At 73.9% G+C, this 111,103-nt stretch carries 104 protein-coding genes, 2 pseudogenes and 1 riboswitch (2 of these 107 running past the window's edge); of the genes and pseudogenes, 54 read left to right on the forward strand and 52 right to left on the reverse strand.

The genetic code is table 11. The features are described 5' to 3' along the window. Window positions 1-650: the 3' end of a M1 family metallopeptidase gene (locus tag IE109_RS08960; protein WP_189550244.1), read on the forward strand. The gene continues 736 nt to the left of window position 1, outside the view; 650 of the gene's 1,386 nt are visible here — the last part of the coding sequence; its start codon lies off the left edge, out of view; it ends in the stop codon at window positions 648-650. Here the strand turns inward: IE109_RS08960 and IE109_RS08965 are convergent. Together IE109_RS08965 and IE109_RS08970 are read right to left on the reverse strand one after the other, a co-directional pair. Then, window positions 631-1,143, reverse strand: coding sequence for a GNAT family N-acetyltransferase (locus IE109_RS08965; RefSeq protein WP_189550245.1), 513 nt, complete (start codon window positions 1,141-1,143; stop codon window positions 631-633). The genes IE109_RS08960 and IE109_RS08965 overlap by 20 nt on opposite strands. Before the next feature lie 60 nt (window positions 1,144-1,203). Beyond that, window positions 1,204-1,779, reverse strand: a complete 576-nt coding sequence (locus IE109_RS08970; protein WP_189550246.1) for a TerD family protein — start codon at window positions 1,777-1,779, stop codon at window positions 1,204-1,206. Window positions 1,780-1,887: 108 nt separating this feature from the next. Between IE109_RS08970 and arfB the strand changes: the two genes are divergently transcribed. Then, on the forward strand, window positions 1,888-2,325 hold the full coding sequence (gene arfB / locus IE109_RS08975; RefSeq protein WP_189550247.1) for an alternative ribosome rescue aminoacyl-tRNA hydrolase ArfB: 438 nt from the start codon (window positions 1,888-1,890) through the stop codon (window positions 2,323-2,325). Between the two features lie 23 nt (window positions 2,326-2,348). Here the strand turns inward: arfB and IE109_RS08980 are convergent, their stop codons facing one another. Then, window positions 2,349-2,993, reverse strand: coding sequence for a flavin reductase family protein (locus IE109_RS08980; RefSeq protein ID WP_189550248.1), 645 nt, complete (start codon window positions 2,991-2,993; stop codon window positions 2,349-2,351). Window positions 2,994-3,208: 215 nt separating this feature from the next. On the opposite strand from IE109_RS08980, the gene cdgB reads away from it, so the two are divergent. Both cdgB and IE109_RS08990 read left to right on the forward strand, forming a co-directional pair. Beyond that, window positions 3,209-4,867 (forward strand): diguanylate cyclase CdgB, encoded by a 1,659-nt coding sequence (gene cdgB / locus IE109_RS08985; protein WP_189550249.1) that lies wholly within the window; start codon window positions 3,209-3,211, stop codon window positions 4,865-4,867. Between the two features lie 65 nt (window positions 4,868-4,932). Further along, window positions 4,933-5,889 (forward strand): carbohydrate-binding protein, encoded by a 957-nt coding sequence (locus IE109_RS08990; protein WP_189550250.1) that lies wholly within the window; start codon window positions 4,933-4,935, stop codon window positions 5,887-5,889. Here IE109_RS08990 and IE109_RS08995 read toward each other — a convergent pair. The 5 genes from IE109_RS08995 to IE109_RS09015 form a co-directional block, all read right to left on the reverse strand. After that, window positions 5,879-6,730, reverse strand: coding sequence for a class II fructose-bisphosphate aldolase (locus IE109_RS08995; RefSeq protein WP_189550251.1), 852 nt, complete (start codon window positions 6,728-6,730; stop codon window positions 5,879-5,881). The genes IE109_RS08990 and IE109_RS08995 overlap by 11 nt on opposite strands. A gap of 13 nt (window positions 6,731-6,743) precedes the next feature. After that, window positions 6,744-7,670 (reverse strand): 1-phosphofructokinase family hexose kinase, encoded by a 927-nt coding sequence (locus IE109_RS09000; RefSeq protein WP_189550252.1) that lies wholly within the window; start codon window positions 7,668-7,670, stop codon window positions 6,744-6,746. 130 nt (window positions 7,671-7,800) lie between these two features. Next, a complete protein-coding gene (nagA, locus tag IE109_RS09005; RefSeq protein WP_189550253.1) occupies window positions 7,801-8,946 on the reverse strand; it encodes an N-acetylglucosamine-6-phosphate deacetylase in 1,146 nt (381 codons plus the stop codon). Further along, window positions 8,946-9,881, reverse strand: a complete 936-nt coding sequence (locus IE109_RS09010) for an ROK family protein (RefSeq protein WP_189550254.1) — start codon at window positions 9,879-9,881, stop codon at window positions 8,946-8,948. Before IE109_RS09010 ends, nagA begins: the two co-directional genes overlap by 1 nt. A 117-nt stretch (window positions 9,882-9,998) precedes the next feature. Next, the gene (locus tag IE109_RS09015) at window positions 9,999-10,901 is read right to left on the reverse strand and encodes an SIS domain-containing protein (protein WP_189550255.1); all 903 of its coding nucleotides are present in this window, start codon (window positions 10,899-10,901) and stop codon (window positions 9,999-10,001) included. 175 nt (window positions 10,902-11,076) lie between these two features. Between IE109_RS09015 and IE109_RS09020 the strand changes: the two genes are divergently transcribed. Genes IE109_RS09020 through otsB form a run of 3 tightly spaced genes read left to right on the forward strand, consistent with a single transcriptional unit; the run spans window position 11,077 to window position 13,504 of the window. Then, the gene (locus IE109_RS09020; protein ID WP_229890868.1) at window positions 11,077-12,297 is read left to right on the forward strand and encodes an extracellular solute-binding protein; all 1,221 of its coding nucleotides are present in this window, start codon (window positions 11,077-11,079) and stop codon (window positions 12,295-12,297) included. 13 nt (window positions 12,298-12,310) lie between these two features. Continuing rightward, window positions 12,311-12,616, forward strand: coding sequence for a DUF3263 domain-containing protein (locus tag IE109_RS09025; protein WP_268251464.1), 306 nt, complete (start codon window positions 12,311-12,313; stop codon window positions 12,614-12,616). A 36-nt stretch (window positions 12,617-12,652) separates the two neighbouring features. Further along, complete coding sequence (gene otsB, locus IE109_RS09030; protein ID WP_189550256.1) at window positions 12,653-13,504, forward strand: trehalose-phosphatase; 852 nt, start codon at window positions 12,653-12,655, stop codon at window positions 13,502-13,504. Between the two features lie 57 nt (window positions 13,505-13,561). Here otsB and IE109_RS09035 read toward each other — a convergent pair whose 3' ends face one another. Together IE109_RS09035 and IE109_RS09040 are read right to left on the reverse strand one after the other, a co-directional pair. Next, complete coding sequence (locus IE109_RS09035) at window positions 13,562-15,004, reverse strand: alpha,alpha-trehalose-phosphate synthase (UDP-forming) (RefSeq protein WP_189550257.1); 1,443 nt, start codon at window positions 15,002-15,004, stop codon at window positions 13,562-13,564. 45 nt (window positions 15,005-15,049) lie between these two features. Next, complete coding sequence (locus IE109_RS09040; RefSeq protein ID WP_189550258.1) at window positions 15,050-15,994, reverse strand: glucosyl-3-phosphoglycerate synthase; 945 nt, start codon at window positions 15,992-15,994, stop codon at window positions 15,050-15,052. 115 nt (window positions 15,995-16,109) lie between these two features. After that, a riboswitch (SAM riboswitch) is annotated at window positions 16,110-16,254 on the forward strand. On the opposite strand from IE109_RS09040, the gene thrC reads away from it, so the two are divergent. The 4 genes from thrC to groL all read left to right on the forward strand — a co-directional run bounded on the left by thrC (window position 16,239) and on the right by groL (window position 20,436). Beyond that, window positions 16,239-17,555, forward strand: coding sequence for a threonine synthase (thrC, locus tag IE109_RS09045; RefSeq protein WP_189550259.1), 1,317 nt, complete (start codon window positions 16,239-16,241; stop codon window positions 17,553-17,555). It overlaps the preceding riboswitch by 16 nt. Window positions 17,556-17,578: 23 nt before the next feature. Next, on the forward strand, window positions 17,579-17,857 hold the full coding sequence (locus IE109_RS09050; RefSeq protein ID WP_189550260.1) for a ubiquitin-like small modifier protein 1: 279 nt from the start codon (window positions 17,579-17,581) through the stop codon (window positions 17,855-17,857). Between the two features lie 440 nt (window positions 17,858-18,297). Continuing rightward, a complete protein-coding gene (locus IE109_RS09055; protein ID WP_008743607.1) occupies window positions 18,298-18,504 on the forward strand; it encodes a cold-shock protein in 207 nt (68 codons plus the stop codon). Between the two features lie 309 nt (window positions 18,505-18,813). Next, on the forward strand, window positions 18,814-20,436 hold the full coding sequence (gene groL, locus IE109_RS09060; RefSeq protein ID WP_189550261.1) for a chaperonin GroEL: 1,623 nt from the start codon (window positions 18,814-18,816) through the stop codon (window positions 20,434-20,436). 103 nt (window positions 20,437-20,539) lie between these two features. Here groL and IE109_RS09065 read toward each other — a convergent pair whose 3' ends face one another. Continuing rightward, a complete protein-coding gene (locus tag IE109_RS09065; protein ID WP_189550262.1) occupies window positions 20,540-21,292 on the reverse strand; it encodes a TetR/AcrR family transcriptional regulator in 753 nt (250 codons plus the stop codon). Window positions 21,293-21,402: 110 nt separating this feature from the next. On the opposite strand from IE109_RS09065, the gene IE109_RS09070 reads away from it, so the two are divergent. Next, complete coding sequence (locus IE109_RS09070; RefSeq protein ID WP_189550263.1) at window positions 21,403-21,849, forward strand: SRPBCC family protein; 447 nt, start codon at window positions 21,403-21,405, stop codon at window positions 21,847-21,849. 22 nt (window positions 21,850-21,871) lie between these two features. Here the strand turns inward: IE109_RS09070 and IE109_RS09075 are convergent, their stop codons facing one another. Together IE109_RS09075 and IE109_RS09080 are read right to left on the reverse strand one after the other, a co-directional pair. Beyond that, on the reverse strand, window positions 21,872-22,114 hold the full coding sequence (locus tag IE109_RS09075) for a DUF397 domain-containing protein (protein ID WP_189550264.1): 243 nt from the start codon (window positions 22,112-22,114) through the stop codon (window positions 21,872-21,874). Continuing rightward, a complete protein-coding gene (locus IE109_RS09080; protein ID WP_189550265.1) occupies window positions 22,095-22,937 on the reverse strand; it encodes a helix-turn-helix domain-containing protein in 843 nt (280 codons plus the stop codon). The genes IE109_RS09075 and IE109_RS09080 overlap by 20 nt, the downstream gene beginning before the upstream one ends. A gap of 121 nt (window positions 22,938-23,058) precedes the next feature. Here IE109_RS09080 and IE109_RS09085 point away from each other — a divergent pair, with 121 nt between their 5' ends. The 4 genes from IE109_RS09085 (at window position 23,059) to IE109_RS09100 (ending at window position 25,910) form a co-directional block, all read left to right on the forward strand. Continuing rightward, on the forward strand, window positions 23,059-23,250 hold the full coding sequence (locus IE109_RS09085; protein WP_189550558.1) for a hypothetical protein: 192 nt from the start codon (window positions 23,059-23,061) through the stop codon (window positions 23,248-23,250). Further along, window positions 23,247-23,450 (forward strand): hypothetical protein, encoded by a 204-nt coding sequence (locus IE109_RS09090; protein WP_189550266.1) that lies wholly within the window; start codon window positions 23,247-23,249, stop codon window positions 23,448-23,450. The genes IE109_RS09085 and IE109_RS09090 overlap by 4 nt, the downstream gene beginning before the upstream one ends. A 241-nt stretch (window positions 23,451-23,691) precedes the next feature. Then, on the forward strand, window positions 23,692-25,134 hold the full coding sequence (locus tag IE109_RS09095) for an ABC transporter permease (protein ID WP_189550267.1): 1,443 nt from the start codon (window positions 23,692-23,694) through the stop codon (window positions 25,132-25,134). 92 nt (window positions 25,135-25,226) lie between these two features. Next, the gene (locus IE109_RS09100) at window positions 25,227-25,910 is read left to right on the forward strand and encodes an ABC transporter ATP-binding protein (RefSeq protein WP_189550268.1); all 684 of its coding nucleotides are present in this window, start codon (window positions 25,227-25,229) and stop codon (window positions 25,908-25,910) included. Here IE109_RS09100 and IE109_RS09105 read toward each other — a convergent pair. From IE109_RS09105 to IE109_RS09115, 3 genes are all read right to left on the reverse strand, one after another. Then, window positions 25,888-27,291, reverse strand: coding sequence for a PTS transporter subunit EIIC (locus IE109_RS09105; RefSeq protein WP_189550269.1), 1,404 nt, complete (start codon window positions 27,289-27,291; stop codon window positions 25,888-25,890). The two genes, IE109_RS09100 and IE109_RS09105, sit on opposite strands and share 23 nt — an antisense overlap. Before the next feature lie 67 nt (window positions 27,292-27,358). Next, on the reverse strand, window positions 27,359-28,261 hold the full coding sequence (murQ, locus tag IE109_RS09110; RefSeq protein ID WP_189550270.1) for an N-acetylmuramic acid 6-phosphate etherase: 903 nt from the start codon (window positions 28,259-28,261) through the stop codon (window positions 27,359-27,361). Window positions 28,262-28,367: 106 nt separating this feature from the next. Then, window positions 28,368-29,309 carry a MurR/RpiR family transcriptional regulator gene (locus IE109_RS09115; protein ID WP_189550271.1) on the reverse strand — a complete coding sequence of 314 codons (942 nt, stop codon included), beginning with the start codon at window positions 29,307-29,309 and terminating at the stop codon, window positions 28,368-28,370. Between the two features lie 65 nt (window positions 29,310-29,374). On the opposite strand from IE109_RS09115, the gene IE109_RS09120 reads away from it, so the two are divergent. Together IE109_RS09120 and IE109_RS09125 are read left to right on the forward strand one after the other, a co-directional pair. Then, window positions 29,375-29,731 carry a DUF8819 family protein gene (locus IE109_RS09120; RefSeq protein ID WP_189550272.1) on the forward strand — a complete coding sequence of 119 codons (357 nt, stop codon included), beginning with the start codon at window positions 29,375-29,377 and terminating at the stop codon, window positions 29,729-29,731. Continuing rightward, window positions 29,728-29,997 (forward strand): DUF4031 domain-containing protein, encoded by a 270-nt coding sequence (locus IE109_RS09125; protein ID WP_189550273.1) that lies wholly within the window; start codon window positions 29,728-29,730, stop codon window positions 29,995-29,997. Before IE109_RS09120 ends, IE109_RS09125 begins: the two co-directional genes overlap by 4 nt. Window positions 29,998-30,061: 64 nt before the next feature. Here IE109_RS09125 and IE109_RS09130 read toward each other — a convergent pair whose 3' ends face one another. The 3 genes from IE109_RS09130 to IE109_RS09140 all read right to left on the reverse strand — a co-directional run bounded on the left by IE109_RS09130 (window position 30,062) and on the right by IE109_RS09140 (window position 32,615). Further along, window positions 30,062-30,715, reverse strand: coding sequence for an HD domain-containing protein (locus IE109_RS09130; RefSeq protein ID WP_189550274.1), 654 nt, complete (start codon window positions 30,713-30,715; stop codon window positions 30,062-30,064). A 243-nt stretch (window positions 30,716-30,958) separates the two neighbouring features. Further along, the gene (locus IE109_RS09135; RefSeq protein ID WP_189550275.1) at window positions 30,959-31,678 is read right to left on the reverse strand and encodes a copper homeostasis protein CutC; all 720 of its coding nucleotides are present in this window, start codon (window positions 31,676-31,678) and stop codon (window positions 30,959-30,961) included. Between the two features lie 40 nt (window positions 31,679-31,718). Beyond that, entirely contained in the window at window positions 31,719-32,615 is an 897-nt protein-coding gene (locus tag IE109_RS09140) for a DUF8832 domain-containing protein (protein ID WP_189550276.1), read from the reverse strand. Window positions 32,616-32,778: 163 nt separating this feature from the next. Between IE109_RS09140 and IE109_RS09145 the strand changes: the two genes are divergently transcribed. Next, complete coding sequence (locus IE109_RS09145; protein ID WP_189550277.1) at window positions 32,779-35,031, forward strand: heavy metal translocating P-type ATPase; 2,253 nt, start codon at window positions 32,779-32,781, stop codon at window positions 35,029-35,031. Window positions 35,032-35,280: 249 nt separating this feature from the next. On the opposite strand, the gene IE109_RS09150 is transcribed toward IE109_RS09145, so the two are convergent. Continuing rightward, a complete protein-coding gene (locus IE109_RS09150) occupies window positions 35,281-37,299 on the reverse strand; it encodes a HelD family protein (RefSeq protein WP_506417182.1) in 2,019 nt (672 codons plus the stop codon). A 377-nt stretch (window positions 37,300-37,676) separates the two neighbouring features. On the opposite strand from IE109_RS09150, the gene IE109_RS09155 reads away from it, so the two are divergent. Continuing rightward, window positions 37,677-37,850 carry a hypothetical protein gene (locus IE109_RS09155; RefSeq protein ID WP_189550278.1) on the forward strand — a complete coding sequence of 58 codons (174 nt, stop codon included), beginning with the start codon at window positions 37,677-37,679 and terminating at the stop codon, window positions 37,848-37,850. Here the strand turns inward: IE109_RS09155 and IE109_RS09160 are convergent. The 3 genes from IE109_RS09160 to IE109_RS09170 all read right to left on the reverse strand — a co-directional run bounded on the left by IE109_RS09160 (window position 37,837) and on the right by IE109_RS09170 (window position 42,823). Continuing rightward, the gene (locus tag IE109_RS09160) at window positions 37,837-39,504 is read right to left on the reverse strand and encodes a DNA repair helicase XPB (RefSeq protein WP_189550279.1); all 1,668 of its coding nucleotides are present in this window, start codon (window positions 39,502-39,504) and stop codon (window positions 37,837-37,839) included. The two genes, IE109_RS09155 and IE109_RS09160, sit on opposite strands and share 14 nt — an antisense overlap. 190 nt (window positions 39,505-39,694) lie before the next feature. Further along, on the reverse strand, window positions 39,695-39,847 hold the full coding sequence (locus IE109_RS09165; RefSeq protein WP_189550280.1) for a hypothetical protein: 153 nt from the start codon (window positions 39,845-39,847) through the stop codon (window positions 39,695-39,697). A gap of 354 nt (window positions 39,848-40,201) precedes the next feature. Continuing rightward, entirely contained in the window at window positions 40,202-42,823 is a 2,622-nt protein-coding gene (locus tag IE109_RS09170) for a helicase C-terminal domain-containing protein (protein ID WP_189550281.1), read from the reverse strand. A 42-nt stretch (window positions 42,824-42,865) separates the two neighbouring features. On the opposite strand from IE109_RS09170, the gene IE109_RS09175 reads away from it, so the two are divergent. Both IE109_RS09175 and IE109_RS09180 read left to right on the forward strand, forming a co-directional pair. Continuing rightward, window positions 42,866-43,855, forward strand: coding sequence for a hypothetical protein (locus IE109_RS09175; RefSeq protein WP_189550282.1), 990 nt, complete (start codon window positions 42,866-42,868; stop codon window positions 43,853-43,855). A 70-nt stretch (window positions 43,856-43,925) separates the two neighbouring features. Beyond that, window positions 43,926-44,555, forward strand: a complete 630-nt coding sequence (locus tag IE109_RS09180) for an HAD family hydrolase (RefSeq protein ID WP_189550283.1) — start codon at window positions 43,926-43,928, stop codon at window positions 44,553-44,555. On the opposite strand, the gene IE109_RS09185 is transcribed toward IE109_RS09180, so the two are convergent. Continuing rightward, window positions 44,534-44,782 carry a hypothetical protein gene (locus IE109_RS09185; RefSeq protein ID WP_189550284.1) on the reverse strand — a complete coding sequence of 83 codons (249 nt, stop codon included), beginning with the start codon at window positions 44,780-44,782 and terminating at the stop codon, window positions 44,534-44,536. The two genes, IE109_RS09180 and IE109_RS09185, sit on opposite strands and share 22 nt — an antisense overlap. A gap of 213 nt (window positions 44,783-44,995) precedes the next feature. Between IE109_RS09185 and IE109_RS33850 the strand changes: the two genes are divergently transcribed. Next, window positions 44,996-45,379: a cold-shock protein gene (locus IE109_RS33850; RefSeq protein ID WP_189550285.1), complete on the forward strand. Its 384-nt coding sequence runs from the start codon at window positions 44,996-44,998 to the stop codon at window positions 45,377-45,379. Between the two features lie 82 nt (window positions 45,380-45,461). Here IE109_RS33850 and IE109_RS09195 read toward each other — a convergent pair whose 3' ends face one another. Genes IE109_RS09195 through IE109_RS09210 form a run of 4 tightly spaced genes read right to left on the reverse strand, consistent with a single transcriptional unit; the run spans window position 45,462 to window position 48,918 of the window. Further along, window positions 45,462-46,295 (reverse strand): 1,4-dihydroxy-6-naphtoate synthase, encoded by an 834-nt coding sequence (locus IE109_RS09195; protein WP_373297669.1) that lies wholly within the window; start codon window positions 46,293-46,295, stop codon window positions 45,462-45,464. Beyond that, window positions 46,292-47,062 carry a futalosine hydrolase gene (locus IE109_RS09200; protein ID WP_189550560.1) on the reverse strand — a complete coding sequence of 257 codons (771 nt, stop codon included), beginning with the start codon at window positions 47,060-47,062 and terminating at the stop codon, window positions 46,292-46,294. The genes IE109_RS09195 and IE109_RS09200 overlap by 4 nt, the downstream gene beginning before the upstream one ends. 2 nt (window positions 47,063-47,064) lie before the next feature. Beyond that, a complete protein-coding gene (locus IE109_RS09205) occupies window positions 47,065-47,544 on the reverse strand; it encodes a DUF2771 domain-containing protein (protein WP_189550286.1) in 480 nt (159 codons plus the stop codon). 27 nt (window positions 47,545-47,571) lie between these two features. Beyond that, window positions 47,572-48,918 carry an MFS transporter gene (locus IE109_RS09210; RefSeq protein WP_189550287.1) on the reverse strand — a complete coding sequence of 449 codons (1,347 nt, stop codon included), beginning with the start codon at window positions 48,916-48,918 and terminating at the stop codon, window positions 47,572-47,574. Between the two features lie 286 nt (window positions 48,919-49,204). Here IE109_RS09210 and IE109_RS09215 point away from each other — a divergent pair, with 286 nt between their 5' ends. The 3 genes from IE109_RS09215 (at window position 49,205) to IE109_RS09225 (ending at window position 53,895) form a co-directional block, all read left to right on the forward strand. Beyond that, window positions 49,205-50,128, forward strand: coding sequence for a DUF3027 domain-containing protein (locus IE109_RS09215; RefSeq protein ID WP_189550288.1), 924 nt, complete (start codon window positions 49,205-49,207; stop codon window positions 50,126-50,128). A 361-nt stretch (window positions 50,129-50,489) separates the two neighbouring features. Then, on the forward strand, window positions 50,490-53,618 hold the full coding sequence (locus IE109_RS09220; protein ID WP_373297670.1) for a sacsin N-terminal ATP-binding-like domain-containing protein: 3,129 nt from the start codon (window positions 50,490-50,492) through the stop codon (window positions 53,616-53,618). A gap of 28 nt (window positions 53,619-53,646) precedes the next feature. Further along, window positions 53,647-53,895: a hypothetical protein gene (locus tag IE109_RS09225; protein WP_189550290.1), complete on the forward strand. Its 249-nt coding sequence runs from the start codon at window positions 53,647-53,649 to the stop codon at window positions 53,893-53,895. 120 nt (window positions 53,896-54,015) lie between these two features. On the opposite strand, the gene IE109_RS09230 is transcribed toward IE109_RS09225, so the two are convergent. Together IE109_RS09230 and IE109_RS09235 are read right to left on the reverse strand one after the other, a co-directional pair. Continuing rightward, window positions 54,016-56,466, reverse strand: coding sequence for an HAD-IC family P-type ATPase (locus tag IE109_RS09230; RefSeq protein ID WP_189550291.1), 2,451 nt, complete (start codon window positions 56,464-56,466; stop codon window positions 54,016-54,018). 93 nt (window positions 56,467-56,559) lie between these two features. Beyond that, complete coding sequence (locus tag IE109_RS09235) at window positions 56,560-56,841, reverse strand: DUF2530 domain-containing protein (RefSeq protein WP_189550292.1); 282 nt, start codon at window positions 56,839-56,841, stop codon at window positions 56,560-56,562. A 256-nt stretch (window positions 56,842-57,097) separates the two neighbouring features. On the opposite strand from IE109_RS09235, the gene IE109_RS09240 reads away from it, so the two are divergent. Beyond that, window positions 57,098-58,555 carry an NCS2 family permease gene (locus tag IE109_RS09240; RefSeq protein WP_189550293.1) on the forward strand — a complete coding sequence of 486 codons (1,458 nt, stop codon included), beginning with the start codon at window positions 57,098-57,100 and terminating at the stop codon, window positions 58,553-58,555. Between the two features lie 104 nt (window positions 58,556-58,659). On the opposite strand, the gene IE109_RS09245 is transcribed toward IE109_RS09240, so the two are convergent. Next, window positions 58,660-58,848 carry a ribbon-helix-helix protein, CopG family gene (locus IE109_RS09245; protein ID WP_189550294.1) on the reverse strand — a complete coding sequence of 63 codons (189 nt, stop codon included), beginning with the start codon at window positions 58,846-58,848 and terminating at the stop codon, window positions 58,660-58,662. A 130-nt stretch (window positions 58,849-58,978) separates the two neighbouring features. On the opposite strand from IE109_RS09245, the gene IE109_RS09250 reads away from it, so the two are divergent. Both IE109_RS09250 and IE109_RS09255 read left to right on the forward strand, forming a co-directional pair. Beyond that, window positions 58,979-59,422 (forward strand): MarR family winged helix-turn-helix transcriptional regulator, encoded by a 444-nt coding sequence (locus IE109_RS09250; RefSeq protein ID WP_189550295.1) that lies wholly within the window; start codon window positions 58,979-58,981, stop codon window positions 59,420-59,422. 27 nt (window positions 59,423-59,449) lie between these two features. Further along, window positions 59,450-60,784: an MFS transporter gene (locus tag IE109_RS09255; protein ID WP_189550296.1), complete on the forward strand. Its 1,335-nt coding sequence runs from the start codon at window positions 59,450-59,452 to the stop codon at window positions 60,782-60,784. A 48-nt stretch (window positions 60,785-60,832) separates the two neighbouring features. On the opposite strand, the gene IE109_RS09260 is transcribed toward IE109_RS09255, so the two are convergent. Continuing rightward, window positions 60,833-61,354 (reverse strand): GNAT family N-acetyltransferase, encoded by a 522-nt coding sequence (locus IE109_RS09260; protein WP_373297671.1) that lies wholly within the window; start codon window positions 61,352-61,354, stop codon window positions 60,833-60,835. A 43-nt stretch (window positions 61,355-61,397) separates the two neighbouring features. Here IE109_RS09260 and thpR point away from each other — a divergent pair, with 43 nt between their 5' ends. Further along, window positions 61,398-61,970, forward strand: coding sequence for an RNA 2',3'-cyclic phosphodiesterase (thpR, locus tag IE109_RS09265; RefSeq protein WP_189550297.1), 573 nt, complete (start codon window positions 61,398-61,400; stop codon window positions 61,968-61,970). 126 nt (window positions 61,971-62,096) lie between these two features. On the opposite strand, the gene IE109_RS09270 is transcribed toward thpR, so the two are convergent. Then, window positions 62,097-63,083, reverse strand: coding sequence for an aldo/keto reductase (locus IE109_RS09270; RefSeq protein ID WP_189550298.1), 987 nt, complete (start codon window positions 63,081-63,083; stop codon window positions 62,097-62,099). Between the two features lie 131 nt (window positions 63,084-63,214). Then, the gene (locus tag IE109_RS09275) at window positions 63,215-63,724 is read right to left on the reverse strand and encodes a MarR family winged helix-turn-helix transcriptional regulator (RefSeq protein ID WP_229890806.1); all 510 of its coding nucleotides are present in this window, start codon (window positions 63,722-63,724) and stop codon (window positions 63,215-63,217) included. Between the two features lie 73 nt (window positions 63,725-63,797). On the opposite strand from IE109_RS09275, the gene IE109_RS09280 reads away from it, so the two are divergent. After that, window positions 63,798-64,253: a carboxymuconolactone decarboxylase family protein gene (locus IE109_RS09280; RefSeq protein ID WP_373297678.1), complete on the forward strand. Its 456-nt coding sequence runs from the start codon at window positions 63,798-63,800 to the stop codon at window positions 64,251-64,253. Here IE109_RS09280 and IE109_RS09285 read toward each other — a convergent pair. Continuing rightward, window positions 64,240-64,719 carry a MarR family winged helix-turn-helix transcriptional regulator gene (locus IE109_RS09285; protein WP_189550300.1) on the reverse strand — a complete coding sequence of 160 codons (480 nt, stop codon included), beginning with the start codon at window positions 64,717-64,719 and terminating at the stop codon, window positions 64,240-64,242. The two genes, IE109_RS09280 and IE109_RS09285, sit on opposite strands and share 14 nt — an antisense overlap. A 107-nt stretch (window positions 64,720-64,826) precedes the next feature. Next, the gene (locus IE109_RS09290; protein ID WP_189550564.1) at window positions 64,827-67,199 is read right to left on the reverse strand and encodes an ATP-binding protein; all 2,373 of its coding nucleotides are present in this window, start codon (window positions 67,197-67,199) and stop codon (window positions 64,827-64,829) included. A gap of 253 nt (window positions 67,200-67,452) precedes the next feature. Between IE109_RS09290 and IE109_RS09295 the strand changes: the two genes are divergently transcribed. Beyond that, entirely contained in the window at window positions 67,453-68,985 is a 1,533-nt protein-coding gene (locus tag IE109_RS09295; protein WP_189550301.1) for a phosphatidylinositol-specific phospholipase C domain-containing protein, read from the forward strand. 151 nt (window positions 68,986-69,136) lie between these two features. Next, entirely contained in the window at window positions 69,137-70,306 is a 1,170-nt protein-coding gene (locus IE109_RS09300) for an alpha/beta hydrolase family protein (RefSeq protein WP_189550302.1), read from the forward strand. Here the strand turns inward: IE109_RS09300 and IE109_RS09305 are convergent. Both IE109_RS09305 and IE109_RS09310 read right to left on the reverse strand, forming a co-directional pair. Beyond that, window positions 70,250-70,489, reverse strand: a complete 240-nt coding sequence (locus tag IE109_RS09305; protein WP_189550565.1) for a DUF397 domain-containing protein — start codon at window positions 70,487-70,489, stop codon at window positions 70,250-70,252. The genes IE109_RS09300 and IE109_RS09305 overlap by 57 nt on opposite strands. Window positions 70,490-70,584: 95 nt before the next feature. Continuing rightward, the gene (locus tag IE109_RS09310; RefSeq protein ID WP_189550303.1) at window positions 70,585-71,265 is read right to left on the reverse strand and encodes a GDSL-type esterase/lipase family protein; all 681 of its coding nucleotides are present in this window, start codon (window positions 71,263-71,265) and stop codon (window positions 70,585-70,587) included. A gap of 59 nt (window positions 71,266-71,324) precedes the next feature. On the opposite strand from IE109_RS09310, the gene IE109_RS09315 reads away from it, so the two are divergent. Then, the gene (locus IE109_RS09315) at window positions 71,325-72,314 is read left to right on the forward strand and encodes a WD40 repeat domain-containing protein (protein ID WP_189550304.1); all 990 of its coding nucleotides are present in this window, start codon (window positions 71,325-71,327) and stop codon (window positions 72,312-72,314) included. 13 nt (window positions 72,315-72,327) lie between these two features. On the opposite strand, the pseudogene IE109_RS09320 reads toward IE109_RS09315, so the two are convergent. Continuing rightward, window positions 72,328-72,696: pseudogene (locus IE109_RS09320) on the reverse strand (LysR substrate-binding domain-containing protein); the annotation flags it as partial. Between IE109_RS09320 and IE109_RS09325 the strand changes: the two are divergent. Beyond that, window positions 72,643-73,145 (forward strand): annotated as a pseudogene (locus tag IE109_RS09325) (PhzF family phenazine biosynthesis protein); the annotation flags it as partial. The pseudogenes IE109_RS09320 and IE109_RS09325 sit on opposite strands and share 54 nt — an antisense overlap. 98 nt (window positions 73,146-73,243) lie before the next feature. On the opposite strand, the gene IE109_RS09330 reads toward IE109_RS09325, so the two are convergent. After that, window positions 73,244-74,023, reverse strand: coding sequence for a TetR/AcrR family transcriptional regulator (locus IE109_RS09330; RefSeq protein WP_189550305.1), 780 nt, complete (start codon window positions 74,021-74,023; stop codon window positions 73,244-73,246). A gap of 86 nt (window positions 74,024-74,109) precedes the next feature. On the opposite strand from IE109_RS09330, the gene IE109_RS09335 reads away from it, so the two are divergent. Together IE109_RS09335 and IE109_RS09340 are read left to right on the forward strand one after the other, a co-directional pair. Beyond that, window positions 74,110-75,081: an ATP-binding cassette domain-containing protein gene (locus tag IE109_RS09335; protein WP_189550306.1), complete on the forward strand. Its 972-nt coding sequence runs from the start codon at window positions 74,110-74,112 to the stop codon at window positions 75,079-75,081. Further along, the gene (locus IE109_RS09340) at window positions 75,078-75,911 is read left to right on the forward strand and encodes an ABC transporter permease (protein WP_189550307.1); all 834 of its coding nucleotides are present in this window, start codon (window positions 75,078-75,080) and stop codon (window positions 75,909-75,911) included. The genes IE109_RS09335 and IE109_RS09340 overlap by 4 nt, the downstream gene beginning before the upstream one ends. 108 nt (window positions 75,912-76,019) lie before the next feature. Here the strand turns inward: IE109_RS09340 and IE109_RS09345 are convergent, their stop codons facing one another. The 8 genes from IE109_RS09345 to IE109_RS09380 form a co-directional block, all read right to left on the reverse strand. Continuing rightward, a complete protein-coding gene (locus tag IE109_RS09345) occupies window positions 76,020-76,679 on the reverse strand; it encodes a DUF4360 domain-containing protein (RefSeq protein ID WP_189550308.1) in 660 nt (219 codons plus the stop codon). A gap of 215 nt (window positions 76,680-76,894) precedes the next feature. After that, the gene (gene serC, locus IE109_RS09350; RefSeq protein WP_189550309.1) at window positions 76,895-78,013 is read right to left on the reverse strand and encodes a phosphoserine transaminase; all 1,119 of its coding nucleotides are present in this window, start codon (window positions 78,011-78,013) and stop codon (window positions 76,895-76,897) included. A gap of 71 nt (window positions 78,014-78,084) precedes the next feature. Next, window positions 78,085-79,335, reverse strand: coding sequence for a cytochrome P450 family protein (locus tag IE109_RS09355; RefSeq protein WP_229890810.1), 1,251 nt, complete (start codon window positions 79,333-79,335; stop codon window positions 78,085-78,087). Beyond that, on the reverse strand, window positions 79,332-80,549 hold the full coding sequence (locus IE109_RS09360; RefSeq protein WP_189550310.1) for a cytochrome P450: 1,218 nt from the start codon (window positions 80,547-80,549) through the stop codon (window positions 79,332-79,334). The genes IE109_RS09355 and IE109_RS09360 overlap by 4 nt, the downstream gene beginning before the upstream one ends. Continuing rightward, window positions 80,546-81,145, reverse strand: a complete 600-nt coding sequence (locus IE109_RS09365) for a GTP-binding protein (RefSeq protein WP_189550311.1) — start codon at window positions 81,143-81,145, stop codon at window positions 80,546-80,548. Before IE109_RS09365 ends, IE109_RS09360 begins: the two co-directional genes overlap by 4 nt. Then, complete coding sequence (locus IE109_RS09370; protein ID WP_189550312.1) at window positions 81,126-81,503, reverse strand: DUF742 domain-containing protein; 378 nt, start codon at window positions 81,501-81,503, stop codon at window positions 81,126-81,128. Before IE109_RS09370 ends, IE109_RS09365 begins: the two co-directional genes overlap by 20 nt. Beyond that, complete coding sequence (locus IE109_RS09375; protein ID WP_189550313.1) at window positions 81,500-81,907, reverse strand: roadblock/LC7 domain-containing protein; 408 nt, start codon at window positions 81,905-81,907, stop codon at window positions 81,500-81,502. Before IE109_RS09375 ends, IE109_RS09370 begins: the two co-directional genes overlap by 4 nt. Continuing rightward, window positions 81,904-83,589, reverse strand: coding sequence for a sensor histidine kinase (locus IE109_RS09380; RefSeq protein WP_444545557.1), 1,686 nt, complete (start codon window positions 83,587-83,589; stop codon window positions 81,904-81,906). The genes IE109_RS09375 and IE109_RS09380 overlap by 4 nt, the downstream gene beginning before the upstream one ends. A gap of 201 nt (window positions 83,590-83,790) precedes the next feature. On the opposite strand from IE109_RS09380, the gene IE109_RS09385 reads away from it, so the two are divergent. From IE109_RS09385 to IE109_RS09430, 10 genes are all read left to right on the forward strand, one after another. After that, entirely contained in the window at window positions 83,791-86,754 is a 2,964-nt protein-coding gene (locus tag IE109_RS09385; protein ID WP_189550315.1) for an FAD-binding and (Fe-S)-binding domain-containing protein, read from the forward strand. A gap of 110 nt (window positions 86,755-86,864) precedes the next feature. After that, window positions 86,865-87,830, forward strand: coding sequence for an EamA family transporter (locus tag IE109_RS09390; RefSeq protein ID WP_189550316.1), 966 nt, complete (start codon window positions 86,865-86,867; stop codon window positions 87,828-87,830). Between the two features lie 78 nt (window positions 87,831-87,908). After that, window positions 87,909-88,733: a TIGR03084 family metal-binding protein gene (locus tag IE109_RS09395; protein ID WP_189550317.1), complete on the forward strand. Its 825-nt coding sequence runs from the start codon at window positions 87,909-87,911 to the stop codon at window positions 88,731-88,733. Continuing rightward, complete coding sequence (locus IE109_RS09400; RefSeq protein ID WP_189550318.1) at window positions 88,730-90,406, forward strand: acyclic terpene utilization AtuA family protein; 1,677 nt, start codon at window positions 88,730-88,732, stop codon at window positions 90,404-90,406. The genes IE109_RS09395 and IE109_RS09400 overlap by 4 nt, the downstream gene beginning before the upstream one ends. Then, on the forward strand, window positions 90,403-92,001 hold the full coding sequence (locus IE109_RS09405; RefSeq protein WP_189550319.1) for an acyl-CoA carboxylase subunit beta: 1,599 nt from the start codon (window positions 90,403-90,405) through the stop codon (window positions 91,999-92,001). Before IE109_RS09400 ends, IE109_RS09405 begins: the two co-directional genes overlap by 4 nt. A 10-nt stretch (window positions 92,002-92,011) precedes the next feature. Beyond that, window positions 92,012-93,922 carry an ATP-binding protein gene (locus IE109_RS09410; protein ID WP_189550320.1) on the forward strand — a complete coding sequence of 637 codons (1,911 nt, stop codon included), beginning with the start codon at window positions 92,012-92,014 and terminating at the stop codon, window positions 93,920-93,922. Then, window positions 93,919-95,052 (forward strand): acyl-CoA dehydrogenase family protein, encoded by a 1,134-nt coding sequence (locus IE109_RS09415; protein ID WP_189550321.1) that lies wholly within the window; start codon window positions 93,919-93,921, stop codon window positions 95,050-95,052. The genes IE109_RS09410 and IE109_RS09415 overlap by 4 nt, the downstream gene beginning before the upstream one ends. 34 nt (window positions 95,053-95,086) lie before the next feature. Next, on the forward strand, window positions 95,087-96,664 hold the full coding sequence (locus IE109_RS09420) for a 4-coumarate--CoA ligase family protein (protein WP_189550322.1): 1,578 nt from the start codon (window positions 95,087-95,089) through the stop codon (window positions 96,662-96,664). Next, window positions 96,661-97,398, forward strand: coding sequence for an enoyl-CoA hydratase family protein (locus IE109_RS09425; RefSeq protein WP_189550323.1), 738 nt, complete (start codon window positions 96,661-96,663; stop codon window positions 97,396-97,398). The genes IE109_RS09420 and IE109_RS09425 overlap by 4 nt, the downstream gene beginning before the upstream one ends. Continuing rightward, window positions 97,386-97,976 (forward strand): TetR/AcrR family transcriptional regulator, encoded by a 591-nt coding sequence (locus IE109_RS09430; RefSeq protein ID WP_189550324.1) that lies wholly within the window; start codon window positions 97,386-97,388, stop codon window positions 97,974-97,976. Before IE109_RS09425 ends, IE109_RS09430 begins: the two co-directional genes overlap by 13 nt. Window positions 97,977-98,029: 53 nt before the next feature. On the opposite strand, the gene IE109_RS09435 is transcribed toward IE109_RS09430, so the two are convergent. Next, window positions 98,030-99,130: a citrate synthase 2 gene (locus tag IE109_RS09435; RefSeq protein WP_189550325.1), complete on the reverse strand. Its 1,101-nt coding sequence runs from the start codon at window positions 99,128-99,130 to the stop codon at window positions 98,030-98,032. Window positions 99,131-99,370: 240 nt separating this feature from the next. Here IE109_RS09435 and pdxH point away from each other — a divergent pair, with 240 nt between their 5' ends. Both pdxH and IE109_RS09445 read left to right on the forward strand, forming a co-directional pair. Then, window positions 99,371-100,042 carry a pyridoxamine 5'-phosphate oxidase gene (gene pdxH, locus IE109_RS09440; RefSeq protein WP_229890813.1) on the forward strand — a complete coding sequence of 224 codons (672 nt, stop codon included), beginning with the start codon at window positions 99,371-99,373 and terminating at the stop codon, window positions 100,040-100,042. Between the two features lie 450 nt (window positions 100,043-100,492). After that, on the forward strand, window positions 100,493-101,806 hold the full coding sequence (locus IE109_RS09445) for a PAS domain-containing protein (RefSeq protein ID WP_189550326.1): 1,314 nt from the start codon (window positions 100,493-100,495) through the stop codon (window positions 101,804-101,806). Window positions 101,807-102,072: 266 nt separating this feature from the next. On the opposite strand, the gene IE109_RS09450 is transcribed toward IE109_RS09445, so the two are convergent. Then, window positions 102,073-102,840, reverse strand: coding sequence for an SIS domain-containing protein (locus IE109_RS09450; protein ID WP_189550327.1), 768 nt, complete (start codon window positions 102,838-102,840; stop codon window positions 102,073-102,075). A 152-nt stretch (window positions 102,841-102,992) separates the two neighbouring features. On the opposite strand from IE109_RS09450, the gene IE109_RS09455 reads away from it, so the two are divergent. Further along, entirely contained in the window at window positions 102,993-103,685 is a 693-nt protein-coding gene (locus IE109_RS09455) for an iron-dependent transcriptional repressor DtxR (protein WP_189550328.1), read from the forward strand. Between the two features lie 687 nt (window positions 103,686-104,372). Beyond that, window positions 104,373-105,242: an alpha/beta fold hydrolase gene (locus IE109_RS09460; RefSeq protein WP_189550329.1), complete on the forward strand. Its 870-nt coding sequence runs from the start codon at window positions 104,373-104,375 to the stop codon at window positions 105,240-105,242. Between the two features lie 54 nt (window positions 105,243-105,296). Here the strand turns inward: IE109_RS09460 and IE109_RS09465 are convergent, their stop codons facing one another. Beyond that, on the reverse strand, window positions 105,297-105,974 hold the full coding sequence (locus tag IE109_RS09465) for a bifunctional DNA primase/polymerase (RefSeq protein WP_229890816.1): 678 nt from the start codon (window positions 105,972-105,974) through the stop codon (window positions 105,297-105,299). A gap of 416 nt (window positions 105,975-106,390) precedes the next feature. On the opposite strand from IE109_RS09465, the gene IE109_RS09470 reads away from it, so the two are divergent. Both IE109_RS09470 and IE109_RS09475 read left to right on the forward strand, forming a co-directional pair. Next, window positions 106,391-107,773 carry an NsdA family TPR-like regulatory protein gene (locus IE109_RS09470; protein ID WP_189550331.1) on the forward strand — a complete coding sequence of 461 codons (1,383 nt, stop codon included), beginning with the start codon at window positions 106,391-106,393 and terminating at the stop codon, window positions 107,771-107,773. 132 nt (window positions 107,774-107,905) lie between these two features. After that, on the forward strand, window positions 107,906-109,414 hold the full coding sequence (locus IE109_RS09475) for a hypothetical protein (RefSeq protein ID WP_189550332.1): 1,509 nt from the start codon (window positions 107,906-107,908) through the stop codon (window positions 109,412-109,414). 123 nt (window positions 109,415-109,537) lie between these two features. Here IE109_RS09475 and IE109_RS09480 read toward each other — a convergent pair whose 3' ends face one another. After that, entirely contained in the window at window positions 109,538-110,809 is a 1,272-nt protein-coding gene (locus IE109_RS09480; RefSeq protein WP_189550569.1) for an ABC transporter substrate-binding protein, read from the reverse strand. A 169-nt stretch (window positions 110,810-110,978) separates the two neighbouring features. On the opposite strand from IE109_RS09480, the gene IE109_RS09485 reads away from it, so the two are divergent. Further along, a protein-coding gene (locus IE109_RS09485) for an SCO4402 family protein (protein ID WP_444545558.1) crosses the window boundary here: on the forward strand, window positions 110,979-111,103 show its 5' end (the start). 322 nt of this gene lie beyond the right edge of the window; 125 of the gene's 447 nt are visible here — the first part of the coding sequence; its start codon is at window positions 110,979-110,981; its stop codon lies beyond the right edge, outside the window.

The raw sequence follows: 111,103 nt of genomic DNA on the forward strand, positions 1-111,103 counted from the left end.
TCCCCGTCCACACCGCCGCGCGCGGCAACCCCGCGCTCCTCGGCGAGATCCCGGAGCTGCTGGCCTGGGAGGCGGGGAAGTTCGGCCCGTACCCCTTCTCCTCCACGGGGGCGATCGTCGATCCGCTGATCGACGTCCAGTACGCGCTGGAGACGCAGAGCCGGCCGTTCTTCGACAAGAACACCCTGGACGCGCCGACGCTGGTGCACGAGCTCGCCCACCAGTGGTACGGCGACTCCGTCTCGCCGAAGTCGTGGCGGGACATGTGGCTGAACGAGAGCTTCGCGACGTACGCGGAGTGGCTGTACGCGGAGGAGTTCCAGGACACGCCCGTGGGCGAGAGCTTCGAGGAGGCGTTCGCCGAGCCGGGGAACTGGGCGTTCCCGCCGGCCGACCCGCCGTCGGCCGGGCACCTGTCGGATCCGCCGGTGTACTACCGGGGCGCGATGGTGCTGCACAAGGTCCGTCAGGCGGTCGGCGACGCGACCTTCTTCGCCGTCCTGCGCGGCTGGCCGGCGAGGTACCGGCACGCCAACGCCTCCACGGAGGACTTCGTCCGGTACGTGGAGGAGGTGGCCGGCGAGGACCTGACGGACCTGTGGGACGTCTGGCTGTACGGGGAGGACCGGCCTACAGGGCCTTCCGCATGACCACGCAGTCGCGGGCGAGCCGGTGGTTCCGGCGCCGGTCGACCTCCTCGTAGCCGAGGGTGGTCCAGAAGGCGACGGCGTTGGGGTTGTTGTCGAGGACGGCGAGCTTGACGCCCTTGCGGCCGACCGCGCGGAAACGCTTCTCGACGATCTCGGCCAGTTCGCGGCCGAAGCCGGCCCGGTGGTCGCGGGCGTGCACCATCAGCAGCCCGATCCACGGGTCGGGGTCGTCCGGGTCGGGGTGGTGGGCGCGGGTCACCGAGATGCCGATGACGTGCCCCGCCGAACGGGCCAGCAGCACCTCGGTGTCCGGGTGGGACAGCTCCTCGGCGAGTGACGCGGCGACCTGCTCGGGCCGGATGTCGTCGGGGTCCGGGAAGTCCCCGCTGAGCTGCTGGAACTCCCGGTTCGACGCGTACAGCTCGGTGAGCTCGGTGAGCAGCGCGCCGGGCAGCGCGCCGTCCTCGCCCACCTCCAGCGGTTCGACGATCATGCGGAAACAGTAGGGCCCCGGCGCGGTCTTCGCCGCCGGGGCCCACTGTGCGCGCGTCGGTCAGATGTTGACGCCGAAGTCGCGGGCGATGCCCTCCAGGCCGGAGGCGTAGCCCTGGCCGACGGCGCGGAACTTCCACTCGGCGCCGTTGCGGTACAGCTCGCCGAAGACCATGGCGGTCTCGGTGGCGGCGTCCTCGCTCAGGTCGTAGCGGGCGATCTCGGCGCCGCCTGCCTGGTTGATGATGCGGATGTAGGCGTTGCGGACCTGGCCGAAGTTCTGCGAGCGGGTCACCGCGTCGTAGATGGAGACCGGGAAGACGATCTTGTCGACGTCGGCGGGGAGGCCCGCGAGGTTGACGTTGATCTGCTCGTCGTCGCCGCCGCCCTCGCCGGTGCGGTTGTCACCGGTGTGGACGATGGTCTGGTCCGGGGTGGACTTGTTGTTGAAGAAGACGAAGTGGGCGTCGGAGGCGACCTTGCCGGACGCGTCGACACCGATCGCGGACGCGTCGAGGTCGAAGTCGGTACCCGTGGTGGTGCGGACGTCCCAGCCGAGGCCCACGGTGACGGCGGTCAGACCCGGCGCCTCCTTGGTCAGCGAGACGTTGCCGCCCTTGGACAGGCTTACAGCCATGAAGAGTCCCTTTCTTCGTACCTAGCGTCGTACCGGATAACGCACCGCGCGGCGCACTGGTTCCACGAACGGAAAACGGGGTGACGTGACCGTGTCCGGACAGGGACCATGGAGGGCATGTCCGGTCCCTATGTCATCCGTGGTGCGGTCTCCCTGCCGGAGGCCGAGCTCATGTGGCGTTTCTCCAGGTCGTCGGGGCCGGGCGGGCAGCACGTCAACACGAGCGACTCCCAGGTGGAGCTGCGCTTCGACCTGGCGCGCACGGAGGCGCTGCCGGCGGTCTGGAAGGAGCGGGCCCTGGAGCGGCTGGCCTCCCGGCTGGTCGGCGGGGTGGTGACCGTCCGCGCGTCGGAGCACCGCTCGCAGTGGCGCAACCGCGAGACGGCGGCGGTGCGGCTGGCGTCCCTGCTGGCCGAGGCGACGGCCCCGCCGCCGAAGCCGCGCCGCGCGACCAAGGTGCCGCGCGGGATCAACGAGCGACGCCTGCGCCAGAAGAAGCAGCGCTCGGAGACCAAGCGCGGCCGGTCGCCCCGCGACTGGTCCTGACGGCCCGCCCGCGCCCTTCGGGGTCAGGCCAGGTGGCGGTAGGCCCCGCGGAAGTAGGTGAGGGGGTCGCCGTCGCCGCCGGCCGGGAGGCCGACGGTCAGGACGCGGGCGACGACCAGCGTGTGGTCGCCCGCCTCGACGCGCTGTTCCGTGCGGCACTCCAGCGTCGCCAGGGCCCCGCCGACCAGCAGCGCGCCGCTCGCGCCGCCCCGGACGGTGGGGATGTCCGCGAACAACAGCCGGTCGCTCACCCGGCCCTTCATCGCGAACCGGCCGGCGATCTGCCGCTGTCCCCGCGCGAGGATCGAGACACCCCACAGAGGCTGCTCCGCCAGCAGGTCGTCCATGCGGGAGCCCTCGCGCAGGCTGACCAGGACCAGCGGCGGGTCCAGCGACACCGACAGGAACGCCGTCGCGGTCATGCCGATGTCCTCGCCGCGGGGGCCCTCGTCCGGGTCATGGGCCGTGACCAGCACCACGCCGGCGGCCAGCCGGGACATCGCGGCACGGAACTCGTCGTTGCTCACCCCCTCAGCATGGGGGACGGCGGGGGCGGGGAGCTGGGTCGTCGGCAACACACCGGGAACGCTAGCCCGGCCCCGGCGGTCGGCGCATCGGGCGCAGGAACCAGCCGGTGGTCCTAGGACCCGGTCCGGTTCCGGCCGCATACTGTGCGTTCACGCCACGTTCAGCGGCCGGTTACCACCGGTTCGGTCATCTTCCGCGACGAACATCATCCTTTGTGACTTGAGTCACAGAGCGCAGGTTTTGTTGACCCTGTGTACCTGGGGCACAGCTCGCTGTGATTCAGTGGCGTGACAGTGCAACACGAGCGCCGATGAGAACCCTGGAGTTGCTGTCGAGGTCTCGGGGAGAGCGAGCAATGGAGACCGAGTCGGAGCCGTACGTCCGTCTTGCGACCCTGCGGCAGCTGCATCAGGTCGTCGCCAACCTCAACACGGCCCGCAGCCTGGCCGACACACTGCAGACCGTCGCCGACGGCGTGATCGCCGGGCTCGGCTACGAACTGGCCTGCGTCAACCTCGTACGACCCGACGGTGACCTGGTCGTCGCCGCGTTCGCCGGAAGCGCCGCCGCCGAGGCGCTGATCACCGGCCGGGTCGGCTCCCGCGCGTCGTGGGAGCGCCGCCTGAGCATGGGCGAGGCGTGGGGCGAGCTCCGTTTCATACCGCACACCGAGGGCTGGGTCCTGATCGAGGACGACGTCCCGCAGTGGCACACCGACGGACCCGAGCCCCGCTTCGAGGACGAGTGGCACCCCCGCGACCGCCTCTACGCCCCGATGTACGCGTCCGGCAGCGGCCGCGAGCTCCTCGGCGTCATCTCCGTCGACCGGCCCCGCAACGGCCGCCGCCCCGGCCCCTGGGGCCAGGAGGCGCTCCAGATGTACGCCTCCCAGTCCGCCATCGCGATCAGCAACGCCCGGCTGCGCTCCAACATGCAGCGCGCCCTGGTCCGCCTGGAGCGGGAGCAGCAGGCGCTGCGCGCGAGCGAGGAGTCGTTCCGCCAGGCCTTCGAGTACGCGCCCTCCGGCATGGCCATCGCCGAGATGGGCGGCGACCAGCACGGCCGGCTCCTGCGGGCGAACGACGCGCTGTGCCGGCTCCTCGGCCGGCCCGCGTCCGTGATGCGCCGCTACTCCTTCGCCGACCTGGTGCACCCCGAGGACATCGGCACCCTGCTGCGCACCTCCGCCGAGGGCGGCCGGGCCGAGCTGCGGCTGGCCCGGCGGGACGGCAGCTACGTGTGGGTGTCGCTGCGCAACTCGGTGGTCGCCGACACCGCCGACGGGCCGCGCTTCCTGCTCACCCACGTCGAGGACATCGAGGAGCGCAAGCGGCACGAGCTCCAGCTCGCCCACCGCGCCTCGCACGACGCGCTGACCGGCCTGCCCAACAGCGCCGAACTGCGCGCCCGGCTCAGCGCCCGGCTGTGCGCCAGGCCGCACGCGGTGCGCTCGACGTCCGGGACGCACGAGGTCGACGCGTACGACAGCGGCGACTACGAGTACGGCGAGCACGCCTACCGGGGCGACGGCTTCGACTTCGGGGGCGGCGCGGAGGGCGGGGTGTACGACCCGCATGTGCACGCCGTGGCGCCCGACGGCGAGGTCGACGACGGGACGAAGGGGCTCGCGGTCCTCTTCTGCGACCTGGACGGCTTCAAGTCGATCAACGACCGGTTCGGTCACCACACCGGTGACGCGGTGCTCATCGAGGTCGCCCGGCGGCTGTCCGCCGGGGTGCGGGACGGGGACACCGTGGCCCGGCTCGGGGGTGACGAGTTCGTCGTCCTGGCCGACGGGCTCGGTGCCGCCGACGCCGCCGACCTGGCCGTACGGCTGCGCAACGCGATCATTCCGCCGATCCGCGTGGACGGGCGCGCGGTGCGGGTGGGCGCCAGTTTCGGCATCGGATGGGCGGAGTGCGGAATGTCCGTCGAAGAGGTGCTGAACTCCGCTGACCAGCGGATGTACATCGAGAAGCGCTCCCGCTCGAAGGTTCACCGCCGGGCGGGGTAGGCCGTTCGGGGTAGGCTCGCCCGGTCGGTGACCGCTGGCGAGCAGGGAATGAGGAGTGACCAGGGATGGCTGCCGGTAACAACGGCGCGAGCACGCCCGAGGACGACGATCCGTTCGGCTACCTGTACGCGGACGGACAGACGGCGGGCGCGCAGGCGCCGCGTCAGGGCGGCGGCTACGGCTACCCGGGTCCGGCCGCTCAGCCCGGCGTGCCCAGAACGTCGTACAACCAGGTCAGGGCGGTCGGCGAGCGCCAGTACGGCGGTGGTGGCGGCCAGGTGCCGCAGGCCCAGTACCAGTACCAGCAGCAGTACGCCCAGCCGAGCCCGCAGTACGCGGCCCCCGAGACCTTCCCCGGCGCCGACCGCACCCGCCCGGTGCCGCCGGTCCAGCCCCCGCAGCGCGGCGGCCCCAACACCAGGGGGCTGCTGCTCGGGGCGATCGCGGTCGTCCTGGTCGTGGTGATCGGCATCACCGTCGCCGTCCTGACGAACACCAAGGACGACGCCAGGGACGACAAGGCCGGCCCCACGGCGCCCGCGACGCAGGTCCAGCAGTCCCCGTCGCCGAAGCCCTCGCAGTCCGCGCAGGAGCCGGTGGAGCTGCCCAAGCAGGACGCGGCGACGCTCCGCCTGGGCGGACCGGCCCGGCTGGGCACGGACGTCAAGGGCGCCAAGGGCGCCGACGGGGCGTACGTCATGTTCAACGGCACCGGCGGCTCCGCGAGCTGGACCGTGGAGGTCCCGGAGGACGGGTCCTACACGCTGTTCCTGAGCTACAGCGTGCCGGGCAAGGACGCGAACGCGACCCTGTCCGTCAACGGCGGGTCGCCGCGTGAGATCCGGATGAAGAACTTCGCCCACGCGGCGGAGGGCGACTGGGAGAAGGGGTGGACGTACACCTACTCCTACGCCGAGCTGAAGAAGGGCTCGAACACGATGACGATGTCGTGCGAGCCGGGCAACCAGTGCGAGGCGTACCTCGACCAGGTCTGGTTGCAGCAGGGGCAGGTCAAGGGCTGACCACCGTCAGGAAGTGCGCCACCGTCCCCGTCATCGCCTCGCGAGCGGGGACGAGGTATTTCCTGGGGTCGACGGTGTCTGGGTGGTCGGCGAGGTAGGCGCGGATCGCGCCGGTGAACGCGGTGTTCAGGGCCGTACCGATGTTGATCTTCGTCATGCCGGCGGCGATCGCGGCGCGGAGTTCGTCGTCCGGGACGCCGGACGAGCCGTGGAGGACCAGCGGTACGGGGACGGCGTCGCGCAGGGCGGTGATCAGGGCGTGGTCGAGGGTCGCCGTGCGGCGTGTCATCGCGTGGGTGGAGCCGACCGCTACGGCGAGGGCGTCGACGCCGGTGTCCGCGATGTACGCGGCGGCTTCCGCCGGGTCCGTGCGGACGCCGGGGGTGTGGGCGTCCCGCGGCGGTTCGCCGTCCTTGCCGCCGATCCGGCCCAGCTCGGCCTCGACCCACAGGCCCCGCTCGTGGCCCCAGCGCACGGCGTCGGCGGTCGCCTTGACGTTGTCGCCGTAGTTGAGGCCCGACGCGTCGAACATCACGGAGCTGAACCCCTCGGTGTGCGCGCCGCGCAGCAGGCCCGGCGAGACGACGTGGTCGAGGTGCAGGCCCAGCGGCGCGGTGGACGCGCGGGCGACGGCGGCCGCCGCGGCGGCGACGGCGGACAGGTCGCCGCCGTGGAACCGCACGGCGTTCTCGGAGATCTGGAGGATCGCGGGCCGTCCCACCCGTTCGGCGCCGGCCGCGATCGCCTCGGCGTGCTCCAGCGTGATGACGTTGAACGCGGCGACGGCGTCGTCCGCGGACCGGGCCCGGGCGATCAGTTCGCCGGTGGGAACGAGGGGCATGTGCGTACCTCCGTCAAGCGGCCGTGGCGTGCTCCGTCACCGTGATCCGGGACAGCAGTTCCCGGTACGTCGTCATGTCGAACTCGCCCGCCGCGGGCGCCAGCACCGTGGCCGTCGACAGGGCCACCGCCCGCGCCAGCCGGTCCGGCCAGGGCAGGCCCTCGACGAGGCCGGACAGCAGGCCCGCCACCGCCGAGTCGCCCGCGCCGGTCGGGTTGCCCTTCACCGCCCCGGGCGGCGCGGCCTGCCAGACGCCGTCCGGGGTCACCGCGAGCAGGCCGTCCGGCCCGAGCGAGGCGACCACGGCGTGGGCGCCCCGGCGGCGGGCGTCTCGGGTGGCGCGCAGCGGCTCGCGGGCGCCGGTGAGCCGGGCGAGCTCGTCGGCGTTGGGTTTGACCAGGTCGGGGCGGGCGGCGACGCCCCGGCGCAGCGGTTCGCCGCTGGTGTCCAGCACCACCGGGACCGAAGCGGCCCGGGCGCGGCGCACCAGGTCCGCGTAGGCCCCGACGTGGATGCCGGGCGGCAGGCTGCCGCACAGGGCGACGGCGTCGGCCTCGCGCACCAGCTCGTCGTAGGCGGCGAGGAAGGCCGTCCACTGGGCGGGCGTGAGCGTGGGGCCGGGTTCGTTGAGCTGGGTGGTGTCGCCGGTCGAGGTGTCCACGACGGCCACGGTGCGGCGGGTGGTGCCGGCGACCGGGACGAGCGCGTCGCGCACGGGCAGGGGCGCCAGCAGTTCGCGCAGGACGGCGCCGGTGGGGCCCCCGGCGAAGCCGGTGACCACGGTGTCGTGGCCGAGGGCGGCGAGGACCCGGGCGACGTTGACGCCCTTGCCGCCGGGCCGCTCGGCGACGTCGGTGACGCGATGCGAGGCGTGCGGGGTGAGGGCGTCGACGCGGTAGGTGATGTCGAGCGCGGTGTTGAGCGTGACCGTCAGGATCACCCGTGCCACCCCCGAGGAGTTCGCGCCTGCTTCCGCCTCTTGCTTCCGCTTCCGGGCCTTGATCATGCCAAACCGGAGGCGGTTGGCCCAGTCCCCGGGCCCCGCCGCCGCGCGACGGCTCCCGAGGGCGTCAGCCCGATCGCGGCCCGCTGACCCATTCGCCCCTGCGCATGACGCCCACCAGGGTGAAGCCCGCGTCCAGGACCACCAGGTCGGCGCGCTTGCCGGGTTCCAGGGAGCCGACCTCGTCGTACACGCCGAGCAGTTTCGCCGGGTTGGCGGAGACGGCGCGCACGATGGACTCGACGGGCAGCCGGTCGATGGTGGCCGCCCGCTTGAACGCGGTGTCGAGCGTGAGGGTGGAGCCCGCGATCGAGCCGCCCTTGGCCAGTCGCGCGACGCCCTCGCGGACCTCCACCTCCAGCGGGCCGAGGTGGTAGACGCCGTCGCCGAAGCCCGCCGCGTCCATGGCGTCCGTGATGAACGCCACCCGGTCCGGGCCCGCGTGCCGGAACGCCAGTTCCAGGGCGGCCGGGTGCAGGTGCGTGCCGTCGTTGATCAGTTCGACGGTGACCCGCTCGTCCTCCAGCAGCGCGGCGATCGGCCCCGGTGCGCGGTGGCCCAGGGCGGGCATCGCGTTGAAGAGGTGGGTGGCGACGGTGGCGCCCGCGTCGATGGCCGCGACCGTCTGCTCGTAGGTGGCGTCCGTGTGCCCGATCGCGGCGATGACGCCGTGCTCGGCCAGCAGGCGTACGGAGTCGAGGCCGCCGGGCAGCTCGGTGGCGAGGGTGACCATCCGGGCGTGGCCGCGCGCCGCGTCGAGGAGCTTGCGCACCTCGGCCGGGTCCGGGTCGCGCAGCAGGTCCTCGCTGTGGGCGCCCTTGCGGCAGGGGGAGATGAACGGGCCCTCGAAGTGGACGCCGGCGATGTCGCCCTGCTCGGCGAGCTCGGACAGCTCCCCGGCGCGGTGCGCGAGGAAGTCCATCTCGCCGGTGACGGTGGAGGCGACGACGGTGGTGGTGCCGTGCAGCCGGTGCGTGTGGACGCCCTTGAGGACCTCCTCCACGGTGCCGGAGGTGAAGGACGCACCGCCGCCGCCGTGGTTGTGCATGTCGACGAAGCCGGGCACGACCCAGTGCCCGGAGAGGTCGGTGACCGGGGCGTCCGCCGGGGCGTGGCCCGCGATACGGCCGCCTTCGACGATCACCCGCCCGTTGTCCACGATCCCGGTCGGCAGCACCACGCGGGCGCCGGCGAGAACCTTGTGATCGGCCATCAGGCGGATACCTCCGAACTGGCGAGTAGGTCCCAGGCGAGGAGGCCCGCGCCCAGGCATCCGGCGGTGTCCCCGAGGGCCGCCGGCACGATGGCGGGCAGTTTCTGGAACGTCACGCGCTCCTCGACGGCCGCCCGAAGGGGTGTGAACAACGTTTCCCCGGCCTCGGCGAGACCGCCACCGATGATGAGCGTGCGGGGGTCCAGCAGGGTGAGCGCGGTGACCAGCCCGTCGGCGAGCGCGTCGACGGCGTCCTGCCACACCCGGACGGCCCGCTCGTCGCCGGACGCCACCGCCTTGGCGCAGTCCGCCGCGTCCGCCTCCGGGTCGCCGCTCGCCGCCGCCCAGGCCCGGGACACGGCGGAGGCCGAGGCGAGCGTCTCCAGGCAGCCGTGCCGGCCGCAGCCGCAGGCCGGCCCGCCGGGGCGCACCACGATGTGGCCGATCTCGCCGGCGTACCCGTGGGCGCCCGCCTCGATGGCGCCGCCGATGCCGATGGCGCCCGCGATGCCGGTACCGAGAGGTACGAACAGGAACCGGTCGGCGCCCCGGCCGGCGCCGACGCGCCCCTCGGCGAGCCCCCCGGTGCGGACGTCGTGCCCGAGGGCGACCGGCAGGCCGCCGAGCCGCTCGGCGAGCAGGGCGCGCAGCGGGACGTCGCGCCAGCCGAGGTTGGCGGCGTACACCGCGAGGCCCCGGTCCGGGTCGACGATGCCGGGCACGGCGACACCGGCGGCGACGGCACCGGTGCCGTACCGCTCGCGGCCGTGGGCGTGCAGCTCGGCGGCGAAGCCGAGGATGTCCTCCACGACCGCGTCGGGGCCGCGCTCGCGGCCGGTCGCGCGGCGCGCCTCGTACAGCAGGGCCCCGTCGGCTCCGACCAGGGCGGCCTTCATCCCGGTGCCGCCCACATCGAGGGCGATGACGTGTCTCACGGAAGACAGTGTCGCTCGTGAACCCGTGAAAGGTCTAGTCCACTCGCGTGGATTGTTGTCCGCGCATACAAAATGCCGATAAGCGGACCGGCGTGCGCCCGGACGGGGCGGCGGGCGCTACGAGGACAGGATCACGCTGCGCGTCAGGTTGCGCGGCCGGTCCGGGTCGAACCCCCTGGCCTCCGCGACCGCCACCGCCAGCCGCTGCGCCCGCACCAGGTCCGCCATCGGGTCCGCCGACGGGTGCGCCCGCAGCGTCCCGCCGACCCGTGCCACGTCCCCCGCCAGCCCCTCCGGAACGTCGCCGAAGACCCAGGTCACCCGCCCCGGACCGGTGATCGAGATGGGACCGTGCCGGTACTCCATCGCGGGGTACGCCTCCGTCCACGCCCCCGCCGCCTCCCGCATCTTCAGCCCCGCCTCCAGGGCCAGCCCGTACGTCCACCCCCGGCCCAGGAACGTCCACTGCTCCGCCCCCGTCAAGGCCCCCGGCAACGGCTCCGCCAGCGCCTCCTCGGCGTCGGCCGCCGCCTCGGCCACCGTCTTCAGCCCCGGCACGTCGCCCAGGGCCGCCCGCAGGAACGCCAGCGCCGTCGTGGCGAACCGGGTCTGCACCACCGACTCCTCGTCCGCCCAGTCGAGCGCCACGACCGCGTCCGCCGCGTCCCGCACCGGCGTCTCCGGGGCGCCCGTCAGCGCCACCGTCGGCACCCCCCGGCCGCGCAGCGCGCCCAGCAGGTCCAGCACCTCCGTGGTCGTACCCGAACGGGTGATCGCGACGACCCGGTCGTACGAACGGGACGTCGGGAACTCCGACGACGGGTACGCGTCCGTCTCGCCCTGTCCCGCCGCCTCGCGCAGCGCCGCGTACGCGATGGCCATGAACCACGACGTCCCGCAGCCGGTCACGGCGACCCGCTCGCCGGGCCGCGGCAGTCCCTCTCCGGACGACGCGGCCGCGTCGGCGGCGCGGCGCCAGCAGGCGGGCTGGGTGGCGATCTCTGCTGCGGTACGTGACATGCGCGGGTGCTCCTACAGCTGCGGAGGTGGTGGTGGCCGTGGCCAAGCGATACCCAGGTGGTGTAGACCTCATCCACGCTGTGGGAAAATCACGGCGCAGGGCAGGAAACAACAGTGGGGAAGAGTCGTGCAGCGCCGCTATACAGGACTGACCGCGGCGGTGGCCGCACTGAGCATGGCGGCGACGCTGGCCGGCTGCGGAGCCGGCGAGGGCGCCGGGGAGGTGACGCTCAAGCTCGTCGCCGCCGACTACGGCAGCAACGACGCCAACGGCTCCCAGGGGTACTGGGACGGCCTGGCCCGCTCGTTCGAGAAGACACACCCCGGCATCACCGTCGACGTCGACGTCATGTCGTGGAAGGACGTCGACCGGGAAGTCGCCGAGATGGTCAGGAAGGGCGAGGCGCCCGACCTCGCGCAGATCGGCGCCTACGCGGACCACGCCGCCGAGGACCGGCTGTACAAGGCCGACGAACTCCTCCCCATCCCCACCCAGGCCAACTTCCTGCCCCTGCTGGCCCGCGCCGGCCAGGTCGGCCGGTCCCAGTACGGTCTGCCCTTCGCGGCCAGCACCCGCCTGCTCTTCTACAACAAGGGCCTGTTCGAGAAGGCCGGCGCCAAGCCGCCGAAGACCTGGGACGAGATCCGCACGGCCGCCGGGAAGCTCAAGGACGAGGGCGTGAAGTTCCCCTTCGCCCTGCCGCTCGGCTCCGAGGAGTCCCAGGCCGAGACCATGATGTGGATGCTGGCGGGCGGCGGCGGATACCGCGACGTCAGCAACATCTCGTACGACATCGACTCCGCCGAGAACGTCGCCACCTTCACCTGGCTGAAGAACAACCTCGTCGGCAAGGGCCTGACCGGCCCCGTCGCCCCCGCCGAGCTCGACCGGCAGGAGGCGTTCGACGCCTTCGCACAGGGCGACGTCGGCATGCTCAACGGCCACCCCACGCTGATGGACGCCGCCGAGAAGGCCGGCGTGGACGTCGGCATGGTGCCGCTGCCCAGCCCCGACGGCGAGGGGCGGCCGTCGATGGGCGTGGCCGACTGGATGATGGCGTTCAAGCAGAACGGCCACCGCAAGGAGATCGGCGAGTTCCTCACGTACGTCTACGAGGACAAGAACGTGCTCGCCTTCTCCGACCGGTACGACATCCTCCCGGTCACCTCCACCGCCACCGCCACGATGCGCGACGACCCCAGGCACCGGGCGCTGTGGCCGTTCCTGGAGGAGCTGCCCACGTCCGAGCTGTACCCGGTCGGCCACACGTCGTGGGCGAAGGTGAGCGAGAGCGTGAAGAGGAACATCGGCAAGGCCGTCGCGCCGGGCGGCGACCCCGAGGCGGTGCTGGCGGGCATCGCGCGGGACGCCAAGGACGCGGAGGCGGACGAGTGACTATGTTGCTCATATGACCGCTTCTCCCGGCCCGACCGGCCCGACCGGCCCGACCGGCCCGACCGGCCCGACCGGCCCGACCGGCCCGACCGGCGCGGACCTGACCGACCGGGACCGCGCCGTCCTCGCCGTGGAACGGCGCTCCTGGCCCGGTCCCGGCGCCAAGGAACGCGCGATACGCGAGCAGCTGGGTCTGTCGCCCACCCGCTACTACCAGCTGCTCAACGCCCTGCTCGACGACCCGAGGGCCCTCGCCCACGATCCCGTGACCGTCAACCGGCTCCGCCGGTTGCGGGCGTCGCGGGACGCGCGGCGATAGGTGTGCGCGGGCGGGGCCCTGGATAGGTTTCCGACCATGGGCACCCAACCGGAATCCTTGCCGCGTCCCGCCACGCCCGCCGGCCGTGAGGGCCTGGCCGCGTTCCTGGCCCGCCCCGGCCGGGCGGTCGTCGCGCTCGACTTCGACGGCACCCTCGCCGACATCGTGGACGATCCCGAGCAGGCCCGGGCGCACCCCGGCGCCGTCCCCGCCATCGCGGCGCTCGCCCCGCGCGTCGCGTCCGTGGTGGTCATCACCGGCCGGCCGGCCGGGGTGGCCGTGCGGTACGGCGGGTTCGCCGGGGTGCCGGGGCTGGAGCACCTGGTGGTCCTCGGCCACTACGGCGCCGAGCGGTGGGACGCCGTCACCGGCACCGTCCGGGCCGCGCCCGAGCACCCGGGCGTCGCCGCCGTCCGGGCCGAGCTGCCCGGGTTCCTCGACCGGGCGGGCGCCTGGCGCGGCACGTGGATCGAGGAGAAGGGCCGCGCGGTGGCCGTCCACACCCGCCGCGCGGAGGACCCCCAGGCGGCGTTCGACGCCCTGCGCGACCCGCTGGCCGACCTGGCGACCCGGCACGGCCTGGTCCTCGAACCGGGCCGCATGGTCCTGGAACTGCGCCCCCCGGGCGTCGACAAGGGCGTGGCGCTCACCGAGTACGTGCGGGAGACCGGCGCGGAGACGGTCGTGTACGCGGGCGACGACCTGGGCGATCTGCCCGCGTTCGCCGCCGTCGAGAAACTGCGCTCCGACGGGGTGCCCGGCCTGCTGGTGTGCAGCGGCAGCGACGAGGTCGCCGAGGTCGCCCAGCGCGCCGACCTCCAGGTCCCGGGCCCGGCCGGGGTGGCGGGATTCCTGTCCGCCCTGGCCACCGCGACGACCGCCGCCTGAGCCCGGACCCGGCCGGGCCCGGGCTCAGGCCGGGCGCGGCCGGGTCCGGCCCAGGGGTCAGGGGCGCAGGGCGGTGAGCTGGTCGAGGAACCAGCGGGCCGGGGGGAGGGACGTGGCGGCGGAGGCGAGGCGCTTGGTGCGGTCCGCGCGCTCGGCGGGGGGCATGGACAGCGCCTCGTGGAGGGCGTCGGCGGTGCCGGTGACGTCGTACGGGTTGACCGTGATGGCGTCCTCGCGCAGCTCCTCGTAGGCGCCCGCCTCCCGGGACAGCACCAGCGCGCAGCCCGCGTCCGAGACGACCGGGACCTCCTTGGCGACGAGGTTCATGCCGTCCCGGATCGGGTTGACCAGTGCCACGTCCGCCAGGCGGTACGCGGCCAGCGAGCGGGCGAAGTCGTCCTCGACGTGCAGGATCACCGGGGTCCAGCCGTCGCGGCCGTACTCCGCGTTGATCTCGTCCGCGAGACGGGCGACCTGGGCGGTGTACTCGCGGTAGACGGGCAGGTCCTGGCGGGAGGGGTAGGCGAACGCGAGGTGCACGACCCGCTCGTGCCACTCGGGGCGCTCGGCCAGCAGGTGCCGGTAGGCCAGCAGGCCGCGGACGATGTTCTTGGACAGTTCCGTGCGGTCGACGCGGACGATCGTCCTGCGGTCCGGGCCGATCTGCTCGCGCAGCATCGCCATCCGGTCGTCCACGTCCGGGCGCCGCGACCGCTCCCGGAGGAAGTCGCCGTCCGCGCCCAGTCCGTGCACGCCCAGGAGCGTCAGGTGGGGCCGTCCGTGCGCCTGGTACCGCACGCTCGGCGACTGGTCCTTGGGCCAGTGCGTCGTCACGTCCATGTCCCGCAGGGACGTCGTGCAGCAGTCCTGGAACGCCTTCAGCCAGCGCCAGGTCAGGAAGCCGAGCCGGTCCGCGCCGAGCATGCCGAGGAGGAGTTCCTCGGCGATGTCGTCGGGGAGCATGGAGAAGTACTCCGGCGGCGCCCACGGCGTGTGCGAGAAGTGCCCGATGCGCAGGTCGGGGCGGAGCTCGCGGAGCATGCCGGGGACGAGGGCCAGGTGGTAGTCCTGGACGATCACGACGGCGCCGTCCGCCGCCTCTTCGGCGAGCGCCTCGGCGAAGGCCCGGTTGTAGAGGCGGTAGGACGCCCACTGGCGGCGGAACTCCGCGTCGAAGACCGGTTCCAGCGGCGTCTGGTACAGCATGTGGTTCACGAACCACAGCACGGAGTTCGCGATGCCGTTGTACGCGTCCGCGTGCACCGCCGCGTCGATGTCGAGCATCTTCACGCCCGGCTCGGCCGCGACGCCCTGCCGCACCGCCTGCCGGTCGCCGTCGCCCAGCGCCGCGCACACCCACAGGGCGCCCGCGTCCGGCCCGATCGCGGACAGTCCCGACACCAGTCCGCCCCCGCCGCGCCGGGCGTCGAACGTCCCGTCCTCACGTGGTACGTAGCTGACGGGACCGCGGTTCGAGGCGACAAGAATCTGGGCTGCCATGGAGACGAACCTAGCCCGTAGCGGAAACGCTCAAACGTACGGCACTCACGCCACGCGGCGGTGCCGCGCGTACTCGGCCACCTCGATCATCGGCGGGCGTTCCTCGGTGTCGACGTCATGGGTACGCGGGACGAAGCCGTCGTCCCCGCGGTCGAACTGGGTCAGCCGCGGCCGGACCAGGTGCCCGCGCGACAGCCGCAGCTGCGCCGTACGGTAGATCGCCGCCGCCATCCGGCCCAGCGCCCGCTCGTCCTGGTGCCGGTGCTTGCGCACCCCCACGTCCACCTGAGCCAGGGCGTCGAGGCCCACGGTGTGCAGGGCGTCCACCAGGAGGCCGAGCTCCACCCCGTACCCCACCGGGAAGGGGAGCCGCTCCAGCAGGGAGCGCCGCGCCGCGTACTCGCCGCCCAGGGGCTGCACGAAGCCGGCCAGGCGCGGCCAGTGCAGGTTCAGCAGGGGTCGCGCCACCAGCTCGGTCACCCGGCCGCCCTGACCGGGCGAGCCGGCCAGGGGCCGGTCGTACATGGCCTTGACGAACTGGACGGACGGGTCGGTGAGGAGCGGGCCGGCGATCCCGCTGACGAAGTCGGCCGAGAAGTCACGCAGGTCGGCGTCGACGAAGCAGACGACGTCGCCGGTGGTGGCGAGCAGCGAGCGCCACAGCACCTCGCCCTTGCCTGGGACGGCGGGTATGCGGGGGAGTATCGCGTCCCGGTGCACCACGCGCGCCCCGGCCGCGGCGGCGACCTCGGCGGTGCGGTCGGTGGAGCCCGAGTCGATCACCACGAGCTCGTCGACGAGCGGGGCGGAGTCGGACATCAGTTCGCGCCGGATCACGGTGACGATGTCGCCGACGGTGGCCTCCTCGTTCAGCGCCGGCAGGACGACACTGACGGTCGTGCCGTGCTTGGCCGCGAGCAGCCGGTCGAGCGGCCGGTCGGCCACGGACCAGGACCGCCGCTCCAGCCAGCGCTCCACCTCTTCCAGCACGTGATCTCCATCTCGCGTATCGGACGACCGTCTCGAGCGTCCAGGGGTTCGGTTACAGTCTTGAACAACGCGGATGACCGTCGTATGTCGGGTCCGTGTTCACACAATCGAATACCGCTCATCCAGAGGGGCAGAGGGACACGGCCCGTTGAAGCCCCGGCAACCCTCCAGTCGGCACTCGCAACGTCTTGCGCGAGGCCCCGGCTAGGGAAGGTGCCAAATCCGTCTCATGGCGAAGTGCGCCATGAGGAAGATGAGGAGAAAGGGCCTCGCCTCCATGGCTGTACAGACTGTCGCCACCGCCAAGAACGTCGACCTCGGGCCTGCTTCCGCCCTCTCCTGTCGCGAATGCGGCGAGCGTTTCGAGCTCGGTCCCATTTTCGCCTGTGAGCTGTGTTTCGGGCCTCTGGAGATCGCCTACGACCTGCCGGTCGGCGACCCCGAGGCACTCCGCGAGCGCATCGAGGCCGGACCCGCGAACATCTGGCGGTACGCCCCGCTGCTCCCCGTCCCGGCGGACGTGGCCGGCAAGCCGAACCTGAACCCGGGCTGGACCAAGCTCGTCCAGGCCGACAACCTCGCCCGCGAGCTGGGCGTCGAGCCGGGCAGGCTGTTCGTCAAGGACGACTCGGGCAACCCGACGCACTCCTTCAAGGACCGGGTCGTCGCCCAGGCCCTGGAGGCCGCCCGCGCCTTCGGCTTCACCACCCTGTCCTGCTCCTCCACCGGCAACCTGGCGGGCGCCGTGGGCGCCGCCGCCGCCCGCGCCGGCTTCCGGTCCTGCGTGTTCATCCCGCACGACCTGGAGCAGGGCAAGGTCGTCATGGCCGCCGTCTACGGCGGTGACCTCGTCGGCATCGAGGGCACCTACGACGACGTCAACCGCTTCTGCTCCGAGCTCATCGGTGACCCGCTGGGCGAGGGCTGGGGCTTCGTGAACGTCAACCTCCGGCCGTACTACGCCGAGGGTTCCAAGACCCTCGCGTACGAGATCTGCGAGCAGCTGGGCTGGCGGCTGCCCGACCAGTTGGTGATCCCGATCGCGTCCGGCTCGCAGCTGACGAAGATCGACAAGGGGCTCCAGGAGCTCATCAAGCTCGGCCTCGTCGAGGACAGGCCGTACAGGATCTTCGGAGCCCAGGCGGAGGGCTGCTCCCCGGTGTCGGCGGCCTTCAAGGCCGGTCACGACGTCGTACGGCCGCAGAAGCCGAACACCATCGCCAAGTCGCTCGCCATCGGCAACCCGGCCGACGGCCCGTACGTCCTGGACATCGCCCGCCGCACCGGCGGAGCGGTGGAGGACGTGAACGACGAGCAGGTGGTCGACGCGATCAAGCTGCTGGCCCGTACGGAGGGCATCTTCGCCGAGACGGCGGGCGGGGTGACCGTGGGCGTGACGAAGAAGCTGATCGAGGCGGGCGTGCTGGACCCGACGCTGACCACGGTCGTGCTCAACACCGGCGACGGCCTGAAGACCCTCGACGCGGTGGCCCCGACCACCGGCCCGACCGCGACCATCCGCCCGAGCCTGGACGCGTTCCGCGCCGCCGGCCTCGCCTGATCGACCGAAAGGCAGCACACGACATGAGCGTCAACGTCCGCATCCCCACCATCCTCCGCACGTACACGGGTGGCCGGGCCGAGGTCACGGCGGAGGGCGCGACCCTCTCCGAGGTCATCGAGTCGCTGGAGAAGAACCACCCGGGCATCGCCGCCCGCGTCCTGGACGACCAGGGCAAGCTGCGCCGCTTCGTGAACGTGTACGTCAACGACGACGACGTGCGCTTCGAGGACGGTCTGGGGACCGCCACGCCCGACGGCGCCGGCGTGTCGATCATCCCGGCCGTGGCGGGCGGCTGCTGACGTACGCGGTGTGACGGACATTGCCCCCTCCGCGAGAGAAACGGAGGGGGCAATTCTGCATGGTTGAGCGCGGTAGAGTTGGGGAAGTCCCCGCCGTCGCCTGTGCCGGACGCATATGAAAGATTGCGCGGCCGCGACAAGATGCAGTCAATGTACCCCCGCGAGTTGTGTCGTTTGCGCCCTTTGCCGGGCCCGACTTGCCCGGGATTCTGGCCCCTTCGGCCATATTTTCCGTTCACCCGTGCTCGGAATTCTCGTCCGACTGACCTGTTGCAGACGGCAGTTGGGCAGATACATTCAGCGGCGGTCGACGCGTTCCGGCGCACGCCCGCCGGCGCATCCCCAGGCTTCCAGGGCCTGAGGAGCCGCCTGTGGGTGAGGTCTGACCCGGGTCCGCGAAGTGCGGTCCTGTGCAAGGGCCAGTAATAGGGGAGTTAGGCATGGCTCAGGGCACCGTCAAGTGGTTCAACGCGGAGAAGGGGTACGGCTTCATCGCGGTCGACGGTGGTGCGGATGTTTTCGTCCACTACAGCGCGATCCAGATGGACGGCTACCGCACCCTTGAAGAAGGTCAGCGAGTCGAGTTCGAGATCTCGCAGGGCCAGAAGGGTCCGCAGGCGGACATGGTCAAGCTCGCCGCCGGCTGAGAGCCGCGTCGCGATCGACCGACCATCGACTGTCGACATCGCAAGTGCCGAGGGGCTCGCGTTCCAGGGGACGCGGGCCCCTCGCGCGCGTCCGGACGCCGTCCCGGATCGGGGGAGGCGCTTGCACTCGCATGGGTCGAGTGCTAATCATTGGCGTTAGCACTCTGAAGGTGAGAGTGACAACGAAGGACCGGGTCGGTGAGGTCCGCAGGCCGGTGGGGCAAGGAACCACCTCAGGCAGGCAGACCGTCCGTCGCGGGCGCCAGCGCGGTCCGGAGCATCCACCCCAGTCCGGGAGGACCACTTCACATGGCCAAGATCATCGCGTTCGACGAGGAGGCACGGCGCGGCCTCGAGCGCGGCATGAACCAGCTCGCCGACGCCGTCAAGGTGACCCTGGGCCCCAAGGGTCGCAACGTCGTCCTCGAGAAGAAGTGGGGCGCCCCCACGATCACCAACGATGGTGTTTCCATCGCCAAGGAGATCGAGCTCGAGGACCCGTACGAGAAGATCGGCGCCGAGCTGGTCAAGGAAGTCGCCAAGAAGACGGACGACGTCGCCGGTGACGGTACGACCACCGCCACCGTCCTCGCCCAGGCGCTCGTCCGCGAGGGTCTGCGCAACGTCGCCGCCGGCGCCAACCCGATGGCCCTGAAGCGCGGCATCGAGACCGCCGTCGAGGCCGTCTCCGGCGCGCTGCTGGAGCAGGCGAAGGATGTCGAGACCAAGGAGCAGATCGCTTCCACGGCCTCCATCTCCGCCGCCGACACCCAGATCGGCGAGCTCATCGCCGAGGCGATGGACAAGGTCGGCAAGGAAGGCGTCATCACCGTCGAGGAGTCCCAGACCTTCGGTCTGGAGCTGGAGCTCACCGAGGGTATGCGCTTCGACAAGGGCTACATCTCGGCGTACTTCGCCACCGACATGGAGCGTATGGAGGCGTCGCTCGACGACCCGTACATCCTGATCGTCAACTCGAAGATCTCCTCGGTGAAGGACCTGCTCCCGCTGCTGGAGAAGGTCATGCAGTCCGGCAAGCCGCTGCTGATCATCGCCGAGGACGTCGAGGGCGAGGCCCTGTCGACCCTGGTCGTCAACAAGATCCGCGGCACCTTCAAGTCCGTCGCCGTCAAGGCCCCGGGCTTCGGCGACCGCCGCAAGGCCATGCTGAACGACATCGCCATCCTCACCGGTGGCCAGGTCATCTCCGAGGAGGTCGGCCTCAAGCTCGAGAACGCCGGCCTGGACCTGCTGGGCCGCGCCCGCAAGGTCGTCATCACCAAGGACGAGACCACCATCGTCGACGGTGCCGGTGACAGCGACCAGGTCGCGGGCCGCGTCAACCAGATCCGTGCCGAGATCGAGAACTCGGACTCGGACTACGACCGCGAGAAGCTCCAGGAGCGCCTGGCGAAGCTGGCCGGCGGCGTGGCCGTCATCAAGGCCGGTGCCGCCACCGAGGTCGAGCTCAAGGAGCGCAAGCACCGCATCGAGGACGCGGTGCGCAACGCCAAGGCCGCCGTCGAGGAGGGCATCGTCGCCGGTGGTGGCGTGGCCCTGCTCCAGGCGTCCAGCGTCTTCGAGAAGCTGGAGCTCGACGGTGACGAGGCGACCGGCGCGAACATCGTGCGCCTGGCGCTCGAGGCCCCGCTGAAGCAGATCGCCGTCAACGGTGGTCTCGAGGGTGGCGTCATCGTCGAGAAGGTGCGCAACCTGCCCGTCGGCCACGGCCTGAACGCCGCGACCGGCGAGTACGTCGACATGATCGCCGAGGGCATCATCGACCCCGCCAAGGTGACCCGTTCCGCTCTGCAGAACGCGGCCTCCATCGCGGCGCTGTTCCTCACCACCGAGGCCGTCATCGCCGACAAGCCGGAGAAGGCCGCGGCCGGTGCTCCGGGCGGCATGCCGGGCGGTGACATGGACTTCTGATCCTCGCGGATCGGACACAGTCCTTTCGTTCCGAGGGCGGTACCCCCACTCCCAGGGGGGTACCGCCCTCGGGCGTTCCCGGCGGGCCGTCGTCCGGCGCCCGTCACCCCGTCGCGGTCACGCGGTCCAGCAGCGCGTCGACCCCGGCGGACAGCTCCGTCTCGCCGCCGCGGCCGGCCAGGGACGGGGCGCTCGCCCGCAGCAGGGGGAAGTCCCCGGCGGGCAGGCGGTGCAGCCCCAGCCGCAGCTCGGGGTCCGCCTCCTCGGGCGCGTCGGCCATGGCGCGCAGGTCCACCAGCAGGTAGCCGAGGAGCCAGGCGGTGAACGCCCGGTGCGCGGCCGTCGCGGTGGCCGCGTCCAGCCCGCCCTCGTGCAGCAGCCGCAGGATCCGCTCGTCGACGCGCAGCACGGCGGCCGGGCGGCGGGCCAGGGGCACGCTCAGCATCCGGGTGGCGAGCAGCGGCACCACCTCGGGGTGGCGCAGCCCGACGGCGTGGACGGCGCCGGCGACGCGCCGGAGCCCCTGGCGCCAGGAGGACGCCCCGGAGTCCCCCTGGGGCGCGAGGCGCTCCTCCACCTCCTGGTACAGCGCCTCGACCAGCCCGTCGAGCAGGGCGCTCTTGCCCGGGAGGTAGCGGTACAGCGACATGGCCTCCACACCGAGCTCGCTGCCCAGGCGCCGCATGCTGAGCGCCGAGAGGCCCTCCGCGTCCACCACGCCGAGGGCGGCCACCAGCACGCGCTCCCGCGAGAGCTTCCCGTGCCTGCCGCGGTCGCTCGCGCGCCGTCCGGCCGGATCCCCAGGGGCCACGGCGCTCACCGTTCCGTTCCGTCGAGTCGGTCGTCCCCGACACATATGCCCCCGGCACCCGAGCCGTCGGTACACCCGTACGTGTAGGGCGGGAGCACGCCCGGTGGCGTGCGCGCCGGTGCGGGTCGGCGGCCCGCCGGACCTACGCTGGGACCATGGCCGTCGACGTCCTGACCGAGACCGTCATCGACGCCCCGTGCGCCACCGTCGCCGCGTACGCCGCCGATCCGTCGAACGCGCCCGAGTGGTACGCCAACATCGTCTCCGTCGAGTGGGAGACGGCGTCCGGGGTCGAGGTCGGCGCCCGGGCCGCGTTCGTGGCCCGCTTCCTGGGGCGGCGGCTCGTCCACACGTACGAAATCGTCGCCCACGAGCCCGGCCGGTGCCTGGTGATGCGCGCGGACCAGGGGACGTTCCCGATGGAGACGACGTACACCTGGGAGCCCTACGAAGAGGACGCCTCCCGCACCCGTATGACCCTGCGCAACCGGGGCGGAGGCGGCAGCCGCGTCCTGGCCGCCGCGATGCGCCGAGCCAACCGCAAGGACCTCGCGCTGCTGCGGCACCTGATGGAGACGCGGTACGGCCCCGGAGCCCTGTGAGCCCCGGGGCCGCGCGTCGCGCCTATCGCTTGAGGCCCGCTACGAACGCGGACCAGGAGGCGGCCCGGAACACGAGCTTCGGGCCGGTGGGGTTCTTGGAGTCACGGACGGGGACGATGTCCGGGTGTCCGTCGGCGACTTCGAGGCAGTCACCGCCGCTGCCGCCACTGTGGGTGGACTTGCGCCACGTGGCGACTTCGAGGCAGTTGCCGCCGCTGCCGTCGCTGTAGCTCGACTTGCGCCACTCAAGGATGTCGATCTTCATGGGCGTAATCCTCCGCCACTGAGGTGATCAGGGCCAGGGATTCTCTGGGTGACAGTGCGCCGGCCCCGAGCAGATCGTAGGACAGTTCGTAGTGCTTGACCGTGGCGGGATCGTCGTGCAACTGTCCTGCGCCCGGGCCCTCTAGGTATGCGAGCGGCGGGGCGTCGTCGAAGGCCATCAGCTTGAGGGCGCCGCCCATGGAGCTGTGCGCCCCTGCCTCAAACGGCAGGACCTGGACGATGATCCGGTGCGCGCGCCCCAACCGGGCGATGTGTTGGAGCGCCTCCGCCATCACCGCCGGGCCGCCCACCCTCCGGCGCAGGACGGCCTCGTCCAGGACCGCCCACAACAGCGGCTTCGTCGGATCGGCGAGGATGCGCGCGCGGGCCAGTCGCGCCTCGACCAGGCCGTCGATGACGTCCTCCGTCGCGGTCGGCCGGTAGGCGCGGAAGACCTCCCGCGCGTACGCCTCGGTCTGGAGCACGCCCGGGATCAGCAGCGGGGCGTACTCCTTGATCGCCGTGGCGACCGCTTCCGCCTCCGCCGCCTCCGCGAAGTGGTCCGGATACCGCGACCTGTTGGCGGCCTCGCAGTTCCGCTGAAAGAACCCGTTCGTGCCCAGTATGGCGTCGATCCTGGCCGCGATCTCCGGCTGCATCCGGCGTGTGCCCGCCTCCAGCTGGCCGATGAACGAGCCGCTCACGAAGAGCTTCTCGCCCAGGGCGTCCTGGCTGAGGCCGGCGTTCTCGCGGGCATGGCGCAGCTCGGCGCCGAGCAGTGCCCTGGGTGAGGAGGACGGGTCGAGATCCTTCGGACCGGGCATGTGTCAACTCCCGTTAGCACAGATGGGGTTGTTGGGCCGCCTTTGTGTTCAGACTAGCCGTGAATCGACCACGCTGTGTACAGAACCCGAACACTCAGCGTGGAGGTGCCTGGTCGTGGGGATGCTGTCCGTGGAGCAAGTGGTGAACCAGCTACGGGACGAGCTCGGCAGAGTCGGCGTCGTCCTGCCGTCCCTGCGGGTGGACCCGGTGACGGCCGCGAGCGAGCTGCCGCACCCGCTGGTGGAGCTGGGCCGGTGCAACGTGGACACCGCGATGCGCCTGGTCGCCGCGCTGCACGAGGTGCGGCGATGAGCGCCCCCGAGTACGTGATCGACGGCCGCGACGGGCGGATCGGCGAGGTCATGGGCCGGGTCGGCGGCTATGTACAGCTGCGCCCGCCGGGCGGCGGGCGGGAGTGGGACTGCCCGGCCGACGATCTGACGCCCGCGCCACCGGGCGAGGTGCTGCGCGCACGCGTTCGGGAGTTGAACCAGAGGGGACGCCTGCCATGAATAAGTCGGAAGAACTGGGGCAGTTGTGAAACGCAACCGCCGGCTGTGGTGATCGGCACCGGCCGCGACCAGGACACGGAGAGCGCCGGGCAGGTGGACCTGCCCGGTGACGGCGGGGCGGGCGGTCCGGAGGGCCACGGGTCCGCGGGGGCGGGCACCCAGCTCGGCGAGCCGGCCCTTCTCATGCGACTCTCACCGGGGCCTCAACCCGCCATCACGCACGGTCCCTAGCTTTCCGGTCATGTTCTTCACCTACCTCCGGCGCGAGTTGCGCCGTCGACACAAGGCGGCGCTGGTCGTCGCCTCGGGGCTGGCCCTCGGGATCGCGCTGGTCATCGTGGTCGACTCGGTCACGGCCGGGATGAACCGGGCCCAGGGCAAGGTGCTGGAGTCGCTGTACGGGCTCGGCACCGACATGACGGTCACCAAGGAGCCGTCGCCGCCCGGGGAGGGCGACGCCGTCCGGCGGCCCCGGTTCCGGTTCGACGCCGGGGAGGACGCGCAGGGGGAACGGCAGAGCCAGGACGTCGTCATGGTGCAGGGCTTCGAGACGCTCGCCGCCTCGACCGTCGCGCAGGTGGCCCGGCAGGACGGCGTCGCGGAGGCCGTCGGCGGGCTGAACGCCCGGGTGATGAAGGTCGACGGGCGGTTCGAGCGCGGTGAGGTGCGACCCGCGGAGCCCGGTGGGGGCCCGGGGCGGGGCGGGGCCGATGTGCGCGGCGGCGGCGCTGACTTCGGGGTCGACTCGTACACCGTGTACGGCACGGACGTCGCCCATCAGGGGCTCGGGCCGCTGACGTCCTCGAAGATCACCGCCGGGCGTACGTTCAGGGCGGCCGAGACGGCCGCCAAGGTGGCCGTCGTCGACAGCGCCCACGCCAAGGAACAGGGGCTGGCCGTCGGCGAGAGGCTCACCGTCTCGGGCACCGCGTACACCGTCGTCGGTATCGCGACCGCCGACAGCGGGGACGCCGCCGCGGACGTCTACCTGCCGCTCGCCGAGGCGCAGACCCTCGCCGACGCGAAGGGCCGGGTGACGACCGTCTACGTCCGGGCGACCGACTCGCAGCGGATCGACCAGGTCAAGGGCGCGATCGGCGAGAACGTGCCGGGCACCACCGTCACCACGTCCGCCGACCTCGCCGCCACCGTCTCCGGGTCCCTGTCCACCGCTTCCGGGCTGGCGGAGGGCGTCGGGAAATGGCTGTCGATCGTGGTCCTGGGGGCGGCGTTCGCCGTCGCGGGGCTGCTGACGTCGGCGGCGGTCGGCAGGCGGGTGCGCGAGTTCGGCACCCTCAAGGCGCTGGGGTGGAGGAGCGGGCGCGTCACCCGGCAGGTGGCCGGTGAGGCGCTGGTGCACGGGCTGATCGGCGGCGTGCTCGGGATCGGCGCGGGGCTGGCCGGGGCGTGGGCCGTCACGGCGTTCAGCCCGACGCTCACCGCCGAGCCGGGCGGCGGCGCCGGTGGCGGCGCACCGCGGTTCGCGGGCGGGGCCGGCGGTGGCGGGCCGGTGGACCGGGCGGCGTCGCGGGCGCTGGACATCGCCCTCACCGCGCCGGTCTCCCTCACCACCATCGGGCTCGCCGTGGCCCTGGCCGTCGCGGGCGGCCTGGTGGCGGGCGGGTTCGGCGGCTGGCGGGCCTCCCGGCTGCGGCCGGCGGACGCGCTGCGCCGCGTCGAGTGACCCGCACCCGTCACCCGTACCCCTACCCGTACCGCACCCGCACCCGTCCCGTTCCCGCACCCCTCCCTACGTACGACTGGAGTCGACAGCACATGTACCAGCTCAGCGGTGTCACCAAGCGCTATTGGCGCGGCAAGGAGACCGTCCAGGCCCTCGACGGGGTGGACCTGATCATCGAGGACGGCGGGCGGCTGGTCATCCAGGGCCCGACCGGCGGCGGCAAGTCCACGCTGTTGCAGATGCTCGGCGGCCTGGACCGGCCGACGGCGGGCAGCGTGGTCCTCGACGGCACCGACCTGGCGACGCTGCCGGAGGCGCGGCTGACGCGCGTGCGGGCGGAGAAGATCGGGTTCGTGTTCCAGGGCTTCAACCTGGTGCCGACGCTCTCCGCCCAGGAGAACGTGGAGACCGCCCTCGTACCGCTCGGGCTGCGGGCTCCCGAGCGGCGCGAGAGGGCGGCGGAGGCGCTGGTGTCGGTGGGCCTCGGGGAGCGACGCGGCCATCTGCCCGGCGAGCTGTCGGGAGGGCAGCAGCAGCGGGTGGCGATAGCGCGGGCGCTGGTGAAGCGGCCGGCCGTGCTGCTGGCGGACGAGCCGACCGGGAACCTGGACGAGTCGATGCGCGACGAGATCATGGACCTGCTGGAAGGGCTGTGGGAGGAGAACGGGCTGACGTTCGTGATGGTCACCCACGACACGGCGCTGGCGCGGCGCGCGCCCCGGCTCGCCACGATCCGCCGGGGCCGGGTCACGATCAAGGAGCAGGTGGTGGGCTGAGCAGCGGTTTGCCGATGCCGAACAGGTACGTGGCGGCGAACCCGGCCGCGTACCCGGTCAGCAGCCCGCCCGCGTAGACGGCGACCGTGGTCACGGACAGCCCGTGCTCACCGCTGAGCAGCGGGAACAGGGCCCAGCCGGAGGGGCCGATGGCCGTCGAGCCGACCGGGGCGCCGAGCATGTGGAACAGCCCGACGAACCCGCCGCCGAGCGCCCCGCCGACGCAGGCCGTGACGAACGGCCGCCCGAGCGGCAGTGAGACGCCGTAGATCAGCGGCTCGCCCACGCCGAGGAGCCCGGCGGGCATCGCGGACCGGATGGTGCGGCGCAGGTCGGTGCGGTGGCGCAGGCGCACGTAGACGGCGGCGGCGGCGCCGACCTGGCCCGCGCCGGCCATCGCGAGCATGGGCAGGAGCACGGTGTGGCCCTGCTGCTCGATCAGGGTGGTGTGGATCGGAATGAGGGCCTGGTGCAGTCCGAGCATGACGAGGGGGAGGAACAGCCCGCCCAGGACGAGCCCGGCGACCGCCCCCGCGTGGCCGAGGAGCCAGTCGGCGGCCACCCCGATGCCGGTGGACACCTCGCCGGCGACGAACATCAGGCCGTAGACGGTGACCAGCCCGGCGACGAGCACGGTGAGCGTGGGGGTGACCAGCACGTCGAGGGCCTCGGGCACGTGGCGGCGGCACCACTTCTCCACCCGGACGGCGAGCACGGCGGCGGCCAGGGCGCCCAGGACGCCGCCCTGGCCGGGGGAGAGCTGCTGGCCGAAGACCTCGACCTTGGCGACGCCCGCGTACACGACGATCGCGGCGACCGCGCCGCCGAGTACCGGGGTACCGCCGAACTCCTTGGCCGTGTTGAGGCCGACGAACACGGCGATCAGCGCCATGAAGCCGGAGGCGACGGCGGCGAGGGCGGGGGTGACGGCGGGGAGCCAGCCCAGGTTGAGGAGCAGGCCGTTGAGGCCGGCGATGATGCCGCAGCCGATGAGGGCGGGGATCAGGGGCACGAAGATGTTCGCGATCCGGCGGAGGAGGACCTTGCCGGGGGTGGCGTTCCGCTCCTTCCGCGCGGCTTTGATCGCCGCCCCCCGGTCCTGGAGGAGGAGGGCCTCGAACTCGGGGGTGACGCGGGCGACGGTGCCGGGGCCGAGCACGATCTGGTAGGTCGTGTCGTCCTCGACGACGCCGAGCACGGCGGGGTGCGCCGTGAGGGCCTCGTCCTGGACCAGCGCCCGGTCGCGCAGGCCGAGACGCAGGCGGGTCATGCAGTGGGCGACGGAGGTGATGTTGCCGGCGCCGCCGACGAGGGGGAGGAGGGCCCGGGCGGTCGTGCGGGGGTCGGGGGAGGGTGCGGGTGTGGGCGCGGCTGCGGTCATGCGCGGATGGTGCCAGGGGGCGGGGCCCCGGGCGGTGGGTGCGCGCCGGTGGGCGGCCGGTGCCCGCCTATTGGTCGAGTGCCGCGCGCAGCCGGCCGCCGGTCTTGGCGAGGAGCTGGTGCGCCGTGTCGGCGTCCACGCCGGCGAGGAGGGCGAGGATGGCGGGCTTGACCTCGCCGTCCGTGGCGGTGAGGGCCGTCTCGATGTCGGTGTCGGAGGCGCCGGTGGCGAGGGAGACGATGCGGCGGGAGCGGGCGCGGAGCTTGTCGTTGGTGGCGCGGACGTCGACCATCAGGTTCCCGTACGTCTTGCCGAGCCGGATCATCGTGATCGTCGAGATCATGTTGAGGACGAGCTTCTGCGCGGTGCCCGCCTTGAGGCGGGTGGAGCCGGTGACCAGTTCGGGGCCGACGACGACCTCGATGGCGTGTTCGGCGGCGGCGGTGAGGGCGCTGCCCGTGTTGCAGGACAGGCCGATCGTCAGGGCCCCGGCCTCGCGGGCGTGTTCGACGGCTGCGAGGGCGTAGGGGGTGCGGCCGGAGGCGGAGACCCCGACGACGGTGTCGTCGGAGGTGAGGGACAGCGCGTCGAGGTCGGCGGTCGCCAGCGCGCGCGAGTCCTCGGCGCCTTCGACGGCCTCAAGGAGGGCGGTCGGCCCGCCCGCGATCAGGCCGACGACCTGGCCCGGGGCGGTGTTGAAGGTGGGCGGGCACTCGCTGGCGTCCAGGACGCCGAGCCGTCCGGCGGTGCCCGCGCCGGCGTAGACGAGACGCCCGCCGCGCGCCATGCGTTCGGCGGTGGCGTCGATGGCGGCGGCGATGCGGGGCAGCTGGCCGGCGACGGCGGCGGGGACGGACTGGTCCTCGGTGTTCATCAGGCGGGCGATCTCGGCGGTCGGGAGGCGGTCGATGTCCGCGAGCTCCGGGCGGAAGGCTTCCGTGGTGAGGGTGGACAGTTCCGAGGGGTTCATGCGTACGCGCTCTTTCGGGCGAGTGGGGCGGGTGGGGCGGGTAGGGCGAACAGGGCTTCCCGGGTGACCGGGCGGGGCCGGGGTGACCGGGCGGGCAGGGCGGTGATCAGCGGGTGCGGGGCGAGTGGCGGTGCGCGAGGGCCTCGTAGGAGGCGGAGAGCGCGGGGGCGGCCGTCTCGTACGTACGCTGCGTGACCCCGGTGAACAGGCAGTCGACGACGAGGAGCTGGCTGGTGCGGGAGGACATGGCGGCGGGCCGCAGTTCGCTCTCGCGGGCCGTGGACGTGGTGAGTATGTGGTCGGCGTACTGCGAGACCGGGCCGTCCGGGCGGCCGGTGATCGCGACGGTGGTGGCGCCGTGGTCGAAGGCGGCGCGCAGCGGTTCTATGACGTCTCCGGTGGAGCCCGAGTGGGTGATGGCGATGGCGACGTCGCCGGCGCGGAGCTGGACGGCGTTGGTGACGGCGAGGTGCGGGTCGCTGTGGGCGTGCGCGACCAGCCCGATGCGCAGCAGCTTCTGGGCGAGGTCCTGGGCGACGAGGCCGGAGGCGCCGACGCCGTAGATGTCGGTGCGGCGGGCGGCGGCCAGCGCGGTGACGGCGGCGCCGAGCTGGACGGTGTCCAGTCCCGCCGCGGTGTCGGCGAGGGTCTGCTGCTCGTCGTGGGCGAGCTTGGCGACGACGTCCGCTATCGGGTCGTCCACCGCGATGTCGGCGGTGACGGAGGGCGCCCGGCCGGACTGCTGGTGCGCCGCGAGCCCGGCGAGGGCGAGGCGCAGGTCGCGGTAGCCCGGGTAGCCGAGGAGGCGGGCGGTGCGGACGACGGTCGCCTCGCTGGTGCCGGTGAGCTCGGCGAGGCCGGTGACGGTGAGGGCGGCGCAGCCGGCGGGGTCCGTGGCGACGGCCTCGGCGACGCGCTGCATGGAGCGGGTCATGGAGGGGGCGAGGGTGCGGACCTTGGCGGCGAGGGCGGCGGGCGCGGGGGCGGCCTCCCCGCCCGGTCTGCCCTTCCCCCTGTTGCTGAAAATTTCCTTCACGTCATTGGTCACACCTGAAAGGTATTTTCAGCCCCTGGGGCCGTCAACCCCTCCGGACCTGGGGTGACAATGGCTGCATGGACGCCCTGGACCCCCTTGAGCAGGCCCTGCACGCCGCGCGGGCACTGGTCCTCGCCGACCTGATGGCGCGGAACGTCGCGGAGGCCGAGGTGGTCTCGCTCGTGGAGGACGCGGTGACGCACCGCCGCTGGTGGGTCGAGCAGTGGCCGGAAGGCGTCGGGTACGTCGCCGGGCTGGTCGCCCAGGACGTGCAGGACGCCCTGCTGGAGCGGTACGGGCGCTGGCCGCTGTGCCCGGTGTGCAGCTCCGGCGACCCGCACGCGCTGGACGTCGAGCCCGAGCTGGGGCCGGACCCGCACTGGGTGTGCGGCAAGGCCGGGGTGCGGGTGGCGCGGGTCGGCGGGCTCACATGACGGTGTACATCGACCCGCCGAACTGGCCGGGCCACGGCCGCATGTGGTCCCACATGGTCAGTGACGCGTCGTACGACGAACTCCACGCCTTCGCGGCCCGGATCGGCGCCCCGCCGCGCGCCTTCGACCGCGACCACTACGACGTGCCGTCCGAGCGGTACGCGGACGCGGTGGCGGCGGGCGCGGTCGAGGTGGGCTCCAAGGAGCTGGTCCGCCGGCTCACGGAGTCGGGCCTGCGCCGGCCGAAGCGCCGGCCCGCCGGCTGACGGCGGTACCGCCGCGGGCCGTACCGCTGAGGGTCGTACCGCGCGCCGCCCCGGCGACGCCGTCCTACGTTCCCGAGCTCTCCAGCAGCTTCAGCTCCGTGCTGAGGTTCTGGCGGGCGCGCTCCTCCCACATCCGTGCGCCGTGCGGCGTACGGAACAGGCACGGCAGCCCCAGCAGCTGCCGCAGCACCGCCGCGCGGCCCTCGCGGAACGCGTCGTCCGGTACGAAGCCGTACTCCTCGCGGACGGCGGCGGCGTAGGCGGCGTACGCGTCGGGCGCGGCGGCCAGGATCGCGAGGTCCGCGTCGCACAGCACTTCGCCGTCGCGGTCGCCGTCCGCCGGGTCGTGGGTGACCGTGAGCCGGACCAGGCGGGCGACCTCCGCCGTACGGGCCGCGTCGATGCCCAGCTCGGGCAGGGCCCGCTCGGCGAGCCGGGCGCTGCGCTCCTCGTTGGTGGAGCGGTCGGGGAGGTAGACGGCGTCGTGGAACCAGGCGGCGAGCCGTACGACGTCGGGGTCGTCCGCGTGGTCGGCCAGCTCGTCGACGCGGTCGAGGACGGCGACGAGGTGGTCGGTGGTGTGGTACCGCCGCTGCGGCTCGGCCCAGCGGGCGAGCAGGGCGTCGGCGTACCGGTCGGCATGCTCGGCACCGCCCACGGCCGCCGCCCAGCGGTGGCGGAGGTCGGCGTGGGCGGGGTGCTCGGGGAGGGGCGCCATGGGGTCATTGTGCCGGGTGCGACCCGCCGCCGGGGCGGGCCGTGCGGGGCCGGCCGGGGGCATGGCCGATCTCCTGGCCCACCCGTCGTACGCGCCGCTCCGGGCCCGCCTCCCCGCCCCGGCACCGGCCCGCCCGTCCGGCTCGGCGCCCCCGGGGCACCGGACCGGGTGGGCCCGGAGAACCGGGCGCGCCCGGTCCGGCGGCGCGGGGCGCGGGTCCCCGGAGCCGGGCGCGGGCCCGGGTTACGGCTGGACGTCGGGCCCGGCCCCGGCGTCGATCGCCGTGCGCCAGGAGCGGACCGCCGTCGGGGAGACCGGGGCGGTCCAGCCGGACGGGCGGGCGGCGCCGCCGATGTGGAAGGCGGTGACGCCCCCCGCGAGGAGCGTGGGGAGGTGGTCGAGCCGCAGGCCGCCCCCCACCAGGAGCAGGGGCTCGTAGCCCGGCTCGCCGCGCCGGGCGGCGCCGGCCTCGGCCAGCAGGGTCGGCAGGCCCTCGTCGACACCGGCCGCCGAGCCCGCCGTGAGGTAGGTGTCCAGACCGGGGAGGTCCGCGAGCTGCTTGCGTGCCGCGTCCCGGTCGGCGGCCCGGTCCAGCGCGCGGTGGAACGTCCAGCGGCAGCCCTCCAGCTCGGCCACCAGCCGCTCGACGGTCACCAGGTCCACATGGTCCGCCGCGTCGAGGAAGCCGAGGACGAACTCGTCGGCGCCCTCCTCGCGCAGCTCCCGTGCCACCCGCACCAGCGCGTCGACGTCGCCCGCGGCGAACCCGTCCGTCAGGCGCAGCATCACGCGCAGCGGGATGTCCACGGCGGCGCGGATCCGGCCGTAGGTCTCGCGGGACGGGGTGAGCCCGTCCGCCGCGATGTCCGTGACCAGTTCGAGGCGGTCCGCTCCTCCGGCCTGCGCGGCGATCGCGTCCTCCGCGTCGAGGGCGATCACCTCCAGGACTGCACGGTTGCTCACTGCCGGCTCCATTCGCTACAGGTCTAGTCCAATGGCCACCCTAGTGCGCGTGCACGGTGAAGGCAGCCGTACGCACCTTCCCGTCGTGCTTGAAGTCGAGGAAGAGCCGGTACGCGCCCGCGCTCGGCGCCGTCGCCGTGAAGGAGACCTCGGGCCCGGCGGGCCCCTCGTGCGGGTGGACGTGCAGGTAGGCGAGGTCTCCGGCGCGCAGCGCGACCAGGTGGCCGTACGCGCCCAGGTAGGGCTGGAGGTCGGTGACCGGCCGGCCGCCCCGGCTGACGCGCAGGGTCAGCTCGCTCGCCCGGCCGGGCGCGGGCGCCCCCGCCAGCTCGACGCGGTAACCGTCGACCTCGGCGACGCGGCCGGCCGCGGGCAGCGCCGCCGGGCGGTACGCCCCGGACACCGCCAGGTCCGCCCCCAGCGTCAGCGCCTCGCCGCCCGCGGGCGTGAAGTCGGCGAACGCCCGGTAGTCCCCCGCCTCGGGCAGCTCGACCGGCGTGGACCAGGTGCCGTCGGCGCCCCGCACCGGATGCAGGTGCCGGTAGACGGTCAGGTCCCGCGAGGCGAGGACGAGGTGCAGTTCCTTGCCGTGCTCCCGTTCGTACGCCGTGACCGGCCGCCCGTGGGCGTCCGTGATGCGGAACCGCAGCTCGCCGGGGGTCCCGGCCGCGAGCGCGGAGGGCTGGAGGGCGAGGGTGTGGCCGCCCTCCGAGATCTGGAGCCCGCCGGGCGCCCGCCGCGCGGCGGCCTTGTCGTGCTCGCCGTGCGGGGTGGCCGGCGTCTCGTGCTCCTCCTCGCCGTGCGGCGTGTCGTGCCGCTCGGCCGGGCGCTCCTCCGCCGCCACGACCGGGCCGACGCCCTTGCCGACGCCGTACGCCGTGCCGAAGGTCGCGGCCAGTGCCGCGGCGAATGCGCTGATCTTCATTCCGGTGTTCATGGCGACTCCTGACGACGCGTGGTCCGTTGCCGCCCACAATACCCCTGGGGGGTATCAAGTCAAGGGCGGTGATCGCTTGCGCCCCAGTACCCCCCAGGGGTATACATGTCCCCATCGGAAAGGCATACCCTGTCGGGGTATCAATCGGCGAGGAGCAGCACTCATGAGCACCCCCACGACGACGACACCCGGCCCCGCCGCCGAGGTCGAGCTCGCGATCGGCGGCATGACCTGCGCCTCCTGCGCGGCTCGCGTCGAGAAGAAGCTCAACCGGATGGACGGCGTCACCGCGACCGTCAACTACGCCACCGAGAAGGCGAGGGTCACGTACGCCGGCGGGGTGCGGGTCGCCGACCTCATCGCCACCGTCGAGGCGACCGGATACACCGCCCAGGAGCCGGCGCCACCCGGACCGGAGGACCGTCAGGAGGGGCCGGCCGACGAGCTGCGCCCGCTGCGGCAGCGCCTGATCACGGCCGTCGTCCTCTCCGTACCCGTCATCGCGATGGCGATGGTCCCGGCCCTCCAGATCGAGTTCTGGCAGTGGCTCTCCCTCACCCTCGCCGCACCCGTCGTCACCTACGCCGCCTGGCCGTTCCACCGCGCCGCCTGGACCAACGCGCGGCACGGCGCCGCCACGATGGACACCCTCATCTCGGTCGGCACGTCGGCCGCGTTCCTGTGGTCGCTGTGGGCGCTGTTCTTCGGCACGGCCGGTACGCCCGGCATGACGCACCCCTTCGAGTTCACGATCGCCCGCACCGACGGCGCCGGGAACATCTACCTGGAGGCGGCGGCCGGTGTCACCGCCTTCATCCTGGCCGGCCGCTACTTCGAGGCGCGCTCCAAGCGCAAGGCGGGCGCGGCGCTGAAGGCGCTGCTGGAGCTGGGCGCCAAGGACGTCACCGTCCTGCGCGGCGGCCGCGAGGTCCTCGTCCCGACCGCCGAACTGCGGGTGGGCGACCGCTTCCTCGTCCGGCCCGGCGAGAAGATCGCCACGGACGGCAGGGTCGTCGAGGGCACCTCAGCCGTGGACGCCTCCATGCTCACGGGCGAGTCCGTGCCGGTCGAGGTGGGCACCGGCGACCCGGTCACCGGCGCCACCCTCAACGCGGGCGGCCGGCTGGTCGTCGAGGCCACCCGGATCGGCGCCGACACCCAGCTGGCCCGCATGGCGAAGCTCGTGGAGGACGCCCAGAACGGCAAGGCCGCCGCGCAGCGCCTCGCCGACCGGATCTCCGCCGTCTTCGTGCCCGTCGTCATCGGCCTCGCGCTCGCCACGCTCGGCTTCTGGCTCGGCAACGGGGCGGGCCTGACCGCCGCGTTCACCGCCGCCGTCGCCGTACTGATCATCGCCTGCCCGTGCGCGCTCGGCCTGGCGACCCCGACGGCCCTCATGGTCGGTACGGGCCGCGGCGCGCAGCTCGGCATTCTGATCAAGGGCCCGGAGGTCCTGGAGACCACCCGCAGGGTCGACACGATCGTCCTCGACAAGACCGGCACCGTCACCACCGGCCGGATGACCCTGATCGGGGTGCACACCGCCGAAGGCACCGACGAGCGGGACGTCCTGCGCCTGGCCGGCGCCCTGGAGCACGCCTCCGAGCACCCCATCGCCAAGGCGGTGGCCACCGGGGCGGCCGAGCGCGTCGGCACGCTCCCCACCCCCGAGGACTTCGCCGGCATCGCGGGCCTCGGCGTCCAGGGAGTGGTCGACGGCCACGCGGTGCTCGTCGGCCGCGAGAAGCTGCTGGCCGACTGGTCGATGCGGCTGCCCGCCGCGCTGGAGCGCGCCAGGCGTGAGGCCGAGGCGGCCGGCCGGACCGCCGTCGCCGTCGCCTGGGACGGAGAGGCCCGCGCGGTCCTGGAGGTCGCGGACGCGGTCAAGGACACCAGCGCCGAGGCGATCACACGCCTGCGGGCCCTGGGCCTCACGCCGATCCTGCTCACCGGCGACAACCGGGCCGTCGCCGAGACGGTCGCCGCCGAGGTCGGCATCGACGAGGTGTACGCGGAGGTCATGCCCGAGGACAAGGTCGACGTGGTCAAGCGCCTCCAGGCCGAGGGCCGGTCGGTCGCCATGGTCGGCGACGGCGTCAACGACGCGGCGGCCCTCGCCCAGGCCGACCTGGGGCTGGCCATGGGCACCGGCACGGACGCCGCGATCGAGGCGGGCGACCTGACGCTCGTACGCGGCGACCTGCGCGCCGCCGCCGACGCGATCCGCCTCTCGCGCCGCACCCTCGCCACGATCAAGGGCAACCTGTTCTGGGCGTTCGCCTACAACGTCGCCGCCCTGCCGCTCGCCGCGGCCGGCCTGCTGAACCCCATGATCGCGGGCGCGGCCATGGCGTTCTCGTCGGTTTTCGTGGTCGGCAACAGCCTCCGGCTGCGGGGCTTCAAGCCGGCGGCCTGACGCCCCCCGCCCGGCTCGCGCTGCCCGGCTCCTGCCGGTGGGCGGGGGCGGGTGCCCGGCCCTGCGGCGGGGGGTGCTCGGACTCTCGCTTCGCTCGTCCTACGTCCGAGCACCCCCCGCCTCCGGCCCCGCCACCCTCACGCGCACGCATGTGCCCCGGGGCCTCGGGTCCGCCACGGAGCCGACCTCACGGCAACCGACGCCCGGGCGGGCGACCGCGAGACGCGGGGGCGATGGGCTCGCGCCCCGTCAGGCGGCCAGCTGCGGGGGGAGCGGGGCCGCGTGCAGCACCGTCAGGCCGGAGACCGCCCTGGTGAGGGCCACGTACAGGCGGCGCAGGCCGGTGCGCTCGTCGGGCTCGCCGTCGACGACGGCCGCCGGCTCGTCGAGGACGACGTAGTCGTACTCCAGGCCCTTCGCCAGCGACGCGGGCACCAGCGTCAGGCGGGACTCGGCGGTCGTCTCCTCACCCGGCGACAGCCACACCAGGCCCGCCTCCCGCAGCGCCTCCGCCAGGACGGGGACGCGCGCGTCGGCCGCGATCAGGCCGATGGACCCCTCGTGGCGGAGCGCGGCGCGGCACGCCGCCACCACCGACGCCGGCAGGTCCTCCGCCCGGCACGGGACGATCTCCAGCGAGCCAGGCGACTCCCGCACGGACCGCACCGGAGCGAGCCCCGGCGACATGTGCGGCAGCAGCCGCGACGCGTACGCGATCACCTCGCGCGGAACGCGGAAACCGGCCGTCAGCTCCTCCACCACCGCGTCCGGCTTGCCCAGGTGCGCCAGCGCCTCCGCCCAGCTCGCCGTCGCCCACGGGGTCGTGCCCTGCGCCAGGTCGCCCAGCACCGTCGCCGAACCCGTCGAGCAGCGCCGCCCCACCGCCCGGTACTGCATCGGCGACAGGTCCTGCGCCTCGTCCAGGACCACGTGGCCCAGCGACGGGGTGCGCTCCACCAGGTCGGCCGCCTCGTCGATCAGCACGGCGTCCGCCGCCGACCACTTCGCCGACCGCACCGAGCGCGGCGGCTTCGCCCACAGCACGGCCTTCCGCTCCTCCTCGGTGAGCAGCCCCGCCGCGTGCTCCGCCAGGAAGTCCGGGTCCGACAGCAGCCGCAGCACCAGCTTCGCCGGGTCGACGGCCGGCCACACCGCCTTGACCACCGCCTTCACCGCGGGGTTGCGCGCCACCGCGTCCTGGACCCGGTCGTCCGGCGCCTCGCCCGCCTGCTCCATCCGCACCAGCACCGCGTGCGCGATCCGCTGCGGCAGGGCGTCCCGCGCGGCCCCGTACCGGATGTCCCGGTCCAGCAACTCGCGGACGATCTCCTCCAGTTCGTACGCCGGCAGCCGCCAGCGCCGGGAGCCGCGCACCACCACCAGCGGCTCGGTGGGCGGCGTCACGTGCGACCGCACCGCCCGCCGCAGCACCTCCGCCATCCGGGCGTCGCCCTTGACGACGGCCGCCGTCGGGTCGTCCTCGCCCCGCACCTCCACGTGCGCGACCAGGTCGCCGACCGTCGCCTGCTTCACCTCCAGCTCGCCCAGCGCGGGCAGCACCTGCTCGATGTAGTGGAGGAAGGACCGGTTCGGCCCGATGACCAGCGTCCCGGTGCGGGCCAGCCGCTCGCGGTGCGCGTACAGCAGGTACGCCACCCGGTGCAGGCCCACCGCGGTCTTGCCGGTCCCCGGGCCGCCCTGGACGCAGACCGAGCCGGACAGGCCGCTGCGGACGATCTCGTCCTGCTCGGGCTGGATCGTCGCGACGATGTCCCGCATGGGGCCGACGCGCGGCCGTTCGATCTCCGCCTGGAGCAGGCGGGAGGTCCGCTCCCCCTCCGCCGGGTCGGACAGGTGCTCGTCCTCGTAGGCGGTCAGCTCGCCGCCCGTGTACCCGAAGCGCCGCCGCAGCGCGACGTCCCGCGGGTCCTTCTTCGAGGCCCGGTAGAACGGCTGCGACACCGGCGCGCGCCAGTCGACGACCATCGGGTCGCCGTCCGCGTCGTGGACGTGCCGCCGCCCGATGTAGAACGTCTGGCCCTCCTGCGCGGTGGGCAGGTAGTCGAGCCGCCCGAAGAACAGCGGGGTGTGCGACAGGTCGGCGAGGGCCTTGATCCGCTCGTCGATCTGCGCGGACAGCACGGCGGCGTTGACCCAGTTCGCCGTGACGTCGCGGATGTCGAGGGCCTGGACGTCCTCGCGCATGGCGCGCAGCGCGGTGCGTGAGGCGGCGAGGTGGGCGCGCTCCTGAGCGAGCGGATCGGGCACGGCGGAGCCTCCGGGGGGTCGTACACGGGGTGACGGCGGGCCGGCCGGTTTCCGACCGGCGGGCGGCGCTCCACGAAAGGGAGGCGGGCAAGGCCGGCGATTCTAGCGACCCGGCCGGAAGCGGGCGACCGGATTTCCCCGCGCCCGCCCGCCTGACCGTCCCCGCGCCCGCCCGCCTGACCGTCCCCGCGTCCGTCCGCCTGACCGTCCCCGCGCCCGCCCGCCTGACCGTCCCCGCGTCCGTCCGCCGCGGTGCGGTCCTCGCGTCCGCGTCCGTCCCGTAGGGGATGCCGTATGCCTGGAGTCGTACGGGGACGGCGCCCGGGTTCGGTCTGCGGACCGATGTACCGCCCGGGTGCGGAAACCATCATGGAGACATGACCGCACCCACCTTCCACCACGCCTCCGGCGCCACCGCCCTGGGCGCGGCCCCGCACCCGGCCCACCGCCTCGGCAACGCCCTGCGCGCGATCAGGGTGTTCGCCGAAGCGGCCTTCGGGGTCGTCGTCCTCGGCGAGTTCGCCGAGGAGGCGGGCGTCAGGCGCCGCTGAGATCCGGGTCGGCGTCCTGCGCGAGCAGCTCGTCCGCGTCGACGATCCGGTACGCGTACCCCTGCTCGGCCAGGAACCGCTGCCGGTGCGCCGCGAAGTCCTGGTCGATCGTGTCCCGCGCGACCACCGAGTAGAAGTGCGCCTGGTGCCCGTCCGCCTTCGGCCGCAGGACCCGGCCGAGGCGCTGGGCCTCCTCCTGGCGCGAGCCGAAGGTGCCCGACACCTGGATGGCGACGGTCGCCTCCGGCAGGTCGATCGAGAAGTTCGCCACCTTGGAGACCACCAGCACGCTGATCTCACCCTGCCGGAACGCCTCGAACAGCTTCTCCCGCTGGGCGTTCGGCGTCTCGCCCTTGATCACCGGCGCGCCCAGGTGCTCGCCCAGCTCGTCGAGCTGGTCGATGTACTGGCCGATGACCAGGATCTGCTGGCCCGCGAACTTCCGCACCAGGGCCTCGGCGACCTTCTGCTTGGTCGCCGTCGTGGCGCAGAACCGGTACTTCTCCTCCGTCTCGGCGGTCGCGTACGCGAGCCGCTCGGCGTCCGTGAGGTTCACCCGGACCTCGACGCAGTCGGCGGGCGCGATGTAGCCCTGTGCCTCGATCTCCTTCCACGGCGCGTCGAAGCGCTTCGGCCCGATGAGGGAGAAGACGTCCGACTCGCGGCCGTCCTCGCGGACCAGCGTCGCGGTCAGGCCGAGCCGCCGCCGCGCCTGGAGGTCGGCGGTGAACTTGAAGACCGGCGCGGGCAGCAGGTGCACCTCGTCGTAGACGATCAGGCCCCAGTCGCGGGAGTCGAACAGCTCCAGGTGCGGGTAGACGCCCTTCCGCCTGGTCGTCAGCACCTGGTAGGTGGCGATGGTGACGGGGCGGATCTCCTTCTTGGTGCCGCTGTACTCGCCGATCTCGTCCTCGGTCAGGGACGTCCGCTTCACCAGCTCGTGCTTCCACTGGCGGGCGGAGACGGTGTTGGTCACCAGGATCAGGGTCGTCGCCTTGGCCTTCGCCATGGCGCCCGCGCCGACGAGGGTCTTGCCCGCGCCGCAGGGCAGGACGACGACGCCCGAGCCGCCGTGCCAGAAGCCCTCGACGGCCTGCTGCTGGTACGGGCGCAGCGCCCAGCCGTCCTCGGCCAGGTCGATCCGGTGGGCCTCGCCGTCGACGTAACCGGCGAGGTCCTCGGCCGGCCAGCCCAGCTTGAGCAGGGTCTGCTTGATCTGGCCGCGCTCGGAGGGGTGCACGGCGACGGTGTCCGCGTCGATGCGGTCGCCGACGAGCGGCTGGACCTTCCTGGAGCGGAGGATCTCCTCCAGGACCGGCCGGTCGGTGGTGGTGAGGACCAGGCCGTGCGTGGGGTGCTTGGAGAGCGTGAGCCGCCCGTAGCGGGCCATCGTCTCGGCGACGTCCACCAGCAGGGCGTGCGGCACGGGGTAGCGGGAGAACTCGACCAGCGCGTCGACGACCTGCTCGGCGTCGTGCCCGGCGGCCCGGGCGTTCCACAGGCCCAGCGGGGTGACCCGGTAGGTGTGGATGTGCTCGGGTGCGCGCTCCAGCTCCGCGAACGGAGCGATGGCGCGGCGGCAGGCGTCGGCCCGCTCGTGGTCGACTTCGAGCAGGAGCGTCTTGTCGCTCTGGACGATCAGGGGTCCGTTCACGCCTCACCCTTTCCTGGCGGCCTCGGTCTGTGGCCAAACATCCAGTGTTGCGCATCGGCGGCGTAAGTGGCCGGGCCGTGCGGGATGAGGAGCGGCACACCGGACCGGGGAACAGATCCGGACGCCGGTGTCCCACCGGTCAGGATCGACGGTGACCGGTGAGGTGCCGCCGGGTCGGCGGGCCGGCGGATCAGATCAGGGGGCTGGTGAACAGCGGCCCCTCGACCTGGAGGTCGGCCAGCGGGCCGTTGATCGGGGGGAGGGTGGAGGCGGCGGCCGGGGTGGCGAGGGCGGTGAACAGCAGGGCGGCGCCCGTCAGCAGGAGGGCGATACGTCGGCTCATCGCGGGTCGTTCCTTTCGCGTCTGCGGCGGTGGCGGACCGGGCCCGCGCCTTCCGTGGCGGTACGGGCCCGGTCGCGTCGGAGGGAGGGCCGGTCAGAGGGTGAGGCCGCCCCCGAGATCGATGCCGATCGCGGCGGCCTGGGTGGTGAGCGCGGACAGGAACGCGGCGGTGGTCAGCAGGACGGTGGTGACTCGTCGCATGGGGAGGACCTCTTTCGGTGCGGTGCCGTTCGGGACGTCCCGTGGCTGCCCGCGCCACGCCGGGGGAATGCGGAAGGTCCCCCTGAGGTGGGGCGTCGGTCACCCACGGGCGGGAAATCCGCCGACCGCGCGCATGATCCGGGCCCCGGCGGCTCAGGTGACGTCGTCGGCCAGCTCGGCGACGCCCGTGATGCGGTGCAGCGGGTAGGTGCGGACCTCGTCGGCGGTGTGGTCGTACGCGGTGACGAAACCGCCCTCCACCCGGACCGGGGCGATCACGCGCTGGCTGGCCGCGCCCTCGGCGGTGACGTAGCCGATCCAGACGGCCGAGCCGGTCATCGCGGCGGCCTGGACGGTGGCGAGCGTCTCTGCGGCGGAGGTCCGGGGCGGTGCGCCGTCGCCGCCCCCGCCGGGGGTGGCCGACTCGTCCTTGCGGACGACCGTCGAGGCGAGGTCGCCGGCGCGGATGGCCCGCACGGCGGCGCCCAGCAGCGCGGTGTCCGGTTCCGGCGGGCCCTCCGGCACCGGCGCGGGCGCCGTGCGCGCCGGGGTGCGGTAGGCGTGCGCCCGGGTGATCAGGACGTCGCCCTCCGCCGACTCGGCCGCCGGGGCGAAGCCCATGGACCGCAGCCCCTCCAGCAGCGCGGCCGGGTCGGCCTGGGCGGCCAGCACGGTGGGCGCCAGGCGCCGCAGCCGCAGCGACGCCGACCGCTTGTCGGCGAGGATCTCGCCCAGCACGGCGTCGTCGTCGCAGCGCACGTAGGCGGAGGCGGCCCCCACCCGGAGGTGGCCGTGTCTGCGGGCGACGTCGTCGATGAGGTAGGCGAGCGGCTGCGGGACGGGCGTACGGGAGTGGGCCGCCAGGAAGGCGTGCAGGTCGGCGGCGGCCTGCCCGGCGTCCAGCGCGCGGCGCACCGATGCGGGCGTGAAGCGGTACACGGTGGCGCCGCCCTTGGACTCGACGTCCGCGAGCACGGCCAGCGTGTCGGCGAGCGGGCGCCGCAGCGGACCCGGCGCGACGGCCGTGAGGTCGGCCTGGAGCAGGACGTGGTCGACCGGCTCGGGCATCAGCGGCGCCAGCAGCGCGGCGGCGCCCGCGTGGTCGGCGACGGCGGCGCGGGCCGCGCGGCGGCCGTCGGACGCGGAGCCCTCCGCGGCCGTGGGGGCGGGGACGTGCCCGGTGGCCGTTCGCGGGTGCCCCGGCGCGTGCCCGGCCACCGGGTGGTCCGTGCCGGGGGCCGGGGCGCCCGGCAGCAGGGCCCGGCCGTGGGCCGACAGGGCGCCGCGCCCGGTCACCCCCAGCAGCTCGGCCTCCGTCAGGGTCCAGCTCGCCAGGCGGGCCCGCAGGTCGGTGCCGGTCTCGCGGGCAGCGCCGCGCAGCGGGCGTTCCCACCGCAGCCGGGCCAGCAGCGTCTCGGGGTCGGGCGACGCCCCGGCCGGGAGCCCGGCCAGCAGCGTCAGCACCCGGCGGCGCACCTCCGGCGCGGCGCCCCGGTCGAGGTCCGGGCCGAGCGCCGCGAGCGTACGGCCCTTGGCGTCCTGGGAGCCCACCAGGCCGGGTGCGCGCGTCGCGGCCAGCCACGCCCCGGCGAGCCGCGCCCACCGCTCGGCGGCGGGCAGGGCGAGCCAGTCGTCGTACGCGGGCGTCGGCGCGAACCGCTCGTCGGCCTCGCCGTCCGGCGCGATCAGCCCCGCGCCGTACGCGACCTCCAGCCAGAACGCCGCCACCTGCTCCGTCACGTCCAGCGCCGTCGCGGTGCGCTTCAGGTCCCGTACGGACATGCCGCCCGCGCGCAGGACGGCCGGGCCGCCCTCGTTCCACTCCTTGGCGAGTTCCTCGACGGTGGCGAGCGCGGTGTACGCCTGGCCCGCCGCCGTGCTGTCCACAACCTGTGGACGGTACTCGCGGGACGGCGTGACGGCGGGCGCCAGCGGCTCCGGCACCCGGTGCGCGCGCCCGGCACGCAGGTGCAGGGCCGCCTCGCGCGGCAGCACCACCGTGCGCGCCGTCACGGGCAGCAGCAGACCCCGGTCCCGCAACCAGCGCACCGGCGGCGTCGGGTCGGGCGTCACCTCGCCGTACGGCGGCCCCCACACCAGCCGGTCCAGCACGCCCAGCGCCTCCACCGGCGCGGTGTCGAGCAGCGCGCCCATCCGCTCCCGGTCGGTGAACAGGTCCGTCAACGCGGCGACCGCCGACACCGGATCGTGTGTCGTCGACAGCCCCGCCGTCGCGATGATCTCCTGCAACCGGGTCGGCGACATCCCGGCCGTCGCCTCGGCGACCGTCGGCCCGAGGCCCGTGGGCGAGGGGTGCTGCGGCGACGGCGCCAGCAGTTCGCGGGCGGTCCGCACCAGGCGCAGCCGCTCGTCGTCACCCCACACCAGGGCCTGTTCGCGCAGCAGCCCGACCGCGCGCGGGAGCGCGGCCTCGATGTCCGCGTCCCCCTCGTCGCCGGCCATCAGGCCCAGCAGCACCCGGTACGGGGCCGGGTCGGGCGCCACCGCGAGCGCCTCGGCGGCCTGGAGCGTGAACCGGTCGAGCCGCTCCAGCGCGCGGACGACGGAGGCGCGGGTCCCGGCCCGGGTGGCGAGCTGCGTCAGGTCCCCCGGTACCGGGACCAGCAGGTCGGGGCGGGCGCGCAGCAGCGCGGCCAGACCCTCGTCGCCACGGGTCCGCAGGGCTTCCGCGAGGGTGCGCGGAGCCGCCGTACCGCCATTGCCTTCGGTCCCTGCGGCCACGTGCGCCTCCCGATCGAGCTCACCGGTCCCCATCCGGACCACGTTAGCCCCTGCGCAGGCGCTAACGTCGTGACGGTGGGGATCGAGAGCGACCAGCTGGTCTTCGACTACCTGAGCCGGGTGGGTGACCTGGCCCAGCAACGGCAGTTGTCCTCGCAGACGCGCATGCGGCTCGTGGCCACGCTGCGCAGCGAGATCGACAGCCGGCGGGCCGGCGACGACAGCCCGGGCGCGGTGCGGGGCATCCTGACCGCCCTCGGCACGCCCGACGAGGTCGTCACCGCCGCGGCGTCGGGCGCGTCGGGCGCACCGGGCGCGTCGAGGGCACCGGAGGCGCCGGGGCGGTCCGCCGTGCCCGAGCAGCGCACACCGCGCACACGGTTCCGCCGCCGCGCGGAAACCGCCGCCCCGGACGTGCCGCCGCCGCGCGGGACGCCCGCCGCCGAGGCGTGGAGCCCGCACCTGGCCGGGATGGACGAGGTCGGCGCGTCGGTCGAGCAGCCGGACTGGTGGCGGGTCGAGGAGGGGGCGTTCGGCGGCGCGGACGGCGTGCCGCCGGGGTTCCGGGGCGGGGTCGAGATCCCCGACATGCTGAAGCCCCCGCCCCCCGAGGAGCCCGCCCCCGAGGAGGAGGCCGCTCCGGCCGACCCCGGGCCGCCGTCACCGCCCGGTGCCGCGTCCCCGGCGCCGCCGCGCCGCCGCCTGTCCGCGCTGCGGCTGCCGCTGCGGCTGGGCCACCCGATGCTGGTGGCCGCCGCGGCGCTGCTGGTCGCGGGGGTCGTCCTCGGCTCGTGGCTCGCCCTGCTGGGTGGCTGGCTCGTCGCGTACGCCTCCGGGCGCCTCAGCCGCACGGAGGCGAAGCTGGCGGTGTTCGGCCTGCCGGGCGCGGTCGCCGCGGGGGTCGCGGTCTGGCTGTGGGGCCGCGTCGACGGCCGCTGGGGCGACCCCATCCCGCCCGGCGGCGACGCCCTCGGCGAAGCGCTCGGCGCCGCCTGGCCCTGGACCCTCCGCGCCGCGGCCCTCGCCTCCGCGCTCTTCCTGCTCTGGCGCGCCCGCCGCCCCTGACGCCCGGTCACCGGGCGCGGGCCGCCGGGGCGCGCCCGGCACGGGAGGCCGTCGCGGGCAGCGGGGCACAATGGCGGGCATGGTCTCCCCGCTGACGGTCGGCTTCGACCTCGACATGACGCTGATCGACTCCCGCCCCGGCATCCACGCCACCTACCGGGCGCTGTCCGCCGAGACGGGCGTGTGGATCGACGCCGACCTGGCGGTCACCCGCATCGGGCCGCCCCTGGAGCAGGAGCTGGCGCACTGGTTCCCGGCCGACCGGATCGGGGAGACGGGCGACCGGTACCGCGAGATCTACCCCGCGTACGCGATCGAGCCGACGCTCGCGATGCCCGGCGCGCGGGAGGCGATTCAAGCCGTTCGCGCGGCGGGCGGCCGGGCGATCGTCGTCACGGCGAAACACGAGCCGAACGCCAAGCTGCACCTCGCCCACCTCGGCATCGAGCCGGACGCGGTGATCGGATGGCTGTGGGCCGAGGCCAAGGCGGAGGCACTGCGCGAGCACGGCGCGCGGGTGTACGTCGGCGACCACACCGGTGACGTGCGCGGCGCCCGCGCGGCCGGCGCGCTCGCCGTCTCCGTACCCACCGGGCCGTGCGGCGCGGACGAGCTGCGGGCGGCCGGCGCGGACGTCGTCCTGCCCGGCCTGACGGCGTTTCCCGCCTGGTGGGACGCCTACAGGGCCGAGTTCGCCTGACGGCGCTGCGCGGCGATCGAGCGCAGCACACCGGCGGCGGCGATCAGGAAGCCGACGCCCATCAGCATGCAGACCGCGTACGCGACCGGCGGGAACGGATCGGTGCCCAGGAACAGCGGGGCCACCGTGACGAGAGTGGCCACGGCGCCGACGATGAAGACGATGCCTCCGGCACGGACGAGACCGTCACCGGGGGCGGAGCCGCTCGCGGGGGTTTCACTATGCATTCGGCCAGGGTAGTTCCCTGGCCGGAGGAACGGACCGGGGACGTCTTGTCACCAGCCCCCGGACCATTAGCCTTGGGGCGATGGGGGTGCCCCCGCTCTGCCCCCCGTTCGAGAACGGTCGAGAACGGTCGAGAACGTGGGGAAGGGCCCGAGCGGCCCGCCGCAGTGCTATCCGCAGCAGTTTTCTTATCGAGTACGAGGACGAGGACAGACGTGCCTACCGGCAAGGTCAAGTGGTTCAACAGCGAGAAGGGCTTCGGCTTTCTCTCCCGTGACGACGGCGGCGACGTCTTCGTGCACTCGTCGGTGCTCCCCGCCGGGGTCGAGGCACTCAAGCCCGGCCAGCGCGTCGAGTTCGGCGTGGTGGCGGGCCAGCGCGGTGACCAGGCGCTCTCCGTGACGGTCCTCGACCCGACCCCGTCGGTCGCGGCGGCCCAGCGGCGCAAGCCGGACGAACTGGCGTCGATCGTGCAGGACCTGACGACGCTGCTGGAGAACATCACCCCCATGCTGGAGCGCGGACGCTACCCCGACAAGGTCCACGGCAAGAAGATCGCCGGCCTGCTGCGGGCGGTGGCGGACCAGCTGGACGTCTGACCCGTACGAACCACGGCGTCCACGGCCGGGGGGCGGCACATCCGCCCCCCGGCCGTCGCACGTGCGCCGCCGGGACGGGCCGTCACGGGAAGGACAGCGCGTCCGGCTTCAGGGGCGGCACCAGGCCCTCGGCCGCGGCCCGGGTCAGCAGGCCGCGCACCGCCGCGTAGCCGGGTTCACCGAGGTCGGCCGTGAACTCGTTGACGTACAGGCCGATGTGCTGGTCCGCCACGGCCCGGTCCATCTCCTGGGCGTGTTCCCGTACGTACGGGCGGGAGGCCTCCGGGTCGTCCCAGGCCATGCGGACCGACGCCCGCGCCGACCGGGCGAGCACCTCCAGCGTGTCCGCGCCCAGCGACCGCTTCGCGATGATCGCGCCCAGCGGGATCGGCAGGCCCGTCGTGGACTCCCAGTGCTCGCCCATGTCGGCGAGGCGGTGCAGGCCGTACCGCTGGTAGGTGAACCGGGCCTCGTGGATGACGAGACCCGCGTCGACCCTGCCGTCCCGCACGGCGGGCATGATCTCGTGGAACGGCATCACCACGACCTCGCCGACCCCGCCGGGCACGGTCTCCGCCGCCCACAGGCGGAACAGCAGGTAGGCGGTGGAGCGCTCGCTCGGCACCGCGACCGTCCGGCCCCGCAGGTCCACGCCCGGCTCCCGGGTGAGGACCAGCGGCCCCACGCCGTGGCCCAGCGCCCCGCCGCACGGCAGCAGGGCGTACTCGTCCAGCACCCAGGGCAGCACGGCGTACGACACCTTCAGGACGTCCAGCTCACCCCGCTCGGCCATCCCGTTGGTGACGTCGATGTCCGCGAACGTCACGTCCAGCCCGGGCGCGCCGGGCACGAGGCCGTGCGCCCAGGCGTGGAAGACGAACGTGTCGTTCGGGCACGGGGAGTACGCGATCCTCACAGATCCTCCAGGAAGACGGTGGTGCCGAGCAGCCGGAAGGCGTTCCGCAGGGAGTCCAGTGCCTCGCCGATCCGCCAGGCGGCGCGGTCGCGCGGGCCGACGGCGTTGGAGACGGCGCGGATCTCGACGGCGGGCACGCCGTGGGAGGCTGCCGCCTCGGCGACACCGAAGCCCTCCATCGCCTCGGCGGCGGCACGGGGGTGGCGGGCGCTCAGTCCGGCGGTGCGGGCGGCGGTGCCGGTGACCGTCGACAGGGTCAGCACGGGGGCGACGACGTGCCGCTGCCCGCCCTCGCGGAGGGCCGCGGCGATCCGGCGGGTCAGCGCGGGCGGCGGCAGGTGGACGGAGCGGCCGAAGCCCAGCTCCTCGACGGCGAGGTACCCGTCGGGCGTGTCGGCCCCCAGGTCGGCGGCGACGATCGCGTCGGAGACGACGACCGTGCCGAGGGGCGCGTGCGGGGCGAAGCCGCCGCCGATGCCCGCCGAGACGACCAGGTCGTACGCGTACGGGGCGGTGGCGAGGGCCACGGCGGCCGTGACGGCCGCGGCGGCCGGGCCGACGCCCCCCGCGACGACGTCCACGACGACCGCCGGGGCCGCGGCGGGGCCCTCCGGGGCGAGGGCCGGGGCGCCGGGGCCCGGGTGGTGCAGCCGTGTCAGGGTGTGCCCGGACGGCAGAGCGCGCGCGGCGGACGCCGCGTAGCCGTCGAGGCCGGCGGCGACGGAGTCCGACTCCACCGCCACCGCCGTCACGACCAGGACGCGCAGGGTCAGGATTCCTTCTTCAGCTGGAAGTGCCAGATGCCGGTCAGCTTCTTGCCGGTGGTCTCCACGATGCTGATCTGCGCCGTGTTGGAGGTCTCACCGGTCTGGCTGGAGAGGAACGCGCTGGCCGGGATCGACCGGTACGTCTTCTTGTAGGGCTCCTGCTCGGCCTGCTGGCCGCCGATGAACAGGGTCCAGCCGTTCTCGGCGACCTCCGGGTCGACGCCGAAGCGGATCCGGTCGTCCGCCGAGACGGTGATGGTCTTCTCCGCCTTCTTGTTCAGGCAGGTCTGGATCTGCGACTCCTTGATGGCCTTGCCGTCGTTGTAGCAGGTCGCCTCGGTGTTGACCGAGTCCGACCCGACCGTCACGGTCGCGAGCGGCGTCGGCTTGTCGCAGGCGGAGAGTACGAGGAGTCCGGCGGAGACGGCACCCAGAGCGACGCCGGCCCGGCGGGCCTTACCGGAAAAGAACGCAACGGTCATGGGCCGAAGGCTATACGCCGCCCCCGGTCACGCCACGCGGGGGTGCGGCGTGCCGCGCCGCGCGGCGGTCAGCAGGCCCCGGACGGTCACCGCCACGCCCAGTGCCAGGATGCCCGCCGCGACCGACATCCCGAGGGTTCCGTTCAGCGGCAGGGCGATGCCGACCGCGCCGCCGATCACCCACGCCATCTGGAGCAGCGTCTCGGACCGGGCGAACGCCGACGTGCGCACCACCTCGGGCACGTCCCGCTGGATCATCGCGTCCAGCGACAGCTTCGACAGGGCCTGCGACAGCCCCGCCACCGCGCCCAGCACCGCGACCGCGAGCCCGCCGAAGAACACCGCCGCCACGATCGCCGCCACCATCGCGAGCGTCACCATCGCGGCGACGATCAGCTCCGGGGCGCGGGACCTGAGCAGCGCGCCGAGCGCCGTGCCGCACGCGTTGCCCACGCCCGCCGCCACGCCGACGATGCCGAGCGACACCGCCGCGCTCTGCCCGGGCAGCGGGTGCTCGCGCAGCAGGAAGGCGAGGAAGAAGATCAGGAAGCCGGACAGCACCCGGTGCGCGGCGTTGGCCTGGAGGCCGTGCAGGACGGACGGGCCGACCGTCCGCAGGCTCGGCTTCCGCTCGCCGTGGGTCAGCATGTGGGCCTTGCGCTCACCCTTCGCCGAGTCCACCTTGTGCGGCATCGACAGCGCCAGCAGCGTCCCGCCGGTGAACAGCACGCACGCGCCGTACAGCGGCCACTGCGGGCCGATCTGCTGCAACCCCACCCCCACCGGCGCGGCGACTCCCGTCGCCAGCAGCCCGGCGAGGGTGACCCGCGAGTTCGCCTTCACCAGCGAGAAGCCGTGCGGCAGGAGTCTGGGGACGACGGCGCTGCGCACCACCCCGTACGCCTTCGACGCGACGAGCACGCCGAGCGCCGCCGGGTACAGCTCCAGGTCGCCGGTGGCGACCGCGCCGGACAGCGCGATGGCGAGCACCACCCGGGTGCCCATCGCGCCCGCCATCGCGGCGCGGCGGCCGTGCGGCAGGCGGTCCAGGAGCGGGCCGATGACGGGGGCGAGGAGCGTGAACGGGGCCATGGTGATGGCCAGGTACAGCGCGACCCGGCCGCGCGCCTCGTCGGTCGGTACGGAGAAGAACACCGTGGAGGCGAGGGCGACGGTGATCATGACGTCGCCGGCGCCGTTCACGGCGTGCAGTTCGATCAGCTTGCCGAGGCCCGATTCCCCGGCGCCATGGGCGTGCGTCGCTTTTCGGATACCGCGTGCCGTGCCGGTGAACGGCAGGTGGAGGGCACGGCCGACCCGCCGGCCCGCCCTCTGGAGCGGCCCGGCATCCTCGGACGACCTCACGGTTGCCACCCCGTCATAGTGCCCCAGCAGCCGCTTCCGCGAACCGTGATGAGGGCTACTTGGGGCGGGCAGGTGGGCGGCGGGCTGCGGAGGGGGTAGCGTGCGTAGCGCGCCACCGGCGGAAGTTCTCGGCCGCGCGCCTCTTCGGCATCCCGCAGAATGGATGACGTGAGGTGTGCCCGAGACACGTCGGGCGCGGACGTCGATGCGGCCCGTTGGTCCGCTCCGCCCGCCGCCCGTACATCGCGAATCGGCCGGCGCATCTGTGAGACGGCGTAGGAGATGAGCGAGACCTGTGAGTGCTGCGACGACGCGAAGCCGTACTGCGCGTACCCCCGCCCCCGACCGCCTGTGCGCCGAGGCGGTGGACCTTGCGCGGGAGGCGGCCGCGGAGGTCGCGGCGCCCGGGGTGGTGGGCGAGCACACCGGTGTCGTCGCCGAGGGCGACCGGGTCGTCACGCACTTCTTCGAGTGCCGGGAGCCCGGCTACCGGGGGTGGCGCTGGGCCGTGACGGTGACCCGCGCGTCGCGGGCGAAGGCCGTCACGCTCGACGAGACGGTTCTGCTGCCCGGACCGGACGCCCTCCTCGCGCCGGAGTGGGTGCCGTGGAGCGAGCGGCTGCGCCCGGGTGACCTCGGCCCCGGCGACCTGCTGCCGACCGAGCAGGACGACCTGCGCCTGGAGCCCGGGTACACCGGCGAGGACGTGCCGCCGCCGAACTCGCCCGTCTCCGAGGAGATGGCCGAGCTCGTCGACGCGGAGGACGCCGACCTGGTCGCCCGCACCCCGTCGCGCGGCTCCATCGCGGCCGTCGCGGAGGAGCTGGGCCTGCGCCGGGCGCGCGTGCTCTCCCGGTACGGGCTGCACGTCGCGGCCGACCGGTGGGAGGAGAACTTCGGCGCGAAGACCCCGATGGCCCAGGCCGCTCCGGCACCGTGCGTGTCGTGCGGGTTCCTGATGCCGCTGGGCGGGTCGCTGAAGCAGGCGTTCGGTGTGTGCGCCAACGAGTTCTCGCCGGCGGACGGGCGTGTCGTCTCCCTGACGTACGGCTGCGGCGGCCACTCCGAGGCGGCCGTCATGCCCAAGCCCCCGCGTCCCGCGCCGCCCGTCCTGGACTCCATGGGCGCCGACGACTTTCCCCTCCGCCCGGCCCGCGACAGCGGTTCGGTGCCGACGGTCTCCCCGGACGCCGGCTCCGAGGACCTGGGACACGGCTAGGGTCTGTCTTTCGGATCATGCCGGGCTCGCGGGGTCTGGCACGCACGCTCGCCGCGTTGTCGTCGGTCGCCAACGCTCCGCGTTGGCTCCCTCCTCCGCCTTGCGATCGCACGCGCCAGACCCCGCTCCCTGATCCGGCCTGATCCGAAAGAGACCCTAGGGCTCCCTCCCGGCGCGGCCACCGACGGTGAGCCGCCGGGTGCGGGGCCCCGCCCGCGCGGGCGCCGGTTGCCGTGAGGGGCCGCTCCGTGGGCGGTGGTACCGGTGGCGGCCGTCGGCGGAGGGCGCGGGCCGCCGACCCGGCCGCACGCGGTACCTTCGGGCCCCGTAGCAAACGCAGGGCGAGAGAGCGGAGCACGACGTGGGCGTGAGGGCGACGGCGACCGATGGGGCCGACCCGTTCGGGACCGCGCGGCTGCGGCGCGGGGTGCTCGACGCCTGGGGCGCCGGGCCCGCGCGCTTCCGGGAGGACGCCAACGCCGAGGAGGACCTCGCGCTCGGCGGCTACCGCGACCGGCTGGTGGTGGAGCTGGCCCAGAACGCCGCCGACGCCGCCGCCCGCGCGGGGGTCCCGGGGCGGCTGCGGCTGACGCTGCACGCCGCCGACGCGGACGGCCCCGCCGTGCTCGCCGCCGCCAACACGGGCGCGCCCCTGGACGCCACCGGTGTCGAGTCGCTCAGCACCCTGCGGGCGTCCGCGAAGCGGGAGGGCCACGAGGGCGCGGTCGGCCGGTTCGGCGTCGGGTTCGCCGCCGTGCTGGCCGTCAGTGACGAGCCGGCCGTCGTGGGCCGGCACGGCGGCGTGCGGTGGTCGCTGAGCGAGGCACGCGAGATGGCCGCCGAGGCCGCGCGGGCCAGCCCCGGCCTGGGCGACGAACTGCGCCGCCGCGACGGCCACGTACCGCTGCTGCGCCTCCCGCTGCCCGCCGAGGGCACCGCCCCCGAGGGCTACGACACGGTGGTGATCCTGCCGTTGCGGGACGCCGCCGCCGTGGATCTGGCGGAGCGGCTGCTCGCCGGGATCGACGACGCCCTGCTGCTGACCCTGCCGGGGCTCGCCGACGTGGTCGTGGAGACCCCGAAGGGGACGCGGACCCTCACCCGGCGCGAGCAGGACGGGTACGTCCACATCGACGACACCGAGGGCGGCACCCGCCGCTGGCGGACCGTCAGCCACCGGGGCGACGTCGAGCCGGAGCTGCTCAAGGACCGCCCCGTCGAGGAGCGGCTGCGACCGCACTGGTCGGTCACCTGGGCCGTGCCCGTGGACGACGCGGGGGCGCCGGCCCGGCCCCGTACCGCGCCCGTCGTGCACGCCCCGACGCCCACCGACGAGCCGCTCGGCATCCCGGCCCTGCTCATCGCGTCGTTCCCGCTGGACACCACCCGCCGCCACCCGGCGCCCGGTCCGCTGACCGACTTCCTGGTCCGGCGCGCCGCCGACGCGTACGCCGAGCTGCTCGCCGACTGGGCCCCGGTGTCGACGGGCACGATCGACCTGGTGCCGGGCCCCCTCGGCAAGGGCGTCCTCGACGGGGCGGTCCGGGGCGCCGTACTGGAGCTGCTGCCGCGCGTCGCGTTCCTGCCGCCGGCCGCCCCGCCCGGCGACGACCAGCCGCACGCGCTGCGCCCGTTCGAGGCGGAGGTCGTCGAGGGAGCCGGCGCCGACACCGGGCGCGTCCTCGCGGAGGTCCTGCCGACGCTGCTGCCCGCCGGCCTGGAACGCCGCACCGAGCTGCGCGCCCTGGGCGTGGCCCGCCTCTCCCTCGGCGACGCCATCGACCGGCTGGCGGGCACCGAGCGCACGCCCGCGTGGTGGCACCGGCTGTACGACACCCTCGCGGGCGTCGACCCCGACCGGCTCACGGGCCTGCCCGTGCCGCTCGTCGGCGGCCGTACCGCGACCGGCCCGCGCCATGTGCTGCTGCCGCTGCCGGACACGCCCACGGACCTGACCAGGCTGGGCCTGAAGGTCGCCCATCCGGACGCAGCCCATCCTCTCCTGGAGAAGCTGGGCGCCCTGCCCGCCACCCCGCGCGCCGTGCTCACCACGCCGCAGGTGCGGGCGGCCGTCGCCGCGTCCCTGGACGCGGGCGAGACCTGGTACGACGGCGTCGGGGAGGAAGCCGCCCCGGACGCCGACGAGCTGGCCGAGACGGTCCTCGCCCTCGTGCGCGACGCCGGCCTCGAACCCGGTGACGAGCCGTGGCTGGGCGCCCTCGCGCTGCCCGACGAGGAGGGCGAGCTCGCCCCGGCGGGTGAACTGGTGCTGCCCGGCAGCCCGTTCGCCGCCGTCATGCGCGAGGACGAACTGGCCCTGGTGGACGCCGACCTGGCCGAGCGGTGGGGCGAGCAGCCGCTCGCCGCGTGCGGCGTGGTCGCGAACTTCGCCCTCGTGCGGGCCACGGACGTCGTCCTGGACCCGGACGAACTGGAGCCCAGGGACGGGGACTTCGCCGAGCCGGACGACATCGGCCTGCTGGACGCCGTCGACGTGTGGTGCGAGGACGCGCTGGACCGGCTGCCCGAGACGCCGGTGCCCCCGGTGGCGACCGAGATCGTCGCCGTACGGGACCTGGACCTGGTCGACGACGACGCCTGGCCCGAGGCGCTGTCGCTGCTCGCCCGGCCGCCGCTGCGCGACGCGCTGACCCAGCCGGTGCGCGTGCTGCTGCCCGACGGCACGACCGAGACCGTCCGCTCGTACACCGCCTGGTGGCTGCGCGACCACCCGGTGCTCGACGGGCGCCGCCCCGCCGGGCTGCGGGCCGCCGGGGTGGACCCGCTGCTGGCGGGGCTGTACGACTCGGTCGACATCGCGACCGGTTTCCAGGACCCGCAGGTGCTGCGCGCCCTGGGGGTGCGGACCACCGTCGCCGCGCTGCTGGACGAGCCGGGCGGCGCGGCCGAGCTGCTGGGGCGCCTCGCCGACCCGGAGCGCGAGGTGACCGCCGCGCAGCTGCACGGCCTGTACACCGCCCTCGCGGACCTCGACCCGGAGCAGGTCACCCTGCCCGACGAGCTGCGCGCGGTCGTCGACGGCGAGGTGCGGGTGGTGGACGCGGCCGACGCGCTGGTCGCCGACGCGCCCGACCTGCTGCCGCTGGCCGGGGGCCGCGCGCTGCTGCCGGTGGCCCCGGCGCGGGCCGCCGAGCTGGCGGAGCTGCTTCAGGTGCGGCGGCTGAGCGAGGACGTCGAGGCGGACGTCACGACGGCCGGCGAGGAGCACGAGGTGCCGGAGTCGGTGCACGCCCTGCTCGGTCCGGGCACGCCCGGGACGTACGTCGAGCATGAGGAGCTGCGCGCGGGCGGCGTCGAGCTGGACTGGCGCCACGCCCCGGACGGCACGGTCCACGCGGCCACCCTGGAGGGCGTCGCGGCGGGCCTGGCGTGGGCGGCGGGCCAGTGGCCGCGCCGCTTCGAGGTGGCGGCGCTGCTGGAGGATCCGTCGCGCACGGCGGAACTGGCCCGCGATCGCTGGTTCGACTGAAGCACGGACGACGGGGAGGGGCGGGACGATGTGGGACGGCGCCGAGCTGTGGCTCCGCAAGGCCGCTGGGCCCTTGCTGCTGGGCCTGTTCGTGATGGCGCTGGCCGTGGCCCGCGAACACTGGTGGCTGCCGCTGCGCGTCCTGGTCCTCCTGGCCGGGGCGGCCGGGGTGGTGGCGTGCGGCGCCGAGACGTGGAAGCTGATCCGCGGCCGTGAGTCCACCACGACGGCCCTGGACCGCCTGGAGGCGGAAGCCGGGGCACGCGAAGACCGTTGACGACGGCGGCCGGTGAGGGGGGCCGTTGATCCGGGTGCGCCGCGGACGGCCGGTCGGTAGCGCCCCCGGTCACGGGCGCCCCCGGTCACGGGCGCCCCCGGTCACGCGGCGGCCCCCCGGTCACGCGGGGAATCGGCGGTCCACCAGCCGCCACGCCGCCTCCACCAGGGCCGCGCCCGCCGCCGCGATGCCCACGGCCAGCCACGGCATCGTCGTGCCGACCAGCCGCAGCGCGAAGAAGTCCTGGAGCCAGGGCACCACGAGGACCAGCAGGAACGCCCCGCCCATGGCGGCCACCAGCGCGATCCGCCACCACGTGTAGGGGCGGGCGACGATGGCCAGCACCCAGATCGACACCAGGAACAGCGTGAGCGTGGCCGCGCTGGTCTCGGCGCTCAGGGCGTCCGGCCCGCTGTAGTGGGAGCGGGCGAGCAGGTACGTCGCGAAGGTCGCCGCCGCCGCGACGAGCCCGCCGGGGATCGCGTACCGCATCACCCGGCGTACGAAGTGGGGCTTGGCCCGTTCGGTGTTGGGCGCCAGGGCCAGGAAGAAGGCGGGCGCGCCGATGGTGAGCGTGGACAGCAGGGTGAGGTGGCGGGGCAGGAAGGGGTACTCGATGCCGCTGCACACCACCAGGATCGCCAGCAGCACCGAGTAGACCGTCTTGGTGAGGAAGAGCGTGGCGACCCGGGTGATGTTGCCGATCACGCGGCGGCCTTCGGCGACCACGGCGGGCAGCGTGGAGAAGCTGTTGTTGAGCAGGACGATCTGCGCGACCGCCTTCGTCGCCTCGGAGCCGGACCCCATGCTGACCCCGATGTCGGCGTCCTTGAGGGCGAGTACGTCGTTGACGCCGTCGCCCGTCATGGCGACCGTGTGCCCGCCGGACTGGAGCGCCCCGACCATGGTCCGCTTCTGCTGCGGGGTCACCCGCCCGAAGACGGCGCCCTCGTCGAGGGCCTTGGACATCTCGTCCCGTTCGGCGGGCAGGCGGCGGGCGTCGACGGTGTGCGCGGCGCCGGGCAGGCCCAGCTTGTCGGCGACGGCGCCGACCGAGACGGCGTTGTCGCCGGAGATGACCTTGGCGGCGACGTCCTGGTCGGCGAAGTAGGCCAGGGTGTCGGCGGCGTCGGGGCGCAGCCGTTGTTCGAGGACGACGAGCGCGGTGGCGCGGGCGCCGGCGGTGACGTCGGGGTCGTCCAGCTCGCCGGTGACCCGCGCGAGGAGCAGGACGCGAAGTCCCTGCTGGTTGAGGTCGTCGATGTCATCGAGCACCGGGTCGTCGTCGGGGAGGAGGACGTCGGGGGCGCCCAGGAGCCAGGTGCTGGTCCGGCCGCCGCCCTCGCTGAAGGCGGCGCCGCTGTACTTGCGGGCCGAGGAGAACGGGAGCGCCTGGGTGCACCGCCAGTCCTCGTCGTCGGGGTAGGCGTCGATGATCGCCTTCAGGGAGGCGTTCGGCCGGGGGTCGGACTCCCCGAGGGCGCCGAGGACCGTGCGGACGTAGCCCTCGTCGGAGCCGTTCAGGGTGCGCAGCTCGGTGACGTCCATGCCGCCCTCGGTGAGGGTGCCGGTCTTGTCGAGGCACACGACGTCGACGCGGGCGAGCCCCTCGATGGCGGGCAGCTCCTGCACGAGGCACTGCTTGCGGCCGAGCCGGACGACGCCGATCGCGAAGGCGACGGAGGTGAGGAGGACCAGGCCCTCGGGGATCATCGGCACGATGCCGCCGACGGTCCGGGCGACGGAGTCCTTGAAGGCGGCGTCCTTGACGAAGAGCTGGCTGATGATGAGCCCGATGGCGGTCGGCACCATCATCCACGTCACGTACTTGAGGATCGTGGAGATGCCGCTGCGCAGTTCGGAGCGGACGAGCGTGAAGCGGGACGCCTCTTCGGCGAGCTGCGCCGCGTACGCCTCGCGTCCGACCTTGGTGGCGGTGAACGCGCCGCCGCCGGAGACGACGAAGCTGCCGGACATGACCTGGTCGCCGCGCTTCTTCACGACGGGGTCGGCCTCGCCGGTGAGCAGCGACTCGTCGACCTCCAGGTTGTCGGCCTCGGCGATCTCGCCGTCGACGACGACCTTGTCGCCCGGCCCGAGTTCGATGCAGTCGCCGAGGACGATCTCCGACATGTGGATCTCGGTCGACCGCCCGTCGCGCCGGACGGTGGGCTTGGTCTCCCCGATGACGGCGAGGGAGTCGAGGGTCCTCTTGGCGCGCAGTTCCTGGATGATGCCGATGCCGGTGTTGGCGACGATGACGAACCCGAAGAGGCTGTCCTGGATCGGCGCGACGATCAGCATGATCACCCACAGGATGCCGATGATCGCGTTGAAGCGGGTGAAGACGTTGCCCCGGACGATGTCGGTGGTCGAGCGGGAGCTGCGGACGGGTACGTCGTTGACCTCACCCCGTGCGACCCGCTCGGCCACCTCGGCGGACGTCAGTCCGGCGGACCGGTGCCGGACGGGGGGCCGGCGCGGGTGGACGGGGTCGAGTTCGGACCCGGCGTCGATGGTGGGCCCGCCGGGTTCGGAGCCGTCGGTGTCGATCTTCGCCCGCTGCGTCATGACTCCGACGGTACGACCGTCCCCGCGCCCGCACATCGCGAGCGGCGGCAGGATCCGCCCCCGGTACGACGGGAATCGTCCCGTGGTCGTACGTCAGGTGGTGCCGGCGGGGGCGTCGCCGTGCGGCGGGCGGGCCGCCGCCCGCTTGAGGGCCGCGTCGCGCCGGCGGACGTACCAGATGCCGATCAGGCCGAGTCCGCCGCCGGCGAGGCAGGTCCACACCCACCAGGTGAGGTCGCGGTCGGCGAACCAGGCGTAGAAGGGGACCTGCGCCAGGAAGAGGACGAACCAGATGACCGTGCCGCCGGTGATGGTGGCGACGACGGGCCCCTCCAGGGGCTCGGGTGCCTCGTGCTTGGGGGTCCACTTCGCCATGCGCCCAGTGTAGGCGGGGTCACCCGGCCGGCCCGGGGCCGTGCCCGGGGCCGGCCGGCCGGCCCCGGCGCGGACGACGTGGTCGGCGGCGGCGCTGCCGGATCGCGTGGGCGGCAGGGGGTCTACGCGCGGAGATACCGATCTTCGAATCATGCGTTCATACTGAAACGGCTTGTGTCTGACCGGTTTCTTTAGTGTGAATGACCAAAAAGGACCGGTCGTGATCCCACCCCGCCCCCGCACCCTGAGGTTTCGCATGCCCTCCTCGGCCACCACGCCGACGGACGCCGGCGACCGGCCGCCGTCCCTCCAGCAGCCGGTCAACGGCCGTCTGGACAGCTTCTTCAAGATCTCCGAGCGTGGCTCCACGGTCGCCCGCGAGGTACGCGGCGGCTTCGCGACCTTCTTCGCGATGGCCTACATCATCGTGCTGAACCCGATCATCCTGGGCAGCGCCAAGGACATGTACGGGCACCAGCTCGACGGTGGCCAGCTGGTCACCGCCACCGTGCTGACCGCCGCGTTCTCGACGCTGCTGATGGGCGTCATCGGCAACGTGCCGATCGCCCTGGCGGCCGGCCTCGGCGTCAACACGGTCGTCGCCCTCCAGCTCGCGCCGCGCATGTCGTGGCCGGACGCCATGGGCATGGTCGTGCTGGCCGGCATCGTGGTGATGCTCCTGGTGGCGACGGGCCTGCGCGAGCGGGTGATGAACGCCGTGCCCACCGGGCTGCGCAAGGGCATCGCCATCGGCATCGGCCTGTTCATCATGCTGATCGGCCTCGTCGACTCCGGCTTCGTGTCCCGCATCCCGGACGCCGCCCACACCACCGTCCCGCTCCAGCTGGGCGCCGGTGGGCACCTCACCGGCTGGCCGGTCCTGGTCTTCGCGCTGGGCGCGCTGCTCACGCTGGCGTTGATCATCCGCAAGGTGCCGGGCGCCATCCTCATCTCGATCGTCGTCATGACGATCGTCGCGATGGTCGTCAACGCGGTCGCGACGATCCCCTCCTGGGGCCTGACCACGCCCGAGTGGCCCGGCAACCCGGTCGCGTCCCCCGACTTCGGGCTCGTCGGCGACGTCAGCCTGTTCGGCGGCTTCGAGAAGGTCGGCCTGCTGACCGGCTGCCTGTTCGTCTTCACCGTGCTGCTGTCCTGCTTCTTCGACGCGATGGGCACGATCCTGGGCGTCGGCGACGAGGCCAAGCTGATGGACAGGGAGGGCAACTTCCCCGGCATCAACAAGGTGCTTTTGGTGGACGGCCTGGCCGTCGCCTCCGGCGGTGCCACCTCCTCCTCGGCCACCACCTGTTTCGTGGAGTCCACGGCGGGCGTCGGCGAGGGCGCGCGCACGGGCCTCGCGTCCGTCGTCACGGGCGCGCTGTTCTCGGTGGCGCTGTTCCTCACGCCGCTCGCCACGATGGTCCCCTCGCAGGCGGCCACCCCGGCGCTGCTGGCGGTCGGGTTCCTGATCCTAGCCGGGTCGGTGAAGGACATCGACTGGAGCGACTTCACGATCGCGGTGCCGGCGTTCCTCGCGATGGTGATGATGCCGTTCACGTACTCGATCACCAACGGCATCGGCATCGGCTTCATCGCCTTCAGCGTGCTGCGCCTGGCGGCCGGGCGTGGTCGCGAGGTCCCGGTGGCGATGTACGTCGTCTCGGCGGTCTTCGCCTTCTACTACGCCATGCCGGCGCTCGGCCTGACGTAAGCGCTCCCGCCCCCGTACAAGCCCTCGCCTCCCGGTCGGCCCGGCCCGTGTCCCCCACGGTCCGGGCCGCCGTGTTTCCACGGCGGCGGCGCCCGGCCGGGGCGTCAGGTGGGGCGTGGGCCGTAGAAGCGGTCGGTGCGGTCGACCGCCGTCTCCAGGCGCTCGTCGAAGTCGTCCCGGACGAGCGTCCGGACCACGTAGTCCTGGACGCTCATCCCGCTGCGGGCGGCGTGGCGCCGGACCCGGTCGAGCAGCTCTCCGTCTATCCGCAGGCTGAGCACGGTCGATCCCATGGCGCCAGACTCGCCGCCCCGCCGCGCCCGCCGGGTCGCTTTCCGGCCCGCTTTCACTCGTACGGGTGACACCTGCCACTCCCCGCCCCCTCACTAGTATTTAGCCTGGGTAATGAGTTACGCTAAATACATGCCTGACCTCTCCCACGGTGAGCCCGCTGACGCAGCCGCCGTGAACGCCCTCCGCTCGGCCGTCATGCGGCTGGGCCGACGCCTGAAGCACCAGCGCGTCGACGAATCGCTGAGCCCCACCGAGATGTCGGTGCTCGGCACCCTCGCCCGCTGCGGTTCCGCCACCCCCGGTGAGCTGGCCCGCAAGGAGCACGTGCAGCCGCCGTCGATGACGCGCATCGTGGCGCTGCTGGAGGCCAAGGGACTGGTCCGGCTGGAGCCGCACCCCGAGGACCGCCGGCAGAAGGTCGTCAGCCAGACCGAGACGGCCGAGGCCATGCTCGAGGAGTCCCGCCGCAAGCGGAACGCCTGGCTCGCCACCCTCGCCGAGGGTCTGGACGAGGACGAGTGGGCAAAGCTGCGCGATGCCGCACCTGTGCTGGAGAAGCTCGCACACCTGTAAACAGTCACAGCAAGGAGGCGAACGCTTTTGAGTCCGGGACCCGGAGCACTCTCCGCACCCGCACACAACCCCGACGACACCCCCACCCGCACCGGGACCTTCTCCTCGCTCAAGGTCCGCAACTACCGGCTGTTCTTCACCGGTGCCATCGTCTCCAACACCGGCACGTGGATGGCCCGCATCACCCAGGACTGGCTGGTCCTCAGCCTCACGGGCTCCGCCGCCGCCGTCGGCATCACCACGGCGCTGCAGTTCCTGCCGATGCTGCTCCTCGGCCTGTACGGCGGGGTCATCGCCGACCGCTACCCCAAGCGCAACCTGCTGATGCTCAGCCAGGGCGCCCTCGGCCTGTGCGGTCTCGCCCTGGCCGTGCTCACCCTCTCCGGGCACGTGCAGGTCTGGCACGTCTACCTGATCGCGTTCCTGCTCGGCCTGGTGACGGTGGTCGACAACCCGGCCCGCCAGTCGTTCTACTCCGAGCTGGTCGGTCCCGCCCACGTCCGCAACGCCGTCAGCCTGAACTCGGCGAACTTCCAGTCGGCCCGCCTCGTCGGCCCCGCCGTCGCGGGCGCGCTGATCGCGTCGGTCGGCAGCGGCTACGCCTTCCTGGTCAACGGGCTGTCCTTCCTCGCCCCGCTCGTCTCCCTGATGCTCATGCGCACCGGTGAGCTGCACCAGGTGGAGCGGGCACCGCGCGGCAAGGGCCAGCTGCGCGAGGGGCTGCGGTACGTCGCCGGGCGCCCCGAACTGATCTGGCCGATCGCGCTCGTCGGCTTCGTCGGCACCTTCGGCTTCAACTTCCCGATCTGGCTGACCGCCTTCTCCGACGACGTCTTCCACGCCGGGGCGGGCACGTACGGCTTCCTCAACACCCTGATGGCCGTCGGCTCCCTCATCGGGGCCCTGCTCGCGGCCCGGCGCGGCACCTCGCGGCTGCGGCTGCTGGTCGGCGGCGCGGTCGCCTTCGGCGTACTGGAGATCGCGGCCGCCCTGTCGCCGTCGTTCTGGGTCTTCGCACTGCTGCTGGTCCCGATCGGCATGTTCGGCCTGACGGTCAACGTCACCGCCAACTCCTCGGTCCAGCTCGCCACCGACCCGGTCATGCGCGGCCGGGTGATGAGCCTCTACATGATGGTGTTCGTCGGCGGTACCCCGGTCGGCGCGCCCCTGCTGGGCTGGATCACCGACACGTACGGCGCCCGCGTCGGTTTCGCCACCGGTGGTGCCGTCTCGCTGGCCGCCGCCGTGGTGATCGGTCTGGTGCTGGGCCGGCTGGGCGGGCTGCGCCTGAAGGTGGAGATGCACGGCCGCCACCCGCACGTGCGGTTCGTGCCGCGCGAGCAGCTGGCCACGGCCGCCTAGCGGCACGACGGGAAGGGGCCCCGCCCGTACCGGGCAGGGGCCCCTCCGTCACCCTTCCGTGCACACCCGCCGCTCCAGGACCTGCACCGGCCGGTCGCCGTCCGTGAAGGACTCGACCGGCGTGAAGCCGTTGCGCGCGTAGTAGTCCACGAGCCGCCCCCCGCCGCCCGCGAAGCAGTCCACCCGCAGCAGCCGGACGCTCCGGCGCCGGGTCTCCTCGACCGCGTGCGCCAGCAGGGCACTGCCCACGCCCCGCCCGTGGAACCGCGCGCCGGTGGCCAGGAACCGCACGTACTGCTCCGGCTCACCGGCGGGGGCCACGCCGGGCCCGGGGAACGGCGTCATCAGCAGGGTCCCGGCCGGTACGCCGCCGATCTCGGCGATCCACGGCGAGCCCTCCGCGACCATCTCCCGCACCCGCTCCACCGCCCGGGGCCTCGACGACCACGGCTCGGTGCCCCACTGGGCGGTGTTGCCGCGCTCGTTCAGCCAGCCGACCGCGCTGTCCAGCACGCCGAGTATCGCGGGGACGTCCCCCGCCGCGGCCTTCCTGATCTCCACCGTGTCCACCGGCCGAGGATACGGCGCGCGTGGCCCATGCCAGACTCGCGGTATGAGGCTTTTCGCCGCCGTACTGCCGAGCCGTGCGGCCGTGGACGAGCTCGCCGCCGAGGTGGACCTGCTGCGCACCCTTCCGGGCGCCGGCGACCTGCGCTGGACGGGCCGCGCCGGCTGGCACTTCACGCTGGCGTTCATGGGGGACGTGGACGAGGCGCTGGTACCGGACCTGAGCACCCGGCTCGCCCGCGCCGCGCACCGCACCGGCCCCTTCGGCTTGCGCCTGCACGGTGGTGGCCGGTTCGGCCGGCGCGTGCTGTGGGCGGGCGCGGCCGGCGGGCTGGACGAGATGCGGCTGCTCGCCGACCGCGCGGACGCCGCCGCCCGCCGCGCCGGCGTCCCGATGGACGAGCACCGCCGGTACCAGGCCCACCTGACGGTGGCCCGCGGCCGCACGGACGCCGTGGACCTGCGGCCCTTCGTGGAGCGGCTCCGGGACTTCGAGGGCAGCCGCTGGGACGTGGCCGAGCTGGCGCTCGTCCGCAGCAACCTGCCGGGCGGGGGCGCCGCGGGCCGGGGACCGCGCTACGAGACGGTCGGGTCCTGGCCGCTGGGAGGGGCCAGCTAACCTCGGAGCGTGGACCCCAAGACGCGTAACCGGATCATGGCCGGTGTGCTGGTGCTGATGTTCGTGATCGTCGCCGTGGCGGCCGCGCTCGGCTGACGCCGGAGCGCGGCCGTCCGGTGACGCCGGTCACCAGGCGAAGGCCTCCGGGGACGGCCCCGTGCCCGGGAAGATCGCGTCCAGCTCCTTCAGGACCTCGTCCGACAGCTCCAGCTCCACCGCCCGCAGCGCGGAGTCGAGCTGCTCGGCGGTGCGCGGCCCGACGATCGGCCCCGTCACACCCGGCCGGGTGAGCAGCCAGGCCAGTGCCACCTCGCCAGGCTCCAGCCCGTGCTTGTCGAGGAGGTCCTCGTACGCCTGGATCTGGAGGCGTACGTCGGTGTCGGCGAGTGCGTCCGCCGAGCGTCCGCCGGTGCGGCGACCGCCCGTGGCCTCCTTCCTGATCACTCCGCCGAGCAGCCCGCCGTGCAGCGGCGACCAGGGGATCACGCCCAGGCCGTAGTCCCGCGCGGCGGGGATGACCTCCATCTCGGCGCGGCGCTCGGCCAGGTTGTAGAGGCACTGCTCGCTGACGAGCCCGACCATGCCGCGCCTGGCGGCGGTCTCGTTCGCCTGGGCGATCTTGTAACCGGGGAAGTTCGACGACCCGGCGTACAGGATCTTGCCCTGCTGGATCAGGACGTCGATGGCCTGCCAGATCTCCTCGAACGGCGTGTGCCGGTCGATGTGGTGGAACTGGTAGACGTCGATGTGGTCGGTGTTGAGCCGCTTGAGGCTGGCGTCGACGGCCCGCCGGATGTTCACGGCGGAGAGCTTGTCGTGGTTGGGCCAGACCGGCCCTTCGGCCGCCATGTTCCCGTACACCTTGGTGGCGAGCACGACCTTGTCCCGGTCGCCGCCCCGGGCGAACCAGGAGCCGATGATCTCCTCGGTGCGGCCCTTGTTCTCACCCCAGCCGTACACGTTGGCGGTGTCGAAGAAGTTGACGCCCGCGTCGATCGCGGCGTTCATGATGGCGTGACTGCCGGCTTCGTCGGTCTGGGGCCCGAAGTTCATCGTGCCGAGGACGAGTCGGCTGACCTTGAGTCCGGTGCGTCCGAGCTGCGTGTACTTCATGGTCGTACAGCCAACGCCTTGGAGCGCGCTCGAAGCAAGGGGGTTGGGGGCCCGGTGGGCGTCGGTCGCGGGGAAGCCGGAGGTGGTCCCGCTGCCGCGCGAGCGCACGCGGCAGCGCGTGGCGGCGATCCTCACGTCCCGCCCAGCCATCCCGCCGCGTCGAGCCGGAAGGCGTCGGCCGGGACGACGGTCCGCAGCGCGTCCTCCATGTCGCGGACGCGTTCCGGTCCGAGGGTGTGCGCCCAGTCGGCCCGCAGGCCGTCGAAGATCGCGGCCGACCGGGTGAGGGCGTCCAGGCCGTGCGGAGTGAGGCGGACCAACTTGCGGCGGGCGTCGGCGGGGTCGTCGGCGCGCTCCGCGTACCCGAGGGCGACGAGCCGGTCGACGGTCTTGCCGGCCGCCTGCTTGGACACCCCGAGCCGCCGCCCGATCTCGCTTGCGGTCGCCCCCGTCACGCCGATGGCCTGCATGGCGAACCCGTACGCGGGGCGCACGTCGGGGTGGCCCTGGCGGGCCAGCTCGGTGTGGAGCCGGTCGATGAGGGTGCGGAAGCCGGCGAAGAGGAGCAGCGGCAGCTCGTGTCCACGGCCACCACCCTTGCCCGAATCGACAACCTGGTTTACCTTCATTTCGTCAACCATGTTGTCCATCTTAGGAGCGGCCGTGTTCGCCGACCACACCCTGGAGACCGCCCCGCCCGCCGCCCGCCCGGTCATGGAGGCCGTCGCCCACCGCATGGGCGGCCATGTGCCGCCGGCCGTCGCGCGCATGGCGGCCTCACCGGAACTTCTGGAGGGCTTCATGACCCTCACGGCCATGTTCGACCGCACCACCCTGGACCCCGTCTCCCGCGAGACGGTGATCATGACGGTCGCCACACGCAACGGCTGCCAGGTGTGCGTCGACCTCCACACCCGCAAGCTCCGCGCCCTCGGCGCGGCCCCCGCCGTCGTCACCGCCCTCCGCGACGGCACCCCACTGCCCGACGAACGCCTCGACGCGGTACGGCGATTCGTCGACACCGTGTACGCCACGACCGGCGAGGTCGCCGACGAGGACCTCGCCGCCTTCCTCGCCCACGGCTACACGGAACGCAACGCCCTGGAGGTCGTCATGGGCATCGGCGCGTACACCATGTCGACCTTCGCCAACCGCCTCACGCGGGCCTAACCGGCGCGACGTTGTCGGCCATGCGGCGCAGCACCTTCAGCGCGGCGACGTACTCGTCGTCGGTGATGCCGGCGTGGATCCGCGCGCGGATACCGGTGACCAGCTCCTTGACGCGGGCCTTGGCGGCGCGGCCCTCGTCGGTGAGGTGCAGGCGCTCGTCGTCGCCGGTGCGCAGCCAGCCCCGGTGCAGCAGGTGGTCGACCGCGCGGGAGGCGTCGTGCGGGGTGTCCGTCACGTCGGCGAGCCCGGCCACGACCACCTCTCGGGTGACGTGGCCGCCGGCGTCGACCCGGTTGAGGGTCCACCACATGGGCTGGGTGACGTCGACGCGGGCCATGGCGTCGCGGATGTGGGTGATGACGGCCTTGTGCACGACGCCGCTCCAGTAGCCGATCGGCTGGGAGGCGAGTTCGGCGTCGGGGGCGGCGGGGTCGGCGGGCGCGGGAACGGTCGGTGTCGTCGTCATGGGACCGACCGTAGAACCTCCACCGCGATTGAGGTCAACGTCCTGGTGAGACCTTCGCGAACCGCCCCACGCGGACGTGGGGGTGAGACGCCGGCCCGGCTGTGGCGCTACCGGCTCCCCGCGTGACCCGGGGCCCGGCCGGAAGCCATGTCGCCGTCCAGGGCGCGGAGTTCGGCGGCGGCCTCCAGTTGGCGGGGGTTGTTCAGGCGGACCAGACCCTCGCGCGCGGCGGTCAGTGTCTCGCGCGCCTCCACGTGCCGGGCGAGGTGGCGCAGGGCGATCCCGAGGTCCAGCCGGGACGGCTCGCTCCAGGCGGGCATCCGCGCCGCCTCGAAGTGCGCCAGCGCGTAGCGCAGGGGGCCCTCCGCCTCGCTCCACCGGTGCAGGGCCACCAGGTCGTTGCCGATGTGCTGGCGGGTCGAGGCCAGGTAGAGACCGATCAGCTCCTCCGGCTTCCCCGGTATGCCGGCCCGGCAGATGGCCTCGCTGCGCCGGTGGATGACCAGGGCTTCGGCGGCGCGGCCGACCTGGCGCAGTTGCTGGCCGAGCGCGTTGAGGGCGCTGAGTTCGGCGAGGCGGCTCTGCGCGCAGCTCTGGCCGGCCAGGTGGGCGGCGGACTCCTGGAGCCGGGTGATGGCTTCGTCGGTCCGTCCGAGGCGGGTCAGTGCTCCTGCCGCATAGCCCAGGGCCCAGCCGACCTGGAGCTGGTCCCCCACCTCACGCGCCACGTCGAGGGCGGCTTCCGCCGTCGGGAGGGCGGCGGCCGGGTCGTGGACGCACTGGTTGTAGGCCCAGGCCAGGTAGTTGAGGTGGACCGCCTCGTCGCGCCTGCTGCCCAGAGCGCGGGCGGAGTCGACGGCACGCCGGAAGACCTCCGCCCACAGTTCCCAGTGCAGGGTGCGGTCGGAGAACCAGTGCATCGCCTCGGCCGCGTCGATGACCTCCTGGTGGCGTCCGGCCGCCTGCACCCGGCCCAGCGCGGCGAGCCACTGGGCCCGCTCGGCCTCCAGCCAGCCGTGGGCCTCCTCGTTGTCGCGGGGCGCGGTGGCCGGGTCGGGATCGTCGCCGGACGTGCCCCGGTGGTCGGCGTCGAAGCGCAGTGCGGCGGCGGTGGCCCGGCGGAGCATCCATCCGGCGGTCCGGTCCTCCGCGGCGGCGATGTCGGCGGGATCGTCCTCCTCCGCCAGCTGTTCGGCGGCGAACAGCGCGAGGAGGTCGTGGAAGCGGTACCGGTCGGCGGTCGGGTGGGGCTGGAGCAGCCCGGCGCCGGTGAGGGCGTCCAGGCACCGCGCCGCCCGGCGGACCGGCAGCCCGGCGAGCAGCGCCGCGGTCCGGGGGCTGAAGTCGGGGCCGGCGGCGAGCGAGGCACGGCGGAACACGGTGCGGGCCGGCGGGTCCAGTTGCCGGTACGAGAGGGCGAAAGCGGTCCGGACCCGGAGCGAGCCCGCCTCCAGTCCGTCCAGGCGGCTCTCGTACGCCGCGAGCTGGGTGACGAGCTTGCCGATGCGTTCGGCGGGCCTGGAGGCCAGGCGCTGCCCGGCGATCCGTACGGCCAGGGGCAGGTGGCCGCACAGGTGCGCCAGGTCGCGGGCCGCCTGGGCCTCCTCCCGGACCCGCTCCGGGCCGATGATGCGGCCGAGTAGTTCCACCGCTTCCTCGCGGCGCAGAAGCGCCAGGTCGGCGCGGTGCACCGATTCGAGGCCGGCCAGGCTGTTGCGGCTGGTGACCAGGGTGAGCGACGGGCCGTGGCCGGGCAGCAGGGGACGGACCTGGGCCTCGTCGGCGGCGTTGTCGAGGAGGATGAGCGCACGCCGGTCACGGAGCAAGGAACGCAGCAGGCCACAGCGGTCGTCGGTGCCGGCCGGGACGCTCCCGGCGGCGACCCCGAGGGCGTGCAGCAGCCGGGCGCAGGCGTCGCGCGGAGGGGTCGGCCGCGGGTCCATGCCGCGAAGGTCGACGGCGAACTGCCCGTCGGGGAAGTACGGCGCGAGGGCGTGCGCGGCGTGCACGGCGAAGGCGGTCTTGCCCAGACCCGGCTGCCCGGAGATCACGGCGACCGGCGGGTGGGCGGGGTCGAGCCGTTCGGCCAGCGCCCGCAGCCGGGCCAGGGCGGGAGCGCGGGCGGTGAAGTCGTGCAGGTCGCGGGGGAGCGCGAGCGTGTGTAACGGGGCCGGCCCGGTGTCCGTGCCGGTGGTCCGGGCGCCGTGCGGGGCGGCCGGCGCGGAGCGGGGTCTCGGGCGGCCGGGGCCGGCGGCCCGCTCCAACTCCCGTGCGCCCGCCGCATCCAGCCCCAGCGCGGCGGCCAGCGCCTCCACGGTGCGGCGCTGCGGCCCCCGGGACCGGCCGCGCTCCAGGTCCGACAGCGCCCGGACGCTCACCCCCGCGGCGTGCGCCAGTGCCTCCTGGCTGAGGCCGGCGGCCGTGCGCAGCGCGCGCAGCCGCCCGCCGAACCCGGCCTCGGCCGGTGTGCCGGTGCCCATGACTGTGTACCCCCCGGGGTCGGTGACGTCCGGCAGGCGGTCGAACCCACCGGCAGAAGTATGCAAGACGGTAATTCTGCCGGTGGAACCGCATGGTCCGCCCCATATCCACCCGTGTTGGCTTGGGGTGACCCGGGGCGCCGGCCGACCGACCACTTCGCGTGCCCCGACCACCGACACCGACCACCGGTCGCCGGAGCGCTTCCATCCGCGCCCCGGCGACCGCCTTCACGTGGGGAACACGGAACACGACATGCGTACAAGAAGCGCCCGCGCCATGACGGCCGACGCCCGGGGTCCGGTGCATCGCCCGGGACCTGTCCACCGGAACCGTCTGCTGCGCCTCCTGGCCCTTCCGGTCCTCTCGCTGCTGTTCCTGGCCGCGATGCTGCCCGCCCCGACGACCGCCGCGGCGGCCGCGGGGAGCAAGTACGGCGATGCCCGGCTGGACCAGTGGTCATGGCTGACGACGCACAACTCCTACGCCTACGTCGGTGCACTCCCGCCGCGGAACCAGTCGCGCAGCGTCGCCGAGCAGCTCGACGACGGGGTGCGCGGCTTGATGTTCGACACCTACGACAAGGTGCAGGGCCATCCGGAACCGGTGAGGGGGGTGATGCTCTGTCACTCCTCCATCGCCTGCTACGGCCTTTTCAAGGCAGAGTTCGCACGGGTCGTGGACTTCCTGAAGAAGAACCCGCAGGAGGTCGTGACCATCTTCCTGGAGAACTACGCGAGCCAGGAGACGCTGACCAAGGCCATCGCCCAGGTGCTGGAAGAGAAGAACGCGACCGATCTGCTGTTCCAGCCTTCGGAACAGGGCTTCAACATCGACAAGAGCAACTGGCCGCGCGTGCGCAACATGGTCGCCCGCAACGAGCGCCTGGTCATCTTCCAGGACAAGTGGGACTTCGACGTACCCGTCCAGTCGACCAAGGACGCGGGAGTCGAATACGGGCGCCTCATGTACACCTGGAACCGCACGGTCGAGACGACCTACGACTACGGCGGCGACAGGCCGAGTGGATGCGCGTCGCGGAACGGCAACAGCCTGGGCCTCCCGAAGATGCCGGGGACCAACCTGACCCCGCTGTTCACCATGAATCAGTTCGACTCCAGTGTGCTCAACCCGGAGAGCAAGTCCTTCGGCGACAACGGGCAGAGCCTCAAGAACCGTATCGACAGGGACTGCCGGCCCGTCGCCAAGCGTGACCCGAACTTCATCGCCGTCAACTTCCACCAGCACAGCGACACTCCCGGTGTCACCCCGCTGTCGGTGGTCGACGACCTGAACCGCAACACCGTCATCATCGACCCGCACCAGGCGCTCTGGACCGTCAGCCCCGGCAAGCAGTACGTCAGCACGATCGCCACCAACCGGTGCATGGTGCGCGGTGACGAGTTCGAGGACGGCCAGGGCGGCCTGGTCACCCAGCGCAACTGTGCCAACCCGGCGCCCAGCAGCCACCAGTGGACCGCCACCCCGCCGACGGGCTACGACGGGAAGGGCTTCCACTGGATCAAGGCCGGGAACGGTACCTGCCTCACCGTGCCCTACAACAACGGCACGCCGCCCGGCAACGACACCCAGTTGTTCTGGTGGCCCTGCGAGACCCGGTGGTTCTCGGGCAGCCAGTTGTGGAACGTCGTCCCGGCGAAGCAGCAAGGCGGGCCGCCCGCCTACTACTTCGTGAACCAGTGGACGGGGAAGTGCCTGACGCTGGACATCCCGACGAGTGCGGCCAAGGCCGGCAAGGTCACGCAGGCGGCATGCCCGAAACTGTGACGCCCCCCCCCCGCACATGGGTGATCACCCGGCCGGGGGCCGCGCGGAATGCGTCGGCCCCCGGTCGTAGATGGCCGTAGCCCTGGGGGCGGACCCCGTTCAGGCCGTGGACGGACGACCCGGCGGGGGCCCGCTGCCTAGCCTCGGCGGTATGAATCGACTGCCCCGCGGCGCTGCCGCCGCACTGCTCGGTCTGTCCCTCGCGCTGCTCGGTACGGGCGTCGCCTCCGCCGTCCCGGCCACACCGGTGGCCCCGGCCGCCGAAGCCGCCGAAAGCACCCGCGTACGCCTCCAACTGCCGGTTCCGACCGGCGCGTACGCGGTCGGACGAGACACCCTGCACCTGGTCGACCGCGGCCGCCCCGACCCCTGGGTGCCGGAGGCCCAGGCGCGCGAACTGATGGTGTCGATGTACTACCCGGCCCGGCCCGGCGGCGGCCGGACGGCCCCGTACATGACCAAGGGCGAGGCGCAGGCCTTCATCGACGACCGTGAACTGACCGACGCGGTGTCCGCCGCGACGCTCAGCGGCACCCGCACCCACGCCCGTCCGGCCGCCGCCCCCGTACGCGGGAGGTTCCCGCTCGTGGTGCTGTCACCCGGGTTCACCGTCAACCGCTCCACCCTGACCCTGCTCGCCGAGGAGCTGGCGAGCCAGGGGTACGTCGTCGCCGCCGTCGACCACGCCTTCGAGTCGGTCGGCACCGCCTTCCCCGGCGGGCGGCTCCTCACCTGCGTCGCCTGCGACAAGATCAAGCCGGGCGGGTACGGGGTCGTGCCCCAGGGCCGGGCGAAGGACGTGTCCTTCCTCCTCGACCGGCTCCTCGCCGACAAGCGTCCCGCCTGGCGGCACGCCCGCGTGATCGACCGCGAGCGGATCGGCATGGCCGGCCACTCCATCGGCGGCGCCTCCGCCGCGACGACCATGGCGAGTGACCAGCGCGTCCGCGCCGGGGCCAATATGGACGGCTCCTTCATGGAGCCGGTCCCCGCGGACGGCCTGGGCGGGCGCCCGTTCATGATGCTGGGCACGGGTGACGACGACCGCTCCTGGGTGCGTGACTGGCCGCTCCTGGACGGCTGGAAGCGCTGGATCAACGTCACCGGCGCGGAGCACTTCACCTTCACCGACGTGCCCGTCCTCGGTGACCAGCTCGGCCTGCTGCGCCCGGAGGAGCCCCTCAAGGGCAAGCGGTCGCAGGAGATCACGCGCGCGTACGTGACGGCCTTCTTTGACCTGCACCTGAAGGGTGTCGACCGGAAGCTACTGGACGGCCCGACCGCCCAGCACCCGGAGGTGGTCTTCCACAAGGAAGGCTGACCAGGCGGAGGGGGAGAGGGCGAGGGCGGGGCGGGTCACGTCCTCGGAGTCACGGACGTGGACGGTGTGGGGGGTGGAGGGCGATCTCGACGCGAGCGCCGCCCCGGCCCTCGACGTGGACGAGCCGGCTTCGTCTCTGCGCCGTCTCGAGCAGGATGAAAGGGCCGTCCGACCCGGCGTGATTCTGCCGGTCGCCCGGCATCACCTGTCCGGGCCTGTTGCACGAGACGGTCGGCCGCGCGGTGCGGTGAGGGCGGTCCGGCCACGACCGGCTCCGACTACGGGGCGTACGGCCCGCCCAGCCCCCACGCCTGGTGCATCGCCGTCGCGAAGGCGGCGGCGAGCTTGTGCTCGCCGGAGGGGCCGGGGTGCGTGCCGTCGTAGGTGTCGGTGGCGATGTCGTACGCCTCCGGCACCGAGGCGAGGAGCAGTGGGGAGCCCGGCGCGTCGAGGTCGGCCACGGCCTTGGCGAGCAGCTCGTTGAAGCGGGCGCACTCGGCGGCGAAGGGGGCGTCGTACTGGGCGCGGACGTTGGGGATCACGGGGAGCAGGACGGCCCGCACGTGCGGGTTCGCGGCCCGGGCCGCCGCGACGAAGGCGTGGACGTTCCCGGACGTCTGGGTGCTGTTGGTGTAGAAGCCGAGGTCTATCAGGCCCAGGGACACCAGCAGGACGTCCGCCTTCGACTCGGCGACCGCGTCGCCTATCAGCGGTGCCATGTGCAGCCAGCCCTCGCCCCAGCCGGAGAGGTGCCTGCGGGCGCTCGCCGGGAAGGCCGGGTCGGCGTACGCGTGCGAGACGGGGCCGTCGGCGGCGGCCTCGTACAGCTCCGTGCGCGGGCCGACGATCTCGTACGGGGCGGCGAGGGTCGCCTCCAGGTGCTGCCACATCCGGTAGCGCCAGGTGTAGTCGCCGGCGCGTCCGATGGTCATGGAGTCGCCGACGAACATGAAACGCATGGGGGCCATCATCGCCGACCCCGGCCGGGGTGCGCGATGTGACCATGGACACTGGGGGCATGCGTTCGTTGCGTACGACCCTGGGTGCGGCCCTCGCCGCGGTGGTGCTGTCCGCCGCCCCCGCCATGGCCGAAGGTGAGGACGACCGGTTCACCGTCGAGGACACCCGGATCACCGAGTCGAGCGGTCTCGCGGCGAGTCGCGCGCACCCGGGCGTCTACTGGACGCACAACGACCAGGACGGGCCACGCGTGTTCGCGGTGGACTCCCGGACCGGTGAGACGGTCGCCACGATCACCCTCCGGGGGATCGGCACCCCGCGCGACATGGAGGCCGTCTCGGTCGGCCCGGACGGCGCGGTGTACGTGGGGGACATCGGCGACAACCTGGACGGCTCCTGGGACCACGTGTGGATCTACCGCTTCCCCGAGCCGAAGCGGTTGCGCGACCAGGCCGTGGACGCCACCCAGTTCACGGTGAGGTACGCCGACGGGCCGCGGAACGCCGAGGCGTTGATGGTGCACCCCACGACCGGGCGGGTCTACATCGCGTCCAAGCACGAGGACGGCGGAGGTCTGTACGAGGGTCCCGCCCGGCTGAGCGCGGGCGGCCCGAACGTCTTCCGGCGGATCGGCGAGGTGCCGTGGGTCACGGACGGGGCGTTCTCGCCGGACGGCGACGAGCTGGTGCTGCGCGGGTACTTCAGTGCGCGGGCATACGCGTGGAAGGACGGGCGGCTCGGTGCCGAGAAGCGGCTGAACGCGCCGATCCAGCGGCAGTCGGAGTCGGTGACGTACACCGTGGACGGCTCGGCGCTGATGTACGGCTCGGAGGGCACCGGCAGCGAGGTCGTCCGGGTGCCCGTGGAGGGCGCGCGGCCCGCGCCGAGCGGCAGCGGTTCCCCCGCCCCGGGCGCGAGCGGCGTTACGCCGGGGACGCCGGGCGGAGGCGGTGACGGTGGCGACGGCAACGCCACGGTGGGCGCGCTGGTGCTGGCGGGCGCCGCCGCGCTGGTCCTGCTGTGGCGGCGGGCGCGGCGCCGGGGGTGAGGGCGGCATGGGGTCACGTCCCCGGCGCGGCCGTCCAGCCGGAGAAGTGCCGCACCACCTCCCGGGTGAACGCCCGGGCGGCGGGGGAGACCCACCGCTTGCCGTGCCGGGCCAGACGGACGGGCACGTCGGCGAACCCCGGCCCCGGCACCCGGGCCAGCCGCCCCTGCCGGAGCTGGTCCTCCACCGTCGTGAGCGGCAGCAGGGTCAGCCCGAGGCCGGCGGCCACACAGCCGCGCGCCGCGTCCACGCTGCCGAACAGGGTCAGCCGCGGCCGGACGCCGGGCACCGCGAGCAGCCGGGCCTCCAGCTCGTCGCTGTAGGAGCAGCCCTGCTGGCCACGCTCACCAGCGTCCCGACCCGCAGCAGGCCTGCCGGGAGCGCCGAGCTGGACGCCACCCTCGCCGCTCTGGGCTGGTCCGCCGCCGACCTGGACCCGGAGCTTCCGCCGCATGTGGCCTTCGGCGGCAACGACCACCTGGTGCTGGCCGCCGGGTCACGGGGCGCCTGGCCGACCTGGACTACGACTTCGACGCCCTGGCCGCGGTGATGCGGGAGCACGGGTGGACGACGGTGAACCTGGTGCGGCGGGAGTCGCCGGAGCGGTTCCACGCCCGCAACCCCTTCCCCGTCGGCGGCGTCGTGGAGGACCCGGCCACCGGAGCGGCCGCCGCCGCGCTCGGCGGCTACCTCCGCACGCTGGGCCTGGTGGACCGGCCCGCGACGATCGCGATCCGCCAGGGCGAGGACATGGGCCGCCCGAGCGACCTGCTGATCGAGGTGTCCCCGCAGGACGAGCGCACGCGGGTGACGGGACGGGCAGTGCCGATCGCCTGGACGGGCCGGTCGCCCGGACGGGCCGATCGCCTGGACGGGCCGGTCGCCTGGACGGGCCGGTCACCGCCCCGGCCGGTCACCGCCCCGGCCGGTCACCGCTCGGCGGGCTTCCGCCCGGCGGCTTCCGCCACCATCGCCTCGAAGCCGCCCATCAGGGCCCGCAGGCCGAACTCGAAGTGGTCGAACTCGGAGGAGAAGGCGTCCGGGGAGAGCGCCGCCATCATGGGGTAGTCGCCGGTGTCCATGGCGCGGACGAGAAAGGGCTCCTGCCGGGTCCAGAACTCCTCGTCGCTCACTCCGGTCTCCTTGGCCGCCTCGACCGTCTCTGCCTCCATGCGCACGATCCCGGTGACGAAGCTCTGGACGGCGATGATCACGGAGATGAGTTCCGGATCGGTGAGGCCCATGCCCTTCAGGCCCGTCAGGGCGAGTTCCAGGCCGCGCAGGGCGCTGGGGCCGAGGACCGTGCGGGTCTGGTTGACCTTGAGCAGCCAGGGGTGGCGGCGGTAGAGGTCCAGTTCGGCGCGGGCCAGCGCGTCGACGGCGGCGTGCCAGTCGCAGGGCTCGGCCGGCTGGAGGTCGAGCATCAGGCCCCGTACACGGTCGAGCATCAGGTCCAGCAGCTCCGCCTTGCCGGGGACGTACCGGTAGAGCGACATCGTGCCGACGCCCAGGTCGGCGGAGAGCCGCCGCATCGAGACGGCGTCCAGGCCCTCCGCGTCGGCGACCGCCACGGCGGCGGTGACGATCCGGTCCACGGTCAGGCCGCGCTTGGGGCCCCGGGAGGGGGGTTCGCCGGTGCCCCAGAGCAGTTCCAGGCTGCGGATGATGTCGCCGCTCCCGCTCGTCGCCGTCGTGCTGTCCCTGGTCATGGGGCCAGCGTAAATCACTGGACGAAAACTGAGTACGCTGTACGCTCACTTGGGTACGGTGTACTCAGTTGTAGTGGGAGGGCGTCATGGACGACTGGGCGGTACGGGCCGAGGGCCTGGAGAAGCGGTACGGGGAGAAGCGGGCACTGGACGGATTCGACCTCGCCGTGCGGCCCGGCACGGTCCACGGCCTCCTCGGCCCCAACGGGGCGGGCAAGACCACCGCCGTCCGTGTGCTGGCCACGCTGCGCCGCTTCGACGGCGGCCGCGCCGAGGTCGCCGGGGTCGATGTGGCCCGCGACCCCCGCCGCGTGCGGGCCCTGATCGGCCTCACCGGCCAGTACGCGGCCGTGGACGAGATCCTGACCGGCCGGCAGAACCTGGAGATGTTCGGCCGGCTGTTCCACCTCGGCGGGCGCCGGGCCCGCTCGCGCGCCGCCGAGCTGCTGGAGCGGTTCGGGCTGACGGAGGCCGCCGACAAGGGCGTCGAGGGGTACAGCGGCGGCATGCGGCGCCGCCTGGACCTGGCCGCCTCGATGATCCTCGCGCCCCGCGTGCTGTTCCTGGACGAGCCGACGACCGGTCTGGACCCGCGCGGACGCGGCGAGGTGTGGGACGCGGTGCGGGACCTGGTGGCGGGCGGGACGACGGTCCTGCTGACCACGCAGTACCTGGAGGAGGCCGACAAGCTGGCCTCCCGGGTCACCGTCATCGACCGGGGCCGCGCCATCGCCGACGACACCCCCGAGGCGCTGAAGGACCGGGTCGGCGGCGACCGCATCGAGGTCGTCGCCGCCGCCCCCGCCGACCTGCCGCGCGTGGCCAAGACCGTCGCCCGGGTGTGCCACGGCGAGCCGCACGTGGACGAGCAGGAGCGGCGCGTCCACGCACCGGTCGCCGACCGGGTCGTGGCACTCACCGAGGTCGCCAGGACCCTCCAGGACGAGGGGGTGCAGGTCGAGGACATCGGACTGCGCAGACCGAGCCTCGACGACGTGTTCCTGCGCCTGACCGGCCACGCGGCCGACGAGGCGAACAAGGAAGGAGCGGCCGCATGACCACCACCTCGCTGGAGCCCCCCGCCGGGCGCGGACGGGCCTACTGGGCGCTCGCCGACTGCTGGAACGTGGTGCGCCGGACGCTCACCCACTACCGGGGCAAGCCCGTCTACATCGCCTGGCAGCTCGGCTTCCCGATCCTGTCGGTGCTGCTCTACGGGTACGTCTTCGGCGGCGCGATGAAGCCGCCGGGCGGCGGCGGGGCGGACGCCTACCGGGACTTCCTGATGCCTGGCATGTTCGTGATGACGATGGCCTTCGGGTTCATCAACACCGCGACCGCCGTGGTCACCGACGCCAACAAGGGCGTCATCGACCGCTTCCGCTCCATGCCGATGGCCCCCTCCGCGGTGGTCACCGGGCGGGGCGTCACCGACGTGATCATCGCCTGCGCCGAGCTGGCCATCCTCGCGGGGACCGCGTTCGTGATGGGCTGGCGCTCGGACGGGGGCTTCCTCGGCACCGTGGCGGCCTTCGGCCTGCTGCTCCTGCTCCGCTACTGCCTGACCTGGGTCGGCATCTGGCTCGGGCTGCTGGTCCCGGACCCGGAGGCGGCGGGCGGGCTGTTCGCGGTCGCCTTCCCGCTGACCATGATCTCCAGCGTGTTCGTCCAGCCGGGCACGATGCCCGACTGGCTGGGCACCGTCGCCGCCTGGAACCCGATCTCGTCCACGGCGGCGGCGACCCGCGAGCTGTTCGGCAACCCCGGCGCCGGGGGCGGGAGCTGGGTCGAGCAGCACGCCCTGCTGATGGCGGTGGTGTGGCCCGTGGTGATCACGGCGGTCTTCCTGCCGCTCGCGGTACGGCGCTTCCAGCGGCTGAGCCGGTAGTACGCGGCGGAGAGCGCGGCCGGTCGTCCACGGCGAGGGCGGCCGATGGTACCCGGCGGAGGGTGGGCCCGCGGAGGGGGTGCGGGCCCACCCGGTCACCGGGAGGGCCTACTTCGGGCACTCCGTCCAGGCCAGGCGGTAGACCGTCTTGATGTCCCCGTCCGTGGAGTCCATGGCGATGAAGCTGTTGGTCCTCGCCGGGTCCGAGGTGCCCGCGCTCACCCGCAGCTCGGTGTTGATGTTGAAGTTGCGCTTGGCGCCGCAGGGCGCCCAGACCAGCTGGCCCCAGTCCGTCTGGTCGGTGGCCTGCCAGTTGTTGTCGTAAGGGCCCCTGTACGGGTGGCTCTTCTGGGCCGTGTCGGGTGAGCCCTGGAAGTAGTAGGACGCCTTCTGCACGGCGGTGGCGCCCGGTTCCAGCTTGGCGTAGCCGCGGTAGTCGGCGCTCGCGACGGCGTAGGTGAAGCCGCCCGGGACGTGAACGATCAGGTTGAGCTGGCAGTTCTTGCGGAAGTCGGTGGGCTTGGCGCCCACGCCCACCTGGGCCAGGTACTCGCTGTACGTCACGGTGAAGGCCGTGTTGTCCGGGGCCACGGCGACGGCGGCCGTGCCCTGGGGGCAGCCCGAGCCGTTGACGGTCGCGATCTCGATGACGATCTTGTCGGGCGGGGCGACGATGCCCGCCGCCGCCGGGGCCGGGGTGAGGGCGGTCGCCGCGAGGGCCGTGGAGAGGGCCGCGCCGGCGAGCAGGGCTCGGGGTCTTCTGGACATGGGTCTCCGCTCGGTTGCCGGTCGAAGTGGGGGGTCCAACCGTGGATGTTGTGCACATGTCAACCACATCCGGTGGCGGTGCCTCCGGAGTGCTACGGATGGTAGGGACCGGCGGGGGCGCCCGATAGGGCGGTTATCGGCCGCATGCGGAAGGGCCCCGTCCCACGGTGGGAACGGGGCCCTTCTCGTCCTCGTACGCGTACCGGGAGGACCGGTTACAGCTTCTCGATGACGTGGTCGACGCACGCCGTCAGCGCCTCGACGTCCGCCGGGTCGATCGCCGGGAACATCGCGATCCGCAGCTGGTTGCGGCCCAGCTTGCGGTAGGGCTCGGTGTCGACGATGCCGTTGGCGCGCAGCACCTTGGCGACCGCCGCCGCGTCGATGTCGTCCGAGAAGTCGATGGTGCCGATGACCTGCGAGCGCTTCGCCGGGTCGGTGACGAACGGCGCCGCGTACTTGGACTCCTCGGCCCAGCCGTACAGCGTGCGCGCGGAGGTCGCGGTGCGGCGCACCGACCAGTCCAGACCGCCCTGGCCGTTGATCCACTTCAGCTGCTCGTTCAGCAGGAACAGCGTCGAGAGGGCCGGGGTGTTGTACGTCTGGTTCTTCAGCGAGTTGTCGATCGCGGTCGGCAGGGAGAAGAACTCCGGGATGTGCCGGCCCGACGCGTGGACCCGGGCGGCCCGCTCCAGCGCCGCCGGGGAGAACACGCCGATCCACAGGCCGCCCTCGGAGGCGAACGACTTCTGCGGCGCGAAGTAGTAGACGTCCGACTCGGTGATGTCGACCGGCAGGCCGCCCGCGCCGGAGGTCGCGTCCACCAGGACCAGCGCGCCCTCGTCGGCGCCCTCGACGCGCCGGATGGGCGCGGCGACACCGGTGGAGGTCTCGTTGTGCGTGTACGCGTACACGTCGACGCCCGCCTCGGCCGCCGGCTCCGGGTGCGTACCGGGGTCGGAGGAGATGACGGTCGGCTCGGCCAGCCACGGGGCCAGCTTCGCCGCCTTGGCGAACTTGGACGAGAACTCGCCGAAGGTCAGGTGCTGCGACTTGTTCTCGATCAGCCCGTGGGTCGCGATGTCCCAGAAGGCGGTGGAGCCGCCGTTGCCGAGGACCACCTCGTAGCCCTCGGGGAGGGAGAACAGGTCGCGCACACCGGCGCGGACCTCGCCGACCAGGTTCTTGACCGGAGCCTGGCGGTGGGACGTGCCCAGGAGGGAGGTGCCGGTGGCGGCCAGGGCGTCCAGCGCCTCCGTACGCACCTTGGAGGGGCCCGCGCCGAAACGGCCGTCGGCGGGCTTCATGTCAGCGGGAATCCGGATCTCAGCCACGCGTCGGAGCCTAGCCGCTCGGGGACGGGACCGAAGACCCTGTCCGTCCGATGAGACACGAAATGGCAAGTTCAGCGCCGGGCCGGACCCAGCCGGACGGGCAGTTCGTACAGGTCGTTCTGCGTGACGACCGGTTTGTGGCGCAGCTCGGAGGCGGGTACCGCGAGCGTGAGGCCGGGGAAGCGGGCGTAGAGCGCCGGCAGGGCCACCCCCGCCTCCAGCCGCGACAGCGCCGCCCCGGGACAGACGTGCGGCCCGTGGCCGAAGGAGATGTGCCGGTTGGGCGAGCGCGTGATGTCGAACACCCCGGCCGTCGGGCCGTGTTGCTCCTCGTCGCGGCCGATCGCCCCGTACGACACGATCAGCGCGTCCCCGGCGGGCAGGGTCCGGTCGCCGACCCGCACGTCCTCGGTCGCGAACCGGATCAGCACGTGGGAGGTGGGCGTGGAGTAGCGGAGGGTCTCCTCGACCACCGCGTCCCAGCCCACCTCGCCGGAGCGGACGAGGGTGAGCTGCTCCGGGTGGGAGGCCAGGTTGACGACGGCGTTGACGATCAGCGAGATCGTCGTCTCGTGCCCGGCCGCCACCATCAGCTGAAGGGTGGAGACGATCTCCTCGTCGGTGAGGTGGTCGCCGTCCTCGGACGCGGCGATCAGCGCGCTGGTCAGGTCGTCGCCCGGGTTCGCACGGCGGGCGGCCACCACCTTGCCCATCATCCCCGCCAGCTCCCCGAGGGTGGCCACGACCTCCTCGGGCGGCGTCTGGGTGGAGAAGAACCTGTCGAACAGCACCTTCAGGCGCGGGTGGTCCGCCGGGTCGATGCCCATCAGGTCGCTGATCACATACATCGGCAGGGGGTACGCGAACGCGGCCTTCAGGTCGACGGTGTCGTCCGGGCCGTGCGCGGCGAGCCCGTCCAGCAGGCCGTCCGTCAGCTCGGTGATCCGCCCGCGCATCAGCTCCACCCGGCGCGGCGTGAGCGCCTGCGAAACCAGCGCCCGCATCCGGCGGTGGTCCTCGCCGTCCACGGTCAGCATCGACCGGCCGGGGTTGGCCAGGCCGATCAGCGGCCAGTCCCCCGGTATCTCGCCGCGCCGCCAGGCGCCCCACACCTCGATGTCCTTGACGAGCCGCTTGTCGGTGAGCAGCGCGCGCGCCTCCGCGTGACGCGTGACCGCCCACACCGGCACCCCGCCGGGCAGCAGCACCCGGGCGAGCGGCCCGGCCGCCCGCAGTGCCGCGCTCTCGCCGTCGAGGTCGGTGACGAAGGGGTCGAGGGGGATGGGCTCGGCCGTTCCGGCCGCTTCGGTCGCGGGGATCACGGGGTGCCTCCGAGGGCGGGGGTCGGGGTGAAGGTCACGGGCAGGTCGGTCAGCCCGCGCAGCCAGGGCGACGGGCGCCTGGTCAGCGCGGCGGCCCCGGTCGCCAGGTCCAGGTCGGGCAGCCGGTCCAGCAGGACCTCGATGCCGGTACGGGCGATGACCTCGGCGATCTCCTGGGCGGGGAACGGGCAGCGGTGTTCGCCGTGCCCGAAGGAGAAGTGGGCGCTGTTGCCGCCGGTCAGGGCCGCGTTGTCGATATGGACCTGCGGGTCGGCGTTGGCGGCGGCCAGGCCCAGCAGGAGCAGGTCGCCGCCCTTGATGTGCCGCCCGCCCAGGTGGGTGTCGCGCGACGCCCACCGGCCGGCCACGTTCTGGGTGGGGGTGTCCGCCCACAGCACCTCGTTCATCGCCTCGGCGACGGAGTGCCGGCCGCCGGACAGGGAGGCCGCGAAGCGGTCGTCGGTGAGCATCAGGCGCAGCGAGTTGCCGATCCAGTCGGCCGTCGGCTGGTGCCCGGCGGCCATCATGACCATCAGGTCCTGCGCCATCTCCTCGAGCGTGAACCCGGACGGGTCGGCCAGCATGCGGGACGCCACGTCGTCGCCGGGGTCGGCCTGCTTGGCGGTGAGCAGGCCGAGGATCGCCTCGGCCAGGTGGCGCTGGCCGTCCAGCGCCCGCTCCCGGCCGTCGATCATGTCGTTGAGCGCGGTGACCAGGCCGGGTCCCTGCTCGTCGGGCACGCCGTAGATCTTCACCAGCACGCGGACCGGCAGCAGCATGGCGTACTGGCCGATCAGGTCCGCCTCGCCCTTGCCGCAGAACGCGTCGACGAGCCCGTCCGCGAACCCCTCGGCGTACCGGCGCAGGGTGAAGGGGTCGACCGATTCGAGGGCGGTCGCGATCATCCCGGCGCGCAGCCGGTGGCGTTCGCCGACGGTGTAGAGAATCGACGGCTGCTTGCGGCCGATCATCGGCAGCAGCGGCCAGTCGTCGGGGATGCGGTCCCACTGGTTCCACAGGTCGGAGTCCCGGCTGAAGAGCACCGGGTCGCCGGTGACCTGGTGCAGTTCGCGGTAGTCGAGCACCAGCCACGCGGGGACGCCGCCGTCGAGGAGGACCGGGGCGACGGCTCCGTGCTCGCGTCGCATCTCCCGGTACAGCTGGGCGGGTTCGGTCTGGAACCGGGGCCCGGACAGGGGCACGGGGGCGGTCATGTTCTGGTCTCCCGGAGGGCGTGCAGGCGTTGGAGGTGGGTGACGAGGGTGATCAGCACGTACTTGCCGGACGAGCGGTCGCGGGCGTCGCACTCGACCAGCGGTACGTGGTCGGCGAGGTCGAGCGCCTCGCGGATCTCCCGCTCGGTGTGGGCCGGGCCGCCGAAGTCGTTGCAGGCGACGATGAACGGCATGCCGTGGTGCTCCAGGCGGTCGATCGCGTACCAGGAGTCGGCCAGTCGGCGCGTGTCGACGAGGACGACCGCGCCGAGGGTGCCGGAGAAGAGGCGGTCCCACAGGAACCAGAAGCGCTCCTGGCCGGGGGCGCCGAAGAGGTACAGGACGTTGTGCGCGTCGAGCGTGATGCGGCCGAAGTCGAAGGCGACGGTCGTGGACGTCTTGGTGTGGATCTGGGCGACGTCGTCGACGGCCTCGCCCGCGCGGGTCATCGTCTCCTCGGTGTTGAGGGGACGGATCTCGCTGACCGAGCGGACGAGGGTGGTCTTGCCGACACCGAAACCGCCGACGATGACGATCTTCAGACCGTTGTCGGCGGTGCTGGTGAGCGGTGTCCGTTCAGAGATTGCGGAGTCCAACGAGCACCTGCTCCAGGATGTCGGGGTCGGGGAGGCTGTACGAGCCGGACGGGTCGGCCGGCCCGCTCGTACGGGGGGGGCGGGCGCTGATGCGGCCCGTGCCGAGCAGGTCGGCGAGCAGGATGCGCACGATGCCGACGGGCAGGGCGAGTTCGGCCGCCACCTCGACGACCGCCGCGGGGCTGCGGCACATCCGGAGGATCGCGGCGTGCTCGGACTGCATGCCGGGAGCCGGGTCCGACTCCGCCACCACCAGGGTCACCAGGTCGAACGGCGCGTCCGGTGCGGAGCGGGTGCGGCCACCGGTGAGGGTGTACAGCCGGTCCGGGGACTCGTCCCTGTGGCTGCCCGGGGTCACGGTGTACGGGGCTCGGCGTGCAGGTGCTCGCCCAGCTGCTCGACGAGTTCGCTCATGTTGTGCCCGACCAGGCCGACGTCGGAGTCCTCGGCGGCGACCACCGCCAGGTGCGCGCCCTCACCGGCCTCGACGATGAGCAGGACGCCGCCGTAGAACTCGGCCATCGCGGACCGCACGCCGCCGGTGCCGTCACCGAACTCCATCGACGCTCCGTGGGACAGGCTCTGGATGCCGGCCGCGATGGCGGCCAGCTGGTCGGCCTGGTCGACGGACAGCTCCGGCGTACGGCACAGCTTGAGGCCGTCCCGGGACAGCACGAGCGCGTGCCGGGCGCCCGGGGTGCGCTGGAGGAGGTTCTCCAGCAGCCAGTTGAGCTTCTCGTCGGTGGTGGTACCGGTGGTCATCGGGGGGTGCCTTCCGTGGTGGTGCGTACCGCTTGGCGGAAGCTGCTGAAACGGGACGCCGACCGGGCCCGCGAGGCGGGATCGGTGGGCTCGGCCGGGGTGGTGGGGGCGCCGTCGGGGTGGGCGGCGGCGAGCGTCTGGCCCCGGCGGCGCTTGGGGAGGCCGCCGGGCGAGCGCGTCGCGGGGTCTTCGGGGGTGCCGGAGACGTCAGGGGCGCCGGCCGCGGGGGTGCCGGATTCGTCGGCGCCCGCTTCGGGGGTGGCGAAGGGCGAGGCGGGGCGCTCGTGGACCGTGCGGGGTTCCTGGAGCCGGTCGGCCCCCGGGCCCCGCCGGAGCGCCCGGGACGGCAGGGGCTCCGGCCGCCCGGCGGGGGGAGCGGGTGTCAGGGCGGGCCGGGAGGACGGGGCGGCCGGGGCGAGCGCCAGGGCGGGCGCCTGCGCGGACGCCTGCGCGGACGCCGGAGCGGGCAGGGCCGCGTGACGGGTGCGGGTGATCAGCTCGTGCGGGATCATCATCAGCGCGCCGGTGCCGCCGCGGGCCGACGGGCGGAAGGACACGGTCAGGCCGTGCTTGCGGGCCAGGCGTCCGACCACGGCCAGGCCCAGGCGCGTGCCCGACAGGCCGGTCAGGTCGGTGCCCCCGGCGGGGTCGACGGCCCGCTCCGCGCGGCGCAGCTGGACGTCGCTCATGACCAGGCCGCTGTCCTCGACGGTGATCACCAGACCGGCGGGGACCTCCTCGACGTACACGTGCACCTCGGCCGTGGGCGGCGAGAAGTTCGCCGCGTTGTCGAGGAGTTCGGCCAGCGCGTGCATGACGCCCTCGGCGGCGTGGCCGGCGATCGCGGCGTCGCTGGTGGTGTGGAGGCGTACGCGCTGGTACCCGCCGATGCGGCCCATGGCGCCGCGCAGGATGGACTCGACCACGATCGGCTTCGCCCAGCGGCGGCCCGAGCGGGCGCCGGTGAGGACGGCGATGGAGTCCGCGAGGCGGCCCGCCTGGGCGGTGCGGTGGTCGAGGTGGAGGAGGTCGGTGAGGACGTCCTCGTCGGCGTGCCGGTGCTCCATCTCGCGGAGGTCGGCGAGCATGCTCGTGGCCAGCGCCTGCATGCGGCCGGCCGCGTTGGCGCAGGCGGCCACGGCGGCGGCCCGGTTGGTCTCGCTGCGCGCCGCCTCCGCGCGGGCGCGGCCGGCCTCCGCGCGGGCGCGGTCCGCCGCGGCGCGGGCCTCCGCGACGGCCCGGTCGGCCTCGTCGCGCGCCTCGGCGACGGCGCGGTCGGCGTCGGCGCGGGCCTCGGCGACGGCCTTGTCCGTCTCCGCGCGGGCCTCGGCGACGGCGCGCCCGGCCCCGGCGCGGGCCTCGGCGGCGGTGCGGGCCGCGTCCGCGCGGGCCTCGGCCACGGCGCGGTCGGCTTCCGCCTTGGTGCGGGCCGCCTCGGCGCGGGCCTCGGCCAGCGTCCGGGCGGTGTCGGCGGCGCGGAGCGCGGCCTCGGCGGTGAGCGCGGCCGTCCGCTCGCGCAGCCGGCGCGCGGTGTCGAGGGCGTGGGCGGCGATGGTGAGCGCGGCGGTCAGCAGCACGGCGGCCACGGCCGAGCCCCAGGCCAGCGGAGTCCTCACGGAGTCGGGAGCGACGGCCACCGCTCCCGCGCACAGGAGGCCGGTGACGGCCGCCGATATCAGCAGGGTCGGCGCGGCCGGCCGGAAGGAGGGGCGCAAATCGTCAGTCCTCTGGGCGTGGGGGCATCTGGAGCCGTCAATTCCCGAACAATTCCGGGTCACTATAAGAGAATTGACGATCACTTTGGGAAGTTCCTGTGTGCTTTTCTTCTCAAGGGTCCGGCGAGGACCCGGACCCCGACCGCCCGGCGGGGGCATCCTGACCCCATGGGTGATCAGGTACGGGAGACGGCGGCCGTCGCGCGGGCGCTCCGGGACGCCGTGCGCGGCGACGTGGACTTCGGCGCGGCGGCCCGCGCGCTGCACACCATGGACGCGTCCAACTACCGCCGTGTCCCCGACGGCGTCGTGGCCCCCCGCGACGCGGAGGACGTGGCCGCCGCGCTGGCCGTGTGCCGCGAGCACGGCGTCCCGGTCGTCCCGCGCGGCGCCGGCACCTCCATCGCCGGGCAGGCGACCGGCACCGGCGTCGTGCTGGACCTCACCCGGCACATGCGGGGCATCGTCGCGATCGACCCCGAGGCGCGGACGGCCGTGGTGCAGCCCGGCGTCGTGCTGGACCGGCTGCGCGACGCGGCCCGCCCGTACGGACTGACCTTCGGGCCCGATCCCTCGACGCACAGCCGCTGCACCCTGGGCGGCATGATCGGCAACAACGCGTGCGGGTCGCACTCCGTGGCGTGGGGCACCACCGCCGACAACGTGCGCACCCTGTCGGTGGTGACCTACGGCGGCGGCGAACTGCGCCTGGGGCCCGGCGGCCAGGGCGCGCCGGACGGGCTGGACCGGCTGGTCCGCGACCACCTGGCGGCCCTGCGCACCGGCTTCCCGCCGGGCCTCCCGCGCCGCATCTCCGGCTACGCCCTGGACGCCCTCCTCCCCGAGCGCGGCACCGACCTCGCCCGCGCCTTCTGCGGCAGCGAGGGCACCCTCGGCGTGCTGACCGAGGCGACGGTCCGGCTCGTCGAGTCCCCGCCCGCCCGCGCCCTCGCCGTCCTCGGGTACGCCGACGAGAGCGCTGCCGCCGAGGCGGCGCCCGGACTCCTCCCGTACGGCCCCGCCCCGGCCCCCGGCCGGGGGGATCCCCCGCTCGCTCCGCTCACCGTCGAGGGCATGGCCGAGGACCTGGTGCGCGACCCGGCCGCCCGCGCCGTGCTGCCCCGCGGCGGCGCCTGGCTCTTCGCCGAGACCGGCGGCGCGACCCCCGCCGAGGCCCGTGCCCGCGCGCGGGCCCTGCTCCGGGCCGCCGACGCTTTGGACGGCGCCGTGGTCACCGACCCGGGCGCCCGGCGCGCCCTGTGGCGGGTGCGCGAGGACGCGGCCGGGACCGCGACCCGCACCGCCGGGGGCGCGGAGGCGTGGCCCGGCTGGGAGGACTGCGCCGTCCCGCCCGCCCGGCTGGGCGCGTACCTGCGCGACTTCCGCGCCCTGCTCGCCGCCCATGGGCTGCACGGCACGCCCTACGGCCATTTCGGCGACGGCTGCGTGCACGTCCGGATCGACTTCGACCTGGTGACCGCCGACGGAGTCCGGCGCTTCCGGCGGTTCTCCGAGGACCTCGCCGGCCTCGTGGTGGCCCACGGCGGCTCGCTGTCCGGCGAGCACGGCGACGGCCAGGCGCGCGCCGAACTGCTGCCCAGGATGTACGGGGAGGAGCTGGTCGCGCTCTTCGGCCGGTTCAAGGACCTGTGGGACCCGGCGGGCGGCATGAACCCGGGCGTGCTCGCCCGTCCCGCCCGCCTCGACGAGAACCTCCGGTTCGCCGTCCTCCCGCGCGAACGCGTGGACGTCGCCTTCGGCTACCCGCGCGACGGCGGCGACTTCGCCACCGCCGTACGGCGCTGCGTCGGGGTAGCCAAGTGCCGCGTGGAGGGCCCGGGCCAGGGGCCGGCGGTGATGTGCCCGTCCTTCCGGGCGACGGGCGAGGAGCGGCACTCCACGCGCGGCCGGGCCCGGCTGCTGCACGAGATGCTGGCCGGCGAGGTGGTGACCGGCGGCTGGCGGTCGCCCGAGGTGCGGGACGCGCTGGACCTGTGCCTGTCGTGCAAGGGCTGCCGCGGCGACTGCCCGGCCGGGGTCGACATGGCCACGTACAAGGCGGAGTTCCTGCACCACCACTACGCGGGGCGGCGGCGCCCGGCCGCCCACTACGCGATGGGCCGCCTGCCGGAGTGGCTGCGCCTCATGGCTCCCTTCGCCCGGGTCCTCAACGCCGCCGCCCGGGTGCGCCCGCTCGCCGCCCTCGCCAAGCGGGCGGCGGGCATCGCGCCGGAGCGGGACATCCCGGAGCAGGCGGCGCGGACGTTCACCCGCTGGTTCCGGCGGCGGGGGAGCGCGGCCGGGGACCTGGTCCTGTGGCCCGACACGTTCACCGAGCACCTGAGCCCGTCCGTGGGCCGCGCGGCGGTCGCCGTCCTGGAGGCGGCGGGGCTGCGCCCGGCGCTGCCGCCGGGGCAGGTGTGCTGCGGCCTCACCTACGTCTCCACCGGCCAGCTCGACCGGGCCCGGGCCGTGCTGCGCCGCACCCTCGACACCATGGAGCCCGCCCTCGGCGCACCCCTGGTGGTCCTGGAGCCGAGCTGCGCCGCCGCGCTGCGGACCGACCTGCCCGAGCTGCTCCCCGACGACCCCCGCGCCCACCGCCTGGCCGCCTCCGTACGCACCTTCGCCGAGGCGCTGGAGGAGTACGCCCCGGACTGGCGTCCCCCGCGCCTGGACCGCCCGGTCACCGGCCAGACCCACTGCCACCAGCACGCCGTCCTCGGCGACGCCGCCGACCGCCGCCTGCGCGCCCGCGCGGGGCTCACCGGCGACCTGGCCGGCGGCTGCTGCGGCCTGGCCGGCGACTTCGGCTTCACGCGCGGCCACCACGACGTGTCCGTGGCGTGCGCGGAGGACCAGCTGCTCCCCGCCGTCCGCGCGGCCGGCCCCGGCGCCGAGGTCCTCGCGGACGGCTTCTCCTGCCGTACGCAGCTGGACCAGCTGGCGGGGACGCGGGCCAGGCACCTGGCGGAGGTGCTGGCGGAGGGACTTGCGCGGGAGCCGGCGCGCCGCCCGGCAGGCCCGGCGGACGGTCCGGCGCGACGGCCTGCGGACGCTCCGGGGGAGGGACCGGCGGACGGTCCGGGGGAGGGACCGGCGGACGGTCCGGGGGAGCGGCCCGGGGCCTGAGGGCGGCCCGTACGGTGGAAGGGTCGGTTCCGCCCCTGGCGGTGCAGTATGTTGGACTGCAAGTCCAATAAGCAGTACCTGTCCGAAGAGAAAGTCGTGAGGGTCCCGGTGTGAACGACGCCGCCCGTACGGATGCCGCCACCCGTACCGCAGACGTGTCCTCCGTCGCGCTGCCCGAGGCCGCCGCCGCGCACCCGGAGGCCGCCGCGCGGCCGGGCGGGGTCCCGCCGAAGGGCCGCCGCTCGCTCGGGCCGGTGGCGCTGGTGGTGGCCGGCGGGCTGTCCGTGCAGTTCGGGTCGGCGATCGCCGTGCTGCTCATGCCCCGTGCCGGGGCGCTGGGGGTGGTCACGCTCCGGCTCATCCTGGCCGCCGTGGTGCTGCTGGCGGTGTGCCGTCCGGCGGTGCGCGGGTACGGCCGGGCCGACTGGGGGACCGTCCTGGCGTTCGGCGCCGCGATGGCGGGCATGAACGTCCTCTTCTACCAGGCCGCCGACCGCATCCCGCTGGGCGCCGCCGTCACCCTGGAGGTGCTCGGCCCGCTCGCCCTGTCGGTCGTCGCCTCGCGCAGGCTGGTGAACCTCGTGTGGGCGGGCCTCGCGCTGGGCGGTGTGCTGCTGCTGAGCGGGGGCGGGTTCGACCGGCTCGATCCGGCCGGTGCGGCGTTCGCCCTCGCGGCGGGCGCGATGTGGGCCGCGTACATCGTCTTCAGCGCCCGCACCGGGAGGCGGTTCCCGCAGGCCGACGGGCTGGCGCTGGCGATGGCCGTCGGCGCGGTGCTGACCCTGCCGCTGGGCCTCGCCGAGGCGGGGACCAGGCTGCTGGTGCCGTCGACGATCGGGCTGGGCCTCGCGGTCGCGCTGATGTCGTCCGTCCTGCCGTACACCCTCGAACTGCTCGCGCTGCGCCGCCTGCCCGCGCCCACCTTCGCCGTCCTCATGAGCCTGGAGCCCGCCATCGCGGCGACGGCCGGCTTCCTCGTGCTGCGCCAGGCCCTTTCGGTCACGGACGCCCTGGCGATCGCGCTGGTCGTCGCCGCGAGCATGGGCGCGGTGCGGTCGCAGGTGGCCAAAAAGTAAAGCAAGCATGCTTGCTTGTTTCTCGGGGCGCTGCCATGCTCCGGGGCACGCACTGCCGTGCCCCGGAGGGAGCGCCCCGTGTCCGACACCCCCGTGCCCGATGCCCTGCTGGACGATCTGCGCGAGGAGAGCGAGGAGCTCGACCTGCTGGTCGCGGGCCTGGGACCGGACGGCTGGGCCGCCCCCACCCCCGCGCCCCGCTGGACCGTCGCCCACCAGATCGCCCACCTGGCGTGGACCGACACCGCGGCCCTGCTCGCCGTCACCGACGCCGACGCCTTCCGGAGGCACGCGGAGGAGGCGCTCGGGGCCCCGGACACCTTCGTCGACGCCGGGGCCGAAGCGGGCGCCGCCGAGCCGCCCCCGGCCCTCCTCGCCCGCTGGCGCGACGGCCGGGAACGCCTCCGCGCCGCCCTCGCCGCCGCACCCTCCGGCGCCCGCTTCCCCTGGTACGGACCGCCCATGAGCGCCGCCTCCATGGCGACCGCCCGCCTGATGGAGACCTGGGCCCACGGACAGGACGTCGCCGACGCCCTCGGCGTCACCCGCGTCCCCACCGCCCGCCTCCGGCACGTCGCCTGGATCGGCGTCCGGGCCCGCGACCACGCCTACACGGTCCGGGGCCTCACCCCGCCCGCCGCGCCCTTCCGCGTCGAGCTCACCGCCCCGGACGGAAGCCTGTGGACGTACGGGCCCGAGGACGCCGCCGCCGGCCCGCCCGCCGGGATCGCAGGGAGGATCACCGGCCCGGCCCTCGACTTCTGCCTGCTGGTCACCCAGCGGGCCCACCGCGACGACGTGGCGGTACGGGCGGAGGGTCCCGAGGCCGAGCGGTGGCTCGGCATCGCCCAGGCCTTCGCCGGACCGGCGGGCGCCGGCCGCCCGGCCAAGGGGACCGCGTGAGGCGCCCGCTGCGGATCGGCAACGCCTCCGGCTTCTACGGCGACCGCTCCGGCGCCGTGCGCGAGATGCTCACCGGTGGCGACCTCGACGTCCTGACCGGCGACTACCTCGCCGAACTCACCATGCTCATCCTCGGCCGGGACCGCCTGAAGGACCCGGGACTCGGCTACGCCAAGACCTTCCTGCGCCAGATGGAGGAGGGCCTCGGGCTCGCCCACGACCGGGGCGTGAGGATCGTGGCCAACGCCGGCGGGCTCAACCCGGCCGGTCTCGCCGGTGCCCTGCGCGCCCTCGCCCAACGCCTCGGCCTGCCGGGGGTGCGCGTCGCGCACGTGGAGGGCGACCAGCTGCCGGTGCCGGAAGGGGCGCTGACGGCCAACGCCTACCTCGGCGGCGGGGGCATCACCGCGAGCCTGCGCGCCGGGGCGGACGTGGTGGTCACCGGGCGGGTCACGGACGCGGCGCTGGTCAGCGGGCCGGCGGCCTGGTGGTTCGGGTGGGGGCCCGAGGAGTACGACCGGCTGGCGGGCGCGGTGGTCGCCGGGCACGTCCTGGAGTGCGGCACACAGGCGACGGGCGGCAACTACGCGTTCTTCACCCGCCACGACGTGCGCCGCCCCGGCTTCCCGCTCGCCGAGGTCCACGAGGACGGGTCCGCCGTCGTCACCAAGCACGACGGCACCGGCGGGGTCGTCGACACCGGCACGGTCACCGCGCAGCTGCTGTACGAGACGGCGGGCGCGCGGTACCCGGGACCCGACGTCACCGCCCGGCTCGACACCGTCCGCCTGGACCCCGACGGCCCCGACCGGGTGCGGATCTCCGGCGTACGGGGCGAGCCGCCGCCCCCGGCGCTGAAGGCCGCGCTGACCCGGTTCGGTGGCTGGCGCAACGAGGTCGTGTTCGTCCTGACGGGACTCGACGTCGAGGCCAAGGCGCGGCTGGTGCGCGAGCAGTGGGAGGACACCTGCCCGGTGCGGCCCGCCGAGGTGCGGTGGGAGCTGGCCCGCACCGACCGGCCGGACGCGGCGACCGAGGAGACGGCCAGCGCCCTGCTGCGGCTGGTCGTCCGGGACACCGACCCCGACGCGGTCGGCCGGGCCGTCAGCGGCGCCGCCGTCGAGCTGGCCCTCGGCAGCTACCCCGGCTTCCATGTGACGGCCCCGCCGGGCAAGGGCGCGCCCTACGGCGTGTTCGAGGCCGGGTACGCCGACCCGGGCGCCGTCACGCACACCGCCGTACTCCCGGACGGCGAGCGGGAGGTGATCCCGCCGGCGGGGCGCACGAAGGCCCTGGAGCCCGTCCCCGAGCCGCCCCTCCCCGAGCCCCTCCCGCCCGGCCCGGTGCGCCGCGCCCCGCTCGGGCTGGTCGCCGGGGCCAGAAGCGGCGACAAGGGCGGCGACGCCAACGCCGGCGTGTGGGCGCCCACGCGGGAGGCGTGGCGCTGGCTCGCCCACACGCTGACCACCGAGCGGTTCCGGGAGCTCGTCCCGGAGGCCCGCGAGCTGGAGGTCGTCCGGCACGTCCTGCCGAACCTGCGTGCGCTGAACTTCACCGTCACCGGCCTGCTGGGCGAAGGCGTCGCCGCCCAGGCCCGGTTCGACCCCCAGGCCAAGGCGCTGGGCGAATGGCTGCGCGCCCGCCACCTCGACATCCCGGAGGCCCTGCTGTGACCGTCCTCCCCACCGCCCTCGACACCGCCGGGCCCGACTACGCCGCCCACCGCGAGGCCATGCTCGCCAGACTCGCCGAGCTGGAGACCGAGCACGCCAAGGCGCTCGCCGGCGGCGGCGCGAAGTACACCGAGCGGCACCGCGGGCGCGGCAAGCTCCTCGCCCGCGAACGCGTCGAGCTGCTCCTCGACCCCGACGCCCCGTTCCTGGAACTGTCCCCGCTCGCCGCCTGGGGCAGCGACTACCCCGTGGGCGCGTCGATCGTCACCGGCATCGGGGTCGTCGAGGGCGTCGAGTGCCTGATCACCGCCAACGACCCGACCGTGCGCGGCGGCGCGTCCAACCCCTGGACGCTGAGGAAGGCGCTGCGCGCCAACGAGATCGCCTACGCCAACCGCCTGCCGTGCGTCGCCCTCGTCGAGTCGGGCGGCGCCGACCTGCCGTCCCAGAAGGAGATCTTCATCCCCGGAGGGGCGCTCTTCCGCGACATCACCCGGCTGTCCGCCGCCGGCGTCCCCACCGTCGCGGTCGTCTTCGGCAACTCCACCGCGGGCGGCGCGTACGTCCCCGGCATGTCCGACCACACGGTGATGATCGAGGAGCGGTCGAAGGTCTTCCTCGGCGGCCCGCCGCTGGTGAGGATGGCCACCGGCGAGGAGAGCGACGACGAGTCCCTCGGCGGCGCCGGGATGCACGCGCGCGTGTCCGGGCTCGCCGACCACTACGCCGTCGACGAGGCCGACGCGATCCGCCAGGCCCGCCGGATCGTCGCCCGCCTCAACCACCGCAAGGCGCACCCCGATCCGGCCCCGGCCGCACCACCCGCGTACGACCCCGAGGAGCTCCTCGGGATCGTGCCCGGCGACCTGAAGGAGCCCTTCGACCCGCGCGAGGTCATCGCCCGGATCGTCGACGGCTCCGACTTCGACGAGTTCAAGCCGCTGTACGGGCCCTCGCTCACCACCGGCTGGGCGTCCCTGCACGGCTATCCCGTCGGGATCCTCGCCAACGCGCGAGGGGTGCTGTTCTCCGCCGAGTCGCAGAAGGCGGCGCAGTTCATCCAGCTCGCCAACCAGCGGGACATCCCCCTGCTCTTCCTGCACAACACCACCGGCTACATGGTCGGCAAGGAGTACGAGCAGGGCGGCATCATCAAGCACGGCGCCATGATGATCAACGCGGTGAGCAACTCGAAGGTCCCGCACCTGAGCGTCCTCATGGGCGCGTCGTACGGCGCCGGGCACTACGGCATGTGCGGCCGCGCGTTCGACCCCCGCTTCCTGTTCGCCTGGCCCAGCGCCAAGTCCGCCGTCATGGGCCCCCAGCAGCTCGCCGGCGTCCTGTCGATCGTCGCCCGCGCCTCGGCCGCCGCCAAGGGGCAGCCGTACGACGACGAGGGCGACGCCGCGCTGCGCGCCATGGTGGAGCGGCAGATCGAGTCGGAGTCCCTGCCGATGTTCCTGTCGGGGCGGCTGTACGACGACGGCGTGATCGACCCGCGCGACACCCGCACCGTCCTCGGACTGTGCCTGTCGGCGATCCACACCGCCCCGGTCGAAGGCGCGCGCGGCGGCTTCGGCGTCTTCCGGATGTGAGGACCACTCCATGATCTCTTCCGTCCTTGTCGCCAACCGGGCCGAGATCGCCCGACGGGTGTTCCGCACGTGCCGCGCGCTCGGCATCGGCACGGTCGCGGTGTTCGCGGACCCCGACGCGGGCGCCCCGCACGTCCGCGAGGCCGACGCGGCGGTACGCCTGCCGGGGGCGGCGCCCTCGGACACGTACCTGCGCGGCGACCTGATCGTGCGGGCCGCCCTCGCGGCGGGCGCCGACGCGGTGCACCCGGGTTACGGGTTCCTTTCCGAGAACGCCGGCTTCGCGCGGGCCGTCACCGACGCGGGCCTGACCTGGATCGGGCCGCCGCCGAAGGCCATCGACGCGATGGCGTCCAAGACCCGCGCCAAGGAGCTCATGGCGGCGGCGGGCGTACCGCTCCTGACCCCCGTCGACCCGTCGGGGGCCACCGAAGCGGACCTGCCGCTGCTGCTCAAGGCGGCGGCGGGCGGCGGTGGCCGGGGCATGCGGATCGTGCGCGACCTGGCGGCGCTGCCGGGCGAGCTGGCGGCGGCGACCGCCGAGGCACGGTCGGCGTTCGGCGACGGCGAGGTGTTCGCGGAGCCGTACGTCGAGCGCGGCCGGCATGTCGAGGTGCAGGTGCTGGCCGACGCGCACGGCACGGTGTGGGCGCTCGGCACCCGCGACTGCTCGCTCCAGCGCAGGCACCAGAAGGTGATCGAGGAGGCGCCGGCGCCCGGTCTGGGCGCCGCCCTCCGGGAGACCCTGCACGCCTCGGCGGTGGCCGCCGCGCGGGCGGTGGGGTACGTCGGCGCGGGCACCGTCGAGTTCCTGGTCGCCGGCGACCGGGCGTACTTCCTGGAGATGAACACCCGGCTCCAGGTCGAACACCCCGTCACGGAGGCCGTCTTCGGCCTCGACCTGGTCGCCCACCAGCTGCGGATCGCCGAGGGCGCCGCCCTTCCCCCGGAGCCCCCCGCCCCGGCGGGCCACGCCGTGGAGGCCCGGCTGTACGCCGAGGACCCGGCCCGCGACTGGGCCCCGCAGACCGGCGCCCTGCACGCCCTGGACGTCCCGCCGGGCGACGGGCTCCGCGTCGACGCCGGGTACGGCGCCGGCGACACCGTCGGCGTCCACTACGACGCCATGCTCGCCAAGGTGGTCGCCCACGCGCCCACCCGCGAGGAGGCCGTCCGCAGGCTGGCCCACGCCCTCGCCCGCGCCCGGGTGCACGGCCCGGTCACCAACCGGGACCTGCTCGTGGCGTCGCTGCGGCACCCGGACTTCGTGGCGGGGCGCCTCGACACCGGGTTCTACGAGCGGCACCTCCCCGCGCTGACCGCGCCTGCGCCCGGCGAGCCCGAGGCGGCCGTCGCCGCCGCCCTCGCCGCCGCGTCCCGCCGCTCCGGCCGCTTCGGCGCCTTCCGCAACGTCCCGTCGCAGCCGCGCACCGCCCGGTACGGCGACCACGAGGTGCGCTACCGGCCCACCCGGGACGGCGGGTTCACCGTCGATTCGCACCCGCACGCGCGCGTGGTGGACGTCTCACCCGCGTGCGTGAGCCTCGACGTGGACGGCGTCGTCCGCCGCTTCGCGGTGGCCGCGTACGGCGACGGCACCGTGCACGTGGACACGCCGGGCGCCGCGTACCGGCTGACCGACCACCCCCGGTTCACCGACCCGGCGGAGCGTGCCGCGCCCGGCTCACTGCTGGCGCCCATGCCCGGCACCGTCGTCCGGGTCGCCGGCGTCGGGCCCGGCGACCGCGTCGAGGCCGGGCAGCCGCTCGTCTGGCTGGAGGCGATGAAGATGGAGCACCGCGTCACCGCCCCCGCCGCCGGCACGCTCACCGCGTTCCACGCCGTCCCCGGCCGCCAGGTCGAGGTCGGAGCCCTGCTCGCCGTCGTAGAAGAGTCGACCGAAGAGGAGACAGCGCGATGAGCACCGTCATCGAGACCGAAGAGCACCGGGCGCTCCGCACGGCCGTCGCCGCCCTCGGCCGCCGTCACGGACGCGCGCACGACCGCGAGGCCCTGTGGCAGGAGGCCGGCGAGCTCGGCTACCTCGGCGTCAACCTGCCCGAGGAGTACGGCGGCGGGGGCGGCGGCATGGCCGAACTGTCCATCGTGCTGGAAGAGCTGGGCGCGGCGGGCTGCCCGCTGCTGATGATGGTCGTCTCGCCCGCCATCTGCGGCACCGTCATCGCCCGGTTCGGCACCGAAGGGCAGAAGGCCCGCTGGCTCCCGGGCCTCGCCGACGGCAGCCGCACCATGGCGTTCGGCATCACCGAGCCCGACGCGGGCTCCAACTCCCACCGGATCACCACCACCGCCCGCCGCGACGGGGACGACTGGGTCCTCACCGGCCGCAAGGTGTTCATCTCCGGTGTCGACATCGCCGACGCCACGCTCGTCGTCGGGCGCACCGAGGACGCCCGGACGGGGAAGCTCAAGCCCTGCCTGTTCGTCGTCCCGCGCGACGCCCCCGGCTTCGGGCGGCGGCGGATCGACATGGAACTCGACGCCCACGAGAAGCAGTTCGAGCTGACCCTCGACGACGTGCGGCTGCCCGCCGACGCGCTGGTGGGCGAGGAGGACGCCGGACTCCTCCAGCTGTTCGCCGGGCTGAACCCCGAGCGGATCATGACCGCCGCGTTCGCCGTCGGCATGGGTCGGTACGCGCTCGGGCGAGCCGTCGCGTACGCCGGGGAGCGGCAGGTCTGGAAGGCCCCCATCGGCTCCCACCAGGCCATCGCCCACCCGCTGGCCCAGTCCCACATCGAGCTGGAGCTGGCCCGGCTGATGATGCAGAAGGCCGCCCACCTCTACGACGCGGGCGACGACACCGGCGCCGGAGAGGCCGCCAACATGGCCAAGTACGCCGCCGCCGAGGCGTGCGTCGGGGCGGTCGACCGGTCCGTGCACACCCTCGGCGGCAACGGCCTCACCCGCGAGTTCGGCCTCGCCTCGCTCATCACCGCGTCGCGTGTGGCACGCATCGCTCCGGTGAGCCGGGAAATGATTCTGAACTACGTGTCCCACCAGACCCTGGGCCTGCCCAAGTCGTACTGACCCGCCGACAGCAGCCGTACCGACAGGAGCCGTGATGGTGTTCCACAGCGCGTACGCGGACGTCCCGACCGTTTCCCTCCCCATCCACGACGCGGTGCTGGCCCGGCCGGCCGCCGCGCACCCCGACGAGGTCGCCCTCGTCGACGGGGCGGGCGACCTGACCCTCACCTACGGGCAGCTCGACACGTACCACCGCCGGATCGCCGCCGCGCTCGCCGAGGCGGGGCTGCGCAAGGGCGACGTCCTCGCCCTGCACAGCCCCAACACGGTGGCCTACCCGGTCGTGTTCTACGCCGCCACGCGCGCGGGGGCCGCCGTCACCACCGTCCACCCGCTGGCCACCCCCGAGGAGCTCGCCAAGCAGCTGCGGGACTCCTCCGCCCGCTGGATCGTCACCGTCTCGCCGCTCCTCTCCGTCGCGCGGCGGGCCGCCGAGCTGGCGGGCGGCGTCGCCGAGATCTTCGTGTGCGACGAGGCCCCGGGACACCGGTCCGTCCTGGACATGCTCGGCTGCACCGCCCCGGAACCGGCCGTCACCATCGACCCGGACGAGGACCTCGCCGCCCTGCCGTACTCCTCGGGCACCACCGGCGTCCCCAAGGGCGTCATGCTCACCCACCGCTCCATCGCCACCAACCTCGCCCAGCTGGAGCCGACCATCCCCATGGGCCGGGGCGACCGCGTCCTGGCCGTTCTGCCCTTTTTCCACATATACGGGCTCACCGCCCTGATGAACGCGCCCCTGCGGCAGGGCGCCACCGTCGTCGTCCTGCCCCGCTTCGCGCTCGACCAGTTCCTCGCGGCGATCGAGAAGCACCGCATCAACGCCCTGTACGTCGCCCCGCCGATAGTCCTGGCGCTCGCCAAGCACCCGGCGGTCGAGCGCTACGACCTGTCGTCGCTGGAGTACGTCGTCAGCGCCGCCGCCCCGCTGGACGCCCGGCTGGCCGACGCCTGCTCGACCCGCCTCGGCCTGCCGCCGGTGCGCCAGGCGTACGGCATGACGGAGCTGTCGCCCGGCACGCACGTCGTGCCCCTGGACGCCACCGACCCCCCGCCCGGCACGGTGGGCAGGCTGCTGCCCAACACCGAGATGCGGCTGCTGTCCCTGGACGACCCCGCCGAGGACGCCGCCCCCGGCGAGGAGGGCGAGATCGCGATCCGGGGTCCCCAGGTCATGAAGGGATACCTGGGCCGCCCCGACGCGACCGCCGCGATGATCGACTCCGACGGCTGGGTGCACACCGGGGACGTGGGGCGGGTCGACGAGGACGGGTGGCTGTTCATCGTCGACCGGGTCAAGGAACTGATCAAGTACAAGGGCTTCCAGGTCGCCCCGGCCGAGCTGGAGGCGCTGCTGCTGACCCACGAGTCGGTCGCGGACGCGGCGGTGATCGGCGTGTACGACGGGGACGGCAACGAGGTCCCCAAGGCGTACGTCGTCCGGCAGCCCGGGGCGAACGACCTGAGCGGCGACGACATCATCGCCTTCGTGGCGGGGAAGGTCGCCCCGTACAAGAAGATCCGGCGCGTCGAGTTCATCGAGGGCGTGCCGAGGGCGGCGTCGGGAAAGATCCTCCGGCGCGAACTGAGGGAGCGGGAAGGCGCATGACGAGTCTCGTCACCACCGCGCACGAGCGGGGCATCACCACCCTGACGCTGGACTCACCGGACAACCGCAACGCCCTGTCGGCGCGGCTGGTCCGCGAGCTGGCGGGGGCCCTGGAGGCGTGCGGCAAGGACCCGGCGGTACGGGCGGTGGTGCTCACCCACGCCGGGTCCACGTTCAGCGCGGGCGCCGACCTGAAGGCACCGCCCAGCCCGTACACGTTCGTGGCCCTGCTGCGGGCGATCGTGGAGCTGCCCAAACCGGTGGTGGCCCGGGTCACCGGGCACGTGCGGGCCGGCGGGCTGGGCATCCTCGGGGCGTGCGACATCGTGGCGGCGTCGGCGGGCGTCGACTTCGCCCTGACGGAGGTGCGGATCGGGGTGGCGCCGTCGGTGATCTCCCTGACCCTGCTGCCCCGCCTCGACCCGAGGGCCGCCGCCCGCTACTGCCTCACCGGGGAGCGGTTCGACGCGGCCGAGGCGGCCAGGATCGGACTGGTCACCGTGGTCGGCCAGGACGTGGACGCGGCGCTCGACCCCGTGCTGGACGGGCTGCGGCGGGCCTCGCCGCAGGGGCTGGCGGAGGCCAAGAGGCTGGTCACGGCTAGGGTGCTGGAGAGCTTCGAGCGCGACGCGGAGGACCTCGTGCAGCGCTCGGCCTCGCTCTTCGCCTCGGCGGAGGCACGCGAGGGGATGACGGCCTTCATCGAACGACGGGACCCTGCATGGGTGGTGTGACGACTGCCGCGAAGGAGCCGAAGCAGGACCGCAGCCGGGCCACCCGGCAGCGGCTCCTCGCGGCGGCCGTCGCCTGCCTGGCGGAACACGGCTGGGCGGGCTCGACCGTCTCCGTCGTCGCCGAACGCGCCGGCGTCTCCCGGGGCGCGGCGCAGCACCACTTCCCGACGCGGGAGGACCTGTTCACGGCGGCGGTCGAGTACGTCGCCGAGGAACGCTCCCAGGCGCTGCGCGCTCTGCCCGGCCAGGACCGCGCCGCCGTCGTCGCCGCGCTGGTCGACCTCTACACCGGCCCGCTGTTCCGGGCGGCCCTGCACCTGTGGGTGGCCGCCTCCGACGAGGAGCAGCTGCGCCCCCGGGTCACGGAGCTGGAGGCCCGGGTCGGCCGCGAGACGCACCGCATCGCCGTCGAGCTGCTGGGCGCCGACGAGTCGGGGCCCGGGGTCCGCGAAACGGTCCAGGGCCTGCTGGACATGGCACGCGGCCTGGGCCTGGCGAACCTCCTCACCGACGACACCGCGCGCCGCGAGCGGGTGGTGGCCCAGTGGGCGGCCCTGCTGGACCAGGCGCTGGGCTGACCGGCCGTACGACGAAGGCGCCGCGCCCCGCGCGGGGTGCGGCGCCTTCGGTGTCAGCCGGCGATGTCCTCGTAACCGGCGACTTCGCGCGGGCTGCGCGGGCCCGGGCCCACGTACCGCGCCGAGGGCCGGACCAGGCGGCCGGTGCGCTTCTGCTCCAGGATGTGCGCCGACCAGCCGGCCGTGCGGGCGCAGGTGAACATGGACGTGAACATGTGCGCCGGGACCTCCGCGAAGTCCAGCATGATCGCGGCCCAGAACTCCACGTTCGTCGCCAGGACGCGGTCGGGGCGGCGGTTGTGCAGCTCCTCCAGCGCGGCCTTCTCCAGCGCCTCGGCGACCTCGAAGCGCGGTGCGCCGAGCTCCTTGGCGGTGCGCCGCAGCACGCGGGCGCGCGGGTCCTCGGCGCGGTAGACGCGGTGGCCGAAGCCCATCAGGCGCTCGCCCTTGTCGAGGGCCTGGCGGACGTAGGCGCCGGCGTCCCCGGTGCGCTCGATCTCCTCGATCATGCCGAGCACGCGGGACGGCGCCCCGCCGTGCAGCGGGCCCGACATGGCGCCGACGGCACCCGACAGGGCGGCGGCCACGTCCGCGCCGGTGGAGGCGATGACGCGGGCGGTGAAGGTGGAGGCGTTCATGCCGTGCTCGGCGGCGGACGTCCAGTACGCGTCGACGGCCTTGACGTGCTTGGGGTCCGGCTCACCGCGCCAGCGGATCATGAACCGCTCGACGACCGACTCCGCCTTGTCGATCTCGCTCTGCGGGACCATCGGAAGGCCCTGTCCGCGCGCCGACTGGGCGACGTACGACAGCGCCATGACGGCGGCGCGCGCCAGGTCGTGGCGGGCCTCCTCCACGTCGATGTCGAGGAGCGGTTTCAGGCCCCACACGGGTGCCAGCATGGCGAGCGCGGACTGGACGTCGACGCGGATGTCACCGGAGTGCACCGGGATCGGGAACGGCTCGGCGGGCGGCAGGCCGGGGTTGAACGCCCCGTCGACCAGCAGGCCCCAGACGTTGCCGAAGGAGACCTGACCCACCAGGTCCTCGATGTCGACGCCCCGGTAGCGCAGGGCGCCGCCCTCCTTGTCCGGTTCGGCGATCTCCGTCTCGAACGCGACGACTCCTTCGAGTCCGGGTACGAAGTCGGACATCAGGCGGCTCCTCGTGAGGTGTGCGGCAGGTCGGGGTGTCTTCCGGGTGATGCGGTGATGCCCCGTAAGGCTGGTGGTCGTCCTCACCGTCGTAGGGAGGGAACAGTGACCCAGCCCAAGAGTCTGTCGGGTTCACCCGATGCGGGGAAGCGTGACATCCGGCACACTCCGCCGAACCGGTCAGGGAGATTAGTGGCACGCGGTGCCGGGCAGACTGGGCCGCTGCGGCAGGATGGCCCTGTGACAGACGCTCTCGACCCAGCAGCTCTCGATCCCGCCGACATGCGCGAGCAGTACCGCACCGCCGAGTTCGTGGAGGCGGACCTCGCGGCCGAGCCGATGGAGCAGTTCGCCCGGTGGTTCGCGCAGGCCGCCGACAGCGACGCGATCACCGAGCCCAACGCCATGGTCGTCTCCACCGCCACGCCCGACGGCCGGCCCTCCTCGCGGACGGTGCTGCTGAAGCACTACGACGAACGAGGGTTCGTCTTCTTCACCAACTACGGCTCCCGCAAGGGCGTGGAGCTGGAGACCAACCCGCACGTCTCGCTCCTCTTCCCCTGGCACCCCGTCGCCCGCCAGGTGCTCGTCACCGGGACCGCGAGCCGCGTCGGCCGGGACGAGACGGCCGCCTACTTCCGCACCCGCCCGCACGGCTCCCAGCTCGGCGCCTGGGCGAGCGAGCAGTCCTCCGTGATCGCCTCACGCGCGGAGCTGCTCGCCCGGTACGAGGAACTCGCGGCCCGCTACCCGGAGGGCGAGCAGGTGCCCGTCCCGCCGCACTGGGGCGGGTTCCGGGTCGCGCCCGCGACGGTCGAGTTCTGGCAGGGCCACGAGAACCGCCTGCACGACCGGCTGCGGTACGTGCGCGAGGGCGGAGCCGCCTGGCGGGTCGAGCGGCTGGCGCCTTAGGAGCCGGGGAAGCCGGCGGGCGCGAGGGGGCCGCCGGGCCGGCGCCGTCCGGACCAGGGGTTCGCCGGTTCGGCCGGGGCGGCCCCGGCGCCGTCCGGACAAGCGGAAACCCGCGGGCTCTGGCTCTCCTGACGGAGAGGCCGGCCGGATGTGCCGGCGAACCCGCGGGTCGGTGACTGCTTGGGATTGCGGCAGGAGGCCTGCCGACATTGCACAGAGTGCGACGACGGGCCTCAGCCCGCAGTCACCTCACGCATCCGAAAAGAAACCACTTCCGGATCACCTCCTTTCTTCGTGTGCTCCACACCCTAGGAACCCCGCCCGCGCCCCACAACCGGTTTTTCGCACCGGGTGATTTCCGGGAACCGGCTGTGCTCTGGGTCACGTTCCAGTTGAATGGCCGGTGGCGTGCACATGCACGTGAGTACACGTCCTGCAGGGGGTGCCGGGATGAGTGCGTCCAGGAGCGAGACCGCGAAGGCCCTGGGGCCCGGGGCGGATCTGCTCGCCGCGCTGCTCGACGGGATGGACGCCGCGCTGTGCGCGTTCGACGCCCACGGGGTGATCACCCACTGGAACCGCGAGGCCGAGCGGATCCTCGGGTGGAGCGCCGAGGAGGCCGTCGGGCGCAGCGGGTTCGCCGGGTGGGCCGTGCGCAGCGCCGACGCCGGCGACGTCCACCGCCGTCTGATGGCCGTCATGGACGCGCCCGGCCGCCAGGTGCACGAGTTCGCCCTCGTCCGCAAGGACGGCGGGCGGGTGCTGGTGCGGACCCAGTCGGCCGGGGTGCGGGGCGCGGACGGCGCACCGGCCGGGGTGTACTGCGCCTTCAGCGAGGTGCACGCCCAGATCGACCTTGAGCGGTCGATCGCCCTGAGCGAGGCCCTCTTCGACGACGCCTCCTGGGGCGTCGTCCTCGTCGACGTGGACCTCCGCCCCACCGTGGTCAACGCCCACGCCGCGCGGGCCCTGGGCGCCTCCCGTACCTCGCTGCTGGGCCGGCCGCTCGGGGAGCTGGTCGTGCAGGGCGTGGAGGAACTGGAGGGCGCCCTCCACCACGTACTGGCCGAAGGCGCGCCCCGGGCCCTCGTCGAGCTGTGGGTGACGCTCCGGACGCCGGAGGGGGAGCTGCGGCGCTGCTGGCGCAGCGGCTTCCTGCGGCTGGCGTCACCGCTCGCGGAGGAGCCGGTGCCGCTGGGCATCGGGTGGCTGTTCCAGGACGTCACGGACGCCAAGCTGGCGGAGCGGGAGGCCGACCGGCTGCGGTTCCGGACCAGTCAGCTGCACCGGGCGGGCAACGCGGCCGCGGAGTGCGAGGACCCCATGGAGGCGGCGGCCGTCCACCTGGACTTCGCGCTGGCCGGTTTCGCCGACCACGCCCTGGTGGACCTGGCCGAGGGCGAGCGCCTCGTCCGGGCGGTCGCCTCCCCGGCCGGTGCGCCCGGGCCGGTGGCCCGTCCGGCCGGCGCCGGCATCCCGGTCCGGTACGCGGCGGGGCACCCCGCCCTCCAGGCGGTGGACCGGTTGGGTTCCGTGCGGGCGAGCGCCTCGTCGGAGGACTGGGCGGTCGAGCGGCAGTGGCCTCGGGAGGCGGCGCACGCGCTGTGCGCGGTGCTCCGCAGCCGGGGCCGGACGGTGGGCGTGGTGACCTTCCTGCGCTCCGGCAACCGCCCGGCCTTCGAGCGCCCGGACGCGGTCTACGCCGAGAGCGTCGCCGCGCGCGTGGCGGCGGCGGTCGACCTGGCGGGCGCGGCCGGGGGATGAGCGGCGCCGGGCGCCGTCCCGGGCGGGCGGCGGTGCGCGCGCCGGGAGCGGGTGCCGTCCCCAGGGCCGGTCCTCCGCACCCTGCCGGGCTCGCGTGCCCCGGCACGCGCGTCCGCCGCGTTGTCGTCGGTCGCCGATGGCCCCCGTCGGGAGGCTCCCTCCTCCGCCTCGCGTCCCCGCGCACCGGACCCCGCCCCCTGATCCGGCCCGATCCGGCCCGATCAGGCCCGATGCAGCCTCACCCGGCCCGACCCGAAAGACGGACCCTAGTGGCGGAAGAAGATCCGGTCCGCGTACTCGCTCATCACGCGGCCGTTCCACTCGTGGCCGCCGTCGACGTTGCCCGAGCGCAGCAGCGGCGGTTCGATGCCGCGCGCCACCAGGGCCTCGGCGGCGGCCGCCATCACCGCCTGCATCAGGGCGCTGGTGACGACCGTGGACGCCGGAGCGAACGGCGCCTCGACACCCTCGTGGGTGAGTTCCGCGTCACCGACGGCGATCTTGGAGTCCAGGACGACGTCGCAGTGGTCCTTGAGGAAGGTGCCCGACACATGGCGGGATTTCGTCTCCCGCGCGTACGCCACCGACGTCACGCCGATGACCTTCAGGCCGAGCGCGCGGGCGTTCATCGCCATCTCGACGGGCAGCGCGTTGCGACCGGACAGCGAGACGACGATCAGCACGTCGCCGGCCCTGGCGGGTGAGGAGTCGAGGACCGCGCCGGCCAGGCCGTCCACCCGCTCCAGGGCCGATCCCAGCGTGGCCGGCATGACGTCGACGCCGACCACGCCCGGTACGGCGAGCAGGTTCACCAGCGCCAGTCCGCCGGCCCGGTACACCACGTCCTGGGCGGCGAGGGAGGAGTGGCCGGCGCCGAACGCGAAGAGCCGGCCGCCCCCGGCGACGGTGTCGGCGATGGCCTCGCCGGCGGCGGCGATGCCCGGTGCCTCCTCGTCGCGCACACGCTGGAGCAGGGCGATCGCGGCGTCGAAGAACCGTCCGGCCAGCTTGCTCTCACCGCTGGTGTCAGGCATGGCGTCAGGCCCCTTCTCTCCGTGTCGCGGATCACGTTGCGGTCTGGACCATTGCTCTGTCAATACCGGCTCGTCCACGGCGCGGCACGGTTGTCGGCGCGATGCGCAAGAATTGAGTCAGGGCCAGCGCACGAATATCTCGAGGGGCACGAATGTCCGGACTGATCGACACCACGGAGATGTATCTCCGCACCATCCTCGAGCTCGAAGAGGAAGGTGTGGTGCCCATGCGCGCCCGCATCGCCGAGCGGCTGGACCAGAGCGGGCCGACCGTCAGCCAGACGGTCGCCCGGATGGAGCGGGACGGTCTGGTGACCGTCGCGGGCGACCGGCACCTGGAGCTGACCGACGAGGGACGCCGCCTGGCCACGCGCGTGATGCGCAAGCACCGGCTGGCCGAATGCCTGCTGGTCGATGTGATCGGCCTGGAGTGGGAGCAGGTCCACGCCGAGGCGTGCCGCTGGGAGCACGTGATGAGCGAGGCGGTGGAGCGCCGCGTGCTGGAGCTGCTGCGGCACCCCACCGAGTCGCCGTACGGGAACCCGATCCCGGGCCTGGAGGAGCTGGGCGAGGAGGCGGGGTCCGAGGCGTTCCTGGACGAGGGCATGGTGTCGCTGGCCGAGCTGGACGCGGGCCCCGAGGGCAAGACCGTGGTGGTGCGCCGGATCGGCGAGCCGATCCAGACGGACGCCCAGCTGATGTACACCCTGCGCCGCGCGGGCGTGCAGCCCGGTTCGGTGGTGAGCGTCACGGAGTCGCCGGGCGGCGTGCTGGTCGGCAGCAGCGGCGAGGCCGCGGAGCTCGGCGCGGACGTCGCGTCGCACGTCTTCGTCGCCAAGCGCTGACGCCCCGGCCGGCCGGGTCCCGGACCGCCCCCCGTCCGGACCGCCCCCCGTCCGGCCCGTCTCCCGGCCGCGACCGGTGCCCGGGCCGCCCCGCCGGGCCGCCCGCGAAGAGCCCCCTTGTCGGCCGCCCGGGGGGAGCGACCATGGCGGTACGCCCCGCCCGGGCGCGGCGGCGGACGAGGCTCGCCCCTTGGCGGGCGAGGGCCCGCTGAGGGCCGCCCCCGGCGTGCCGCGACGCGGGATCGGGACGCGGGCGAGCCGAGCCGGGCGCCGTCCGAGGGGGCGGAACGCGCTTTCGAGCGGATTGGCAGCGCACGGGCAACCGCCGTGCCAGTCTTGGCTGAGGCATATGACCTGAGCGGGCGGCGGCCCACGCTCCGCGCCCGGGGAGGGAGCAGGTTGATGCGCCCGCCGGGACGTCCTGAACAGGGCGAGGACCCCGGCGCCTCGCGGCGCCGGGGCCCGACCTCCCCTGTGTTGACCCGGAGCCCCGAGCTCTCAGGGTCTTTCCCCTCGGACCTTTTTCCCCGAGCGGTCCGCCTCCCGATGAAGATCTCCCCTCGGCGACGGCCGCCAATCCTTGAGCCGGGTCACTCGAACGAGCGGTGTTGCGGGCCGGAACCGCTTTTTCGAATGCAAGTTCGATAGTCTGACTCGCGCACGTGAGAGAAGGGGGTGTCAGGACACATGGTGCGACGCATCGACCTGACCGGAGCCGACGGCTTACGCCTCGCCGCCTGGGAGTTCGCCGACCAGCCGAAGGACCGGCCGGCCGGTGACGCCGACCCGGCGCCCGGGGTCCTCCTCCTGCACGGGCTGATGGGCCGCGCCTCGCACTGGGCCCCCACCGCGCGCTGGCTCTCCGAGCGGTACCGCGCGGTCGCGCTCGACCAGCGCGGGCACGGGCGCAGCGACAAGCCCGCCGAAGGCCCCTACACCCGCGAGGCGTACGTCGCCGACGCCGCGGCCGCGGTCGAGCAGCTCGGCCTCGCCCCGGTCACCCTCATCGGCCACTCCATGGGCGCCCTGACGGCCTGGCAGCTCGCCGCGGAGCGCCCCGACCTCGTACGGGCCCTGGTCATCTGCGACATGCGGGCCTCCGCCCTGGGTGCCGCCTCGCAGCGGGAGTGGGAGGACTGGTTCCGGTCCTGGCCGCTGCCGTTCGCCACGCTCGCCGACGTACGGAAGTGGTTCGGCGAGGACGACCCGCGGGTGGAGCGCCCCAACCCGGCTCGCGGCGCGTTCTTCGCCGAGGTCATGGCCGAGGGGCCGGACGGCTGGCGGCCGCTGTTCTCCCGCCGCCGGATGCTCACGTCCCGCGAGACCTGGGTCTACGACGCCCACTGGGACTCGCTGGGCCAGGTCCGCTGCCCCACCCTCGTGGTCCGTGGCCTCGACGGCGAACTGGGCCGCGCGGAGGCCCAGGAGATGGTGCGGGTCCTCCCCCGGGGGCGGTACGCCGAGGTGCCGGACGCCGGCCATCTCGTCCACTACGACCAGCCGGAGGGCTGGCGCGCCGCCCTGACGCCCTTCCTGGAGGACGTCAGCCCCTGCTGAGCGGCGCCCCCGGCGCGGCCCGGCGGAGCCGGTCGGCCCCGCGCGGCACGGCGTTCAGGACTGCCTGGCGCGGGCGTCCGCCGCCTCCCGGGCGCACGCGTACGCCAGCGGGCAGATCAGCTCCTCGACGTCCGGGAGCCACCGGTTCGCCGGCGTGGGGTGGCGCGCCCACTGCACCGCGCCGTACCCGCCCACCCGGGTCGGCGGGGCGGCCACGTACATCCCCTCGCCCCGGGCCACCAGGTCGATACCGCTCGGCGACCATCCCAGCTTGCGCACCAGGTCCGGCACCTTGGCGGCGGCACCCGGCAGGACGAAGAACATCATCCGGCGGTCCGGGGTGCAGGTGACCGGGCCGAGCGTCAGGTCCATCCGCTCCATCCGCGCCAGCGCCAGGAACCCCGCCGCCTCCGGGACGTCCAGCGCGTCGAACGTGCGGCCCGTGGGGAGCAGGACGGACGCCCGGGGCTGCTTCCCCCACAGCCGGCGCGCCGCCACGGCACTGCCGGTCGCCTGCGTCGCCCAGTCCGGCCGGGCCGGGTGCGCCCCCGGCGCGGGGCAGGCGGTGTCGCCGCACGAGCACCGCGCCGTGCCGTCGACCGCCTCCAGCCAGGTGCCGGGGAACACGTCCCAGTGCCGCTCTTCCGCGTACCGCACGGCACTGTCCAGCAGCTGTTCGCCGCGCTGCTTGGGGATCTGTGCGGCTTCCGTGACTCCGATGGTCTCTTCCACGAAAGGACTCAACTTCCCTGCCCACCGGGGGTTACGGGGCGCGGGAAGGGAGGCCGAGGAGCATCGATTCGGCATCCGGGGCGCATGGAAGCACGGACGGGGGCGCGCATGGGCGCCGGGAGCGGAGCCCGGGTAGCCACTGTCGGGGGAGGTGGAAAAGTGGCGGACACTCGCCATCACACGGTGTGCCGGTGTTCCTCGTACGACCCGTCGGTCTTCGTCAACACCTGGCACGGGACCAGCCGTTCCGGTGCTTTCCGCTCACTTCGGTAACTGTGCGTGCTCCACACCGTCGTTCACCGGATTCCTCGGGGTTCGTCGGGCTCGTCAGTATTCGCAGGTCAACTTCTGCATTCTCCGCATATCAGCCGGGCAGTGATCAGCAGGACTGATCACCGCGGCAACAGGGGGTAGTCATGGCAGCGAGGCCGCTCGTCGCCCGTCAGCCGAACGAACGGCTGCAGGCTCTCATCCAGGAAGCAGGGTGCTCCAACGCCGGGCTCGCCCGCCGGGTGAACATGGTCGGGCAGGAGCGCGGACTCGACCTGCGATACGACAAGACGTCGGTGGCCCGCTGGTTGCGCGGTCAGCAGCCGCGCGGGCGGGCGCCGGGGATCATCGCCGAGGCCCTCGGCCGCAAGCTGGGCCGGACCGTCACGATCGACGAGATCGGCATGGCCAACGGCAAGAACCTCGCGTCCGGCGTGGGCCTGCAGTTCTCGCCGACCGTGCTCGGCGCCATCGAGCAGGTCTGCGAGTTGTGGCGCAGCGACGTGGGGCGGCGGGACTTCCTGTCCGGCTCGACGGTGGCCGCCTCCGCGCTGGTCGAGCCCAGCCGGGACTGGCTGATCACGGCCGCCGACCCGCAGGTCGCCCGGCAGGCGGGGTCGCGTGTCGGGATGGCCGACGTCGAGGCCGTACAGGCGATGACGGCGGCGCTGGTCGATCTGGACCACCGGTTCGGCAGCGGGCACGTGCGGCCCGTCGTGGTGCACTACCTCAACAGCGTGGTGTCGGGGCTGCTGTCCGGCTCCTACCGGGACACCGTGGGCCGCCGGCTCTTCGCCGCGGTGGCCCGTCTGACGGAGCTGGCCGGGTACATGGCGGTGGACACCGGGCAACCGGGTCTGGCGCAGCGGTACTACATCCAGGCGCTGCGGCTCGCGCAGGCGGCCGGCGACCGCGGGTACGGCGGGTACGTACTGGCCGCCTCCATGAGCCACCTGGCGGCCCAGCTGGGCAACCCGCGGGAGATCGCGCAGCTGGCGCGGGCGGCGCAGGAAGGGGCGCGCGGGCACGTCCCGCCGCGCGCCGAGGCGATGTTCCTGGCGGCCGAGGCGCGCGGGCACGCCCTGCTCGGCGACCTGCGCACATGCCAGGAGGTGGCGGCGCGGGCGGTGGCGGCGATGGACCGGGGCGACCCGGGGTCGGGCGACGAGCCGGCGTGGATCGCCCACTTCGACCGGGCGTACCTGGCGGACGAACTGGCCCACTGCTACCGGGACCTGGGCCGGCCCGAGGAGGCGGCGCGGGCGGCGACCGAGGCGCTGGACGGGCATCCCCGGACGCGGGCGCGGCGGCGCGCGATCGGCCTGGTGCTGCTGGCCACGGCGCAGGTCCAGCAGCGGGAGGTGGAGGCCGCCTGTGAGACGGGCACCCGCGCGGCCGAACTGCTGGGCACCCTGCGGTCGTCGAGAGGCGCGGAGTACCTGGACGACCTGCAACAGCGCCTGGAGCCGTACGCGAACGAGCCCGCGGTGCGGGAGTTCGGCGCCCGGCTGGAGCTCCAGGCCGCCTAGGGCGCCCCGTCCCACCGGCGCCGTGGGGGAGGTTCTGTTACCGCCACCACACACGTGTGCGCGGGCTCCTCGTCACCCGGTAGCGTGAGCCGACGCTTCCGTAGGTTTACAGGTTCACACGTAGGAGTCCCGGTGACGCAGAGCGGACAGGGCCCAGAGCCGCACCTTCCCGCGGCGAGGCCCGCGCACGAGGGTGTCGTGCTGCCCGCCGAGGGCAGCGACACCCGGGGCGCGGCAGATGCCGGGCCGTCCGGGGGCCGGCCGTGGGGCGGCTCCTGGGGCCCTCCGGACGGGCAGCAGCACCAGCAGCAGGCGCACCAGCAGCAGGCGCACCAGCAGCAGGCGCACCAGCAACAGCAGGCGCAGCAGCCGGGCCCGTACGACCAGCAGGCCCCGGCGTACCAGCAGCACCAGCAGCAGCACCAGCAGTCGTACGAGCAGCAGCACCAGCAGTCGTACCAGCAGCAGGCTCAGCAGCCGTACCAGCAGCACGCCCAGCAGCACCAGCAGCCGTACCAGGCGCAGGCGCCTCAGCAGCAGTACCCGCAGGGCCAGGGGTACGGGGCCGCCGCCGCCCAGCCGCTGCCGCCCGAGGTCCCGTCGGGCGGCGGCGACGCCGACGCCACCCAGTACCTCCCGCCCGTCGCCGCCCCGGGCGCGGGGCCCATGCCCGCGCCGGTGCCGCCGGAGAGCCCCGCCGAGTCGACGCGGTTCCTCGGCAACCGGCCGGCCGCCGCCGCCCGCGACGAGGACGCCACGCAGTACCTCCCGCCCGTCCCGCCGCAGCCGTCGGGCGCGCCCTTCGGGATACGCCCCGGGGCACCCGGCGACCGGCAGCCGCCGGCCGAGTTCGACAGCCTGTTCCGCGACGACGCCGCCGCCACGCAGCACATGCCCCCGGTCGGGGCCCAGCCGCCGGGTCCGCAGGCGCACCGGCCGCGCCGGGCACCGCACGCGCAGCAGCCGGCCCAGCCCGCGCGGCAGTACCAGGAGCCGGCGCAGCGCCGGTCGTCGAAGCTGCCGCTGATCGCCGCCGTCGTCATCGGGTGCACCGTCCTCGGGCTGGGCGCGGGCGCCCTGCTCAGCGGCGGCGAGGAGGAGCCGAAGGGCCCGACCGACAAGGCCGGTGTCGCGGCCGCCAGCTCGCCGACCCCCGGCGCGGGGGGCTCGCAGGCCGCCCCGGACCCGGCCAGGGCGCAGGCCGAGGCCCTCGACAAGCTCCTCGCGGACAGCAACAACAGCCGCGAGGCGGTGATCCGTTCGGTCGAGAACATCAAGAAGTGCCAGGGCCTCGACCAGGCCGCCGCGGACCTGCGCGGCGCCGCCGGCCAGCGCCGGGAGCTGGTGACCCGCCTCCAGGGCCTGTCCGTCGACAGGCTGCCGGACCACGCGGCCCTGAGCGCCGCGCTGACCAGGGCCTGGCAGGCGTCGGCCTCGGCCGACGACCACTACGCGGCCTGGGCCGTCGAGGTCAAGGGCAAGAAGGGCTGCAAGGGCGGGAAGGCGCGCAGCACGGACGAGTTCGCCCAGGGCAACAGGGCGAGCGGCGAGGCGACGGCCGCGAAGAGGGAGGCGTCGGGCCTCTGGAACGGCATCGCGGGCACCTACGGGCTGACCCCGCGCCAGCCGGCCCAGCTCTGACCCGGCCGCCCCGAGGGGCGACGCCCGGTCGCGCCGGGCTCGCGACGCCCGGCGGCCCCGGTCGCGCCGCGCTCGCGACGCCCGGCGGCCGGCTCGGCCGGGCGGGTGGAGGCTCGTCACGCCCTAGTGGGCGGCGGCCCTGCGGAGCGTGGGGCCGACGTCCACGAAGCCTTCCTTCTGCGCCACCAGCCGTCCCTTCCGCACCACCTGGAAGGTGACCTCGCTGTTGACCGCCCTCGGGGTGCCGGGCGTGCCCAGCATGTCCTCCCAGCGCCAGCGCAGCGGCGGGGTGAGGCCGCCGGTGTCCACCCGCACCCCGCGGTGGAGCGCCTGGCCGATGAGGCCCGAGGTGATCTTCTGGTCGCCGAGCGATTCGACGACCTCCCGCAGGACCGTGTACGCGATCCACGTGGTCTGGACGCCGGTGTCGGCCGGGTCGATCCGGTTGTCGGCGAAGGCGTGCTCCCGGAGCACCTGCTTCATCGGCTCCCAGCGCGGGTCGCCCGCGTCGGGGTACCAGCCGGTGAGATAGGCCCCCTCGAAGGGGCCGTTCGCGCCGCCGGTGCGGTCGATCAGCGGCTGGTCGACGCTGCCGAGGACGGAGGAGACCTTGACGTCCTTGCCGTCGTCCGGGAGCCGGCGGAAGGAGTCGAAGAAGTTCGCGGTGTGCTCGCCGAGCGCGGCGGTGACGCAGCCACCCTTCTCCCCGGCCTTCTCGCGGGCCTGCCGGGCCTCCGCGGTGTACTCGCCGGCGTCGTCGGCGGCCGGGATGTCGATGGCGGTGCGGTGGTGCCCCTGGGCGAGGCCGGTGTTGAGGATCTGGGGCAGGTCGGCGCCGGTGAGGGTGTCGGGCCGTACGAGCGAGACCCGGTCGCACGAGTCGGCGAGCTGGATGCCGTTGCCGGCCAGCAGCGCGGCCTGGCCGCCGTTGACGGGATAGGAGACGGGGCTGCGGAACTCGTCGTCCGTGAGCCCGTACCCGCCGATGTACGGGATGTTGGCGGCTTCCAGCGGGGGCATGAAGGCCCGGCCGTTGTGACTGTACGAGCCGACGACGGCGACCACGCCCTCCTGGACCGCGCGCCGGGCGCACGCGGCGGCGGCCATGGGCTCGTTGCCCTCGTTGCAGGTGAGCACCCGCAGCTCGTGGCCGTTGATGCCGCCCCGGGCGTTGATCCAGCGGGCGTACGCCTGCCCCATGGCGGGCATCCCGGGCATGTTGGTCGCACGGGTGTTGTCGGGCGCCCAGGTCATGACGGTGATGGGTTCCCTGGAGCCCCCCGTGGCTCCAGGGAGGACTCCGCACCCGGTCAGCAGACAGGCCGAGCCGAGCACCGCCGCGGTCCTGAGGAGGGAGGAGGGGGAGGGAAGGCGTCGCCTGCCTTTACCGGTCATGGGCATGCACAATTCCGCCCCATGGGTAACGCGGGAGTGAGGCCGGTTCAACGCTGGGTGACACCGCGGTGAATTACGGGGGCCGGTCGGCCGGGTCCGCGCCGGACCGTACGATCGAGACGTGTCAGCTTCCGTGAACTCTTCCCGTCGCGGCCGTCGCTCCTCCACCATGGGCGGCATGCCGCTCACAGACATGCCGTGGTGGCGCTGGCGCGCCAACGTGCGTTCGGCGCTGCACATGCTCTCCGACCCCGTCTTCCACCAGGAGTGCTGGCTGGCGGGTCTGGAGGGCTA

This window comes from Streptomyces lavendofoliae, from assembly GCF_014649735.1.
GTDB classification, from domain to species: domain Bacteria; phylum Actinomycetota; class Actinomycetes; order Streptomycetales; family Streptomycetaceae; genus Streptomyces; species Streptomyces lavendofoliae.

What these genes read in the sequence shown, in the direction of transcription:
- IE109_RS09105 (WP_189550269.1), bottom strand. Translation starts at nt 27,291, where the DNA reads ATGACCGCAGCCGCGCCCACACCCGCACCCTCCCCCGACCCCCGCACG.
- IE109_RS09360 (WP_189550310.1), bottom strand. Translation starts at nt 80,549, where the DNA reads ATGACCGCCCCCGTGCCCCTGTCCGGGCCCCGGTTCCAGACCGAACCC.
- IE109_RS09225 (WP_189550290.1), top strand. Translation starts at nt 53,647, where the DNA reads ATGTGGGACGGCGCCGAGCTGTGGCTCCGCAAGGCCGCTGGGCCCTTG.
- IE109_RS09140 (WP_189550276.1), bottom strand. Translation starts at nt 32,615, where the DNA reads ATGAACACCGGAATGAAGATCAGCGCATTCGCCGCGGCACTGGCCGCG.
- thrC (WP_189550259.1), top strand. Translation starts at nt 16,239, where the DNA reads ATGAGGAAGATGAGGAGAAAGGGCCTCGCCTCCATGGCTGTACAGACT.
- IE109_RS09070 (WP_189550263.1), top strand. Translation starts at nt 21,403, where the DNA reads ATGGCCGTCGACGTCCTGACCGAGACCGTCATCGACGCCCCGTGCGCC.
- IE109_RS09050 (WP_189550260.1), top strand. Translation starts at nt 17,579, where the DNA reads ATGAGCGTCAACGTCCGCATCCCCACCATCCTCCGCACGTACACGGGT.
- IE109_RS09300 (WP_189550302.1), top strand. Translation starts at nt 69,137, where the DNA reads ATGAATCGACTGCCCCGCGGCGCTGCCGCCGCACTGCTCGGTCTGTCC.
- IE109_RS09415 (WP_189550321.1), top strand. Translation starts at nt 93,919, where the DNA reads ATGAGCACCGTCATCGAGACCGAAGAGCACCGGGCGCTCCGCACGGCC.
- IE109_RS08980 (WP_189550248.1), bottom strand. Translation starts at nt 2,993, where the DNA reads ATGCGGCCGGAACCGGACCGGGTCCTAGGACCACCGGCTGGTTCCTGC.
- IE109_RS09025 (WP_268251464.1), top strand. Translation starts at nt 12,311, where the DNA reads ATGACCGCTTCTCCCGGCCCGACCGGCCCGACCGGCCCGACCGGCCCG.
- IE109_RS09430 (WP_189550324.1), top strand. Translation starts at nt 97,386, where the DNA reads ATGGGTGGTGTGACGACTGCCGCGAAGGAGCCGAAGCAGGACCGCAGC.
- IE109_RS09385 (WP_189550315.1), top strand. Translation starts at nt 83,791, where the DNA reads ATGGGTGATCAGGTACGGGAGACGGCGGCCGTCGCGCGGGCGCTCCGG.
- IE109_RS09450 (WP_189550327.1), bottom strand. Translation starts at nt 102,840, where the DNA reads ATGCCTGACACCAGCGGTGAGAGCAAGCTGGCCGGACGGTTCTTCGAC.
- IE109_RS09205 (WP_189550286.1), bottom strand. Translation starts at nt 47,544, where the DNA reads ATGACCGTTGCGTTCTTTTCCGGTAAGGCCCGCCGGGCCGGCGTCGCT.
- IE109_RS09280 (WP_373297678.1), top strand. Translation starts at nt 63,798, where the DNA reads ATGGAGGCCGTCGCCCACCGCATGGGCGGCCATGTGCCGCCGGCCGTC.
- IE109_RS09340 (WP_189550307.1), top strand. Translation starts at nt 75,078, where the DNA reads ATGACCACCACCTCGCTGGAGCCCCCCGCCGGGCGCGGACGGGCCTAC.
- IE109_RS09290 (WP_189550564.1), bottom strand. Translation starts at nt 67,199, where the DNA reads ATGGGCACCGGCACACCGGCCGAGGCCGGGTTCGGCGGGCGGCTGCGC.
- IE109_RS09480 (WP_189550569.1), bottom strand. Translation starts at nt 110,809, where the DNA reads ATGACCGGTAAAGGCAGGCGACGCCTTCCCTCCCCCTCCTCCCTCCTC.
- IE109_RS09445 (WP_189550326.1), top strand. Translation starts at nt 100,493, where the DNA reads ATGAGTGCGTCCAGGAGCGAGACCGCGAAGGCCCTGGGGCCCGGGGCG.
- otsB (WP_189550256.1), top strand. Translation starts at nt 12,653, where the DNA reads ATGGGCACCCAACCGGAATCCTTGCCGCGTCCCGCCACGCCCGCCGGC.
- nagA (WP_189550253.1), bottom strand. Translation starts at nt 8,946, where the DNA reads ATGGCCGATCACAAGGTTCTCGCCGGCGCCCGCGTGGTGCTGCCGACC.
- IE109_RS09410 (WP_189550320.1), top strand. Translation starts at nt 92,012, where the DNA reads ATGATCTCTTCCGTCCTTGTCGCCAACCGGGCCGAGATCGCCCGACGG.
- IE109_RS09145 (WP_189550277.1), top strand. Translation starts at nt 32,779, where the DNA reads ATGAGCACCCCCACGACGACGACACCCGGCCCCGCCGCCGAGGTCGAG.
- IE109_RS09170 (WP_189550281.1), bottom strand. Translation starts at nt 42,823, where the DNA reads ATGGGGACCGGTGAGCTCGATCGGGAGGCGCACGTGGCCGCAGGGACC.
- IE109_RS09250 (WP_189550295.1), top strand. Translation starts at nt 58,979, where the DNA reads ATGCCTGACCTCTCCCACGGTGAGCCCGCTGACGCAGCCGCCGTGAAC.
- IE109_RS09460 (WP_189550329.1), top strand. Translation starts at nt 104,373, where the DNA reads ATGGTGCGACGCATCGACCTGACCGGAGCCGACGGCTTACGCCTCGCC.
- IE109_RS09095 (WP_189550267.1), top strand. Translation starts at nt 23,692, where the DNA reads ATGTTCTTCACCTACCTCCGGCGCGAGTTGCGCCGTCGACACAAGGCG.
- IE109_RS09120 (WP_189550272.1), top strand. Translation starts at nt 29,375, where the DNA reads ATGGACGCCCTGGACCCCCTTGAGCAGGCCCTGCACGCCGCGCGGGCA.
- IE109_RS09230 (WP_189550291.1), bottom strand. Translation starts at nt 56,466, where the DNA reads ATGACGCAGCGGGCGAAGATCGACACCGACGGCTCCGAACCCGGCGGG.
- IE109_RS09075 (WP_189550264.1), bottom strand. Translation starts at nt 22,114, where the DNA reads ATGAAGATCGACATCCTTGAGTGGCGCAAGTCGAGCTACAGCGACGGC.
- IE109_RS09375 (WP_189550313.1), bottom strand. Translation starts at nt 81,907, where the DNA reads ATGACCACCGGTACCACCACCGACGAGAAGCTCAACTGGCTGCTGGAG.
- groL (WP_189550261.1), top strand. Translation starts at nt 18,814, where the DNA reads ATGGCCAAGATCATCGCGTTCGACGAGGAGGCACGGCGCGGCCTCGAG.
- IE109_RS09185 (WP_189550284.1), bottom strand. Translation starts at nt 44,782, where the DNA reads ATGCATAGTGAAACCCCCGCGAGCGGCTCCGCCCCCGGTGACGGTCTC.
- IE109_RS09035 (WP_189550257.1), bottom strand. Translation starts at nt 15,004, where the DNA reads ATGGCAGCCCAGATTCTTGTCGCCTCGAACCGCGGTCCCGTCAGCTAC.
- arfB (WP_189550247.1), top strand. Translation starts at nt 1,888, where the DNA reads ATGGAGGGCATGTCCGGTCCCTATGTCATCCGTGGTGCGGTCTCCCTG.
- IE109_RS09330 (WP_189550305.1), bottom strand. Translation starts at nt 74,023, where the DNA reads ATGACCAGGGACAGCACGACGGCGACGAGCGGGAGCGGCGACATCATC.
- IE109_RS09435 (WP_189550325.1), bottom strand. Translation starts at nt 99,130, where the DNA reads ATGTCCGACTTCGTACCCGGACTCGAAGGAGTCGTCGCGTTCGAGACG.
- thpR (WP_189550297.1), top strand. Translation starts at nt 61,398, where the DNA reads ATGAGGCTTTTCGCCGCCGTACTGCCGAGCCGTGCGGCCGTGGACGAG.
- IE109_RS09100 (WP_189550268.1), top strand. Translation starts at nt 25,227, where the DNA reads ATGTACCAGCTCAGCGGTGTCACCAAGCGCTATTGGCGCGGCAAGGAG.
- IE109_RS09270 (WP_189550298.1), bottom strand. Translation starts at nt 63,083, where the DNA reads ATGAAGTACACGCAGCTCGGACGCACCGGACTCAAGGTCAGCCGACTC.
- IE109_RS09055 (WP_008743607.1), top strand. Translation starts at nt 18,298, where the DNA reads ATGGCTCAGGGCACCGTCAAGTGGTTCAACGCGGAGAAGGGGTACGGC.
- IE109_RS09420 (WP_189550322.1), top strand. Translation starts at nt 95,087, where the DNA reads ATGGTGTTCCACAGCGCGTACGCGGACGTCCCGACCGTTTCCCTCCCC.
- IE109_RS09090 (WP_189550266.1), top strand. Translation starts at nt 23,247, where the DNA reads ATGAGCGCCCCCGAGTACGTGATCGACGGCCGCGACGGGCGGATCGGC.
- IE109_RS08970 (WP_189550246.1), bottom strand. Translation starts at nt 1,779, where the DNA reads ATGGCTGTAAGCCTGTCCAAGGGCGGCAACGTCTCGCTGACCAAGGAG.
- IE109_RS09125 (WP_189550273.1), top strand. Translation starts at nt 29,728, where the DNA reads ATGACGGTGTACATCGACCCGCCGAACTGGCCGGGCCACGGCCGCATG.
- IE109_RS09470 (WP_189550331.1), top strand. Translation starts at nt 106,391, where the DNA reads ATGGCAGCGAGGCCGCTCGTCGCCCGTCAGCCGAACGAACGGCTGCAG.
- IE109_RS09455 (WP_189550328.1), top strand. Translation starts at nt 102,993, where the DNA reads ATGTCCGGACTGATCGACACCACGGAGATGTATCTCCGCACCATCCTC.
- IE109_RS09275 (WP_229890806.1), bottom strand. Translation starts at nt 63,724, where the DNA reads ATGGTTGACGAAATGAAGGTAAACCAGGTTGTCGATTCGGGCAAGGGT.
- IE109_RS09080 (WP_189550265.1), bottom strand. Translation starts at nt 22,937, where the DNA reads ATGCCCGGTCCGAAGGATCTCGACCCGTCCTCCTCACCCAGGGCACTG.
- IE109_RS09240 (WP_189550293.1), top strand. Translation starts at nt 57,098, where the DNA reads ATGCCCTCCTCGGCCACCACGCCGACGGACGCCGGCGACCGGCCGCCG.
- IE109_RS09245 (WP_189550294.1), bottom strand. Translation starts at nt 58,848, where the DNA reads ATGGGATCGACCGTGCTCAGCCTGCGGATAGACGGAGAGCTGCTCGAC.
- IE109_RS09315 (WP_189550304.1), top strand. Translation starts at nt 71,325, where the DNA reads ATGCGTTCGTTGCGTACGACCCTGGGTGCGGCCCTCGCCGCGGTGGTG.
- IE109_RS08965 (WP_189550245.1), bottom strand. Translation starts at nt 1,143, where the DNA reads ATGATCGTCGAACCGCTGGAGGTGGGCGAGGACGGCGCGCTGCCCGGC.
- IE109_RS09065 (WP_189550262.1), bottom strand. Translation starts at nt 21,292, where the DNA reads ATGTGTCGGGGACGACCGACTCGACGGAACGGAACGGTGAGCGCCGTG.
- IE109_RS09310 (WP_189550303.1), bottom strand. Translation starts at nt 71,265, where the DNA reads ATGCGTTTCATGTTCGTCGGCGACTCCATGACCATCGGACGCGCCGGC.
- IE109_RS08995 (WP_189550251.1), bottom strand. Translation starts at nt 6,730, where the DNA reads ATGCCCCTCGTTCCCACCGGCGAACTGATCGCCCGGGCCCGGTCCGCG.
- IE109_RS09015 (WP_189550255.1), bottom strand. Translation starts at nt 10,901, where the DNA reads ATGTCACGTACCGCAGCAGAGATCGCCACCCAGCCCGCCTGCTGGCGC.
- IE109_RS09155 (WP_189550278.1), top strand. Translation starts at nt 37,677, where the DNA reads ATGACCGCACCCACCTTCCACCACGCCTCCGGCGCCACCGCCCTGGGC.
- IE109_RS09235 (WP_189550292.1), bottom strand. Translation starts at nt 56,841, where the DNA reads ATGGCGAAGTGGACCCCCAAGCACGAGGCACCCGAGCCCCTGGAGGGG.
- IE109_RS09335 (WP_189550306.1), top strand. Translation starts at nt 74,110, where the DNA reads ATGGACGACTGGGCGGTACGGGCCGAGGGCCTGGAGAAGCGGTACGGG.
- IE109_RS09285 (WP_189550300.1), bottom strand. Translation starts at nt 64,719, where the DNA reads ATGACGACGACACCGACCGTTCCCGCGCCCGCCGACCCCGCCGCCCCC.
- IE109_RS08990 (WP_189550250.1), top strand. Translation starts at nt 4,933, where the DNA reads ATGGCTGCCGGTAACAACGGCGCGAGCACGCCCGAGGACGACGATCCG.
- cdgB (WP_189550249.1), top strand. Translation starts at nt 3,209, where the DNA reads ATGGAGACCGAGTCGGAGCCGTACGTCCGTCTTGCGACCCTGCGGCAG.
- IE109_RS09130 (WP_189550274.1), bottom strand. Translation starts at nt 30,715, where the DNA reads ATGGCGCCCCTCCCCGAGCACCCCGCCCACGCCGACCTCCGCCACCGC.
- IE109_RS09165 (WP_189550280.1), bottom strand. Translation starts at nt 39,847, where the DNA reads ATGAGCCGACGTATCGCCCTCCTGCTGACGGGCGCCGCCCTGCTGTTC.
- IE109_RS09020 (WP_229890868.1), top strand. Translation starts at nt 11,077, where the DNA reads ATGGCGGCGACGCTGGCCGGCTGCGGAGCCGGCGAGGGCGCCGGGGAG.
- IE109_RS09180 (WP_189550283.1), top strand. Translation starts at nt 43,926, where the DNA reads ATGGCGGGCATGGTCTCCCCGCTGACGGTCGGCTTCGACCTCGACATG.
- IE109_RS09085 (WP_189550558.1), top strand. Translation starts at nt 23,059, where the DNA reads ATGCTGTCCGTGGAGCAAGTGGTGAACCAGCTACGGGACGAGCTCGGC.
- murQ (WP_189550270.1), bottom strand. Translation starts at nt 28,261, where the DNA reads ATGAACCCCTCGGAACTGTCCACCCTCACCACGGAAGCCTTCCGCCCG.
- IE109_RS09345 (WP_189550308.1), bottom strand. Translation starts at nt 76,679, where the DNA reads ATGTCCAGAAGACCCCGAGCCCTGCTCGCCGGCGCGGCCCTCTCCACG.
- IE109_RS09295 (WP_189550301.1), top strand. Translation starts at nt 67,453, where the DNA reads ATGCGTACAAGAAGCGCCCGCGCCATGACGGCCGACGCCCGGGGTCCG.
- IE109_RS09425 (WP_189550323.1), top strand. Translation starts at nt 96,661, where the DNA reads ATGACGAGTCTCGTCACCACCGCGCACGAGCGGGGCATCACCACCCTG.